General features: G+C 59.9%; 85 protein-coding genes, 1 tRNA gene and 3 pseudogenes. 60 read left to right on the top strand and 29 right to left on the bottom strand.

Annotated features, from left to right (window positions below; all coding sequences use genetic code 11):
- The 3 genes and pseudogenes from UIA24_RS19160 to UIA24_RS19150 all read left to right on the top strand — a co-directional run.
- Window positions 1-607: pseudogene (locus tag UIA24_RS19160) on the top strand (IS5 family transposase); the annotation flags it as partial.
- 209 nt (window positions 608-816) lie between these two features.
- Window positions 817-2544, top strand: coding sequence for a hypothetical protein (locus UIA24_RS19155; protein WP_330523569.1), 1728 nt, complete (start codon window positions 817-819; stop codon window positions 2542-2544).
- Between the two features lie 75 nt (window positions 2545-2619).
- A complete protein-coding gene (locus tag UIA24_RS19150) occupies window positions 2620-3378 on the top strand; it encodes a hypothetical protein (RefSeq protein ID WP_330523568.1) in 759 nt (252 codons plus the stop codon).
- Window positions 3379-3585: 207 nt separating this feature from the next.
- Here the strand turns inward: UIA24_RS19150 and UIA24_RS19145 are convergent.
- Window positions 3586-4091: pseudogene (locus UIA24_RS19145) on the bottom strand (phage portal protein); the annotation flags it as partial.
- Between UIA24_RS19145 and UIA24_RS19140 the strand changes: the two are divergent.
- Window positions 4082-4753, top strand: coding sequence for a site-specific integrase (locus UIA24_RS19140; RefSeq protein WP_330523570.1), 672 nt, complete (start codon window positions 4082-4084; stop codon window positions 4751-4753). The pseudogene UIA24_RS19145 and the gene UIA24_RS19140 overlap by 10 nt on opposite strands.
- A 120-nt stretch (window positions 4754-4873) precedes the next feature.
- Here the strand turns inward: UIA24_RS19140 and UIA24_RS19135 are convergent.
- Window positions 4874-4961: transfer RNA gene (locus tag UIA24_RS19135), tRNA-Ser, on the bottom strand.
- Window positions 4962-5083: 122 nt separating this feature from the next.
- On the opposite strand from UIA24_RS19135, the gene UIA24_RS19130 reads away from it, so the two are divergent.
- From UIA24_RS19130 to UIA24_RS19100, 7 genes are all read left to right on the top strand, one after another.
- The gene (locus UIA24_RS19130; protein WP_330523567.1) at window positions 5084-5755 is read left to right on the top strand and encodes a Bax inhibitor-1/YccA family protein; all 672 of its coding nucleotides are present in this window, start codon (window positions 5084-5086) and stop codon (window positions 5753-5755) included.
- Window positions 5756-5878: 123 nt separating this feature from the next.
- Window positions 5879-7261 carry a nucleobase:cation symporter-2 family protein gene (locus UIA24_RS19125; protein WP_330523566.1) on the top strand — a complete coding sequence of 461 codons (1383 nt, stop codon included), beginning with the start codon at window positions 5879-5881 and terminating at the stop codon, window positions 7259-7261.
- 102 nt (window positions 7262-7363) lie between these two features.
- Window positions 7364-7756 carry a sulfurtransferase complex subunit TusD gene (gene tusD, locus UIA24_RS19120; protein WP_102053049.1) on the top strand — a complete coding sequence of 131 codons (393 nt, stop codon included), beginning with the start codon at window positions 7364-7366 and terminating at the stop codon, window positions 7754-7756.
- A gap of 1 nt (window position 7757) precedes the next feature.
- Window positions 7758-8117, top strand: a complete 360-nt coding sequence (gene tusC, locus UIA24_RS19115; protein ID WP_065760996.1) for a sulfurtransferase complex subunit TusC — start codon at window positions 7758-7760, stop codon at window positions 8115-8117.
- Window positions 8117-8416 (top strand): sulfurtransferase complex subunit TusB, encoded by a 300-nt coding sequence (gene tusB, locus UIA24_RS19110; RefSeq protein WP_065760997.1) that lies wholly within the window; start codon window positions 8117-8119, stop codon window positions 8414-8416. Before tusC ends, tusB begins: the two co-directional genes overlap by 1 nt.
- A complete protein-coding gene (locus UIA24_RS19105; RefSeq protein ID WP_102053051.1) occupies window positions 8413-8748 on the top strand; it encodes a TusE/DsrC/DsvC family sulfur relay protein in 336 nt (111 codons plus the stop codon). Before tusB ends, UIA24_RS19105 begins: the two co-directional genes overlap by 4 nt.
- Entirely contained in the window at window positions 8745-9743 is a 999-nt protein-coding gene (locus UIA24_RS19100; RefSeq protein ID WP_330523565.1) for a glycosyl transferase family protein, read from the top strand. The genes UIA24_RS19105 and UIA24_RS19100 overlap by 4 nt, the downstream gene beginning before the upstream one ends.
- A gap of 74 nt (window positions 9744-9817) precedes the next feature.
- On the opposite strand, the gene cysG is transcribed toward UIA24_RS19100, so the two are convergent.
- From cysG to ftsK, 6 genes are all read right to left on the bottom strand, one after another.
- Window positions 9818-11203 carry a siroheme synthase CysG gene (gene cysG, locus UIA24_RS19095; protein WP_330523564.1) on the bottom strand — a complete coding sequence of 462 codons (1386 nt, stop codon included), beginning with the start codon at window positions 11201-11203 and terminating at the stop codon, window positions 9818-9820.
- Window positions 11204-12484: a serine--tRNA ligase gene (gene serS, locus UIA24_RS19090; protein WP_102053053.1), complete on the bottom strand. Its 1281-nt coding sequence runs from the start codon at window positions 12482-12484 to the stop codon at window positions 11204-11206.
- A gap of 17 nt (window positions 12485-12501) precedes the next feature.
- On the bottom strand, window positions 12502-12876 hold the full coding sequence (crcB, locus tag UIA24_RS19085) for a fluoride efflux transporter CrcB (RefSeq protein ID WP_099775287.1): 375 nt from the start codon (window positions 12874-12876) through the stop codon (window positions 12502-12504).
- Window positions 12873-14198: a replication-associated recombination protein A gene (locus UIA24_RS19080; protein ID WP_065761815.1), complete on the bottom strand. Its 1326-nt coding sequence runs from the start codon at window positions 14196-14198 to the stop codon at window positions 12873-12875. Before UIA24_RS19080 ends, crcB begins: the two co-directional genes overlap by 4 nt.
- 18 nt (window positions 14199-14216) lie before the next feature.
- Entirely contained in the window at window positions 14217-14840 is a 624-nt protein-coding gene (gene lolA / locus UIA24_RS19075; protein ID WP_065761816.1) for an outer membrane lipoprotein chaperone LolA, read from the bottom strand.
- Window positions 14841-14903: 63 nt separating this feature from the next.
- Window positions 14904-17333, bottom strand: coding sequence for a DNA translocase FtsK (ftsK, locus tag UIA24_RS19070; protein WP_330523563.1), 2430 nt, complete (start codon window positions 17331-17333; stop codon window positions 14904-14906).
- A 300-nt stretch (window positions 17334-17633) separates the two neighbouring features.
- Between ftsK and aat the strand changes: the two genes are divergently transcribed.
- From aat to infA, 3 genes are all read left to right on the top strand, one after another.
- Window positions 17634-18314, top strand: a complete 681-nt coding sequence (gene aat, locus UIA24_RS19065; RefSeq protein ID WP_065761818.1) for a leucyl/phenylalanyl-tRNA--protein transferase — start codon at window positions 17634-17636, stop codon at window positions 18312-18314.
- A 57-nt stretch (window positions 18315-18371) separates the two neighbouring features.
- On the top strand, window positions 18372-19079 hold the full coding sequence (locus UIA24_RS19060) for an arginyltransferase (RefSeq protein WP_330523562.1): 708 nt from the start codon (window positions 18372-18374) through the stop codon (window positions 19077-19079).
- A gap of 102 nt (window positions 19080-19181) precedes the next feature.
- Window positions 19182-19400 carry a translation initiation factor IF-1 gene (infA, locus tag UIA24_RS19055; RefSeq protein WP_002553999.1) on the top strand — a complete coding sequence of 73 codons (219 nt, stop codon included), beginning with the start codon at window positions 19182-19184 and terminating at the stop codon, window positions 19398-19400.
- A gap of 129 nt (window positions 19401-19529) precedes the next feature.
- Here the strand turns inward: infA and clpA are convergent, their stop codons facing one another.
- Together clpA and clpS are read right to left on the bottom strand one after the other, a co-directional pair.
- Window positions 19530-21800 carry an ATP-dependent Clp protease ATP-binding subunit ClpA gene (gene clpA / locus UIA24_RS19050; RefSeq protein ID WP_065758553.1) on the bottom strand — a complete coding sequence of 757 codons (2271 nt, stop codon included), beginning with the start codon at window positions 21798-21800 and terminating at the stop codon, window positions 19530-19532.
- Between the two features lie 30 nt (window positions 21801-21830).
- Window positions 21831-22193: an ATP-dependent Clp protease adapter ClpS gene (gene clpS, locus UIA24_RS19045; protein ID WP_065758552.1), complete on the bottom strand. Its 363-nt coding sequence runs from the start codon at window positions 22191-22193 to the stop codon at window positions 21831-21833.
- A gap of 224 nt (window positions 22194-22417) precedes the next feature.
- On the opposite strand from clpS, the gene cspD reads away from it, so the two are divergent.
- Window positions 22418-22672: a cold shock domain-containing protein CspD gene (gene cspD / locus UIA24_RS19040; RefSeq protein ID WP_065758551.1), complete on the top strand. Its 255-nt coding sequence runs from the start codon at window positions 22418-22420 to the stop codon at window positions 22670-22672.
- Between the two features lie 73 nt (window positions 22673-22745).
- Here cspD and icd read toward each other — a convergent pair whose 3' ends face one another.
- Window positions 22746-24002: an NADP-dependent isocitrate dehydrogenase gene (icd, locus tag UIA24_RS19035; RefSeq protein ID WP_065758550.1), complete on the bottom strand. Its 1257-nt coding sequence runs from the start codon at window positions 24000-24002 to the stop codon at window positions 22746-22748.
- Window positions 24003-24414: 412 nt separating this feature from the next.
- Here icd and UIA24_RS19030 point away from each other — a divergent pair, with 412 nt between their 5' ends.
- From UIA24_RS19030 to trhP, 24 genes are all read left to right on the top strand, one after another.
- Window positions 24415-26640: an NADP-dependent isocitrate dehydrogenase gene (locus UIA24_RS19030; protein ID WP_330523561.1), complete on the top strand. Its 2226-nt coding sequence runs from the start codon at window positions 24415-24417 to the stop codon at window positions 26638-26640.
- Window positions 26641-26769: 129 nt separating this feature from the next.
- Window positions 26770-27210, top strand: coding sequence for an NUDIX hydrolase (locus tag UIA24_RS19025; protein ID WP_065758548.1), 441 nt, complete (start codon window positions 26770-26772; stop codon window positions 27208-27210).
- Window positions 27211-27281: 71 nt separating this feature from the next.
- Window positions 27282-28403, top strand: a complete 1122-nt coding sequence (mnmA, locus tag UIA24_RS19020) for a tRNA 2-thiouridine(34) synthase MnmA (protein WP_065758547.1) — start codon at window positions 27282-27284, stop codon at window positions 28401-28403.
- Window positions 28403-29023, top strand: coding sequence for a high frequency lysogenization protein HflD (gene hflD, locus UIA24_RS19015; RefSeq protein WP_065758546.1), 621 nt, complete (start codon window positions 28403-28405; stop codon window positions 29021-29023). Before mnmA ends, hflD begins: the two co-directional genes overlap by 1 nt.
- A 192-nt stretch (window positions 29024-29215) precedes the next feature.
- The gene (gene purB, locus UIA24_RS19010; protein ID WP_065758545.1) at window positions 29216-30586 is read left to right on the top strand and encodes an adenylosuccinate lyase; all 1371 of its coding nucleotides are present in this window, start codon (window positions 29216-29218) and stop codon (window positions 30584-30586) included.
- 82 nt (window positions 30587-30668) lie between these two features.
- Window positions 30669-31835 carry a ribosomal protein uL16 3-hydroxylase gene (locus UIA24_RS19005; RefSeq protein WP_065758544.1) on the top strand — a complete coding sequence of 389 codons (1167 nt, stop codon included), beginning with the start codon at window positions 30669-30671 and terminating at the stop codon, window positions 31833-31835.
- Window positions 31828-32262, top strand: coding sequence for a GNAT family N-acetyltransferase (locus UIA24_RS19000; protein WP_065758543.1), 435 nt, complete (start codon window positions 31828-31830; stop codon window positions 32260-32262). Before UIA24_RS19005 ends, UIA24_RS19000 begins: the two co-directional genes overlap by 8 nt.
- 98 nt (window positions 32263-32360) lie before the next feature.
- A complete protein-coding gene (locus tag UIA24_RS18995) occupies window positions 32361-33125 on the top strand; it encodes a secretin N-terminal domain-containing protein (protein ID WP_330523559.1) in 765 nt (254 codons plus the stop codon).
- Window positions 33126-33652: 527 nt separating this feature from the next.
- The gene (aceA, locus tag UIA24_RS18990; protein WP_065758542.1) at window positions 33653-34978 is read left to right on the top strand and encodes an isocitrate lyase; all 1326 of its coding nucleotides are present in this window, start codon (window positions 33653-33655) and stop codon (window positions 34976-34978) included.
- Between the two features lie 631 nt (window positions 34979-35609).
- On the top strand, window positions 35610-36023 hold the full coding sequence (locus tag UIA24_RS18985) for an NADH-quinone oxidoreductase subunit A (protein ID WP_065758541.1): 414 nt from the start codon (window positions 35610-35612) through the stop codon (window positions 36021-36023).
- A 10-nt stretch (window positions 36024-36033) separates the two neighbouring features.
- Window positions 36034-36711 carry an NADH-quinone oxidoreductase subunit B gene (locus tag UIA24_RS18980; RefSeq protein WP_065758540.1) on the top strand — a complete coding sequence of 226 codons (678 nt, stop codon included), beginning with the start codon at window positions 36034-36036 and terminating at the stop codon, window positions 36709-36711.
- Window positions 36712-36788: 77 nt separating this feature from the next.
- Entirely contained in the window at window positions 36789-38570 is a 1782-nt protein-coding gene (gene nuoC, locus UIA24_RS18975; protein ID WP_099775292.1) for an NADH-quinone oxidoreductase subunit C/D, read from the top strand.
- Between the two features lie 2 nt (window positions 38571-38572).
- Window positions 38573-39070 carry an NADH-quinone oxidoreductase subunit NuoE gene (gene nuoE / locus UIA24_RS18970; RefSeq protein ID WP_065758538.1) on the top strand — a complete coding sequence of 166 codons (498 nt, stop codon included), beginning with the start codon at window positions 38573-38575 and terminating at the stop codon, window positions 39068-39070.
- Entirely contained in the window at window positions 39067-40422 is a 1356-nt protein-coding gene (gene nuoF, locus UIA24_RS18965; protein ID WP_065758537.1) for an NADH-quinone oxidoreductase subunit NuoF, read from the top strand. Before nuoE ends, nuoF begins: the two co-directional genes overlap by 4 nt.
- Before the next feature lie 132 nt (window positions 40423-40554).
- On the top strand, window positions 40555-43269 hold the full coding sequence (nuoG, locus tag UIA24_RS18960) for an NADH-quinone oxidoreductase subunit NuoG (protein WP_330523558.1): 2715 nt from the start codon (window positions 40555-40557) through the stop codon (window positions 43267-43269).
- Complete coding sequence (gene nuoH, locus UIA24_RS18955; RefSeq protein ID WP_065758535.1) at window positions 43266-44273, top strand: NADH-quinone oxidoreductase subunit NuoH; 1008 nt, start codon at window positions 43266-43268, stop codon at window positions 44271-44273. The genes nuoG and nuoH overlap by 4 nt, the downstream gene beginning before the upstream one ends.
- Before the next feature lie 11 nt (window positions 44274-44284).
- Window positions 44285-44830, top strand: coding sequence for an NADH-quinone oxidoreductase subunit NuoI (gene nuoI, locus UIA24_RS18950; RefSeq protein WP_065758534.1), 546 nt, complete (start codon window positions 44285-44287; stop codon window positions 44828-44830).
- Window positions 44831-44839: 9 nt separating this feature from the next.
- On the top strand, window positions 44840-45340 hold the full coding sequence (gene nuoJ, locus UIA24_RS18945) for an NADH-quinone oxidoreductase subunit J (protein ID WP_065758533.1): 501 nt from the start codon (window positions 44840-44842) through the stop codon (window positions 45338-45340).
- 4 nt (window positions 45341-45344) lie between these two features.
- Window positions 45345-45653, top strand: coding sequence for an NADH-quinone oxidoreductase subunit NuoK (nuoK, locus tag UIA24_RS18940; protein WP_028944232.1), 309 nt, complete (start codon window positions 45345-45347; stop codon window positions 45651-45653).
- Window positions 45650-47503: an NADH-quinone oxidoreductase subunit L gene (gene nuoL / locus UIA24_RS18935; RefSeq protein WP_065758532.1), complete on the top strand. Its 1854-nt coding sequence runs from the start codon at window positions 45650-45652 to the stop codon at window positions 47501-47503. The genes nuoK and nuoL overlap by 4 nt, the downstream gene beginning before the upstream one ends.
- A 39-nt stretch (window positions 47504-47542) precedes the next feature.
- Window positions 47543-49075 carry an NADH-quinone oxidoreductase subunit M gene (gene nuoM, locus UIA24_RS18930; RefSeq protein ID WP_065758531.1) on the top strand — a complete coding sequence of 511 codons (1533 nt, stop codon included), beginning with the start codon at window positions 47543-47545 and terminating at the stop codon, window positions 49073-49075.
- Between the two features lie 7 nt (window positions 49076-49082).
- The gene (gene nuoN, locus UIA24_RS18925) at window positions 49083-50558 is read left to right on the top strand and encodes an NADH-quinone oxidoreductase subunit NuoN (RefSeq protein WP_065758530.1); all 1476 of its coding nucleotides are present in this window, start codon (window positions 49083-49085) and stop codon (window positions 50556-50558) included.
- 135 nt (window positions 50559-50693) lie between these two features.
- Window positions 50694-52796 carry a TonB-dependent receptor family protein gene (locus tag UIA24_RS18920; protein ID WP_330523557.1) on the top strand — a complete coding sequence of 701 codons (2103 nt, stop codon included), beginning with the start codon at window positions 50694-50696 and terminating at the stop codon, window positions 52794-52796.
- Between the two features lie 124 nt (window positions 52797-52920).
- Window positions 52921-54240, top strand: coding sequence for a prephenate-dependent tRNA uridine(34) hydroxylase TrhP (gene trhP / locus UIA24_RS18915; protein WP_099775296.1), 1320 nt, complete (start codon window positions 52921-52923; stop codon window positions 54238-54240).
- 40 nt (window positions 54241-54280) lie between these two features.
- Here trhP and UIA24_RS18910 read toward each other — a convergent pair whose 3' ends face one another.
- Window positions 54281-54469, bottom strand: a complete 189-nt coding sequence (locus tag UIA24_RS18910; protein ID WP_065758527.1) for a hypothetical protein — start codon at window positions 54467-54469, stop codon at window positions 54281-54283.
- Window positions 54470-54618: 149 nt separating this feature from the next.
- On the opposite strand from UIA24_RS18910, the gene UIA24_RS18905 reads away from it, so the two are divergent.
- The 4 genes from UIA24_RS18905 to UIA24_RS18890 all read left to right on the top strand — a co-directional run bounded on the left by UIA24_RS18905 (window position 54619) and on the right by UIA24_RS18890 (window position 57102).
- Window positions 54619-55080 carry a hypothetical protein gene (locus UIA24_RS18905; protein WP_330523556.1) on the top strand — a complete coding sequence of 154 codons (462 nt, stop codon included), beginning with the start codon at window positions 54619-54621 and terminating at the stop codon, window positions 55078-55080.
- A gap of 301 nt (window positions 55081-55381) precedes the next feature.
- A complete protein-coding gene (locus tag UIA24_RS18900) occupies window positions 55382-55771 on the top strand; it encodes a Mor transcription activator family protein (protein WP_065758525.1) in 390 nt (129 codons plus the stop codon).
- A gap of 46 nt (window positions 55772-55817) precedes the next feature.
- Window positions 55818-56462, top strand: a complete 645-nt coding sequence (locus UIA24_RS18895) for a DUF2589 domain-containing protein (protein ID WP_065758524.1) — start codon at window positions 55818-55820, stop codon at window positions 56460-56462.
- 67 nt (window positions 56463-56529) lie between these two features.
- Window positions 56530-57102, top strand: a complete 573-nt coding sequence (locus UIA24_RS18890; protein WP_065758523.1) for a DUF2589 domain-containing protein — start codon at window positions 56530-56532, stop codon at window positions 57100-57102.
- Between the two features lies 1 nt (window position 57103).
- Here the strand turns inward: UIA24_RS18890 and UIA24_RS18885 are convergent, their stop codons facing one another.
- The 3 genes from UIA24_RS18885 to UIA24_RS18875 form a co-directional block, all read right to left on the bottom strand.
- Entirely contained in the window at window positions 57104-60778 is a 3675-nt protein-coding gene (locus UIA24_RS18885) for a translocation/assembly module TamB domain-containing protein (protein ID WP_330523555.1), read from the bottom strand.
- Window positions 60775-62514, bottom strand: coding sequence for an autotransporter assembly complex protein TamA (locus tag UIA24_RS18880; protein WP_330523554.1), 1740 nt, complete (start codon window positions 62512-62514; stop codon window positions 60775-60777). Before UIA24_RS18880 ends, UIA24_RS18885 begins: the two co-directional genes overlap by 4 nt.
- A 63-nt stretch (window positions 62515-62577) precedes the next feature.
- A complete protein-coding gene (locus UIA24_RS18875; protein WP_330523553.1) occupies window positions 62578-63228 on the bottom strand; it encodes a GNAT family N-acetyltransferase in 651 nt (216 codons plus the stop codon).
- 160 nt (window positions 63229-63388) lie between these two features.
- On the opposite strand from UIA24_RS18875, the gene xthA reads away from it, so the two are divergent.
- The gene (gene xthA, locus UIA24_RS18870; RefSeq protein WP_330523552.1) at window positions 63389-64201 is read left to right on the top strand and encodes an exodeoxyribonuclease III; all 813 of its coding nucleotides are present in this window, start codon (window positions 63389-63391) and stop codon (window positions 64199-64201) included.
- 113 nt (window positions 64202-64314) lie between these two features.
- Here the strand turns inward: xthA and UIA24_RS18865 are convergent, their stop codons facing one another.
- Entirely contained in the window at window positions 64315-64863 is a 549-nt protein-coding gene (locus UIA24_RS18865) for a hypothetical protein (RefSeq protein WP_102053065.1), read from the bottom strand.
- A 182-nt stretch (window positions 64864-65045) separates the two neighbouring features.
- Here UIA24_RS18865 and UIA24_RS18860 point away from each other — a divergent pair, with 182 nt between their 5' ends.
- The gene (locus UIA24_RS18860; RefSeq protein ID WP_330523551.1) at window positions 65046-66368 is read left to right on the top strand and encodes a phosphate ABC transporter substrate-binding/OmpA family protein; all 1323 of its coding nucleotides are present in this window, start codon (window positions 65046-65048) and stop codon (window positions 66366-66368) included.
- Here UIA24_RS18860 and UIA24_RS18855 read toward each other — a convergent pair.
- Window positions 66362-67594 carry an acyl-CoA dehydrogenase gene (locus UIA24_RS18855; RefSeq protein ID WP_330523550.1) on the bottom strand — a complete coding sequence of 411 codons (1233 nt, stop codon included), beginning with the start codon at window positions 67592-67594 and terminating at the stop codon, window positions 66362-66364. The genes UIA24_RS18860 and UIA24_RS18855 overlap by 7 nt on opposite strands.
- Before the next feature lie 138 nt (window positions 67595-67732).
- Here UIA24_RS18855 and UIA24_RS18850 point away from each other — a divergent pair, with 138 nt between their 5' ends.
- The 5 genes from UIA24_RS18850 to mapR all read left to right on the top strand — a co-directional run bounded on the left by UIA24_RS18850 (window position 67733) and on the right by mapR (window position 73703).
- The gene (locus UIA24_RS18850; protein WP_065758516.1) at window positions 67733-68659 is read left to right on the top strand and encodes a LysR family transcriptional regulator; all 927 of its coding nucleotides are present in this window, start codon (window positions 67733-67735) and stop codon (window positions 68657-68659) included.
- Between the two features lie 94 nt (window positions 68660-68753).
- A complete protein-coding gene (locus UIA24_RS18845) occupies window positions 68754-69179 on the top strand; it encodes a MerR family transcriptional regulator (protein ID WP_065758515.1) in 426 nt (141 codons plus the stop codon).
- The gene (locus UIA24_RS18840) at window positions 69176-70075 is read left to right on the top strand and encodes a hydroxymethylglutaryl-CoA lyase (protein WP_330523549.1); all 900 of its coding nucleotides are present in this window, start codon (window positions 69176-69178) and stop codon (window positions 70073-70075) included. Before UIA24_RS18845 ends, UIA24_RS18840 begins: the two co-directional genes overlap by 4 nt.
- A gap of 766 nt (window positions 70076-70841) precedes the next feature.
- The gene (ccoG, locus tag UIA24_RS18835) at window positions 70842-72254 is read left to right on the top strand and encodes a cytochrome c oxidase accessory protein CcoG (RefSeq protein WP_330523548.1); all 1413 of its coding nucleotides are present in this window, start codon (window positions 70842-70844) and stop codon (window positions 72252-72254) included.
- Window positions 72255-72293: 39 nt separating this feature from the next.
- Window positions 72294-73703, top strand: a complete 1410-nt coding sequence (gene mapR, locus UIA24_RS18830; protein ID WP_065758555.1) for a GntR family transcriptional regulator MpaR — start codon at window positions 72294-72296, stop codon at window positions 73701-73703.
- 12 nt (window positions 73704-73715) lie between these two features.
- Here mapR and UIA24_RS18825 read toward each other — a convergent pair whose 3' ends face one another.
- Window positions 73716-74462 carry an SDR family oxidoreductase gene (locus UIA24_RS18825; RefSeq protein WP_102053070.1) on the bottom strand — a complete coding sequence of 249 codons (747 nt, stop codon included), beginning with the start codon at window positions 74460-74462 and terminating at the stop codon, window positions 73716-73718.
- Window positions 74463-74748: 286 nt separating this feature from the next.
- On the opposite strand from UIA24_RS18825, the gene UIA24_RS18820 reads away from it, so the two are divergent.
- Together UIA24_RS18820 and UIA24_RS18815 are read left to right on the top strand one after the other, a co-directional pair.
- Window positions 74749-75177, top strand: a complete 429-nt coding sequence (locus UIA24_RS18820) for a DUF411 domain-containing protein (RefSeq protein WP_330523547.1) — start codon at window positions 74749-74751, stop codon at window positions 75175-75177.
- Between the two features lie 10 nt (window positions 75178-75187).
- On the top strand, window positions 75188-75622 hold the full coding sequence (locus UIA24_RS18815; RefSeq protein WP_065758510.1) for a YqaA family protein: 435 nt from the start codon (window positions 75188-75190) through the stop codon (window positions 75620-75622).
- Between the two features lie 13 nt (window positions 75623-75635).
- On the opposite strand, the gene UIA24_RS18810 is transcribed toward UIA24_RS18815, so the two are convergent.
- The 3 genes from UIA24_RS18810 to UIA24_RS18800 all read right to left on the bottom strand — a co-directional run bounded on the left by UIA24_RS18810 (window position 75636) and on the right by UIA24_RS18800 (window position 77751).
- The gene (locus UIA24_RS18810; protein WP_330523546.1) at window positions 75636-76217 is read right to left on the bottom strand and encodes a DinB family protein; all 582 of its coding nucleotides are present in this window, start codon (window positions 76215-76217) and stop codon (window positions 75636-75638) included.
- 10 nt (window positions 76218-76227) lie between these two features.
- Window positions 76228-77346, bottom strand: a complete 1119-nt coding sequence (gene zapE, locus UIA24_RS18805) for a cell division protein ZapE (protein WP_330523545.1) — start codon at window positions 77344-77346, stop codon at window positions 76228-76230.
- 78 nt (window positions 77347-77424) lie between these two features.
- Window positions 77425-77751, bottom strand: a complete 327-nt coding sequence (locus UIA24_RS18800; protein ID WP_330523544.1) for a hypothetical protein — start codon at window positions 77749-77751, stop codon at window positions 77425-77427.
- Window positions 77752-77904: 153 nt separating this feature from the next.
- Here UIA24_RS18800 and UIA24_RS18795 point away from each other — a divergent pair, with 153 nt between their 5' ends.
- Window positions 77905-78381 carry an LEA type 2 family protein gene (locus UIA24_RS18795; protein ID WP_065758506.1) on the top strand — a complete coding sequence of 159 codons (477 nt, stop codon included), beginning with the start codon at window positions 77905-77907 and terminating at the stop codon, window positions 78379-78381.
- Window positions 78382-78422: 41 nt separating this feature from the next.
- Here UIA24_RS18795 and UIA24_RS18790 read toward each other — a convergent pair whose 3' ends face one another.
- Window positions 78423-78677, bottom strand: a complete 255-nt coding sequence (locus UIA24_RS18790; protein WP_065758505.1) for a hypothetical protein — start codon at window positions 78675-78677, stop codon at window positions 78423-78425.
- A 128-nt stretch (window positions 78678-78805) separates the two neighbouring features.
- Between UIA24_RS18790 and UIA24_RS18785 the strand changes: the two genes are divergently transcribed.
- Entirely contained in the window at window positions 78806-79126 is a 321-nt protein-coding gene (locus tag UIA24_RS18785; RefSeq protein ID WP_065758504.1) for a DUF883 family protein, read from the top strand.
- Window positions 79127-79153: 27 nt separating this feature from the next.
- On the opposite strand, the gene UIA24_RS18780 is transcribed toward UIA24_RS18785, so the two are convergent.
- Entirely contained in the window at window positions 79154-79786 is a 633-nt protein-coding gene (locus UIA24_RS18780) for a response regulator transcription factor (protein WP_065758503.1), read from the bottom strand.
- A 13-nt stretch (window positions 79787-79799) separates the two neighbouring features.
- Entirely contained in the window at window positions 79800-81590 is a 1791-nt protein-coding gene (locus tag UIA24_RS18775) for a PAS domain S-box protein (RefSeq protein WP_099775302.1), read from the bottom strand.
- Between the two features lie 192 nt (window positions 81591-81782).
- Between UIA24_RS18775 and UIA24_RS18770 the strand changes: the two genes are divergently transcribed.
- Window positions 81783-83405 carry an acyl-CoA synthetase gene (locus tag UIA24_RS18770; protein WP_330523543.1) on the top strand — a complete coding sequence of 541 codons (1623 nt, stop codon included), beginning with the start codon at window positions 81783-81785 and terminating at the stop codon, window positions 83403-83405.
- A 32-nt stretch (window positions 83406-83437) separates the two neighbouring features.
- Window positions 83438-85207, top strand: coding sequence for an acyl-CoA dehydrogenase C-terminal domain-containing protein (locus UIA24_RS18765; RefSeq protein ID WP_330523542.1), 1770 nt, complete (start codon window positions 83438-83440; stop codon window positions 85205-85207).
- A gap of 121 nt (window positions 85208-85328) precedes the next feature.
- Here the strand turns inward: UIA24_RS18765 and UIA24_RS18760 are convergent, their stop codons facing one another.
- Window positions 85329-86648, bottom strand: a complete 1320-nt coding sequence (locus tag UIA24_RS18760; RefSeq protein WP_330523541.1) for a Na+/H+ antiporter family protein — start codon at window positions 86646-86648, stop codon at window positions 85329-85331.
- A gap of 254 nt (window positions 86649-86902) precedes the next feature.
- On the opposite strand from UIA24_RS18760, the pseudogene UIA24_RS23375 reads away from it, so the two are divergent.
- Both UIA24_RS23375 and UIA24_RS23370 read left to right on the top strand, forming a co-directional pair.
- A pseudogene (locus UIA24_RS23375) lies at window positions 86903-88192 on the top strand (HAMP domain-containing protein); the annotation flags it as partial.
- A 102-nt stretch (window positions 88193-88294) separates the two neighbouring features.
- Complete coding sequence (locus tag UIA24_RS23370; protein ID WP_371917235.1) at window positions 88295-89050, top strand: methyl-accepting chemotaxis protein; 756 nt, start codon at window positions 88295-88297, stop codon at window positions 89048-89050.
- 29 nt (window positions 89051-89079) lie between these two features.
- Here UIA24_RS23370 and UIA24_RS18750 read toward each other — a convergent pair whose 3' ends face one another.
- Genes UIA24_RS18750 through UIA24_RS18735 form a run of 4 tightly spaced genes read right to left on the bottom strand, consistent with a single transcriptional unit; the run spans window position 89080 to window position 91701 of the window.
- Window positions 89080-90414, bottom strand: a complete 1335-nt coding sequence (locus UIA24_RS18750) for an ATP-binding protein (protein WP_330523540.1) — start codon at window positions 90412-90414, stop codon at window positions 89080-89082.
- On the bottom strand, window positions 90411-91079 hold the full coding sequence (locus UIA24_RS18745) for a response regulator transcription factor (RefSeq protein WP_065758496.1): 669 nt from the start codon (window positions 91077-91079) through the stop codon (window positions 90411-90413). The genes UIA24_RS18750 and UIA24_RS18745 overlap by 4 nt, the downstream gene beginning before the upstream one ends.
- Window positions 91079-91393 (bottom strand): PepSY domain-containing protein, encoded by a 315-nt coding sequence (locus UIA24_RS18740; RefSeq protein ID WP_102053081.1) that lies wholly within the window; start codon window positions 91391-91393, stop codon window positions 91079-91081. The genes UIA24_RS18745 and UIA24_RS18740 overlap by 1 nt, the downstream gene beginning before the upstream one ends.
- On the bottom strand, window positions 91393-91701 hold the full coding sequence (locus UIA24_RS18735; protein WP_065758494.1) for a PepSY domain-containing protein: 309 nt from the start codon (window positions 91699-91701) through the stop codon (window positions 91393-91395). Before UIA24_RS18735 ends, UIA24_RS18740 begins: the two co-directional genes overlap by 1 nt.
- Window positions 91702-91856: 155 nt before the next feature.
- On the opposite strand from UIA24_RS18735, the gene UIA24_RS18730 reads away from it, so the two are divergent.
- Window positions 91857-92939: a hypothetical protein gene (locus UIA24_RS18730; protein WP_102053082.1), complete on the top strand. Its 1083-nt coding sequence runs from the start codon at window positions 91857-91859 to the stop codon at window positions 92937-92939.
- Between the two features lie 50 nt (window positions 92940-92989).
- Window positions 92990-93346: a 6-carboxytetrahydropterin synthase QueD gene (gene queD / locus UIA24_RS18725; protein WP_083199754.1), complete on the top strand. Its 357-nt coding sequence runs from the start codon at window positions 92990-92992 to the stop codon at window positions 93344-93346.
- The last annotated feature ends 151 nt before the right edge of the window (window positions 93347-93497 follow it).

Raw genomic sequence — 93497 nt, 5'->3', positions numbered from 1 at the left:
GAGATTGAATGAGAAAGGCTTGATCGATTTGCAAACCTGGATGATCGACTCAACCGCAGTACGCGCAACCCGAGCCTCATCTGGCTCTCGGAAAAAAGGGGGGGCTGACGAGCCTGTCGATCACGCTCTAGCCCGCAGTCGCGGTAGCCTGACAACCAAAATCCACATGCTCTGCGACGCCAGCGGGATACCGTTGCGCTTCCTCCTATCTGGCGGTCAAGCCAGTGAAATAAGCTACGCCCAACCACTGTTGGACGAGGTCAGCATTCCATCGAGCCAACGTGGCCGCCCGCGTAAACGCTGAAAATGGTTGCTTGCCGACAAGGGCTATGACGCCGAAGCGCTACGCCGCTATTGCGACCAATATCGAATGCAGCCCGTCATCCCGCTGCGCTCGATGAAGCGCAAGCCCAAGCCTGGCTTACCCAGACTGTTCAACCGGGCCAAATACCGACAGCGCAACATTATCGAGCGCATGTTTGGCTGGCTGAAAGAGAACCGCCGGATCGTGACACGCTTCGATAAGCTCGCGAAAAGCTATGCCGCCATGGTCTCACTGGCCTGTTCCATGAGGTGTTTGCGACATCTCTTTTCGTACAGAGCCTAGATTTTGTACCTGAAGCGCCCGTCTCCAAGAAAACCAGGTGATTCAGTGACAATGGACAGTGTCAGAAGCTCTACCGCTTTCAATGAAGAGGGCTCAAATGGTCGTGGTTACTCGTGCGCTCTGCATCCACCAAGCGGAGGCAATTACTACACGGCCGGGGGAAAATCGGGTAATCTCCTCAGGAAATTTTAATACTTGGTTAGATTTATATGGCAAAAATAAACTCAACTTTAGAATCGGGCGATGAGCTTCCCTTTGAAATTAATTTCATTGAGCAAGCCGAGTATATTGATACAGAGAAATTTGCTGAGCTAACGATTGAGCATCCAGAGGAAGAGGCTATTCTTCGGAAGCTCATGGGGGGTGGTGCGAAATTACTTATCGGCCCTCGTGGATGCGGTAAAACCACCCTTATGCTTAAGGCCTTTCACCAGATGCTAAAATCCGTGGGGGCACAAGCACTACCTGTCTACGTAAACTTCAAATTAGCCTTGAAAGTTGAACCCCTATACAGCAAAGGGGCAAATGCCCCTTTCTGGTTTAAGGGATGGTTAACCCTGAAGGTACTGGAGGCCTTGAGACTAACTCTTGAGAACATTGACGGGATTGATATTCCGGAGTTGTTTCCAAAAAAAGAATTTGTTGAAAAAACCCTTATCAAGATTGAGGCCGGGATTACAGATAGCACAGAGGTAGACAGCTTCAGCATTCCTTTTCTCCAGCAAATTATTCACGACATCCTGGAGCGCAACAGTATCAGTAGATGCGTACTCCTGATTGATGACGCGGCGCACGCATTTCTAGGGAAGCAACAAGAAGATTTTTTTGATTTCTTCAGGGCTATAAAGTCAAAGTCCATTTCACCTAAGGCAGCAGTATATCCTGGGGTTACCTCGCATTCTCCATCGTTTCAGGTCGGACATGATGCCGAACAAATAGATGTATGGGTTAAGCCCTCCGGCGAAGACTATGAGAAATTTATGATGGACATGGCGCGCAAGCGCTTTGAAGGGACGCAGGTCAAGCTGATAGATGAAAACAAGGACGATATTGCCTTTTTGGCATATTGCTCTTTCGGTATTCCCCGCGCCTTTCTCGGAATGCTTAGGGCAATTTATAACTCCTCTGAGTCATATTTTAATTCTGATGGCTCTCTATCCAAATCCAAGGTTCTTACCCTCTCACGAAGTGGAAAGGAGATGTCACATGGAGTCTACTCGTCCTTGGAAGCAAAGGTACCCTCACTAAAGAGCTATGTTTTAAATGGAGATATTATTTACAGAGCAATCCTAGATAGCATCAAAGAATTCAACTCGGGAAAGGAACGCCCTGAACAAACAATGCAATTTGGGATCAGAAGCCCGCTTGATCCAAATTTAGAGAAAGTAATAAGCTTTTACCAATACGCAGGACTGGTTATGTCTATTGGTGAGTTTTCACGTGGAGAGAATGGCGTTTTCTCGGTTTACGAAGTGCACATTGGCGACTTGGTAACTGACAACGCCATCGTTGGTCGCAGAACAAAATCCATATCTCTATTTTTAGAAGTGTTGCGAGCCAGGAAGCACTCAGCCTGGCCAAGAACATACTCAAATAAAATATTGGAGGTAACGCGATTATCTAGCAATGACTTTAAAATTTCACTACCCCAATGCCAAGTTTGCGGAAAAGAGCGTACAACTCCCGAGGCCCACTTCTGCTCTTATTGCGGCTCGCGCCTTAAGTCCTCTTCAAACTATGAGCAACTTACAGACCAAGACATATCAGTTCTTGATATTTCTTCTGCGATCAAAGAAAGAATAAAAAAGCACTCCCAAATCAGAAAAGTTCGAGATATTTTGATTGATAGTAGCCGCGAACAACTGATGGCCATTAAATACATCAAGAAAGCCCGGGCTGTGAAAATTGTTAGTGCAGCAGAAGAATATGTTTCCTGAGGTACAGGTATGAATGTAGAGGATTTCGTTTGTGGAGCGCCCCCAACCGCAAGTTTATCTGGGTTGGGAGGGTGCATGAAAGAAGTGGAAATGCCTGCGCCGATTGATTTTTATCTAAAAAGCTGTAGGGAAATTATTGGTTATGGAACTCCAGAGCGGCTTAGTGAAATGAGCAAGCTAGGAGGTTTTTTATTGTTGGGTTTAATCTCCTCGGCAGAGGGCTATTTTCGTTCAATTCTTTCAGCCGCGCTAGATGTATGTCCAATCTGTAAAAATATCGCAGCCGAAAAGCAAATCAACTTAGGTGGTGTGCTGTGGCATGGAAAAAATGAGTTCCGAAGGAGCGCATTTGAGCATATGTCTTTTGCTTCTGCAAAAGAGCTGACTTCAGCATCCAGAAGCTATCTGGGATTTGAAATGCGGGGCGGGGTATTCGATAGCATTCTCGGTGACTTTGATGCTATTTGCCACCTTAGGCATGGACTAATACATAATGCTGGAATTTTGCCCGGCAGGAACGCTGTGCAAATAGATATTCAGCAATACTCTAACCCAGTAGAAATACATGTCGACTTTGGCTTTCTTCAAAGCGCGGCAGCCACTCTTGACTCACTTGTAGTCACCTATAATCGAGCTCTTTTCGCAGAAATGTCCAGCCGATGGGCAGATAAATGGAGAGAGAGATCTGATTGGAACCCATCAGAAGATCGAAAAAGGTTTTTGCAAATCTGGAATATATTTTCCAGCAAACTAGATCTCCAGAACCGGGCAGGAAAAACCAAAATAACGCCCACTAAATGCATGGATCGTTTAAAAGCTGATTATAACTTATAAATAAGTTACACCCGGATCCAGTCATTAATGGTCAAATTGCTTTTCCTGTCCGCTATCTGGCTTTACCTATCATTAGGCATTGAATTACCCCCGGGATTTTAGAGGTACCAGGGGGCGATTCGTGCCAGACTGTCCCCCTTCAGGAAAATCCACTTTGGCCGGTAGCTGCCTTGGTGACCTCGTATACAAACTGGTGGGCAGGTCCCTTCAGTGACTACTCGGTATCTCATAAGGTCGAAAGCGCACCACCTCCTCTCCCACCCAATCGTTGATCTGCAACAGCCTGGCTTGCTCGGGCTCAAGTTCATTGACTGCCCAAATTTGTGATGCGTCGCGAATCGAACCGCCCCCAGCGTTTTGCGGCACCACCCCCATCAAATGGGGCGGGATGCCAACATGACCAATTGATCGTCACGACTGATGTTCTTGATCGCCCCGAAGTCGTCCTTCGCCGCCACTTCACTGATCGGAATCAACTGCAGGCCGTCCTTCTTATCACTAGGTGCGTACATGAACAGGTTACGGAAGTTACCCGGTCCCTTGCTGTTCTTCATCGCCGAGCGCAGGTCGTTGACGAAGTCCTCATTCTGGGCGGCGTCGGTCATGTACATGATGAAGCCGGCATGACTGCCGTTCTGGTAGTACTTGCGCCGGAACAGCGTTGCGCTCTCGTTGAGTAACGCACTCTGCAAGACCGGGAGCCATTCGGGTACCGGACGCGGAAGACCCAGACCCATTCACCCGGGAAAAGATCGAGGCCATTCTGGGCCAACCAACCGACCGAGAGCAGGAGATCAATCTCACCCAGTACATGATCTGGTCAGGCCCAAGAGTGAGTGAAGCGATGGCGCTGGCCTGGGAGGACGTCGATCTGGAAGCTGGCACAGTAGAAATCCGCCGCGCCCGTGTCAGTGGCCAGTACAAGGTGACAAAGACCAGACGATCGACACGCAAGGTCAAGTTGCTTGCCCCTGCTCTGCGCGCACTCCAGGCACAGGCACGCTTCACTAAGAATCTGCCGGCGGAGCTGATCGAGGTCGTCGATCGGGATAACCGCACGATTCGGGAACAGCGCGTACGTTTCGTGTTCCACAATACCGCCACGGGTGAGCCGTACCGTTCTTCGGACGTGCTGCGTCACGGTTGGTGGATCACGCACCTGGAGAAGGCCGGTGTACGTCAACGCGGGCCGAATACTTGCCGACATACGTTCGCCAGCCAGATGCTGAGCAGCGGGATTGCCACACCAGAGTGGATAGCTGACCAGATGGGGCACACGTCGACAGCGATGATCTTCAAGCACTACGCGAAGTGGATCAGCGAGGACGGGCCGGATGTGGTGGGGTTGTTGAATCAGGCGCTCAGGTTGAGCTAAACGCAAAAAAAAGGAGCCTCAAGGGCTCCTTCTTTTTACCTGCTATTCCCAAAGTGTTCCCAAAATGCTCCCTTTTGCAGGGCAGAGCGGGATAAACATCAATGAAATCAGGCACTTATATGGCGGAAGCGTAGAGATTCGAACTCTAGGATAGTTGCCCATCGACGGTTTTCAAGACCGTTGCCTTAAACCACTCGGCCACGCTTCCTCGGCTTTGCGGGCGCCATAATACCGAAATGAAACAAGCTGTCAAACTCTCTGTGTAGCCGCTTTGCATGCCTCTGTTATGATCTTTGCATCTGAACGTTTCAAAACCACAGGAGTGTCGCCATGCGCGAACAGGATTACGCCGTCAATCACGGCCTGCAGGTCGAGCAGCAAGAAGTCAGCCGCGTCCTGCGTAACACGTACGGCCTTCTGGCTTTAACCCTTGTTTTCAGCGGCATCATGGCCTACGTGGCCCAGCAGATGCGCGTCGGCTACCCGAACGTGTTCGTGGTGCTGATCGGCTTTTATGGCCTGTTCTTCCTCACCAACAAGCTGCGTGATTCGGTCTGGGGCCTGGTCTCCACGTTCGCCCTCACCGGTTTCATGGGTTTCATCCTCGGCCCTATCCTCAACCGTTACCTGGGCATGCAGGGCGGCGCTGAAGTCGTCAGCTCGGCATTCGCCATGACCGCGCTGGTGTTCGGCGGCCTGTCGGCCTATGTGCTGATCACCCGCAAGGACATGAGCTTCCTGGGTGGTTTCATCACTGCCGGTTTCTTCGTGCTGATGGGCGCGGTGCTGGCCAGCCTGTTCTTCCAGATCAGCGGCCTGCAACTGGCGATCAGCGCCGGCTTCGTGCTGTTCTCGTCGGTCTGCATTCTGTTCCAGACCAGCGCGATCATCCACGGTGGTGAGCGTAACTACATCATGGCAACCATCAGCCTGTATGTATCGATCTACAACCTGTTCATCAGCCTGCTGCAGCTGTTCGGCCTGATGAGTCGCGACGACTGATAGCCCGGTAGTGTACGAAAGCCCACTTCGGTGGGCTTTTTCATGGGTGGCGTTTGGGCTTTGCCAAATGGGTGTGCCACCGTAGAATGCGCTCCTTTTTTCTCCCGGGGCAGCACACTACCCATGAGCGCAATCGAACACCGGCCCGACGCACCCGCGCAGGCCAATGAACTGGTCCTGGGTCTGGAAGACCGCCCTCGCCCGCTGATCGGCCTGCTGGCCGCCCTGCAACACTTGCTGGCGATCATCGTGCCGATCGTGACCCCCGGCCTGCTGATTTGCCAGGCGCTGGGGGTTTCAGCCCGCGATACCAACCTGATCGTGTCGATGTCGCTGGTCATCTCCGGGATTGCCACCTTTGTGCAGTGCCGCCGCTTCGGGCCGTTTGGCGCCGGGTTGCTGATCGTTCAGGGCACCAGCTTCAACTTTGTCGGCCCGCTGATCGCTGGCGGTGCGTTGATGGTCAAGCAAGGCACGCCGGTAGAAGGCGTGATGGCGGCCATCTTTGGTGTGGTCATTGCCGGCTCCTTCGTGGAGATGGGTATTTCCCGGATCCTGCCGTTCGTCAAACGCCTGATCACCCCGCTGGTGACCGGTATCGTGGTACTGATGATCGGCCTGACCCTGATCAAGGTCGGCCTGATCAGCATGGGTGGCGGCTTCGCGGCCATGGCCAACGGCACCTTCGCCAACGGTGAGAACCTGCTGCTGTCAGGTGTGGTGCTGGCGATTATCGTGGTGCTCAACCGTATTCCTGTGGTCTGGATGCGCAGTTGCGCCATCGTCATTGCCCTGGCCGTGGGCTATGCGCTGGCCGGTTATATGGGCCGCTTGGACTTTACCGGCATGCACCAGGCCGAGCTGTTCCAGGTGCCGATGCCGCTGCACTTCGGCCTGAGCTTCTCCTGGGCACTGTTTATCCCGATGCTGGTGATCTACCTGGTGACCTCGCTGGAAGCCATCGGTGACGTAACCGCCACCAGTAAGGTGTCGCGCCAGCCGGTAGAAGGCCCGGTGTGGATGCAGCGGATCAAGGGCGGTGTGCTGGTGAACGGCGCCAACTCGCTGTTGGCCGGCGTGTTCAACACCTTCCCGAGCTCGATCTTCGCCCAGAACAATGGGGTGATTCAGTTGACCGGTATCGCCAGCCGCCATATCGGTGTGTGGATCGCCGCAATGCTGGTACTGCTGGGCCTGTTCCCGGCAGTGGCCGGTGTGATTCAGGCGGTGCCTGAGCCGGTATTGGGTGGCGCAGCCATGGTGATGTTCGGGGCCGTGGCGGCGTCGGGTATCAATATCCTCGCCAGCATCAGCCTGGACCGTCGCGCACTGCTGATTATCTCGGTGTCGCTGGCGCTGGGGCTGGGCGTGGCGCAAGTACCGGAGTTCCTTGCCCATATGCCGTCGGCACTGCGCAATGTGCTGGAGTCGGGTGTCGCCACCGGCGGGATCTGTGCACTGGTGTTGAACTGGTTCCTGCCAGAAAGCAGCACGCACAAGGCCTGATTGGCGGCGCCTCGCGCCTGGCAACCGATAGAACAGGAAGCCCGCAGCCCGCTGCGGGCTTTTTGCTTTATTATTCCCACAGATTTGCTGACAGAGCCTCCCATGAAGTTCGCGATTGCGGTTTTTTCCCCGGCCCATGCGCCCTCCTCGCGCCGCGCCCTGCTGTTCGCCCAGGCCGTACTGGCAGGCGGGCACGAGATCGTCCGGTTGTTTTTCTACCAGGATGGCGTTCACAGCGCTTCAAGCAATGTGGTCACGCCCCAGGATGAGCTGGATGTTCCAGCCCAGTGGCGCACCTTCGTCAGCGAGCAACAGCTCGATGGCGTGGTGTGCATTGCCGCCGCCTTGCGCCGTGGTGTGCTGAACGCAGAAGAAGCCCAACGCTATCAGCGCCAGGCAGCCAACCTGTCGGCGCCTTGGGAGCTGTCAGGCCTTGGCCAGTTGCATGAGGCCGCACAAACCGCCGACCGTCTGGTCTGCTTTGGAGGCGATTGAGATGGCCAAGTCCCTGTTGATCATCAGCCGCCAAGCGCCGTGGGCAGGCCCCTCGGCCCGCGAAGCGCTGGACATCGCCCTGGCCGGCGGCGCCTTTGACCTGCCATTGGGCATGCTGTTTCTCGATGACGGTGTGTTCCAGCTCGCACCCGGCCAGCAACCCGCACAGCTGCAGCAGAAGAACCTTGCAGCCAACCTGCAGGCGCTGCCCATGTTCGGCGTAGAAGAATTGTTTGCCGCCCGCACCAGCCTGCTCGAGCGCGGCCTTTGTGCCGAGCAGTTGAGTTTGCCGGTAGAAGTGTTGGACGACGCTGCGCTGGCAGCGCTGATTGACCGTTTTGACCAGGTGGTAACCCTCTGATGAGCACCCTGCACGTCATTTCCCACTCACCCTTTGGCGACGACCGCCTGAGCAGCTGCCTGCGCCTGCTCGGCCCCGCCGATGGCCTGTTGCTCTGCGGCGATGCGGTGTATGCCCTGCAACCCGGCAGCGCGCCGCTGAGCACCCTGCTCGCCCACAACCTTGGCGAGCGCCTGTTTGCCCTTGAAGAAGACCTGCAGGCACGCGCCATTGCGGCAGATACCTTGGCCCGCAGCGTCGATTACCCGGCTTTCGTGGCCCTGTCCCTGCAATACGACAAGGTCAACAGCTGGTTATGAGTACTCTGACTGTCGGCACCCGCGACATTGCGCTGGATAAAGAGGGCTACCTGCTGGAACTGAGTGACTGGTCCAGCGAGGTCGCCGCCGCGTTGGCTGAGCGTGAAGCACTGGAACTGACCCCCGAGCACTGGGAAGTCCTGGAACTGCTGCGTCAGTTCTACCAGGAGTTCCAGCTGTCACCGGCCACCCGCCCGCTGATCAAATACACAGCCTTGAAGCTGGGCCCAGAAAAAGGCAACAGCCTGCACCTGAATCGCCTGTTCAAGGGCACCCCTGCCAAACTCGCCGCCAAGCTGGCGGGCCTGCCGAAGCCAACCAATTGCATATGAACGATCCTCGCCCGTTGACCCTCGAAACCCCGGCTGAGCACCCTTTCGCCCAATTTGTGCGCATCCTTGGCAAAGGCAAACGCGGCGCTCGCGGCCTGACCCGCGAAGAAGCCCGTGAGGCCATGGGCATGTTACTCGACGAGAAGGTCGAGGAAACCCAACTGGGTGCGTTCCTGATGCTGTTGCGGCACAAGGAAGAGAGCCCCGAGGAACTGGCAGGCTTCACCGAAGCCCTGCGCCAGCGCCTGCAAGCACCGCCAATGCAGGTCGACCTCGACTGGCCAAGCTACGCGGGCAAGAAACGTCACCTGCCCTGGTTCCTGCTGGCGGCCAAGTGCCTGGCAGCAAACGGTGTGCGTATCCTGATGCATGGCGGCGGTGCGCATACCGCGGGGCGCCTGTACACCGAGCAATTGCTCGACCTGCTGCAGATTCCGCTGTGCCGCGACTGGAATGCCGTGTCCAAGGCGCTGGATAACCAGCACCTGGCGTTTGCTCCATTGCAGGACTGGGCGCCCCCGTTGCAGCGGATGATCGACCTGCGCAACACCTTGGGCCTGCGTTCACCCATCCACTCCCTGGCCCGAGTGCTCAACCCGTTGGGCGCGCGCTGCGGCCTGCAGAGCATCTTCCACCCCGGCTATCAGGCAGTGCATCGCGAAGCCAGCCGACTGCTCGGTGACACGGCCATTGTGGTCAAGGGCGACGGGGGTGAGATAGAGGTCAACCCGGACAGCGCCAGCCATTTGTATGGCACGGCAGGCGGGCTTGATTGGGATGAGGAATGGCCAGCGCTCGCCGCACAGCGCCATGTCAAACCGGCCAGCCTGGAGCCGGAGCATTTACTGGCGGTCTGGCGCGGTGAGGCCCGCGACAGCTACGGTGAAATGGCTTTGATCTCGACCATGGCCCTGGCCCTGCGCGGGCTGGGCGATGACCGTGAAAACGCGTTTGCCAAGGCACGGGCGTACTGGGACGCACGCCCGCTCGGCTAATGACCTGGTAGGCCGACAATGAAGGCGCTGCACAGGCGGCGCCCATCGCTGCAATTGCCAACAAGGGCCAGTTTTTACTGGGCGCCTTCGAACCAGGCGAGCTTGTCACGCAGTTGCACCACCTCACCGACGATGACCAGCGTTGGCGCATGGACTTCATGCTCCGCCACCAGTGTCGGCAGGTCAGCCAACGTGCCGGTAAAGACCCGCTGGTTGGGCGTGGTGCCCTGCTGAACCAGCGCCGCCGGGGTATCGGCGGCACGACCATGACGGATCAGCTCGGCACAGATGGTCGGCAGCCCCACCAGCCCCATGTAGAACACCAGGGTTTGCGCAGGCGCCACCAGATCGTTCCACGGCAAGTTACTGGTGCCATCCTTGAGATGACCGGTCACGAAGCGCACTGACTGCGCATGGTCACGGTGGGTCAGCGGGATACCGGCATACGCCGAGCAACCACTGGCCGCCGTGATACCGGGCACTACCTGGAATGGAATACCCTGCTCCGCCAGCTCCTCGATTTCCTCGCCGCCACGTCCAAAGATGAACGGATCGCCCCCTTTGAGCCGCAGCACGCGCTTGCCTTGCTTGGCCAGGTCAACCAAAAGCTGATTGATCTGATCTTGAGGCACGGCGTGATCGGCGCGACGCTTGCCAACGTAAATACGCTCGGCATCACGACGGCACAGCTCAATGATTGCCGGTGCCACCAGGCGGTCATAAAGCACCACATCCGCTTGCTGCATCAGGCGCAAGGCGCGGAACGTCAGCAGATCAGGGTCGCCAGGACCAGCGCCAACCAGGTACACCTCACCTGACGTCTGCGCGGGTACGCCGTCTACCTTGGCTTGCAACAAGCGCTCGGCTTCAGCACCCTGCCCGGCCAGTTGGCGCTCGGCAATCGGCCCCTGAAAGACATCTTCCCAGAAGCCACGGCGCTGGTTGACGTCTGGGTAGAGGGCTTTCACCTTGTGGCGAAAACGCGCGGCCAGGCCGGCCAGCTCGCCATAAGCCGCAGGAATCCAGGTTTCCAACTTGGCCCGGATCAACCGCGCCAGGACCGGTGCATCGCCGCCGCTGGACACCGCTACAACCAGTGGCGAACGGTCGACAATGGCCGGAAAAATCACCGAGCACAACGCTGGCGCATCGACCACATTGACCGGCACACAACGCTTGCGGGCATCGGCAGACACCTGAGCATTGAGTTCCTGGTCATCAGTAGCGGCGATGATCAACTGACAACCGTCCAGATCGCTTTCCTGATACCCGCGGGACAGGAGTTCACCACCGCTGTGCCGGGCAAGCTCGGCCAATTGCCCTTCGATCTCGGGCGCAACCACACGTAATACGGCGCCGGCATCTGCCAGCAAGCGAGATTTGCGCAAGGCAATCTCGCCGCCACCTACGACCAGCACACGGCTGCCACGCAGGTTGTGGAACAGCGGTAGAAATTCCATTTAGCCGATAACCTCCAGGCCGCCCATGTAAGGCTTGAGGACTTCTGGCACACGGATCGAGCCATCGGCTTGCTGGTAGTTCTCCAGCACTGCCACCAGCGTACGGCCGACCGCCAGGCCAGAACCGTTGAGGGTGTGCACCAGTTCCGGCTTGCCGGTTTCCGGGTTACGCCAGCGGGCCTGCATACGACGGGCCTGGAAGTCACCACAGTTGGAGCACGAGGAAATTTCGCGGTACTTGTCCTGGCTCGGCACCCAGACTTCCAGGTCGTAGGTCTTGGTGGCGCTGAAACCCATGTCGCCGGTGCACAGTGCCAGCACGCGGTATGGCAGCTCGAGGGCTTGCAGTACGCGCTCGGCGTTCGCCGTCAGGCCTTCCAGGGCTTCCATGGACTTGCTCGGCTCAACGATCTGAACCATCTCGACCTTGTCGAACTGGTGCTGGCGGATCATGCCGCGGGTATCACGACCCGACGCACCGGCTTCACTGCGGAAGCACGGGGTGTGAGCAACGAACTTGATCGGCAGTTGCTTGGCGTCGAGGATCTCGCCAGCGACGATGTTGGTCAGCGACACTTCAGCGGTCGGGATCAGGTAGAAGTCGGCTTCGCCTTCACGGCTGATCTTGAACAGGTCTTCCTCGAACTTCGGCAGCTGGCCAGTGCCTTGCAGCGCAGGTGCTTGAACCAGGTACGGGGTGTAGGCCTCTTCGTAACCGTGCTCGTTGATGTGCAGGTTGATCATGAACTGGGCCAGGGCACGGTGCAGGCGCGCAATCGGGCCACGCAGCAGGGCAAAACGTGCGCCCGACAGCTTGGCTGCGGTCTCGAAGTCCAGCCAGCCGTTCTTCTCGCCCAGGGCGACGTGATCCTGGACCGGGAAATCAAAGGCCTTCGGGGTGCCCCAGCGGCGCACTTCAACGTTGCCTTCTTCGTCTTCACCGACCGGCACGGAAGCGTCCGGCAGGTTCGGAATGCCCATCAGAATGCCATCCAGCTCGGACTGGATGCTGTCCAGCTCGACCTTGCCACTGGCCAGTTCGGTCGCCATGCGCTCGACGTCAGCCATCAGCGGAGCGATGTCTTCGCCCTTGGCCTTGGCCTGGCCGATGGACTTGGAACGGGCGTTACGCTCGGCCTGCAGCTGCTCGGTGCGGGTTTGCACCACCTTGCGGCGCTCTTCCAGTGCTTCGATGCGCGCGACATCCAGGCTGAAGCCACGGGAGGCCAGGCGGTCCGCCACTTCCTGAAGTTGGCCGCGTAACAGTTTGGAATCGAGCATATCGTTCTCTCGTTGGTTCAGAATTTGGTCAAAGACAGGCCAGCCCAGGTTGCGAGCAGGCCGCCAAGTACGCTGAGCGCGGCATAGCCGAACGCCAGCGGCGCCTGCCCGCTTTCGAGCAGGCGCACGGTATCCAGTGAAAAGGATGAAAAGGTAGTCAAGCCGCCAAGAAAACCGACAATCAGGCCGGCCCTCAACTCGACCGGTACCAGCGGGCGATGCAAAAACAAACCGTACAACAGCCCGATCAACAAGCATCCAATCAGATTGACTGCCAGCGTACCGAGATAGAAGTGGCGTGGCCAGTGCGCGTTCACCCAATTGGCTGTGGCAAAGCGCAGCAAGGTACCGGCAATGCCGCCTGCACTCACCGCCGCAACAACCGCAATCATGGTTTTCTCCGTTGCCGTGGGCTTTGCCGGTCCAGCTCGGCCAGGTGCTTGAGCTTTTCGCCGATCTTCAGCTCCAGGCCGCGCGGTACCGGTTGATAGTACTGGCGCGGTTCCAGGTTGTCGGGAAAGTAGTCTTCGCCAGCGGCATAGGCATCCGGCTCGTCATGGGCATAACGGTACTCGTCTCCGTAGCCCAACTGCTTCATCAGCTTGGTCGGCGCGTTGCGCAAATGCAGCGGCACCTCAAGCGAACCGTGCTCGGCGGCTTCGCGCATGGCGGCCTTGAAGCCCATGTACACCGCGTTACTCTTCGGCGCACAGGCCAGATAGGTAATCGCTTGCGCCACCGCCAGCTCGCCTTCCGGGCTGCCCAGGCGCTCCTGCACGTCCCAGGCGGCCAGGCACAGGCTTAACGCGCGAGGATCGGCGTTGCCGATGTCTTCACTGGCCATGCGCACCACCCGCCGGGCAATGTAGAGCGGGTCGCACCCGCCGTCGAGCATCCGCGCAAACCAGTACAGCGCACCGTCGGGATTGGAGCCACGCACCGATTTGTGCAGTGCCGAAATCTGGTCGTAGAACGCCTCTCCGCCCTTGTCGAAACGGCGACGGGTATCGCCCAGCAGGCTTTGCAGCAGGTCGACGCCGATCTCACTGCCGTCTTCGGCCAGGTCCGAGGCGTTTTCCAGCAGGTTGAGCAAACGCCGGCCATCGCCATCCGCCGCCGCCAAAAGCATCTTGAAGCCTTCATCGCCCAGGCTGAGCTGACGCTTGCCCAGGCCACGTTCTTCGCTCAGCGCACGCTGCACCAGCTTGCGCAACGCCGCTTCGTCGAGGCTTTTCAGCACATAGACCCGCGCCCGAGAGAGCAAGGCGTTGTTCAATTCAAACGAAGGGTTCTCGGTGGTCGCGCCAATGAAGATCAGCGTGCCGTCTTCGACGTAGGGCAGGAAAGCATCCTGCTGCGACTTGTTGAAACGGTGCACTTCATCGACGAACAGGATGGTCCGGCGACCATACTGGCCGGCCTGTTGCTTGGCAATTTCTACCGCGTGACGGATCTCCTTGACCCCGGCCAGCACGGCCGACACCGTTTCGAAGTGGGCATCGCAAAACTGCGCCAGCAGCCGCGCCAGGGTGGTCTTGCCCACCCCTGGCGGCCCCCAGAAGATCATCGAGTGCAGCGCGCCCTGTTCCAGTGCTTCACGCAGTGGCTTGCCACGCGCCAGCAGGTGCTCCTGACCGACGTACTCGTCCAGGTTGGCCGGGCGCAGACGCGCGGCCAAGGGCTGGGCAACAGGCTCACTACGAAACAGGTCCATCAACGGCTGCCTTACCTCTTATTCCTGAATGACGTCAGCGCCTTTCGGGATGTCGAACTTGAATCTGCCCGCTGGAATCGCCTCGTTGGCCTTGACCCCGGTGAACAGGATATTGGTGCGCTGACCGACGCTGTCGATCAGTTGCATGTCATTGATCAGGCCACGGCGAAACGACAGGCGCAGGGAGTCGAACAAGGTGTCCTTGGTCTTCGGCTTGAGGGTGAAATCCACCACCTCGCCTTGCTCCTTGGAAGAGATCTCGAAGCTCTGGCTGATCTTCGACACATCGCCGGACAGCAGCAGTGCTGGTGTCTGGGTCAGACGCTCGTCGAGCTTCTTGATGGTCGCCTGTTCCAGGTCCGGGTCCCACAGGGTGACTTTCTGCCCGTCCGACACCACGACCTGCTCCTGTGGCGCATCGGTGTGCCAGTAGAACAGGCCAGGGCGTTTCACCGACATTTCACCGTTGGTTTCCTGCAACTGGGTACCGCTGCCATCGAGGGTCAACTGAGAGAAACGGGCAGTGATTGTCTGCGATTTTTCCAGCAACTGGGTCAGACGCGCCACGTCTTGCTCACCGGCATAGGCCGGAATGGCGGACACCGTCAGGGCAGAAACCAACAACATGCGAATCAGGCGCATGAGAATCCTCGTAGAACAGTGAATGGGCCGGGCACCGTCATTGGCACCCGGCAAAATCGATCATCAGTCGCGCATTGGCCCAGGCGCAATGACCTCGCGCGAGCCGTTGGTGTTCATGGCCGTGACCACGCCAGCCATTTCCATCGCTTCGATCATCCGCGCAGCGCGGTTGTAGCCGATCTTCAGCTTGCGCTGAACCGCGGAGATGGACGCACGACGACTCTCCAGAACGAACTGAACCGCTTCATCGTACAACGCATCGGTCTCAGCGTCGTCACCACCCTCGCCGCTGCTACCGCCGTCGAAGCCGCTGCCGGCCTCTTCGACACCGTTGAGGATGTCGTCGTTGTAGTCCGGGGCGCCACGCTGCTTCCAGGCTTCAACCACGCGGTGCACTTCTTCGTCGGAAACGAACGCACCGTGTACACGGATCGGCAAGCTGGTGCCTGGCGGCATGTAGAGCATGTCACCATGGCCGAGCAACTGCTCGGCACCACCCTGGTCGATGATGGTGCGCGAGTCGATCTTGCTCGACACCTGGAAGGCCATTCGGGTTGGAATGTTGGCCTTGATCAGGCCGGTAATCACGTCCACCGAGGGCCGCTGAGTCGCGAGGATCAAGTGGATACCGGCCGCACGCGCCTTCTGGGCGATACGGGCGATCAGCTCTTCGACCTTCTTGCCAACGATCATCATCATGTCGGCAAATTCGTCGACCACCACCACGATGGTCGGCAGGGTTTTCAGCAGCGGCGGCTGGTCGTCCATGCTCTCACGACGGAACAGCGGGTCATAAACCGGCTCGCCGGCTTCCTCGCCATCCTTGATCTTGCGGTTGAAGCCGGCCAGGTTACGCACGCCCATGGCCGCCATCAGCTTGTAGCGACGCTCCATCTCGGCCACGCTCCAACGCAGGGCGTTGGCCGCGTCCTTCATGTCGGTAACGACAGGGCAAAGCAGGTGCGGAATGCCCTCATAGATCGACAACTCGAGCATTTTCGGGTCGATCATGATCAGCTTGGCGTCTTCCGGGCTCGACTTGAACAGGATCGACAGGATCATCGCGTTGACACCCACCGACTTACCGGAACCGGTAGTACCGGCCACCAACAGGTGCGGCATCTTGGCCAGGTCGGTAATCACCGGCTTGCCGCCAATGTCATGGCCCAGCGCCAGGGTAACCGGCGACTTGGCTTCATCGTACTGCGGCGAGGACAGCACTTCGGAGAAGCGCACGATCTGCCGGTCTTCGTTCGGGATTTCGATACCCACGGTAGTCTTGCCGGGGATGACCTCGACCACGCGCACGCTGGTCACGGCCAGCGAACGCGCCAGGTCCTTGGCCAGGTTGGCAATACGGCTGACCTTGACCCCGGCAGCGGGCTGGATTTCGTAACGGGTAATCACAGGGCCAGGGTGGATCGAGTCCACCGACACTTCGACACCGAACTCCTTGAGTTTGATTTCCAGCAACTGCCCGACACCGGCCAGCGACTCAGGCGAATAGTTGACCTGCTTCTTCTCGGCAGGGTCGAGGATAGAGATCGGCGGCAAGGTGCCCTCGACGGCACTATCGACGAACACCTGCGCGGGTTTTTCCGCCTGCACACGCTTGATCGGCTCTGCCGCCTTGACCTGCGCCGGAGCTGGAGCTGGAGCTGGCATGATGATCGGCGCAGGCGACTGAGGACGCTCGACCACCGGCTTGCTCGGCGCCGGCTCACGCTCGACGACGCGCTCACGAGCCTTGGCCGGCTCGCGGCGTTCGGCAACCATCGGCGCCATGATCTCGTGCTCCTGCTCGTCGACCGCACGCAGCTGGGCAACCAGTTGCTTGCGCTCGTTACGCGCTGACCACCAACGACTGGCCGCCCCCTGGAACACCTCGAACAGGTCAAGGGTGATCTTGCCGGTAAGGTCCATCACCTTGAACCACGACAGGTCGGTGAACACGGTAAGGCCAAACAGAAACAGGGCAATGAACATCAGGGTACTGCCCTGCACGTTCAAGGCATTCTTGGCCAGGTCACCCAGGCTTTCGCCCAGCGCGCCGCCGGCAGAGGCCGGTAGGCTTGGGGCCGAATGAAAATGGATATGCGCCAGCGCGGCACCGGACAGCACCAGGAACACCAAGCCAATCAAGCGCCAGGAAAACAGCCAGCCGCTCCACTGCCAGGGCTGGTGACGCTCACGAAAAATCTGCCAGGTCTTGATCGCCAGCAACAGCGGGAATATGTAGGCGAAATAACCCAGCACCATGAACAATACGTCCGCAAAGAAGGCGCCGGCGCGGCCCGCCGCGTTCTGCACCTGATCGACGTTGCTGGTGTGGCTGAAGCCAGGGTCTGCCTGGTCGTAGGTAAGCAGAGCCATCCACAGATACAGGCACAGGGCGCCCATGGCAATCAGGGCACCCTCCTTGAGCCGGTAGTGCAGTTGCTGGCGCCAAAGCGGTACCGGCAAGGGGTTTGGGGTAGCGGTGGATTTCTTCAAAACGCGTCTATTCCTGCGCTGCTTGCGCGTCCAACAGGTGGCTGGCTGACGAAGGCAGCCAACAAACCATTACTTTTAACATTACTACCCGTATGCCGCCATGGCGGTGCGCCAGAATACGTCGCACACGGGATTAATTGCATAATGTTCAATTTGAGCACGCATTCTCTTTTGTGACAAAGGCTTATACGGGCTTTTTGCGTAGTAGGGACAACAAATCAGCCGGCAAGTTGCGGTTGACCCGCATCGCCCTGGCAGGCGATCCTGACCACCCTCCCCTCTTCTGCCGTTGAAACGACGATGCTGACCTGGCTGAGCCGCGATTCTCTTGACTTCCCCCCTCTGGAAAAGGCGCTGCGCGACCCCAACGGCCTGCTCGCCGCTGGCGGTGACCTGAGCGCGGAACGGCTGGTCCAGGCCTATCGGCATGGCTGCTTCCCCTGGTATCAGGATGGCCAGCCGATCCTGTGGTGGTCACCAGACCCGCGCACCGTGCTGTTTCCCGACGAGCTGCATGTCTCGCGTTCGTTGCGCAAGGTCATGCGCCAAGGGCGCTACCAGGTCAGCTTCGACCAGGACTTCGCCGGCGTCATCCGTGCCTGCGCGGCACCACGCGCCTATGCCGACGGCACCTGGATCACCGACAGCATGCAGAAGGCGTACCTGAAGCTGCACCAGCAGGGTTTTGCCCACTCCGTGGAAGTCCGCGAGCAAGGTGAGCTGGTCGGCGGCCTGTACGGGCTGGCAATGGGTCGCCTGTTCTTCGGCGAGTCGATGTTCAGCCGGGCCGACAACGCCTCCAAAGTCGGTTTTGCAACGCTGGTCGAGCACCTGAAAAACGCCGGCTTTGTCCTGATCGACTGCCAGATGCCCACCGAGCACCTGCACAGCCTCGGCGCCCGGGCAATTGCCCGCGCCACGTTCGCCGACTACCTGCGTCGCTACCTCGACCAAGCCAACTCGGCGACATGGGTTTGCTAGGCGAGTTTTTCCAGCTGGCTTACACTTAAAACAAACGTCACTCCCGAGGGGTTGATCATGACAGAGCTGGCGCGGTTGAAGTTTTATGCCACTCAACCCCATTCCTGCAGCTACCTGCCAAACGAGCAAGCCACGACGCTGTTTCTCGACCCGAGCCAGCCAATGGACGTGCATGTCTACGCAGATCTGTCGGAAATGGGCTTCCGGCGCAGCGGCGACCACCTGTACCGGCCACACTGCCAGAACTGCAATGCCTGCGTACCGGCACGCATTCCGGCTGCACGGTTTTTGCCCAACCGCCAGCAGAAGCGCATCCTCAAGCGCAACGCCGACCTGGTCGTGACCGCTGCGCGCCCGGCCTTCAACGAAGAGTACTTCGACCTGTATCGGCGCTATATCGAGCAGCGCCATGCCGATGGCGACATGTACCCACCGAGCCGCGATCAGTTCGCCACTTTCCTGGTCCGCGACCTGCCATTCTCACGGTTCTATGAATTTCGCCTGGACGGTCGCCTGCTCGCCGTGGCGGTCACCGACCTGCTGCCCAACGGCCTGTCGGCGGTCTATACCTTCTACGAACCCGATGAGGAGCGTCGCAGCCTGGGGCGCTACGCCATCCTCTGGCAGATCACCGAAGCGCTGCGCCTGAACCTGGAGGCGGTCTACCTGGGCTACTGGATCAAGAACTGCAAAAAGATGAGTTACAAGACCCAGTACCGCCCCATCGAGCTGCTGATCAATCAGCGCTGGGTGACGCTAAATTGAAATCCTTGGCTTGAACCCCATTTTTCGGGCACAATGCACGCCACTTTTTTTGCCTGGCGCAGCCGCACCGGGCCATTAACTGGATACCGAGGGCTTTACTGCATGTCGAAAGAAGACAGCTTCGAAATGGAAGGCACTGTCGTCGACACCCTGCCCAACACCATGTTCCGCGTGGAGTTGGAAAACGGGCACGTCGTTACCGCGCATATCTCCGGAAAAATGCGCAAGAACTACATTCGAATTCTGACTGGTGACAAGGTCCGCGTCGAACTGACGCCTTATGACCTGAGCAAAGGGCGCATCACCTACCGCGCCCGTTAAGCGTCATCAACGAAAACGCCCGGCATGAGCCGGGCGTTTTCGTTTGTCTCAATGAAACCATGGAGAACCCACCCGCACCATCGCCGGCAAGGCCGACTCCCGCAGGAGCCGGGCTGCCGATGACGGCTATCAGGCCATTTCAGCCGTCGTCTCGAACTCGAACACCAACTCGCCATCACGCATGTCGACGTGCACCACGCCACCATGCTCAGCCAGCTCACCAAACAGGATCTCTTCAGCCAATGGCCGTTTGATCTTGTCCTGAATCAGCCGCGCCATTGGCCGCGCCCCCATCTGCGCATCATAGCCACCTGCTGCAAGCCAGCTACGCGCCGCATCGGAAACCTCCAACAGCACGCGCTTGTCTTCGAGTTGCGCCTGCAGTTCGGTGAGGAACTTGTCGACCACACTCTTGATGGTTTCGTGGCTCAGACGACCAAACTGAATGATGGTGTCCAGGCGGTTACGGAACTCCGGCGTGAAGCTCTTCTTGATGACTTCCATCGCATCGGAGGAGTGATCCTGCTGCGTAAAGCCAATCGAGGCTCGCGCAGCCGTCTCGGCACCCGCGTTGGTGGTCATGATGACAATCACGTTGCGGAAGTCCGCCTTGCGCCCGTTGTTGTCGGTCAGCGTGCCATGGTCCATCACCTGCAGCAGCAGGTTGAAGACTTCCGGATGCGCCTTCTCGATTTCATCAAGCAGCAACACGCAGTGCGGCTGCTTGGTGATTGCCTCGGTCAGCAAACCACCCTGATCGAAACCGACGTAACCGGGTGGCGCACCAATCAGGCGCGACACGGTATGCCGCTCCATGTACTCGGACATGTCAAAGCGCACCAGCTCGACACCCAGCGCCTTGGCCAGTTGTCGCGCCGCCTCGGTCTTGCCCACACCTGTAGGGCCGGCAAAGAGGAACGAGCCGACCGGCTTGTCCGGCGACTTCAGGCCAGCCCGCGACAGCTTGATTGCGGTGGCCAGCGAATCGATGGCAGCGTCCTGACCGAACACAGTCAGCTTCAGGTCACGCTCCAGGTTACGCAGCAGTTCCTTGTCAGAGCTGGTGACGTGTTTTGGTGGTATCCGCGCGATCTTGGCAACAATATCCTCGACCTGAGGTACATCGATACGCTTGACTCGCGACTCTACCGGCTGCAGACGCTGGTAGGCGCCCGCCTCGTCAATGACGTCGATGGCCTTGTCAGGCATATGCCGGTCATTGATGTAGCGCGCTGCCAGCTCGGCAGCGGCACGCAGGGCCTCATCGCTGTACTCGATGTTGTGATGCGACTCGAAACGCCCCTTGAGCCCACGCAGGATACCAACGGTATCTTCCACCGATGGCTCACTGACATCGACCTTCTGGAAGCGCCGCGCCAAGGCACGGTCTTTCTCGAAGATGCCACGAAACTCCTGGAACGTGGTCGAGCCAATGCAGCGGATATCACCCGAGGACAGCAAGGGCTTGAGCAGATTGGACGCATCCATCACGCCGCCCGATGCCGCACCGGCACCGATAATGGTGTGGATCTCGTCGATGAACAGAATCGCCTGCGGCCGTTTACGCAGCTCATTGAGCAACGCCTTGAAGCGCTTCTCGAAATCACCACGGTACTTGGTACCGGCCAACAGCGCACCCAGGTCCAGCGAGTAGACCACGCTGTGCGACAGCAGATCCGGCACCTGGCCATCAACGATACGCTTGGCCAGGCCTTCGGCAATGGCCGTCTTGCCCACACCCGCCTCACCGACCAGCAGCGGATTGTTCTTGCGCCGACGGGCAAGGATTTGTGCCACACGCTCAACCTCGGCCTCACGCCCTACCAATGGGTCGATACGACCCTGGCGTGCCTGCTCGTTGAGGTTGCTGGCATAGGCGTCCAGCGGGTTGCTCGAGGAAGAGGTTTCGCCCCCCTCCTCATCCTGCATGTCCTGATCGTTTTCGGAATGCTCGCCGTGCCCTGGCACCTTGGAGATGCCATGGGCGATGTAGTTGACCACATCGATACGGGCCACACTTTGCTGCTTCAGCAGAAACACCGCCTGGCTTTCCTGCTCGCTAAAGATCGCCACCAGCACATTGGCACCGGTCACTTCACGCTTGCCCGAGCTCTGTACATGGAATACTGCACGCTGCAACACGCGCTGGAAGCCCAGGGTTGGCTGGGTTTCGCGATCCTCATCGTGCACCGGGATCAATGGCGTGGTGGAGTCGATGAACTCCTGCAGGTCGTGTTTGAGTTTATCGAGGTTCGCACCACAGGCCCGCAGAACGGTGGCGGCTGCCTCATTATCCAATAGTGCCAGCAGAAGGTGCTCGACGGTCATGAACTCATGACGCTTCGAACGGGCCTCCTTGAAGGCCAGATTGAGGGTGACTTCGAGCTCGCGGTTTAACATAGCTTCACCTCATACCCAAGTGGTCGGCGATTAACCGTCCTTCTCGATTTCACAGAGTAGCGGATGCTGGCTTTCCCTGGCGTATTGGTTGACCTGCATGGCCTTGGTTTCGGCGATGTCACGGGTAAACAATCCGCACACTGCCCGTCCTTCTGTATGGACGGCCAGCATGACCTTGGTCGCCAACTCGCGGTTCAGGTTAAAGAACATTTCGAGCACTTCGACGACAAAATCCATCGGGGTGTAGTCATCATTGAACAAAACCACCTTGTACATCGGCGGTGCCTGCAGCGCTGGCTTGGCTTCCTGCACCGCCAGCCCGGACCCATCGTCCTCATGCGATTGCGGGTGATCCTGATTGAATGTTAGTCGAATCTGGCTATGTGCATGCATGGAAAGAATTTCATCATTTCGACACGTTAAGGTTGTGAGTTGACCGCCGGGTCGACGCCTGGACGACCGTCGCATCGCCTTGACTATCAGCAAAACGGTGTTACAACCAATAAGAACCCACCGTGGTCAACAAGGTCCGCGCAGTCAACCAGAGTTCGCAGGTTAATCAGCGGATTGAGTGGATGATACTCCAGTGATGGAGTCCTTTGCAGAGGGATATGAGGATGGCAAGCGGTAAAGTCAAGTGGTTCAACAATGCCAAGGGCTACGGCTTCATCAACGAGGAGGGCAAGACCGAAGACCTGTTCGCCCACTACTCGGCCATTGAGATGGACGGCTACAAGACGCTGAAAGCCGGACAAACCGTTGCCTTCGACATCATCCAGGGCCCCAAGGGCTTGCACGCCGTGAAAATCAGGGCAGCCGCAAAGACGGAAACCGCAGCCCCCACCCCCGCCTCGACCACCACACTCGCCTGACACACCTTGTTTTTGAATCGCCCATAAAAAACCGGCCAATCCGCGAAGACTGGCCGGTTTTTTTGTACCGCCCTTACATGTGCTTGATCAGTGCTTCACCGAAACCGGAACTCGACACCAGCGTAGCGCCGTCCATCAGGCGCTCGAAGTCGTAGGTCACCGTCTTGGCAGCAATAGCACCGTTGGTGCCCTTGATGATCAGGTCAGCCGCCTCGGTCCAGCCCAGGTGACGGAGCATCATTTCAGCGGAGAGGATCACCGAACCCGGGTTGACCTGGTTCTTGCCGGCGTATTTCGGCGCAGTACCGTGAGTAGCTTCGAACATGGCCACGGTGTCGGACAGGTTGGCGCCCGGCGCAATACCGATACCGCCCACCTCGGCCGCCAGCGCGTCGGACAGGTAGTCACCGTTGAGGTTGAGGGTGGCGATGACATCGTACTCGGCTGGACGCAGCAGGATCTGCTGGAGCATGGCGTCGGCAATGGCATCCTTGACCACGACCTTGCGGCCGGTTTTCGGGTTTGTGAACTGCATCCACGGGCCACCATCGAGCAGTTCGGCGCCAAACTCGTTCTTGGCGACTTCGTAGCCCCAGTCCTTGAAGGCACCTTCGGTGAACTTCATGATGTTGCCCTTGTGCACCAGGGTCAGCGACTCGCGGTCGTTATCCACGACGTACTGCAGGGCCTTGCGCACCAGGCGCTGGGTGCCTTGTTTGGAAACCGGCTTGATACCAATACCGCAATCCTGGTCGAAACGGATCTTGGTAACGCCCATTTCTTCCTTCAGGAACTTGATGACCTTGTTCGCCTCAGGCGAACCCGCCTTCCACTCGATACCGGCATAGATGTCTTCGGAGTTCTCACGGAAGATCACCATATCGACATCGCCGGGCTTCTTGACCGGGCTTGGAACACCTTCGAACCACACCACCGGACGCAGACAAACATACAGGTCCAGCTGCTGACGCAGGGCCACGTTCAGGGAACGGATACCACCACCGACCGGAGTGGTCAGCGGGCCCTTGATGGAGACGACGTAATCCCTGACCGCATCCAGGGTTTCCTGAGGCAGCCAGGTATCCTGGTCATACACCTGGGTAGCTTTCTCGCCGGCATAGACTTCCATCCAGGAGATCTTGCGCTTGCCACCATAGGCTTTCTCTACGGCAGCATCGACAACCTTGATCATGACCGGGCTGACGTCGACGCCAATGCCGTCACCTTCAATGAACGGGATGATCGGGTTGTCTGGAACATTGAGAGAATGGTCTGCGTTGACGGTGATTTTGTCGCCGACTGCCGGAACCTTGATTTTCTGGTATCCCATGCTGCACTCCGTTTTTTTGGTGTGGTTCGTCATCATGCATTACCCAGAGCCTAACCCAGTTGACGGATAACGGAAACCTCGTACACCAATCCGTCACAAAGCGCCAAAATCTCTACATCTTTCGTCTATAAGTGACCAACCGACCACTACGTCTTGGTGATTAAGACCAAGGGTTTGGTATACTCCGCCGGTGACCAAAGGGTCACTGGGGGTAACCGGCCTGAAATGAGACCCGCGCCCCGACAAGACTGAGCTGTTACCGCAGCCCAGCCGTTTGACACTCGACTGATGCATCACCATCAACGCCCAGAACCCTCGACCTTCTGCTTATGGATGTGTCCAGGCGAAGCGCATTACCCTGCGCACCTCGAGATTCTGTGCACGCTCAGCAAAACAGAGAGTTAACCCGAATATGCCCACCCGATCCAAGATCATCTACACCTTCACCGACGAAGCCCCCGCCCTCGCCACCTACTCACTGCTGCCCATCGTCGAAGCCTTCACTGCTACCGCCGACATCGCGGTAGAAACCCGGGACATCTCTCTCGCCGGCCGCATCCTTTCTGCCTTCCCTGAACAGCTCGGCGCCGACAAGCAAGTGGCCGACCACCTGGCAGAACTGGGCAAACTGGCAACCACGCCAGAAGCCAACATCATCAAGTTGCCGAACATCAGCGCCTCGGTTCCACAACTGAAAGCCGCGATCAAGGAACTGCAAGCCAAAGGTTTCAACATTCCGGACTACCCGGAAACCCCGGCCACTGACGCCGAGAAAGAAACCCGTGCACGCTACGACCGCATCAAGGGCAGCGCCGTAAACCCGGTACTGCGCGAAGGCAACTCCGACCGCCGCGCACCGCTGTCGGTCAAGAACTATGCCCGCAAGCACCCGCACAAAATGGGCGCTTGGGCTGCAGACTCCAAGTCCCACGTTGCCCACATGAGCAACGGCGACTTCTACGGCAGCGAAAAAGCCGCACTGATCGAAGCCGATGACAGCCTGCGCATCGAACTGCTGGACAAGAACGGCAACACCACCGTTCTGAAAGAGAAAACCTCGGTCAAGGCCGGCGAAATCATCGACTGCTCGGTCATGAGCCGCAAGGCACTGCGCAGCTTCATCGCCGCTGAAATCGAAGACGCCAAGGCCAAGGGCGTACTGCTGTCGGTTCACCTGAAGGCGACCATGATGAAGGTCTCCGACCCGATCATGTTCGGCCAGATCGTTGCCGAGTACTATCAGGACGCGCTGAACAAGCACGCTGACGTACTGGAACAGATCGGCTTCAACCTGAACAACGGTATCGGCGACCTGTACGCCCGCATCAAGGCCCTGCCTGCTGACAAGCAAGCCGAGATCGAAGCCGACATCCAGGCCGTCTACGCCGTTCGCCCGGCGCTGGCCATGGTCAACTCCGACAAGGGCATCACCAACCTGCACGTGCCAAGCGACGTGATCGTCGACGCTTCGATGCCGGCCATGATCCGTGACTCGGGCAAGATGTGGAACGCCGAAGGCCAGCTGCAAGACACCAAGGCCGTCATCCCGGATCGTTGCTACGCCACCATCTACCAGGCCGTTATCGAAGACTGCAAGAAACACGGCGCCTTCGACCCAACGACCATGGGCAGCGTACCGAACGTTGGCCTGATGGCACAGAAAGCCGAAGAGTATGGCTCTCACGACAAGACCTTCCAGCTCGCTGCCGACGGTGTTGTTCGCGTTGTAGACAGCAAAGGCAACCTGGTGCTGCAGCAGGACGTCGAAGCTGGCGATATCTTCCGCATGTGCCAAGCCAAAGACGCCCCGATCCAGGACTGGGTCAAACTGGCCGTCAACCGTGCTCGCGCCAGCAACACCCCAGCCATTTTCTGGCTCGACCCACAACGCGCCCATGACGGCGTGATGATCGAGAAAGTCCAGACGTACCTGAAAGACCACGACACCACCGGCCTGGACATTCGTGTCCTGTCGCCAGTCGAGGCCATGAAGGTATCCCTGGAGCGTATCCGTGCAGGCAAGGACACCATCTCGGTGACCGGCAACGTACTGCGCGACTACCTGACCGACCTGTTCCCGATCATGGAGCTGGGCACCAGCGCCAAGATGCTGTCGATCGTTCCGCTGATGAACAACGGCGGCCTGTTCGAAACCGGCGCCGGCGGTTCGGCACCGAAGCACGTACAGCAACTGGTCGAAGAGAACTTCCTGCGCTGGGACTCGCTGGGTGAATTTCTGGCCCTGGCCGCTTCTCTGGAACACCTGAGCAACGCCTACGCCAACCCGAAAGCCAAGGTCCTGGCCAACACCCTGGACCAGGCAACCGGCAAGTTCCTGGACGACAACAAGTCGCCAGCGCGCAAGGTTGGTGGCATCGACAACCGCGGCAGCCACTTCTACCTGACCCTGTTCTGGGCACAGGCACTGGCTGCACAAAATGACGACGCCGCACTGCAAGCGCGCTTTGCCCCACTGGCCAAGGTACTGACCGAGAACGAAGCGACCATCGTCGCCGAGCTCAACGCTGTCCAGGGCAAGCCAGCCGAAATCGGTGGTTACTACTACCCTGATGCCGAGCTGACCAGCAAAGTGATGCGCCCAAGCCAAACCTTCAACAGCGCGATTTCTGCCCTGTAAGGTTCGCTTGATGTAACACCAGAAACCCCGGCCACGCACCGGGGTTTCTGCTTTTCTGCAGAGGCGTGGCACCCGCGTCGCCGAGAACACCGGCCATGCGATCCACCTGCACAACACAGGACCTTGCACATGACCTGGCAACCCCACATCACCGTCGCCACCATTGTCGAAGACCAGGGCCGTTTCCTGCTGGTCGAAGAGTTCAAAGCCGGCAAGCACGTATTCAACCAGCCGGCCGGCCACCTGGAGGCCAATGAGTCGCTGGCCGAGGCCGCCCTGCGCGAAACGCTCGAGGAGACCGCCTGGGACGTAGAACTGACCGGCGTGGTCGGCATCTACCTCTACACCGCCCCCAGCAACGGCGTGACCTACCAGCGCGTCTGCTTTGCCGCCAAACCGCTACGGCACAATGCCGACCGCGCACTGGACAGCGACATCGTCCGCGCCGTGTGGCTGACCCGCGAGGAACTGCTCGCCGACCCCGAGCGCTGGCGCAGCGAACTGGTACCTCGTTGCATTGACGACTTCCTCGCCGGCCCCCTGCACAGCCTGGCGGTGATCCGCGATTGAGCATGGTTTTCGCCTTGCCGCGCACAGCCTGTTAGAATCTTGTCCTTTTACCCGGATACGCAGCGATTCCTATGTCCACTCCAGCTCTCAAAGAACCCGAAAAGACGCGCGTGATCGTCGGCATGTCCGGCGGCGTGGACTCTTCCGTTTCCGCCCTTCTGCTGATGGAGCAGGGTTATCAGGTCGAAGGCCTGTTCATGAAGAACTGGGAAGAGGACGACGGTACCGAGTACTGCACCGCCCGCGAAGACCTGGCCGACGCACAAGCCGTGTGCGACCGCATCGGCATCAAACTGCACACCGCCAACTTCGCCGCCGAATACTGGGACAACGTGTTTGAGCACTTCCTGGCGGAATACAAGGCCGGACGCACGCCAAACCCGGACATCCTCTGCAACCGCGAAATCAAGTTCAAGGCGTTCCTCGACTACGCCCTGATGCTCGGTGCCGACCTGATCGCCACCGGCCACTACGTGCGCCGCCGCGACATTGACGGCCGCACCGAACTGCTCAAAGGCCTGGACCCGAACAAGGACCAGAGCTACTTCCTCCACGCCGTCGGCGGCGAGCAGATTGCCCGCACCCTGTTCCCGGTCGGCGAACTGGAAAAACCGGAAGTACGCGCCATCGCCGAAAAACATGGCCTGGCTACCGCAAAGAAAAAAGACTCCACCGGCATCTGCTTTATCGGCGAACGTCGCTTCAGCGATTTCCTCAAGCAGTACCTGCCCGCTCAGCCTGGCGAAATCCAGACCACTGAAGGCGACGTCATCGGCCGCCACCACGGCCTGATGTACCACACCATCGGGCAACGCCAGGGGCTGGGTATCGGCGGCCTGAAAGACGCAGGCGACGAGCCGTGGTACGTGCTGGAGAAAGACCTCGCCCGCAACGTGCTGGTAGTTGGCCAGGGCAACGAACACCCATGGCTGTTCTCCCGCGCCCTGCTCGCCTCGGAGATCTTCTGGGTGAACCCGATCGACCTGTCCAGCCCACGCCGCCTGACCGCGAAAGTGCGCTACCGCCAGAGCGACCAGGCCTGCACACTGGAACGCACCAACGACGGCTATCGGGCAGTATTTGAAGAACCTCAACGGGCGGTAACGCCCGGCCAGTCGGTGGTCTTCTATGATGGTGAAATCTGCTTGGGCGGCGGCGTGATCGAAGTAGCCGAGCCTTGGAGCCAGCGTTGATGAATACCACGCAAGAACAGCTGGTTGCACTGGGCGGCGTCTTTCAGGCTGCCGTACTGGTCGATCGAATTGCCCGTACCGGCCAGGTCAGCGAAGCCAACCTGAGCTGCATGCTCGGCAGCCTGTTGGTGCGCGACCCCAAGGACACCCTGGAAGTGTTCGGCGGCGATGACCTCAACCTGCGAGACGGCTACCGCGCCCTGGTCAGCGCCCTGGAGCGCGACCCCGCCAGCCTGCAGCGTGAACCACTGCGCTACGCGCTGTCGATGCTGGGCCTTGAGCGCCAACTGGCCAAACGTGGCGATATGCTTGAAGTCATCGGCAACCGCCTGCCACAAATCCAGTCCCAGGCCGATCATTTCGGCCTCGCGCACGAGAACGTCATAGCCTCCAGTGGCGCCCTGTATCAGGACACCCTGAGCACCCTGCGCCAACGCATTCAGGTACACGGTGACATGCGTCACCTGCAACAACCCAACAACGCCTCGAAGATCCGCGCCCTGCTGCTCGCCGGCATCCGCGCGGCGCGCCTCTGGCGCCAGCTTGGCGGCCATCGCTGGCAACTGGTGTTCAGCCGGCGCAAACTGCTCAAAGAGCTCTACCCGATGATGCGCGGCTAAACACCGCACAGGAGCCAGCATTGCTGGCGATTCAAGCAACGCGAAACAGCGGATGGCTCGACCACACCATCGCTGGCAACGCCGGCTCCTGCAGACACCAAGCGCTTTACCTTTTGTCAGACCCCCGACCCGGGTGCATTTTTCATGTATGATATGCGCCCTTTTCGTTGCCCGACTGTCCGAGAACACCCCATGCAGCTCTCCTCGCTCACTGCGGTTTCCCCTGTTGACGGCCGCTACGCCGGCAAAACCCAGGCCCTGCGCCCTATTTTCAGCGAATACGGCCTGATCCGTTTCCGCGCCCTGGTTGAAGTTCGCTGGCTCCAGCGCCTGGCCGCTCACCCGCAAATCAGCGAAGTTCCGGCCTTCTCCGCCGAAGCCAACGCCCTGCTCAACGGCCTGGCCGATGAGTTCGCCCTCGAGCACGCCGAACGCGTGAAAGAGATCGAGCGCACCACCAACCACGACGTCAAAGCCATCGAATACCTGCTCAAGGAGCAGGCAGCCAAGCTGCCAGAGCTGGCCAAGGTCAGTGAATTCATTCACTTCGCCTGCACTAGCGAGGACATCAACAACCTGTCCCACGGCCTGATGCTGCGCGCCGGCCGTGATGACGTACTGCTGCCACTGATGCGCCAGATCGCCAACGCCATCCGTGAACTGGCCCACCGTTTCGCCGACGTACCAATGCTGTCGCGCACCCACGGTCAACCGGCTTCGCCGACCACCCTGGGCAAGGAACTGGCCAACGTCGTCTACCGCCTCGAGCGCCAGATCGCACAGGTTGCCGCTGTCCCACTGCTGGGCAAGATCAACGGCGCCGTGGGCAACTACAACGCCCACCTGTCGGCTTACCCGCAAATCGACTGGGAAGCCAATGCCCGCGCCTTCATCGAAGACGAACTGGGCCTGGTGTTCAACCCGTACACCACCCAGATCGAACCGCACGACTACATTGCCGAGCTGTTCGACGCGATTGCCCGCTTCAACACCATCCTGATCGACTTCGATCGCGATATCTGGGGCTACATCTCGCTGGGCTACTTCAAGCAGCGCACCATCGCGGGTGAAATCGGTTCTTCGACCATGCCGCACAAGGTCAACCCGATCGACTTCGAAAACTCCGAAGGCAACCTCGGTATCGCCAACGCACTGTTCCAGCACCTGGCCAGCAAGTTGCCGATCTCCCGCTGGCAGCGCGACCTGACCGACTCCACCGTGCTGCGCAACCTGGGCGTTGGTTTCGCCCACAGCGTGATCGCCTACGAGGCCAGCCTGAAGGGCATCAGCAAGCTGGAAATCAACACCCAGCGCATCGCCGACGACCTGGACGCCTGCTGGGAAGTATTGGCCGAGCCAATCCAGACCGTAATGCGTCGCTACAACATCGAAAACCCTTACGAGAAGCTCAAGGAGCTGACTCGCGGCAAGGGCATCAGCCCGGAAGCACTCCTGACCTTCATCGACGGTCTGGACATGCCTGCCGAAGCGCGCGAAGAACTGAAGAAGCTGACTCCAGCGTCCTACATCGGTAACGCTGCAGCTCAAGCCAAACGCGTCTGATTATTGCCTTGCGCGTTAACGCCCGGCCAAGCCGGGCGTTTTTATTACCGAAAGAAAATTACTTTTTTTCAATAGGTTACACATGAATCCTGATACACCACTGCAGCTTCTGGGCGGCCTCACAGCCCGCGAATTCATGCGCGACTACTGGCAGAAAAAACCCCTGCTCGTCCGCCAGGCCTTCCCGGACTTTGAAAGCCCGATCGACGCCGACGAACTGGCCGGCCTCGCCCTGGAAGAGGAAGTCGAATCGCGCCTGATCCTCGAACATGGCGAACGCCCATGGGAAATGCGTCGCGGCCCATTCGAGGAAGACGCCTTCAGCCAGCTGCCAGCGCGTGACTGGACCCTGCTGGTGCAAGCGGTCGACCAGTTCGTCCCTGAAGTGGGCGAGCTGCTGGAGCACTTCCGCTTCCTGCCAAGCTGGCGTATCGACGACGTGATGATCAGCTTCGCCGCCCCCGGTGGCAGCGTTGGTCCGCACTTCGACAACTACGACGTGTTCCTGCTGCAAGGCCAAGGCAAGCGCAACTGGAAAATCGGCCAGGTCTGCGACAGCGACAGCCCGCTGATCGAGCACAGCGACCTGCGTATCCTGGCGGACTTCGAGCAGAGCGACGAGTGGACCCTGGAACCCGGCGACATGCTCTACCTGCCGCCGCGCCTGGCCCACTACGGCATCGCCGAAGACGACTGCATGACCTACTCGGTCGGCTTCCGCGCCCCAAGCGCTGCAGAAGTGCTCACCCACTTCACCGACTTCCTCAGCCAGTTCCTGCCTGATGAAGACCGCTACAGCGACGCCGACGCCAAGCCGGTCAGCGATCCGCACCAGATCCAGCACGACGCCCTCGACCGCCTGAAAAACCTGCTCACCGAGCACATGGGCGACGAGCGCCTGCTGCTGACCTGGTTCGGCCAGTTCATGACCGAGCCACGCTACCCCGAGCTGGTCAGTGGCGAGCCGCTGAGCGAGGAAGAGCTGATCGACAGCCTCGAGCAAGGCGCCATCCTGATCCGCAATCCAAGCGCCCGTCTGGCCTGGTCCGAAGTCGACGACAACCTGCTGCTGTTCGCCAGCGGCCAGAGCCGCCTGCTGCCGGGCGACCTGCGCGAAATGCTCAAGCTGATCTGTGCCGCCGACGCATTGCATGTTGAAAACCTTGGCGAGTGGCTAAGCCATGAAGATGGCCTTACCCTGCTCTGCGAACTGATCAAGCAAGGAAGCCTGGGGTTTGCCAATGAATAAGATCACGGTACGGGTTGCCGACTGGCAGAAAGACAACGCTGACATCCGTCGCATTCGTGAAGCCGTGTTCATCGCCGAACAGGCCGTACCGCCTGAGCTGGAATGGGACACTGACGATACCAGCGCGGTGCATTTCCTGGCCTACGAAGGTGATTTTGCAATCGGTACGGCACGCCTGCTGCCCAGCGGCCATATTGGCCGGGTGTCGGTCCTCAAGGACTGGCGCGGGCTGAAGGTCGGCGATGCCCTGATGCAAGCGGTGATCGTCGAAGCCCAGAACCGCGACCTGAAGCAGCAGATGCTCAGTGCCCAGGTTCACGCCACGCCGTTCTACGAGCGCCTGGGCTTCAAAGTGGTCAGCGAGGAGTTCCTCGAAGCCGGCATCCCGCACGTCGACATGGTGCGCGAGTCCAAAGAGCTGGCTTGACGGCCAATCCCCGGCAGGGCCAACGCCTCAAGAGCGGCGGCCTTGCCGGAGATGCTTTTCCACCACACAACTCCCACATCTGCCGCAAATTTGCCATCATGTCCTCTCCACCCGCGGAGATCATGGACATGCCGCTACGCCCCCTTCTCGCCTCACTACTGCTGTCCTTCAGCCTCAGCACCCTGGCCGCCACTGAAGTGTTGCCACTGAGCCACCGGACCAGCGCCGAAATCCTCCCCGCCGCACAGTCCTTTCTCGGAAAGGACGGCAGCGTCAGCGCCTTTGAAAACAAACTCATCGTCAAAGCCGCCCCCGACAAGATCGACGAGCTTCGCACCCTCCTTGAACAGCTCGATACCGCGCCCCGGCGCCTGCTGATCAGCGTTGACAACAACGACAGCAACTTTCAGGACAATCGCGGCAACGCACGCGTCATTCGCTACGGCACAGCCAACCGCGAAGGCGGCCTGCAACAAGTTCAGGCCAGCGAAGGCGTACCGGCACTGATTCAGGTGGGCCAGAGCGTCCCGCTGACCACCACCCAGACCGACACCTATGGCCGCCTGCAAAGCCAGACGGAGTACCGCAATGTCACGCAAGGTTTCTACGTGACCGCAAGCGTCACCGGCCAGACCGTGCACCTGAACATCAGCACCAACAACGACCGGATGAGCCAGGAACGCCCCGATGTAGTGAACGTTCAAAGTACCGACACAAAAGTCACAGGAAAACTAGGGGAATGGATCACACTGGCTGGCAACAACCAGCAAAGCCAGTCGGAACGCAACACTCAGGCCTTCACTTACTCGACTCAACGCGGTGAAAACATGACGTTGCGGGTAAAAGTCGATGCATTGGACTGATCCCAGGGAAATCAAGGCCTCGACCAACGGCCTCGGAACTGACTGACGAGTCTTATTAGACCAAAGATGTAGTAACCACAAAAAAGCACTACAAAACATTTGACGGCCTCAAATCGCAGAGGCATGATGGCCCCGCTCCCGCTAATCAGAGGCCCTGGCAAGGGCCTTCGAGTCGCGCTCTAAACCTACCCAATTGAGCCGATTCGTGTCTGTACAGCCCACAAGGCGTTTGACGAGATTGCGACTGGAACGAAGTTGTCCCGAGGGACGGAAGCGCATCAAACGGTACACGGCCCATCAGGGATCGCAGCACGGCAACCACGAGCCAACCTGCAGTCACCAGAAGCGCCAACTACCTGCTCACTTCCCCCTTGAGCCTCACTCGTTCAACCGTCGCACATTTCGCCAAACACGACTGATCGCCAATGCTTCTGATCTGCGAGCAATCGGTGCTGCCCCTGTAAATGAACAGCGCAGCCGACAGAGCGAACATTTTTACCAAGACCTATGCGACGAGGTTTATTTTCATGGCACTGACACGCGAACAGCAAATTGCAGCCCTCGAAAAAGACTGGGCCGAAAACCCGCGCTGGAAAGGCGTGACCCGTACCTACACCGCTGCTGATGTTGTCCGTCTGCGTGGCTCGGTCCAGCCAGAGCACACCCTGGCCCGCATGGGTGCCGAGAAGCTGTGGAACCTGGTTACCCAAGGTGCCCATCCATCCTTCCGCCCCGAAAAAGATTTCGTCAACTGCATGGGCGCCCTGACCGGCGGCCAGGCAGTACAACAGGTCAAGGCCGGCATCCAGGCTATCTACCTGTCCGGCTGGCAAGTGGCTGCCGATAACAACTCGGCCGAGTCCATGTACCCAGACCAGTCGCTGTACCCAGTGGACTCGGTTCCAACTGTGGTCAAGCGCATCAACAACTCGTTCCGTCGTGCCGACCAGATCCAGTGGAAAGCCGGCAAGAACCCAGGCGATGACGGCTACATCGACTACTTCGCTCCGATCGTAGCGGACGCCGAAGCCGGTTTCGGTGGCGTACTGAACGCCTACGAACTGATGAAGAACATGATCGAAGCAGGCGCTGCTGGCGTTCACTTCGAGGACCAACTGGCCTCCGTGAAGAAATGCGGCCACATGGGCGGTAAAGTACTGGTTCCAACCCAGGAAGCCGTTCAGAAGCTGACCGCTGCCCGTCTGGCTGCCGACGTTGCTGGCGTACCGACCATCATTCTGGCCCGTACCGACGCTAACGCCGCCGACCTGCTGACCAGCGACTGCGACCCGTACGATCAGCCATTCGTGATCGGCGAACGCACCCAGGAAGGCTTCTACAAAGTACGCGCCGGCCTGGATCAAGCCATCGCTCGCGGCCTGGCCTACGCGCCGTACGCCGACCTGATCTGGTGTGAAACCGCCAAGCCAGACCTGGACGAAGCTCGTCGCTTCGCCGAAGCGATCAAGAAGGAATACCCGGACCAGATCCTGTCCTACAACTGCTCGCCTTCCTTCAACTGGAAGAAAAACCTGGACGACGCGACCATCGCCAAGTTCCAGCGCGAACTGTCGGCCATGGGTTACAAGCACCAGTTCATCACCCTGGCGGGTATCCACAACATGTGGCACAGCATGTTCAACCTGGCGCACGACTACGCCCGCAACGACATGACTGCCTACGTGAAGCTGCAGGAGCAGGAGTTCGCCGACGCGTCCAAAGGCTACACCTTCGTTGCTCACCAACAGGAAGTTGGCACCGGCTACTTCGACGACATGACCACCGTGATTCAGGGCGGCTCGTCTTCGGTAACCGCACTGACCGGCTCCACCGAAGAAGAGCAGTTCCACTGATCAATGATCAGTAGCTGATATTCGGGTAGCACTGAAAACCCGGGGCCTGTGATGGGGCTCCGGGTTTTTTTACACCTGCCATGAGCGAGAGCCAGCTAGACCCATCAGCGCTCCCTACAGGTTCGCCTGGGATGGCTTCGGCGGAGTGCCCATGAGTGCGCGGTGACTGCATCGCGGGCAAGCCCTGCTCCTACAGGGTGGACTGCCTCATGAGCCACCAACCAACGCACCGAAGCATTGATCCAAGGCGGCACAACCCAGGAAAAAAGCTGCTAAATAGGTAAACGCAAAAAATTATGGACACTGCACTATGAGCAGGAACTTCCAGGCAACAGAAGGCGCTAATAAACAGTCGCGCCAAATGATATCAATTATCATTAACAATCTTGTCGTTCATTACACCAAGCAAGAAACATAATTAACAAAAGGTGAGGCAATGCCCAGCCTATGCGGCCTGCAGCGTGTTACGAAAGATTTTTGTTCTTAATCTAGCGAATTAATTTGCTGCAGAAATTTTACTTGCACCCGCTTTACCCATAAAATCAGCCCGATAGATCCCGCTGCGACATATCGTCACTGCTCTACTTCTTTCAAGCTCAGAGACCCAAGCGCTCTGTTAAGGATTTTCAGCATGCCCGATTCGACAGGACTCATCGCCCACAACTGGGGCTTTGCCATTTTCCTTTTGGGTGTCGTCGGCCTGTGCGCCTTCATGCTCGGTCTGTCCAGCCTGCTCGGCAGCAAGGCCTGGGGCCGCAGCAAGAACGAACCCTTTGAATCCGGCATGCTGCCTACCGGCAGCGCACGTCTGCGCCTCTCGGCAAAATTCTATCTGGTCGCGATGCTGTTCGTGATCTTCGATATCGAAGCCCTCTTTCTCTTTGCATGGTCTGTGTCTGTTCGCGAAAGCGGCTGGACCGGATTCGTCGAAGCACTCGTTTTCATAGCAATTCTGTTGGCAGGTCTTGTCTACCTTTGGCGAGTAGGGGCGCTCGATTGGGCTCCCGTAGGTCGTCGCAAGCGGCAAGCGAAGCTGAAACAATGAGGCTTTGGCAATGCAATACAATCTCACCAGAATCGATCCGGATGCGCCTAACGAGCAGTACCCCATCGGAGAACGGGAAACCGTCTCCGATTCGCTGCTAGAGGACCAGGTCCACAAGAACATCTTCATGGGCAAACTTGAAGATGTGCTCAGTGGCGCGGTGAACTGGGGGCGTAAAAACTCCCTGTGGCCTTATAACTTCGGCCTCTCCTGCTGCTACGTGGAAATGACCACGGCCTTCACGGCGCCCCACGACATCGCCCGCTTCGGCGCCGAAGTCATCCGGGCATCACCGCGTCAGGCCGACTTCATGGTCGTCGCTGGCACCTGCTTCATCAAAATGGCGCCGATCATTCAGCGCCTGTACGAGCAGATGCTCGAACCCAAGTGGGTCATCTCCATGGGTTCGTGCGCGAACTCTGGCGGCATGTACGACATTTACTCGGTCGTTCAGGGGGTCGACAAGTTCCTCCCCGTGGATGTCTACGTGCCTGGCTGCCCGCCTCGCCCTGAAGCATTCCTGCAAGGCCTGATGTTGCTGCAGGAGTCGATTGGCCAGGAGCGTCGCCCTCTTTCCTGGGTTGTCGGTGATCAAGGCGTATACCGCGCCGAGATGCCGTCACAGAAAGAGCAGCGTCGTGAACAGCGCATCCAGGTCACCAACCTGCGCAGCCCCGACGAAGTCTGATCCAGCGACCTGCTGCCTGCTCTGCGGAACAGGCGGCCTGGCTTCATTCTCTACGTTGACCGAAAGCGACCGAGACCATGACAGCGGACACCGCTATTTACATCCCGCCTTACAAGGCTGACGACCAGGATGTGGTCGTCGAACTGAACAATCGTTTTGGCCCAGAGGCGTTCACCGCCCAGGAAACCCGCACCGGCATGCCTGTGCTGTGGGTGACCCGCGCCAAGCTGATCGAAGTACTGACGTTCCTGCGCAACCTGCCCAAACCGTATGTCATGCTCTATGACCTGCACGGTGTGGACGAGCGTCTGCGCACCCAGCGCCGTGGCTTGCCGGGCGCCGATTTCAGTGTGTTCTACCACCTGCTCTCGATCGAACGTAATAGTGACGTAATGATCAAGGTCGCCCTGTCTGAGAGCGACCTGAGCCTGCCAACCGTCACCGGTATCTGGCCGAACGCCAACTGGTACGAGCGTGAAGTCTGGGACATGTTCGGCATCAACTTTGCCGGCCACCCGCACCTGACCCGCATCATGATGCCGCCGACCTGGGAAGGTCACCCGCTGCGCAAGGACTTCCCTGCCCGCGCCACCGAGTTCGATCCGTACAGCCTGAACCTGGCCAAGCAACAGCTCGAGGAAGAAGCCGCGCGCTTCAACCCTGAAGCCTGGGGCATGAAGCGCTCCGGTGCCAACGAGGACTACATGTTCCTCAACCTGGGCCCGAACCACCCTTCGGCTCACGGTGCCTTCCGTATCGTCCTGCAGCTGGACGGCGAAGAGATCGTCGACTGCGTTCCGGACATCGGTTACCACCACCGTGGTGCCGAGAAGATGGCCGAGCGTCAGTCCTGGCACAGTTTCATTCCTTACACCGACCGTATCGACTACCTCGGCGGTGTGATGAACAACCTGCCGTATGTACTGGCCGTCGAGAAGCTGGCCGGTATCAAGGTGCCACAGAAGGTCGACGTCATCCGCATCATGATGGCCGAGTTCTTCCGGATCACCAGCCACCTGCTGTTCCTGGGTACCTACATCCAGGACGTCGGCGCCATGACCCCGGTGTTCTTCACCTTCACCGACCGCCAGCGTGCCTACACCGTGATCGAAGCGATCACCGGCTTCCGTCTGCACCCGGCCTGGTACCGCATCGGTGGCGTCGCCCACGACCTGCCACGTGGCTGGGACCGCCTGGTCAAGGACTTCGTCGAATGGCTGCCCAAGCGCCTGGACGAGTACGAGAAAGCCGCCCTGCAGAACAGTATCCTGCGCGGCCGTACCATCGGCGTTGCCCAGTACAACACCAAGGAAGCCCTGGAGTGGGGTGTCACCGGTGCTGGCCTGCGTTCCACCGGTCTCGACTTCGACCTGCGTAAAGCCCGCCCTTACTCGGGCTACGAGAACTTCGAGTTCGAAGTGCCGCTGGCCCACAATGGCGATGCCTACGACCGTTGCATGGTCCGCGTTGAAGAGATGCGCCAGAGTATCCGCATCATCGACCAGTGCATGCGCAACATGCCGGAAGGCCCATACAAGGCGGATCACCCGCTGACCACGCCGCCACCGAAAGAGCGCACCCTGCAGCACATCGAAACCCTGATCACGCACTTCCTGCAAGTTTCGTGGGGCCCGGTCATGCCGGCCAACGAATCCTTCCAGATGATCGAAGCGACCAAGGGTATCAACAGTTACTACCTGACGAGCGATGGCGGCACCATGAGCTACCGCACCCGGATTCGTACCCCGAGCTACCCGCACCTGCAGCAGATCCCTTCGGTGATCCGCGGCAGCATGGTCGCGGACCTCATTGCGTACCTGGGCAGTATCGACTTCGTTATGGCTGACGTGGACCGCTAAGCATGAATAGCACGCTTATCCAAACCGACCGTTTCGCCCTGAGCGAAACCGAGCGCTCGGCCATCGAGCACGAGATGCATCACTACGAGGACCCGCGCGCGGCGTCCATCGAAGCCCTGAAGATCGTTCAGAAAGAACGTGGCTGGGTGCCTGACGGTGCGGTCTACGCCATCGGCGAGATCCTGGGCATTCCGGCCAGCGATGTCGAAGGCGTCGCAACCTTCTACAGCCAGATCTTCCGTCAGCCTGTCGGCCGGCACATCATCCGCGTCTGCGACAGCATGGTCTGCTACATCGGCGGCCACGAGTCGGTGGTCAGCCAGATCCAGAGCGAGCTGGGCATTGGCCTCGGCCAGACCACCCCGGACGGTCGCTTCACCCTGCTGCCGGTGTGCTGCCTGGGTAACTGCGACAAGGCCCCGGCGCTGATGATCGACGACGACACCTTCGGTGACGTACAGCCGGCTGGCGTCTCCAAACTGCTGGAGGGCTACGTATGACCCTTACCTCCTTCGGGCCTGCCAACCGCATTGCCCGCACCGCCGAAACCCACCCGCTGACCTGGCGTCTGCGCGATGACGGCCAGCCGGTGTGGCTCGACGAGTACCAGGCCAAGGACGGCTACGCTGCCGCCCGCAAGGCGTTGGGGCAAATGTCCCAGGACGACATCGTCCAGACCGTCAAGGACTCCGGCCTCAAGGGCCGTGGTGGTGCGGGCTTCCCGACCGGCGTCAAATGGGGCCTGATGCCCAAAGACGAATCCATGAACATCCGCTACCTGCTGTGCAACGCGGATGAAATGGAACCCAACACCTGGAAAGACCGCATGCTGATGGAGCAACTGCCCCATCTGCTGATCGAAGGCATGCTGATCAGCGCCCGCGCGCTGAAAGCCTACCGTGGCTACATCTTCCTGCGTGGCGAATACGTCACCGCAGCCGCGCACCTGAACCGTGCGGTCGAAGAAGCCAAGGCCGCCGGCCTGCTGGGCAAGAACATCCTCGGCAGCGGCTTCGACTTCGAGCTGTTCGTCCACACCGGTGCCGGTCGCTACATCTGCGGTGAAGAAACCGCACTGATCAACTCCCTCGAAGGTCGCCGCGCCAACCCGCGCTCCAAGCCGCCCTTCCCTGCCGCCGTTGGCGTGTGGGGCAAGCCGACCTGCGTGAACAACGTCGAGACGCTGTGCAACGTGCCGGCGATCGTCGGCAACGGCATCGACTGGTACAAATCGCTGGCCCGCGAAGGCAGCGAAGACCACGGCACCAAGCTGATGGGCTTCTCCGGCAAGGTGAAGAACCCTGGCCTGTGGGAACTGCCATTCGGCGTCAGCGCTCGCGAACTGTTCGAAGACTATGCCGGTGGCATGCGCGACGGCTTCAAGCTCAAGTGCTGGCAGCCTGGTGGTGCCGGTACCGGTTTCCTGCTGCCAGAGCACCTGGACGCACAAATGTACGCCGGTGGCATCGCCAAGGTTGGCACCCGTATGGGTACTGGCCTGGCCATGGCCGTGGACGACAGCGTCAACATGGTCTCGCTGCTGCGCAACATGGAAGAGTTCTTTGCCCGTGAATCCTGTGGTTTCTGCACCCCGTGCCGCGATGGCCTGCCATGGAGCGTCAAGCTCCTGCGCGCCCTCGAGAAAGGCCAGGGCCAGCAGGGCGACATCGAGACCCTGCTGGGTCTGGTCGGTTTCCTCGGCCCAGGCAAGACCTTCTGTGCGCACGCACCGGGAGCCGTGGAGCCATTGGGCAGCGCGATCAAATATTTCCGCCCGGAATTCGAGGCTGGCATTGCTGCGAACGCAGGCGTGCGCCCGGACCTGGCGAAGCCGATTGTCGTCGGCGCATAACGAATAGAACGCGGGTGGTCCGTGCCACCCGCTGCTTGCACAGCTCGCCCGGGTCCGCCTGTCGCGGGCTGCAAGCACACAGTTTTCCATTAGCCACGCCCGCAGACGCGGGCCAACGAAGAACTTTGAACCATGGCCACTATCCACGTAGACGGCAAAGAGCTCGAAGTCAACGGCGCAGACAACCTGTTACAGGCGTGTCTGTCGCTCGGCCTCGACATTCCTTATTTCTGCTGGCACCCGGCGCTCGGTAGCGTCGGTGCTTGCCGCCAGTGCGCGGTCAAGCAGTACACCGACGAGAACGACAAGCGTGGTCGTATCGTCATGTCCTGCATGACCCCCGCCACCGATGGCAGCTGGATCTCCATTGACGACGAAGAAGCCAAGGTGTTCCGCGCCAGCGTCGTCGAATGGCTGATGACCAACCACCCACACGACTGCCCGGTCTGTGAGGAAGGCGGTCACTGCCACCTGCAAGACATGACGGTAATGACCGGCCACAACGAGCGCCGCTACCGTTTCACCAAGCGTACCCACCAGAACCAGGAACTCGGCCCGTTCATCGCTCACGAGATGAACCGCTGCATCGCCTGCTACCGTTGCGTGCGTTACTACAAGGACTACGCAGGCGGTACTGACCTGGGCGTTTTCGGTGCCCACGACAACGTCTACTTCGGCCGCGTCGAAGACGGTGCCCTGGAGAGCGAATTCTCCGGCAACCTGACCGAGGTCTGCCCGACCGGCGTGTTCACCGACAAGACGCACTCCGAGCGCTACAACCGCAAGTGGGACATGCAGTTCGCCCCGAGCATCTGTCATGGCTGCTCCAGCGGTTGCAACATCAGCCCGGGTGAGCGTTATGGCGAACTGCGCCGTATCGAGAACCGCTTCAACGGCTCCGTTAACCAATACTTCCTGTGCGACCGTGGCCGCTTCGGCTATGGCTACGTCAACCGTGAAGACCGCCCACGCCAGCCGCTGCTCGCCAATGGCCAGAAACTGAGCCTGGACGCCGCCCTCGATCAAGCGGCCGATATGCTGCGTGGTCGCAACATCGTCGGTATCGGCTCGCCACGCGCCAGCCTGGAAAGCAACTACGGCCTGCGCGAGCTGGTCGGTGCTGAACACTTCTACTCGGGTATGGAAGCCGCTGAACTTGAACAGGTGCGTCTGGTTCTGCAGGTGCTGAACGACAGCCCGCTGCCGGTGCCAACCCTGCGCGAGATGGAAGACCACGATGCCGTGTTCGTCCTCGGTGAAGACCTGACCCAAACAGCTGCCCGCGTTGCCCTGGCCCTGCGCCAGTCGGTCAAGGGCAAGGCCGAGGCCATGGCCGACGCCATGCGTGTTCAGCCTTGGCTCGACGCTGCGGTGAAAAACATCGGCCAACACGCCATGTACCCGCTGTTCATCGCTAGCCTGGCCGAAACCAAGCTCGATGACGTCGCCGAAGAATGCGTACACGCGTCCCCGGATGACCTGGCTCGCCTCGGTTTCGCCGTCGCCCACGCCATCGACCCAAGCGCCCCTGCCGTTGAAGGCCTGGACGCCGAAGCCCTGGCCTTGGCCAAGCGCATCGCCGATGCCCTGGTCGCTGCCAACCGCCCACTGGTCGTTGCCGGTACTTCGCTGGGCTCCAAGGCCCTGATCGAAGCCGCCGCTAACATCGCCAAGGCGCTGAAGCTGCGCGAGAAGAATGGCTCCCTGAGCCTGGTCGTCCCTGAAGCCAACAGCCTCGGGCTTGCCATGCTCGGCGGTGACTCGGCCGATGCCGCGCTGGATGCCGTGATTTCCGGCAAAGCCGACGCCATCGTCGTACTGGAAAACGACCTGTACAGCCGCCTGCCAGCGGCCAAGGTCGATGCTGCGCTGGCGGCCGCCAAGGTCGTCATCGTTGCGGACCACCAGAAGACCCCAACCACTGACCGCGCCCACCTGGTGCTGCCTGCGGCTACCTTCGCGGAAGGCGACGGTACCCTGGTCAGCCTCGAAGGCCGCGCCCAGCGTTTCTTCCAGGTGTTCGATCCGACCTACATGGACGCTTCGATCCTGGTTCACGAAGGCTGGCGCTGGATGCACGCCCTGCGCTCGACCCTGCTGAACAAGCCGGTGGACTGGACCCAACTGGACCATGTCACCAGCGCCTGCGCAACAGCGGCCCCGCAACTGGCGGGCATCATCAACGCGGCACCGTCGGCGGCATTCCGTATCAAAGGCCTGAAACTGGCCCGCGAGCCGCTGCGCTACTCCGGTCGTACCGCCATGCGCGCCAACATCAGCGTACACGAGCCGCGTACTCCACAAGACCAGGACACCGCATTCGCCTTCTCCATGGAAGGTTATTCGGGTTCGGTTGAACCGCGTCAGCAAGTGCCATTTGCCTGGTCGCCGGGCTGGAACTCGCCACAAGCCTGGAACAAGTTCCAGGACGAAGTCGGTGGTCACCTGCGCGCTGGCGATCCGGGCACCCGCCTGATCGAAAGCCAAGGCGACAAGCTGAACTGGTTCGCCAACATTCCTGGCGCCTTCGCACCGGCTCGTGGTACCTGGCAAGCGGTGCCGTTCTATCACCTGTTCGGCAGTGAAGAGAACTCTTCGCGCGCAGCACCGGTGCAAGAGCGTATCCCGCAAGCCTACGTCGCCCTGGCCAAGTCCGAAGCCGACCGCCTGGGTGTCAACGACGGCGCCATGCTCAGCCTGAACGTCGCCGGCCAGACCCTGCGTCTGCCGCTGCGTATCAATGAGGAACTGGGCGCTGGCCTGGTTGCCCTGCCGAAAGGCCTGGCCGGTATCCCGCCAGCCATCTTCGGTCACACCGTCGAAGGCCTGCAGGAGGCAGCACAATGACCTGGTTCACCCCTGAAGTGATCGATGTGATCATCACCGTCGTCAAGGCCATCGTGGTCTTGCTGGCCGTGGTGGTCTGCGGCGCGCTGCTCAGCTTCGTCGAGCGGCGCCTGCTGGGCTGGTGGCAGGACCGTTACGGTCCGAACCGCGTCGGCCCATTCGGCATGTTCCAGATCGCTGCCGACATGCTGAAGATGTTCTTCAAGGAGGACTGGAACCCACCCTTCGTCGACAAGGTGATCTTCACCCTGGCGCCGGTCGTGGCCATGAGTGCTCTGCTGATTGCCTTCGCGATCATCCCGATCACCCCGACCTGGGGTGTCGCGGACCTGAACATCGGCCTGCTGTTCTTCTTCGCCATGGCCGGCCTGTCGGTCTACGCGGTACTGTTCGCCGGTTGGTCGTCGAACAACAAGTACGCACTGCTCGGCAGCCTGCGGGCTTCGGCCCAGACCGTGTCGTACGAAGTGTTCATGGGCCTGGCGCTGATGGGCATCGTGGCGCAGGTTGGCTCGTTCAACATGCGCGACATCGTCGACTACCAGGCGCAGAACCTGTGGTTCATCATTCCGCAGTTCTTTGGCTTCTGCACCTTCTTCATCGCCGGCGTTGCCGTGACTCACCGTCACCCCTTCGACCAGCCGGAAGCGGAACAGGAACTGGCCGACGGTTACCACATTGAATATGCCGGTATGAAATGGGGCATGTTCTTCGTCGGTGAGTACATCGGCATCATCCTGATCTCGGCACTGCTGGTAACGCTGTTCTTCGGTGGCTGGCACGGCCCGTTCGGCATCCTGCCGCAACTGCCGTTCCTCTGGTTTGCCCTGAAGACCGCGTTCTTCATCATGCTGTTCATCCTGCTGCGCGCCTCGATCCCGCGCCCGCGCTATGACCAGGTGATGGACTTCAGCTGGAAGTTCTGCCTGCCGCTGACCCTGATCAACCTGCTGGTGACCGCCGCGCTCGTGTTGTTGAACACGCCGGCCGGCGCGGTTCAGTGAGGATATAGAGCATGAAGTACATTTTTGACATCATCAAAGGCACCTACACCCAGCTGCGCAGCCTGGTGATGGTGTTCTCCCACGGGTTCCGCAAACGCGACACCCTGCAGTACCCGGAAGAGCCGGTCTACCTGCCACCGCGCTACCGTGGTCGCATCGTCCTGACCCGCGACCCCGATGGTGAAGAGCGCTGTGTAGCGTGCAACCTGTGTGCCGTGGCCTGCCCGGTCGGTTGCATCTCGCTGCAGAAAGCCGAAACCGACGACGGTCGCTGGTACCCCGAGTTCTTCCGCATCAACTTCTCGCGCTGCATTTTCTGCGGCCTCTGCGAGGAAGCCTGCCCGACCACCGCGATCCAGCTGACGCCGGATTTCGAAATGGCCGAGTTCAAACGTCAGGACCTGGTGTACGAGAAAGAAGATCTGCTGATCTCCGGCCCCGGCAAGAACCCTGATTACAACTTCTACCGTGTTGCAGGTATGGCGGTTGCCGGCAAGCCGAAAGGCGCTGCGCAGAACGAAGCCGAGCCGATCAACGTGAAGAGCTTGCTCCCTTAAGGAAGAAAGATGGAATTCGCTTTCTATTTCGCATCCGGTGTCGCTGTGGTGTCCACCCTTCGGGTGATCACCAACACCAACCCGGTACACGCCCTGCTCTACCTGATCATTTCGCTGATCTCCGTGGCGATGACCTTCTTCGCCCTCGGCGCGCCGTTTGCCGGCGTACTGGAAGTGATCGCCTACGCTGGCGCCATCATGGTGCTGTTCGTCTTCGTGGTGATGATGCTCAACCTGGGGCCGGCTTCGGTTCGCCAGGAGCGCGACTGGCTCAAGCCCGGTATCTGGGCGGGGCCGGTGTTCCTCGGCGCACTGCTGCTGCTGGAACTGCTCTATGTGCTGTTCGGCAATCAAAGTGGTGTTGGCATCGGCCACACCACTGTCGATGCCAAGGCCGTCGGCATCAGCCTGTTCGGCCCTTACCTGCTGGTGGTGGAACTGGCCTCGATGCTGCTGCTCGCTGCAGCGGTAACGGCATTCCACCTCGGCCGCAACGAGGCGAAGGAGTAACGACATGCCTGCAATTCCTCTCGAACATGGCCTGGCCGTCGCCGGCATCCTGTTCTGCCTCGGTCTGGTCGGGCTGATGGTGCGCCGCAACATTCTTTTCGTGCTGATGAGCCTGGAAATCATGATGAACGCCTCGGCACTGGCGTTCATTGTCGCGGGCAGCCGTTGGGCGCAGCCGGATGGACAGATCATGTTCATCCTGGTGATCAGCCTGGCAGCGGCCGAGGCCAGTATTGGCCTGGCGATCCTGTTGCAGCTGTATCGCCGCTTCCACACTCTCGATATCGATGCAGCCAGTGAGATGCGCGGATGAACCTTCTCTTTCTGACTTTCGTATTTCCCCTGATCGGCTTCCTGCTGCTGTCGTTCTCGCGCGGACGGTTCTCGGAGAACCTCTCGGCGCTGATCGGCGTCGGCTCGGTAGGCCTCTCGGCCATCGTCGCGGCCTACGTGATCTGGCAGTTCAACGTTGCACCGCCTGCAGGCGGTGCGTACAGCCAGCTGCTGTGGCAGTGGATGTCGGTAGACGGCTTCGCACCCAACTTCACCCTGTACCTGGATGGCCTGTCGGTCACCATGCTGGGTGTGGTGGTCGGCGTCGGCTTCCTGATCCACCTGTTCGCCTCCTGGTACATGCGCGGTGAAGCGGGCTACTCGCGCTTCTTCGCCTACACCAACCTGTTCATTGCCAGCATGTTGTTCCTGATCCTGGGCGACAACCTGCTGTTCATCTACTTCGGTTGGGAAGGCGTGGGCCTGTGCTCCTACCTGTTGATCGGTTTCTACTACAGCAACCGCAACAACGGTAACGCCGCACTCAAAGCCTTCATCGTGACCCGTATCGGCGACGTGTTCATGGCCATCGGCCTGTTCATCCTGTTCCAGCAACTGGGTACCCTGAACGTCCAGGAACTGCTGGTACGCGCACCGGAGCACTTCAAGGCCGGTGACTTCTGGATCGTCATGGCCACCCTGATGCTGCTGGGCGGCGCGGTCGGTAAATCCGCCCAACTGCCACTGCAGACCTGGCTGGCTGACGCGATGGCGGGCCCAACCCCGGTTTCGGCACTGATTCACGCCGCGACCATGGTGACCGCCGGTGTCTACCTGATCGCCCGTACCCACGGCCTGTTCGCCCTTGCGCCGGACGTGCTGCACCTGGTCGGCGTGGTCGGCGGTGTCACCCTGGTACTGGCTGGCTTCGCCGCGCTGGTTCAAACCGACATCAAGCGTATCCTCGCCTACTCGACCATGAGCCAGATCGGCTACATGTTCCTGGCCCTGGGCGTTGGCGCCTGGGAAGGCGCGATCTTCCACCTGATGACCCACGCCTTCTTCAAGGCCCTGCTGTTCCTTGCCTCCGGTGCGGTCATCGTTGCCTGCCACCACGAGCAGAACATCTTCAAGATGGGTGGCCTGTGGAAGAAGCTGCCGCTGGCCTACGCCAGCTTCATCGTCGGTGGTGCCGCCCTGGCTGCCCTGCCGCTGCTGACCGCCGGTTTCTACTCCAAGGACGAAATCCTCTGGGAAGCCTTCGCCAGTGGTAACAACGGTCTGCTGTACGCCGGCCTGGTCGGTGCCTTCATGACCTCGCTGTACACCTTCCGCCTGATCTTCATCGCCTTCCACGGCGAAGCCAAGACCGAAGCCCATGCTGGCCACGGTATTTCCCACTGGCTGCCGCTGGGCGTGCTGATCGTACTGTCCACCTTCGTCGGTGCCTGGATTCATCCACCACTGGCCGGTGTACTGCCGCAGAGCGCCGGCCATGCCGGTGGCGAAGCCAAGCACAGCCTGGAAATCGCCTCGGGCGCCATTGCCATCGCCGGTATCCTGCTGGCAGCCGTGCTGTTCCTGGGCAAACGTCGCCTGGTAACAGCCATCGCCAACAGCGGCATCGGTCGCGTGTTGTCGGCCTGGTGGTTCGCTGCCTGGGGCTTCGACTGGATCTACGACAAGCTGTTCGTCAAACCTTACCTGCTGATCAGCCATGTGCTGCGCAAGGACCCGGTTGACCGCAGCATTGGTCTGGTGCCGCGTCTGGCACGTGGTGGCCACGCTGCCATGAGCCGTACCGAAACCGGTCAGCTGCGCTGGTACACCGCCTCGATCGCCGCAGGTGCCGTGATTGTTCTCGGCGCTGTGTTGTTGGCTGCGGTCTGATATGAACCTTGCGACTTTGCGAAAGGAATTGAGCCCGTCATGATTTTGCCTTGGCTGATCCTGATCCCCTTCATCGGCGGCCTGCTGTGCTGGCTGGGTGAGCGCTTCGGCGCCACCCTGCCACGCTGGATTGCGCTGCTGACCATGTCCCTGTTGCTCGGTATCGGCCTCTGGCTGTGGGCACACGGTGACTACACCCTCGCCCCGGCACCGGGTACCGAGCCTGCCTGGACTGTCGAATACAAAGTGCTCTGGATCGAGCGCTTCGGCATCAGCCTGCACCTGGGCCTGGACGGCCTGTCGCTGCTGATGATCTTGCTCACCGGCCTGCTCGGTGTGCTTTCGGTCCTCTGCTCGTGGAAAGAGATCCAGCGCCACGTCGGCTTCTTCCACCTCAACCTGATGTGGATCCTGGGCGGCGTGGTCGGGGTGTTCCTGGCCCTGGACCTGTTCCTGTTCTTCTTCTTCTGGGAAATGATGCTGGTGCCGATGTATTTCCTCATCGCGCTCTGGGGTCACAGCTCGGCAGACGGCAAGAAGACCCGGATCTACGCAGCAACCAAGTTCTTCATCTACACCCAGGCCAGCGGTCTGATCATGTTGGTGGCGATCCTGGGCCTGGTACTGGTGAACTACAACACCACCGGCGTACTGACCTTCGACTACAGCACGCTGCTCAAGGCCGAACTGCCAGCCGGTACCGAGTACCTGCTGATGCTGGGCTTCTTCATCGCCTTCGCGGTGAAACTGCCGGTTGTACCGTTCCACTCCTGGTTGCCTGATGCTCACGCCCAGGCACCTACCGCAGGTTCCGTGGACCTGGCGGGTATTTTGCTGAAAACCGCTGCCTACGGTCTGCTGCGTTTCGCCCTGCCGCTGTTCCCGAATGCCTCGGCGGAATTCGCGCCAATCGCCATGACCCTCGGTCTGATCGGGATTTTCTACGGTGCATTCCTGGCCTTCGCCCAAACCGATATCAAGCGCCTGATCGCGTTCTCCAGCGTCTCGCACATGGGCTTCGTGCTGATCGGTATCTACTCCGGTAGCCAGCAAGCGCTGCAAGGTGCTGTGATCCAGATGCTCGCACACGGTCTGTCGGCTGCGGCACTCTTTATCCTGAGTGGCCAACTGTACGAACGCCTGCACACCCGTGACATGCGTCAGATGGGCGGCCTGTGGCACCGTATCGCTTACCTGCCAGCCATCAGCCTGTTCTTCGCCGCCGCGTCGCTGGGCCTGCCAGGTACCGGTAACTTCGTTGGTGAATTCCTGATCCTGATCGGCAGCTTCGTCAGCTCGCCATGGGTGACTGTGATCGCTACCAGCGGCCTGGTCTTCGGTTCGGTCTACTCGCTGATCATGATCCACCGTGCCTACTTCGGTCCGGCGAAATCCGATGAAGTCCTGGCTGGTATGGACACTCGCGAAATGATCATGGTGCTGGGCCTTGCTGGCCTGCTGATCCTGCTGGGCGTTTACCCGCAGCCGTTCCTCGACACCTCTGCCGCTACCATGAGTGGTGTGCAGCAGTGGCTCGGCACCGCTTTCACTCAACTCGCTTCGGCCCGGTAAGAGCGCTATGGACCTGACGATTCAACACTTTATCGCGCTTGCGCCGCTGCTGATTACCAGTATCACCATTGTTGTGGTGATGCTGGCTATCGCCTGGCGCCGCAATCACTCGCAAACCTTCCTGCTGTCGACCGTGGGCCTGAACCTGGCCCTGCTGTCGATTATTCCAACCCTGAAAGTCACACCCCTGGCGGTCACCCCGCTGCTGACCGTCGACAACTTCGCCTGCCTGTACATGGCGCTGATCCTGGTCGCCACCCTGGCTTGCGTTACCCTCGCCCACGCCTACCTGGGTGAAGGTAAAAGCGGTAAAGGCTACCCGGGCAACCGTGAAGAACTGTACCTGCTGATCCTGATGGCAGCCCTCGGTGGTCTGGTACTGGTCTGTGCACAGCACCTGGCTGGCCTGTTCATCGGCCTGGAGCTGCTCTCGGTACCGGTCTATGGCCTGGTGGCTTACGCGTTCTTCAACAAGCGTTCGCTGGAAGGCGGCATCAAGTACATGGTGCTGTCGGCCGCAGGCTCGGCCTTCCTGCTGTTCGGTATGGCCCTGCTGTACGCTGACGCTGGCAGCCTGACCTTCACCGGTATTGGCAAGGCACTGGCAGCCACTGGCATGCCAAGCCTGCTGGCCCAACTGGGCCTGGGCATGATGCTGGTTGGCCTGGCATTCAAACTGTCGCTGGTACCGTTCCACCTGTGGACCCCGGACGTTTACGAAGGTGCGCCAGCACCGGTCGCAGCGTTCCTGGCCACCGCCAGCAAGGTTGCAGTGTTCGCCGTCGTCGTACGCCTGTTCCTGATCTCGCCGGCTGCCAGCAGCGGCGTACTGACCACCGTGCTGTCGGTGATCGCCGTCGCCTCGATCCTGATCGGTAACCTCTTGGCGCTGACCCAGAGCAACCTCAAGCGTCTGCTCGGTTACTCGTCCATCGCCCACTTCGGTTACCTGCTGATTGCCCTGGTGGCCAGCAAGGGCCTGGCGATGGAAGCCATCGGCGTGTACCTGGTCACCTACGTGATCACCAGCCTCGGTGCCTTCGGTGTGATCACCCTGATGTCGTCGCCGTACAACGGCCGTGACGCTGACGCCCTGTACGAGTATCGCGGCCTGTTCTGGCGCCGTCCGTACCTGACCGCGGTACTGACCGTGATGATGCTGTCGCTTGCAGGTATCCCGCTGACCGCAGGCTTCATAGGCAAGTTCTACATCATTGCGACCGGTGTCGAATCGCAGCTGTGGTGGCTGGTCGGCGCCCTGGTACTGGGCAGCGCCATCGGCGTGTTCTACTACCTGCGTGTCATGGTTACCCTGTACCTGATCGAACCAAACCTGCGTCGTCACGATGCCCCGCTGAACTGGGAACAGCGCACTGGCGGCGTCATGCTGCTGGCCATTGCGATCCTGGCCTTCGTGCTGGGCGTGTACCCGCAGCCGCTGCTGGACATGGTCCAACACGCCGGGTTTCAGCTGATCGGTTGATCGCCCAGGTAACAATCGCTTCAGTAACAACAGACACCCCGCCTCGGCGGGGTGTTTTGTTTTCCGGGCAACGACTGTGCTTCGTCTTGTAGTTGCGGCGTCAGATAGCCGCCTCATAACCTGGAATTCTTGATAATGCGATCCACCCTCCCCCGCTCTCCACTGGCGCTGCTGTTCGTCTGCGCTACCACCGTACAGGCCGACGACGCTGTCGAACTGGGTCAGGTGCTGATTCAGGAGCAGGAACAGAGCGAACTGGCGTCGGCCAAAGAGCGCCTGCAGCGGGTGCCGGGCGGAACCAATCTGGTGGATATGCAGCAGGTCGAGCAAGGCCGGGTTGCCAGCAACCAGGATGTGCTGGCCTACCAACCCGGTGTATTTGCGCAGTCCGCCGGTAATGATGGGGTCAAGTTGTCGATTCGAGGCTCGGGCATCAACCGCGCACCGGGCAGCCACGGTTCGGGGGTGTACACCCTGTTCGACGGTCTGCCACTGACTGGCCCCGGTGGTACCCCCTACGAACTGTTCGAACCGCTGTGGCTGAGCCGCGCCGAAGTGCTGCGCGGCGCCAATGGCTTCGACAAGGGCGCGCTGGCATTGGGCGGAGCCATCGACTACATCACCCACACCGGGTATGACGCAGCGCCCCTGCAAGTCCGTTATGAAGCCGGCAGCCGTGGCTACATGAAACGCCAGATCAGTTCCGGCCAGGTGCTGGGCGACCTGGATTACTACGTGGCGGCTACCGACTCGGCATACGACGGTTATCAGGATCACAGCAGCGGCAGCAGCAAAGGCATCGCCGCCAACGTCGGCTACCGCTTCAACCCGAACCTGGAAACCCGCTTCTACCTGCGTTATCGGGAAACCGAGAACGACCTGGCCGGGCGCCTGACCAAAGCACAGATCAAGCATGATCCACGGGCTGCCAACCCGACCTACCTCTCCCGTGACGCCAGCCGCCCACAGCCGGGCAGCACCTGGCTGGCGAACAAGACCACCTTCTTTCTGGATGACGACTCACGCCTGGAGGCCGGGTTGGTGTATCACGACTACCCGATGGACCTGCGTGAAGGCCTGAACCGCCTGAAAGTGGCCTACACCGATGTCAGTGGTACGTTGAACTACTTCCGTCGAGACACCCTGTTCGACCGCGAGAGCAACACCTCGATCGGCTGGCGGTCGACCAAGCACCTGCCCAATAGCGGCGCATCCGAGTATGTACGGGTGCAACAGGGTACTAACCTCAACACCCCAATCGGTACCAAAACCCGCGACTTCAGCTATCAGGGCTCTGACAACGTATTGCACGCCAGCAACGAGCTGGAACTGGTGCCGGACCTGTGGCTGACCACCGGCCTGGCGCTGATCTACACCCGCCGGGAAAGCGATGTCAGCTATCCCGCCGATGGCGGCAAGGTCAGCCAGCACGACTGGGACTATGCCCCGCGCGTCGGTCTGCGTTACGCCTTCAACCCGCAGCTGGAGGTCTACGGCAACCTCAGCCGCTCGGTCGAGCCGCCACACCCATGGGCGTTGATCTGGAGTGCCAGCGAACGCTTCACCAGCGGCCCAGCCGCCAAACTTCAGAAAACCCCCGTCGAACTGCAGAATCAGACCGCCACCACCCTTGAACTCGGCGCTCGTGGCGACTCGGCACTGGGGCGCTGGGATCTGGCCTGGTACTACGCTGCGGTACGCCATGAACTACTGGCAGTCGAAACGGTGCCTGGCAATCCACCCACCGAAATCAACGCCAGCCCTACGGTTCATCAGGGCATCGAAGCCGGCCTGGACAGCCTGCTCTGGGAGCGTGCTGCCGTGGGCAAGGTGTCGTTGCGTCAGGCCTACACCTTCAGCGATTTCCACTACCGTGATGACGACGTCTTCGGTGACAACCGCTTGCCCGGCATTCCGATGCATTTCTACCAGGCCGAAGTGCGCTTCGATCACCCGACAGGCTTCTATGCCGGGCTCAATACGCAGATGGCCTCCAAGGTACAGGTCGACTACGCCAACTCTTACCCCGCCGACGCCTATGCACTGCTCGGGGCGACATTTGGCTTCAACGCGCCGAAAAACGACTGGCAAACCTGGCTGGACCTGCGCAACCTGACCAACAAGCGGTATGCCGCCACCGTGACACCGGGCTACAACGACCACGGCAATGACATCGCCCGCTCGACACCCGGCGAGGGCTTCGGGGCCTACGTTGGCGTGTCCTACAGCCTGCGCTGAACCATTACCCATAGTGGGGCCACCTGATCCTGTGGCCCCGCACCCGGGCATTGCTGTAGATCAATAAAAGCAGCGGCGCAGTGAGGTAGCCTCTGCGCCTTTTTCAGCTGCGACCCGATCTCCCATGACCAGCCTCGCCAAACCCGAATTACTTGCCCCTGCCGGCACCCTAAAGAACATGCGCTATGCCTTCGCCTATGGCGCCGACGCGGTCTATGCCGGGCAACCGCGCTATAGCCTGCGGGTGCGCAACAACGAATTCGACCATGAGAATCTGGCCATCGGCATCAAGGAAGCCCAGGCCCAGGGCAAGCAATTCTATGTGGTGGTCAACATCGCACCGCATAACGCCAAGCTGAAAACCTTCCTCAAGGACCTGGAGCCGGTGATCGCCATGGGCCCGGATGCACTGATCATGTCCGACCCCGGTCTGATCATGCTGGTTCGTCGGCATTTCCCCGAGATGCCGATTCATCTTTCCGTACAGGCCAACACGGTGAACTGGGCCAGCGTGGAGTTCTGGCGCGGGCTGGGCCTGACCCGGGTCATCCTGTCCCGCGAGTTGTCGCTGGAGGAGATCGAGGAAATTCGCCAGCAGGTTCCCGAAATGGAACTGGAGGTGTTCGTTCACGGCGCGCTGTGCATGGCGTATTCCGGGCGCTGCCTGTTGTCAGGCTACCTAAACAAGCGTGACGCCAACCAGGGCTCATGCACCAATGCCTGCCGCTGGAAGTACAGCGCCACCCCGGCCACGGAAAATGTAACCGGTGAGATCGTCCGCGAAGTCGAGCCGACACTGGGCCTGGGCGCGCCGACCGATGAAGTCTTCCTGCTGGAAGAAAGCAACCGTCCTGGCGAAGAGATGCCGGCATTCGAAGACGAGCACGGCACCTACATCATGAACGCCAAGGACCTGCGGGCGGTACAGCACGTCGGGCGCTTGACCAAGATGGGCGTTCACTCGCTGAAAATCGAGGGCCGCACCAAATCGCACTTCTATTGCGCACGCACCACTCAGGCCTACCGCCAGGCAATTGATGATGCCGTAGCAGGCCGCGAGTTCGACCGCTCGTTGATGCTCAATCTGGAGTCACTGGCGCAACGGGGTTACACCGAGGGGTTTCTGCGCCGCCATGTGCATGACGAGTATCAGAACTACCAACGTGGCAACTCGCAGTCTGAGCGCCAGCAGTTCGTTGGCGAGCTGACCGGTGAGCGGGTCGATGGGCTGGCCGAAGTGCAGGTGAAAAACCGCTTTGGCCTTGGCGATCACCTTGAACTGATGACGCCACGTGGCAACTACCATTTCGACCTGCATCAGTTGCGCAATCGCCAGGGCCAACCGATCGAGGTTGCCCCTGGCGATGGCCATACCGTCTACCTGCCGATTCCTGAGCAGGTCAACCTGGAGTACGGCCTTCTGCTGCGTGACCTGACCCTGTAACGGCCGGTGTCGGCCAGCCTTAGCGCTGGCCGACCTGGAGTCAGAGTTTGACCTTGCGGCGCATGATGCCGTTGACGATGACCACGACGACCGCCACACCGATGGCGATGTACTGGAACACCTTTTCGCTGATCACACCGTCTTTCTGCAGGTAGGACAGCCCCAGCATGGTTGCCAGCACCAGCAGGGACAACAGGATGGAGTATTTAAGGCGTTGGCCTTGAGTCATGTGGGTTTCCTTGACGCGTGGAAGACAAAAATCAAACGCGAATAATACAACGTCCAATCCTCTCACAAGGATATTTTCCCGGTTCTGCCCTACCGACCAACTTGCAAACATGAGCGCTCAAGCACTAACGTCCCTCGCGGAGCATCCTCATGCGCATACCCCACCTGCTCAGTACAGTCGGCCTGCTGGTCTGTATTGAGGCTCAAGCACTGCAAACCATAGACCTCGACCCCTCGCACCTGAAAGCACTCGGAACCAGCCTGGCGAACAGCGCAGGCAACAGCCAATGGCAGCAATTGTGGCAACGTTCTCGACAGGCCGGGCACCTGGGTAGCCCGGAAACACGCGAAGCCTTCACCATCTCCATGCAGGAAATACCGTCACTGGTAAAAGCCACGCTGGCCTCGGCTGAACGTGTTCAAGGGTTGAAAAAAACCCAGGCGTTGTACCGACGCGACTTCGCACCTCAGGTCGTCGGCGCACGCGGCAACACCCCACTCACCGCTGTCTGCCTGTGGGTTGATTGGCGTTCCTTCCCCGACAATGCGCTGCCTCGCCAAACCGCATTGATGGCTCAGGTCAGCCTGTTGGTCACCCACCCTTGCGACTGACGCTGGTAGCGCCAAGCAGCGGCTATGCCGTTGTGGTGGCAGGCCGAAAACCGGGGCTTTGCGCCTGTTACGCCGCGGAATACCCACACCCCTTCGCCATTTTTCCCACCGAACATAAGCAGGAACAGCTACTGGTACAGACCCGCTTGCTACCTAGATCTTTTGTCGCGCAGTGCCCGAGAATCAACCCATGACGCCGACCAACGCAGCCAGCCGGTACGGCACTGCTGATCACGCTGATTGCTGACGGCTAACACCTACCGCAGGCCCAAATGGCTTGCTCATTGACAAGGAAGTGATCATGGAACTCTGCGACCTGAACCGCATCGACATCACCCAACTGCCTCATTCCCTGCAAGCCTTGATCGCGTGTGTCGGGCTGGAAAGCGCGTATCGCCTGACCTGCATCTACGGCGGCAGGCCCAAGTACATTCCCAAGCACCCAGGCCGCACCACGCTGGCCGACGTACTGCCCAATGAACAGCTTGAGGCCTTGATCAAACGCTATGCCGGTACGGCCCTGGAGATTCCCAAACCCGACCACTTCAACCGGCAACTGCGCAACCAACAGATTCAACAGGAAAGCTCGCACGGCCTGTCCCGTAGCGTGCTGGCCGACAAATACGGCCTGAGCCTGCGCCAGATCGGCAATATCCGGCGTCAAGAAGCTCACGCCCGCCACACCGCGTAACGGTAACCGCGCACTCACGCGCACTTCACGATAAGGAAATCTCAACATGGCAACTATCGATAACAGCCTCATCGGCTCGGTCATGAACGCACTGCCACTGGACCGGATGATCTCCGGGCCACTGCAGGCCATGATTCAGGCGCAAGTTAGCGCCAGTAAATCCTACGCAGACTTCCTCATGGGCGTCTGTATCCAGGATGGCAAGGCTGTCGCCATCCAATTCGACTATGAAGAAACCCTCACGGACGAACAGGGTGTCTATCAGGGTACCGTCGCCAAGAAAATGCAGATCCCTCTGCTGGCGGCCATCACTCACCCGAACATCGCCATTGAAGAAGGTAACATCGAGTTCGAGCTGACCATCAGCCAGCAGGCCGAAAGCAGCTCTGAAACCGGTGGCAGCGCTGAGTTTGGCGCCTCCATTGGCTGGGGCCCGTTCAAGATGAGCGTCAAAGGCCAGGTCAGCCACAAGTCAACACAAACCCGCAAGACCGACACCCGCGCGCGTTACGCGTTCAACACCCGCGTCAAACGCCAGGATCCGCCAGAAGCCTTGATGCGCGTCATCGACTTCCTGACCGATGCCGCCACCAAGCCGGTCATGCTTCCCAACACCGAGGCGCAGAACAAGGACGCCTTGCCTGAATCCAAACTGCCAATGCCAGACCAGGTACAACAAACCACTAACTGACACGCGACAACAGGTTCCGCTCTGATGAGCGGAGCCTCCCCGTCCCTCGCCAAAGGAGCCCAGCCTCTTGGAACGCAGTCCTAACGACAAAGAGCCCCTTGCCACCTGCGACCTGGCTGACATTACCCGAGGTCTGCAGGACGCCGCAGCGGCGGCGAACAACCTGATCGCACAACAGTACATCAAGCTGTTTGACCAGTTTTTTGACTATGACGCCGAAGCCTTGGGCGCCCCGATGAAAGCCAAGATGGTTGATGTCGCCATGGATGACCGACATACCTTGAGCATCCCCCTGATCACGCTGGTGTCACCACGCGGCCTGGCCCTGGAGCGGATGCAAGTCGACCTCTCGGTAAAGATCCAGAACACCGAACTGGCCGATGCAAGCCATGTACTGGAAAACAGCGCACTCAAGCACGAACGGTTCATGGTCACCGTAGGCGCTCAGAACAAGCGCCAAGGCGATCATCGTGACCCGGACGAAGTACAGATTCGCATGCAGTTTCAGGCCTGCGAACCGCCCGAGGCATTGAATCGTCTGATCGAAGAGTACACCCAACTGATTACCCCCTGCCGCCAGCCCGATCCTGCACCGCCATCCGCGGACAACGAGTTCATCGCCGCTGCAACCGTTCGCTGACTCAGAAGTCGCGTTTGTAAAACAGATCAAGCGAACTGGCGATCCCACTGGCGGCTTCCAGGTAGAGCTTTTTACTCAACAGGTAGCGCAAGGCAATGGTGTTGGCCGGTTCGAATACGCCCACGCCATAACGCAAGCTCAGGCGTTCCGTCAGGTTGCCGCTGGCGACCACGCTGGTGCTGGCGCCGCTCCCCTGAGTGTCGAGCTGGAAGTCGTCGATACCGAGGCTTTTCGCCAGGCTACCGGTCAGGTCCGAACTGCCCGCCAGCCCCAAGCCCAGCGCCGCTTGTGCAAGCATGTTGTTGTCCTCACCGGTACTGCCCAATGGCCGCCCCAATACCAGATACGACAAGGCCTGCTCCTGACTCATGGCCGGTTCGGAAAATACCTGGGTGGTCGGCTGTTCAGCACTGCCACTGAGGCGAATACCCGCGATCACGTCATCGGTTTTGCGTACGGCCTCGATGTCCAGATACGGCTGATCGATAGGGCCTGCAAACAGCAATCGTGCGCGGCGGATGGTCAAGCGCTGGCCATAGGCGCGATAACGGCCATCAACCAGGCTCAGCTCACCACGGGTGTCGAGGTTGTCGCCGATATGCACGGCACCCCGCAGGTTGGCACTCAAACCAAACCCTCTGAACGACAGCTTGTCCTGCCCTACCTCAACGTCGACGTCCATGGCCATCGCCAAGGGGGCCTGACCCGCTTCGGTCTGGTGGCCGACGATAACCGTATCATCGGATACCTTGACGGTGGATGGCGGCAACTCGCGGATGCTGATCTTGCCCTTGGGCACCAGCACTTTGCCTGTGATTGCCAGCTTGTCGCCTTGCAGGCCGATGTTCAGGTCCGGGGCTACCTCCAGCACGGCGTAGGGCTCGACGTTGACTGGCAAGCGCTGGCCATGAACACGCAGGTCGACCGCCAACGCGCGCGCCCAGCCGATCTGACCACTCAACTGTCCCTGGCCAGTCTCGCCACTTTTCCAGTCACCCTGCAACTGAACCTGCTCACCGGCGATCACGGCACGCAAGGTCAGCTCACGCAGGCTGATGGGCAGTTCTGCACCGCTGGCCTCGCCCTGCGAAAGGGTCAGGCTACCGTTGACCTGTGGCGCCAGCAACGTGCCGGACAACCTGCCGCTGCCATTCAACTGGCCGGCCAAGCGCTCGACCATCGGAACAAAAGGCCGGGCGATGGAAAGGTCCAGGCCATTCAAACTGAACGTACCACTGACAGGTTTGTTTTTCGCCAGCGGATCAAGACGCGTGTCCAGGGTCAGCTCACCCAGTCGCTCGGCACGAAACGCCAAACGGGAATCTACCCGCCGTGGGCCCAAGGTGCTGTCCAGGCGTAGAGTCTGGTAAGGGAAATCCAGCCACTGGCCTTTCTCGCGCAGCCTCAGGGTGCCACCGCTGGCATCAACCTGAACCCGTCCCTTGGGCCCGCTGGCCGGCAGGTCAAGGTTGATATCGGCATTGAGTTGGCCGTTCCAGGCAAAGTCTTTCGGCAACCATTGGGCCAGGCTCTGCAACGGGAACTGCTTGAGGTGATAACGCAGCTTGGGCTCGGGGGCCAGGCGCTGGTCTTCGCCGCACAGGCTGGCATCACCCGAACGCCAGCAATGAGCAAAGAAGTCAATCTGGCCATTCGCCAGGCGCTGTAGCCGGGCCGGGGCCTGCAACTGCCAATCCTGGCCTCCGGCCTGGATACGCCCACTGGCCAGGCGCCCCCGCCAGTTGTCTTTGTCCAGTTGACCGTCCAGTTCGAGGTCAAGCACCAGTTGCGGCCCCTTCAGGCCCAGGCGCAATTGCTGTTGGCGCCTGTCGCCCTGCCCCTTGGCAGTAAGCGTACCCAATCCCGTTTCACCCAACTGGATCGCACCGGCCTCCAACTCAATCCGTACACGTTGTGCCTGGTCCATCTGCGCGCTGAGATCCAGGCGTTGCAGATGGTTCTGGGCCTGGGCCAACTGCTGCCCTTGCAAGGTCAATTGCCCTTGCGGGGCCTTGAGTGTGCCCGCAACGTCCAGGCGCCCTTTCAAACGCCCCTGCAGTTGCGGCCATAGCTGCCCTAAACGGGGCATGTCGAGGTCGAGCTGACCGGCCAGACGCTGCTGAAGGCTGCCGCTACCGTTGATACGGTTGTCCCCCAGCCGAATTTCCAGGGTGCCCAAGGTCCACTGTTCCCCTGCACCGCCAGCCTTGGCCTGAAGCAGCGCCGGCTGACCACGCAGGCGGCCCTTGAGGTTTACGTCGGCATCCAGCCGCAGGTGGCCGTCCTTGAACTCGCCCGTGCTGCGCAACGGCCCAGCCAATGTACCGGGCAACTCGGCCAGCCAATACGCAGGATTAAGCGCGGACAACTCCAGTGCCGTATCCCAGGCAATGCCTTGAGCGAACTGCACCCGCAGGTTACCCGCGGCCTTACCCTGCCCCGCACTCAGAACAAGCTGCGGCAAGTCGATAGCCGTGAGATCGCCCTTGAACGGGCTGCTGATCTTGAACGCACCGGCCGGGCCGTCCAGGTCACCGGCAAAATCCCCTTCGTAACGCCCTTCCTGGTAACGGACCTGGCCATTGAAACGACGCAGGGTGACCTGCGGCGCGTCATCCAGCGGGTAAAGGCGCAACCAGGGGAAGTCCAGCCACTCAAGCTGAGCGCTGGCCTTGATGCTCTGTTGCCAGTCGGCGGTGGCCTTGAGCCTGAGGTACTGTTCTGCGGAAGCGTTCAGGTCGAGCGCTGACAGTTCGGCACCACAGGCATCGACCCGGCCTTGCAGGGCCAGGGCGATCGGGCCCTGCGAGGCCGGCAGGCTGGCATTGCCCGCGAGCCGGTAACCCGCGCTCAGGTCGCCTTCACCGGTCAGCAACACGTGATTGAGCTGCAGGGTATCCGGCAGGTCGGCGCTCGCCTTGAAGGCGTCGGCGCTGATACGCACCTTGGCCGGCAGGTTCGCCGCCAGCGGCTGCAACTGCCCATCGAGTCGTCCCTGCAAATAGCCCGTACTGTCCGCGCTTACCCGCAACGTCTGCTGCAGGTCACCGTCCACCTTCAGGGCCAATTGCCACGGCTGCCCATCCACTACAGGCAATTGCAGTTGGCCGCTGGCCTGCATGGGCCAGTCGCCTTCAGGCTTCAGCATCCCCTGCAGCGCCAGGTGCAAATCCTCGCGCTGAACCTGCAGGCGATCAATACGCAGGCCCTCGACGCTCCAATGCGCCGCCAGTTGCAACTGACTCAACTGTTCATTGCCATCCAGCGTCAGTTGACCAACCTGTAGCTCGCCCAGCTCGATGTTCAGCGGCAATGCCAAGGCCGGCAACTGCAGCGGGCCGCTGTCTGTCGAGGGCTCGCCGGGGGCAAACGCCAGGTCCACCCGCTCGGCGCGTAGCTGGGTTACGCATAACGTCATCCGCAACAGGCAGGCGGGCGACCACGCCAGCAACGGCTGCGTCAACTCGACCCGGTTACCCGACTGCTCCCACAACAGGCGCTTGGCCTGCCACTGCCCTGCCAGCCGCCCTTGGAAGTCGTCCAGTTGCAACCCTGGCACCCGGTTCAGTACCCAACGGCTGCCCGCCTGCGTACCCAGTACAGCGGCCACACCGAAGACCACAATCAGCAGTACGCCGACCAGGCCGATGGCAATCCCTTTAAACACACGACTCACAGTTCCGGCCCCATGGAAAAGTGCAAACGAATACCGCCCTCGTCATCCAGCGCGTGGGCGAGGTCCAGGCGCAGTGGGCCCACCGGAGATACCCAGCGCACACCAAGACCGACGCCGGTCTTGAGGCTAGGCAGTTCCAGACTGTTGAATGAGTTGCCTTGATCGACGAAGGTCGCCACGCGCCACTTCTCGGCAATCGAGTATTGGTACTCAACACTGCCGGCCACCAGGTAGCGGCCACCGATACGGTCACCGTCCGAGTTCTTCGGCGACAGCGTCTGGTAGTCGTAACCGCGCACGCTCTGATCGCCACCGGCGAAAAAACGCAACGACGGCGGCATTGATTTGTAGCCGTTGGTGGCGCTGCCGCCAAACTGTACCCGGCCTAGGAAACGGTGGTTCTGCCCAAGTGTGGTCAAGCCCTTGAGCAGGACATTGCCATGCACCAGGTTGGTGTCCGAGAGCAGGCCTTCCTTCGCGACCTGCGTGTCGAACTGCAGGCGGTAGCCATTGTGTGGATCAATGCGGTTGTCGCTGCGCAGGTAGGCATAACTGACACCGGGCATCAGCAGGTTGCTCAACCCGGAGTCGTCACCCAGGCGATACTCTTCACGCTGCCATTTCAGCGAGATCACCCGCTGCCAACCACTGGGCAACTTGCTGTGCCATTCCGGGCCTACCGTCAGCAGCTTACTGAGGCTGTCGGTATTGGCGATCTCTTCGTTCTGGTAACCACCGGCAAAACGAAACTTGTCTGTCAGCGGAGGATCCAGAGGCACGTCGTACCACAGGCCGACGTTCTGCCGGGGGGCCGATACCTCGGTCTCGATACCGTAGCTATGACCTTCAGGGTTAACCCAATGGCGCGTCCAGTTAGCCTTGGCACGAGGCCCGACGTCCGTCGAAAAACCCAGGCCCAAGCCCATGGTACGGGGCTTGCGGGTCTGCAACTGAACCGCCACCGGGATTGTCTGGCCGACGGCTGCCGTCGGTGCCGCATCGACACGCACCCCCTCGAAGTAGCCACTGGACTGCAGCGCATTGTTGAGCTCGGCGATCAGCTCAGAATCATAGGGCGCACCTTCCTGGAACGGCACCATCCTGCGCAGCAGGTCCTCATCGAAAGGGCTGTCACCGGTAAACTGGACCTTGCCCAGGGCGTAGCGCGGGCCACTGTCGTAGACCAGCTCGATGTCAGCGACCCCAGCCAGTGGATCGACCGTCAGACGTTGCCGGAGAAACCGGCCACTGAAGAAGCCATAGCGGGAAGCCTGGTTCTGAATCAGCCGCTTGGCGTCCTCATAATGCCCATGGTTGAGCACTTCGCCCGAGCGCAAGTAACGGCTATTGGGAATCCGAAAGGCTTTCAGTTCACTGGCCGGCCCTTGAATACGTACCGTGATGTCGCGAATCCGGATTGGCTCGCCCGGCTCAACGGTCATCACCAGGCGTGGCCCCTTGTTCGCCTTGGCCGGGGGTTTGATCTCGGTTTCGATATGGGGCTGGTAGTAACCCAAGGCCTGGGCCGCTTTTCTGGCCTGCTCGACGGCACCGCGACTGAAGCGCATCAAAGCCTCTTCGTCACGGTCACCCAGGCTACCAATGTAACCTTCGATATTGTCCTTGAGCTCGCTGTTGGCAGGCTTTATCCGAACGACCAGTTCACTTTGTGCACAGACGGCGAAGCTGGCGATGCATAGAATCAAACCACAGGTAAAAGGTGCTAAATACGTCATAAGCACCGATGCTACCAGAGCTTTACGGCAGTCGGGCGACCGCGGCCATCGCTCATTGCTCGATTACGCCCCGATTTGCCGGGAATGCTGGGGGTTCGGGTGAAAAAAAACGTGCTCACGAACAGGCCCTACCGCAATTTCACCAATCTCCTGATAGCCCTGCCGCGCATAAAACGCCAGGTAATGCTCATTGCCGGTGTCCAGAACAACCCCTTGAGAATGCTCATCTTCAGCACACCAGTCGTGCAACGCCTGCAGTAACTGTTCACCAAAGTGCTGGCCCTGAAATTGCGGATGGATACCCAGCAGCGGCAGCACGTGAACCGCGTCAGTGGGTAGGCAGGCCATCAGTGCCGCCTGGTAATCCAGGTAGCGGCGCGTGCAGTTGAACCCGGTGCTCAGCAACATGCGTATACGCCAGGCCCAGCTTTCCGTGACGCTGAGCCGACGTTGTGGTGGTGCAATCAGTGCAACGCCAATCAAACGCTCCCCGATCAGCAACCCCAACGCGGGCAGTTCTTGATAAAAATGCTGCTGCACCAGCTCTCGCACCGTGGCGCGGATGCGGTGGTCGTAACCAGGGCGCGCCGCTTCGAACAGGTAGGCGAAGGTCGGCTCGCGGCGGTAGGCATGGTAAAGCAACGAGCGGGTCTCATGACTGTAGCCCCCATCGAGCAAGCGGACTTCAGCCGTAACAGCAGTCGATTCGGACATCGTGAAAACCTCCAGGCCTGGGCATTCATTGCCAGCGAGGTGCTCGCTACGCTGGCGCGCCCTCGTGAAGCACGTTAGCAGGCGATCGACAGGGCCGCCACGCTGGTCGTGGCCGACGATGTCAGCTAGCATCCTGACTTTTACCAGGATTGTTGCTTCCATGAAGATCGTCTCGTTCAACATCAACGGCCTGCGCGCCCGGCCCCATCAGTTGGCCGCGTTGATCGAAAAGCACCAACCGGACGTGATCGGCCTGCAAGAAACCAAAGTGGCTGACGAGCAATTCCCGCTGGCTGAAGTTCAAGCACTGGGCTACCACGTGAACTTCCATGGTCAAAAGGGCCACTACGGCGTCGCCCTGCTCTCGCGCCAAGCGCCATTGAGCCTGTTCAAGGGCTTCAGTACCGACGAGGAAGACGCCCAGCGCCGTTTCATCTGGGGCACCTTCGCCGACGCCGATGGCACACCGATCACCATCATGAACGGCTACTTCCCCCAGGGTGAAAGTCGCGACCACCCCACCAAATTCCCGGCCAAACAGCGTTTCTACAACGACCTGCAAACCCTGCTTGAAAGCCAGTTCCAGAACCAGCAGCCCTTGGTGGTGATGGGCGACGTGAACATCTCCCCGGAAGACTGCGACATTGGTATCGGCCCGGACAACGCCAAGCGCTGGCTCAAGACCGGTAAATGCAGCTTCTTGCCGGAAGAACGCGAGTGGATGGCACGGCTGAAAAACTGGGGCCTGGTCGACAGCTTCCGCCACCTGAACCCTGACGTTTGCGACCGTTTCAGCTGGTTTGACTACCGCAGCCGTGGTTTCGAGGATGAACCCAAGCGTGGCCTGCGCATCGACCTGATCATGACCTCTCAAGGGCTGCTGCCACGGCTCAAGGATGCGGGCGTCGATTACGAACTGCGCGGCATGGAAAAACCCTCGGACCACGCACCGATCTGGCTGGAATTGAGCTAAGCCCCGCCCCTGGCTAGCCTGCATCCCACATGTGGGAGCGGGCTTGCCCGCGATGCAAACACCGCGAACGCCAAGGCACCCCACCGACACCCGGTGGCAGGCAACGCCGATGTTCAGTCCAGCTTGAGCTGGCTGATCGTGTCTTTATCAGCGTCCTTGTACTGCTGCGCCGTCATCTCTTCAAGATTGTCGACCGTCCGTTCGTAGTTGTCTGCGGATGCACACACGTGTGCCTCAAAGCGACTGGGGCCGCGGCTGTCCGGATCCTCGGCCAGGCGCTTGGCTTCAAGCGCCTCACAGTGTTCCGTGTACTGCGCAAGGTTCGCCTTCGAGGACTCAAGATGAGCAGCCTGATCCTTTTCGGCTTGCGCCAGGGCCGCCTCATCCTGTTTTTCACGGATATCCGCAGCAAGGTCCAGGACATCCTCGGCGTCCTTGCCATCCAGTGCCTTGGCCATTCGCGCCCGGTCAAGCCCGTATGCTTCCCTGACCACTGTCAGCGCCCGATCAAACGCCGCTTTCTGCTCCAGGTCCAAGCCCTGACTCATGGCCACCATCGACGCAGAAAATGATGCCTCACTGGTACTGTCGACGTGCGTCGCACACGCCGCAAGCAGTGCAAAGGAAGACACCAGTAACGTCACGCTTAGCCGTTGCAGCATCGGTCGATCCTCACGTCAGGCGTTTGGCCACAGCGAACCACGCAAAATGCGTGTTTCTCAGAGGGTAGTACCAATGTTGCCGGCGTACCATTCAGCCAAGATCCTCTGAGCCTTCGTCATCTTGCGGTCATCGTATTGTCTTAATCTCCCGGCACGACCTCTAGCCGCGAGCACCCACTGGCATGTTCCCCCTTGTTTTTCGGCTGCTCCTCAGCCTGTTAGCCGCCCTCCCCATCGCCGCGCACGCCGGGCAAACGGTACTGCGCCTGCAGGGCTCCAACACCATCGGCAGTGTGCTGGCGCCAGCCTTGGTGCGCGGCATGCTGCAAGCGCAAGGCGTGCAGGACATCCAGACACTGCCCGGCACGGTTGCCAACGAAGTCCAGGTACAAGGCCACACCGCTCAGGGCGAGTTGATCCAGGTGAATATTGCGGCCCACGGGTCGAGCACCGGTTTTACCGCGCTTAAAAACGGTGACGCCGACCTGGCGGCGGCCTCGCGCCCGATCAAAGACAGCGAACTGGTCGACCTGGAAGCGCTTGGCGATCTGAAAAGTGCCGAGGCCGAGCAGGTGATCGCCCTTGATGGCATGGCGGTGATCGTCCACCCGGACAATCCCTTGCCACAATTGACGACCGAACAGTTGGCAAAAATTTTCGCAGGCCGCATTACGACCTGGGACGCGCTCGGTCTCGGCAGCGGGCCGATCCGCTTGTACGCTCGCGACGATCGCTCCGGTACGTTCGAGACGTTCAAGAGCCTGGTACTCGACCCCCATGACCTGACGCTGGCAACCAGTACCACACGGTTTGAGTCGGGTGAGCAGTTGGCCGCCGAAGTTCGTCGTGATCGTCAGGCAATCGGTTTCAGCAGCCTGAGCTCAGTGCACGGCGCCAAAGTCCTGGCCATCGCCGACGGCGCGGCGAGTGCGATGTTGCCGACACCCGGGCTGATCGCCAGCGAAGATTATCCGTTGGCCCGTCGGCTGTATTTCTACCTGCCACCCGGCCAGCACAACCCCTGGGCCCAGGCGCTGATTCGCTTTGCACAAAGCGAACCCGGCCAGGCCATCGTCACCGCCAGCGGATTCATTGCCCAGACCGTCCAGGCGATGCCGGTACGGGCCAATGCCGAGATGCCTGCGGCTTATCGAGGTCTGCTTGAACAGGCACAACGGCTCTCGGTGAACTTTCGTTTCGCCGAAGGCAGCGCCACGCTGGACAACAAGGCGCAAGCCGATCTGCAACGGGTGGTCGCGTACCTCAAGCGCACCGGCAAGCTCGACCAGAAAATCAGCCTGGTGGGGTTCGGCGATGCCAAGAACGACCCGGCGCGCGCCACCTTGCTGTCCAAGTTGCGCGCCATGGCCGTGCGCCGCGAGCTGGCCCGGCAAGGCGTGACCGCTCGGGAGATCCTTGGCCTGGGCGCCGAACTGCCGGTGGCGGCGAACGACCAGGACGAAGGCCGAATCCGCAACCGCCGGGTCGAGGTCTGGGTTTACTGAGGCCCGCTGCGAAGTGGCTCGCGCGGTACGTACTTGCCGATCTCGTACTTACCGATCGCGGCGCGGTGGACCTCATCCGGGCCATCGGCCAATCGTAACGTGCGCTGCATGGCGTACATGTAGGCCAGCGGGAAGTCACCGGAAACGCCAGCCCCGCCATGTATTTGAATGGCCCGATCGATCACCTTCAACGCAACGTTTGGTGCCACCACCTTGATCTGGGCGATCTCGCTGCGGGCCACCTTGTTACCCACCGTGTCCATCATGTAGGCCGCCTTGAGCGTCAACAGTCGGGCCATGTCGATCTCCATCCGCGAATCAGCGATCTTGTCGATGTTACCGCCAAGCCGCGCCAGCGGTTTGCCAAAGGCGTTGCGCGCCACTGAACGCTTGCACATCAGTTCCAGGGCGCGCTCGGCCATCCCGATCGAACGCATGCAGTGGTGAATGCGGCCTGGGCCGAGACGGCCCTGGGCAATCTCAAACCCACTGCCCTCGCCCAGCAATACGTTGTCGTAGGGTACGCGGACATTCTCGAAGAGCACTTCAGCATGACCATGGGGCGCATCGTCATAACCGAACACCGGCAACGGCCTGACAATGTTCACCCCGGGGGTATCGGTAGGCACCAAAATCATCGAGTGCTGTTGATGACGTGGCCCTTCGGGGTTGCTCAAACCCATGAAGATCATGACCTTGCAACGTGGATCGCAGGCGCCGGAGGTCCACCATTTGCGCCCATTGATCACCCACGCGTCGCCATCGCGCACCGCCGTAGCTTGCATATTGGTGGCGTCAGAAGATGCCACGTCCGGCTCGGTCATGGCGAACGCAGAACGAATCTCGCCACGCAACAAGGGCACCAGCCACTGCTGCTTATGCGCCTCACTGCCATAGCGCACCAACACTTCCATGTTGCCGGTGTCCGGCGCAGAGCAGTTGAATGGCTCCGGCCCCAACAATGAGCGGCCCATGATTTCGGCCAACGGCGCATATTCCAGGTTGGTCAGCCCCGCCCCCAGTTCCGACTCAGGCAAGAACAGGTTCCACAGGCCTTCAGCCTGAGCCCTGCGCTTGAGTTCCTCCATGATTGCAGTCGGCTGCCAGCGATCCCCCTCGGCGACCTGACGCTCGAAGACCGCTTCGGCCGGGTAAACATAGGCATCCATGAACGCCATGACGCGCTCGCGCAACGCCTGAACCTTGGGTGAATAGGCGAAATCCATCGGCAGTACCTTCTGCGTAAAAACGGGGCTGAGCAGACTGTAGTTCACCGGCCAAAATCCACCTAGCCTATTCTCGCCATGTATAAACATTCATAAGCGATATATGATCAGCAGATAACACCTACAAGAGCAGCGCCCATGAACCTGAACAAGGTCGATCTCAATCTGTTTATCGTCTTCGATGCGATCTACACCGAAGCCAACCTGACCCGCGCCGGGCAGATCGTCGGCATTACCCAGCCAGCGGTCTCCAACGCCCTGGCACGGCTGCGTGATACCTTCAACGATCCCTTGTTCGTGCGTACCGCTCAGGGCATGGTGCCTACCCCCATGGCCCAGAACATTATCGGCCCGGTGCGCAACGCCCTGTCGTTGCTGCGTGTGTCGGTACAGGAGAGCCGGATCTTCAACCCCCTGCAGGCGAACAAGACCTTCCGTATCAGCATGACGGACCTGACCGAAGCGGTGATTCTGCCCCCCTTGTTCCAGCGCCTGCGGCGTCTGGCCCCAGCAGTGGCCATCGAAAGTTTCCTCTGCAAACGCCGTGAGACCACCAAGGAGCTGGCGGCCGGGCGCCTTGACTTCGCCGTCGACGCGCCGCTCAACACAGACCCGCAAGTGCGTCATGTAAAACTGATGCAAGACCAGTACGTCTGCGCCATGCGCGAGGGCCACCCGCTGGCCAAAGACACACTCAGCCTGGATGAATACATGGGCCTGACCCACATCCACATTTCCAGCCGCCGCAACGGCCTGGGCTATGTCGACCTGGCACTGGGCAAGATGGGCTTGCAACGCAAGATCGCCCTGCGTTCACAACATTACCTGATGGCCTCGCAGGTGTTGCAGCAGACCGACATGGTGATGACCGTGCCAGAACGCTTTGCTCGCCTCCATCATCTGAATTTCACACCACTGCCGGTCAACGATGTTCCGCCGCTGGAAACCCACCTGTACTGGCATGAGAGCACGGACCAGGACCCCGCCAACCGCTGGATGCGCGAGCAGATCATCGAGTTGTGCCAACGGGTCGTCGCGCAAGAAACGCAGCCCGTACACGCCTGAACTCAAACCCTGTCGCGCGCACAATCACGATCCAGCTTGACGTATACGTAAAGCTGCCTTTAGGTTTAGCGCATGCACCTAGCCGAGCCTTGCCATGAGTAGCCAGACCTACAGTATTTCCGACCTTTCCCGCGAACTGGACATTACCACCCGTGCCATTCGCTTTTATGAGGAGCAAGGACTGCTCAGCCCCGAACGCCGGGGCCTGGAGCGTATCTACACGGCCCGCGACAAAGTCAGCCTGAAGCTGATCCTGCGTGGCAAGCGAATCGGCTTTTCGCTGGCAGAGTGCCGCGAGCTGATCGAGCTCTACGACCCCAGCAGCGGTAACCAGAAGCAGCTCAACAGCATGTTGGCAAAGATTGCCGAGCGGCGCGCCCAGCTTGAGCAGCAGTTACTCGACATCCAACAGATGCAACTGGAACTGGACACCGCCGAAGAGCGCTGCATACAGGCGCTGGCAACCACCCTGAACAATCAGAAAAGCGCCGTTGAGGCCTCACAGGAACCTTCCCAATGACAATGCCCGAGAATGTCCGCCTGGTCGAAGTCGGCCCACGCGACGGCCTGCAGAACGAAGCCCAGCCGATCAGCGTGGCAGACAAGGTACAGCTGGTCGATGACCTGACTGCTGCGGGGCTTGGTTACATTGAAGTCGGCAGCTTTGTCTCACCGAAGTGGGTACCGCAAATGGCGGGTTCCGCCGATGTGTTCGCGCACATCAAACAAAAAGCCGGCGTGACCTACGCCGCCCTGGCACCGAACCTGCGCGGTTTCGAGGACGCACTGGCCGCCGGAGTCAAGGAGGTCGCGGTATTCGCGGCGGCCTCTGAAGCCTTCTCGCAGCGCAACATCAACTGCTCGATCAGCGAGAGCCTGCAACGCTTCGTACCGATCATGGAAGCCGCACGACAGCACGGCGTGCGTGTACGCGGCTATGTGTCGTGTGTACTGGGCTGCCCTTATGAAGGTGCGGTAAGCGCCGAGCAAGTGACCCCGGTAGCCCGCGAGCTTTACGACATGGGCTGCTATGAAGTCTCGCTGGGTGACACCATCGGTACCGGCACCCCAGGCGCAACCCGCCGGATGTTCGAGGTGGTTGGTGCGCAGGTACCACGGGCACAACTGGCCGGGCACTTCCATGACACCTATGGCCAGGCACTGGCCAACGTCTATGCCAGCCTGCTGGAAGGGATTGCCGTGTTCGACAGCTCGGTCGCAGGGCTGGGTGGCTGCCCTTATGCCAAGGGCGCCAGCGGTAACGTGGCCAGTGAGGATGTGCTGTACATGCTTCAGGGCCTGGGCATCAAGACCGGTATCGACCTGGACGCACTGATTGCAGCCGGCCAGCGGATCAGCAACGTTCTGGGCCGCGCCAGCGGTTCACGTGTTGCGCGTGCACGTAACGCCCAGTAATCCCGTGGCGGTAACAGCCGGCCTCGCAGCCAGTGTTACCGCCCCCACATTTTTCAGGGAAAAAACGGGTAACACAGAAACAAATCGACAGATTCTCCCGGCCAACCTTTTCAACAAAATCTCTAAACCATTGATTTTATTGAGTTTTAAAAAGTTGGCACGCCACCTGCTATATGTTCGGTACAACAACAATAAAAAATGCGACAACCCAATAAAAATAAGACGTAACGACTCTGGCATAACAAGAACAACCACGGCAGAGACGCAGCTAACAGATTTTTTTGGAGATGATGTGCTTTTCGGGGGCGTGCCCCACGACCAGGCAGAGAACAATAAAACTACCCCAAGGTAGCGCCCGTCAGGTTGTATCAGCAATGATGAAAGCAGATCAGCGCTCAAAAAAATACGTTTGCTCTTGATCCCGGATGGGGATCGCCCGCAACACAGAGGTCGTGGCCGACAAAAACAACAAAAGGCCACCCTCACAATAATAAAAAGAGCACGCAACAATCTTTGAGGGGAGCCTAGGCTCCCCTCAGTGCTTCCTGCCTCCTCAAAAATCGCCCACAGATCCACGCCTCTGCAACGGGTGCGGTGGATAGTCGCAGGCACGTCGCGCACAACGGCCCGAGCCAGGTAATCTGCGGCCTGCGTGCCCACCCGACTGAATCTGATACGGTTTTTATCGCAATACCTGAGCCTGTTATGCAAACAGAACGCTCGCCATAGTGCTCTGGCCTGATCGAGGCCTGATGAGCGACGAACCATGAGCGATAGAATCCCCGTCCAGATCGTTGAGACTGCCGAGCCCTCCCCCTTCAAGAAGAAGGCTGCCAGCAGCGACGGACACATCCACACCCGCAGCTTCACCGGCCTGTTCCGCAACCTGCGCATCGGTGGTGCCGGCTTTCTTTTCCTGCTGTTTTTCGGCACGGTCTGGTTGAACTGGGGCGGTCGTCAGGCCGTGCTCTGGGACCTGGCCGAAAGCAAGTTCCATATTTTCGGTGCCACGTTCTGGCCGCAGGATTTCATCCTGCTCTCGGCATTGCTGATCATCTGCGCCTTTGGCCTGTTCGCCATTACCGTGTTTGCCGGGCGCATCTGGTGCGGCTATACCTGCCCGCAAAGCTCCTGGACGTGGATCTTCATGTGGTGCGAGAAGATCACCGAAGGCGAGCGCAACCAGCGAATCAAACTGGATGCTGCGCCCTGGAGCCTGAACAAGCTGGCCCGCCGTTCAGCCAAGCACACCCTGTGGCTGGCCATAAGCGTGCTGACCGGGCTGACCTTTGTTGGCTACTTCACGCCGGTCCGGCCATTGGCTGAAGAGCTCTTCAGCTTGCAACTGGGCGGCGTCAGCCTGTTCTGGGTGCTGTTTTTCACCGGGGCAACCTACATCAATGCTGGCTGGCTACGTGAAGCCGTCTGCATGCACATGTGCCCCTACGCCCGCTTCCAGAGCGTGATGTTCGATAAAGACACCCTGACCGTCGCCTATGACCCGCGTCGCGGCGAGTCACGCGGCCCACGCAAGAAAGACGTCGACCACAAGGCCAAGGGCCTGGGCGACTGCATCGACTGCCATATGTGCGTACAGGTTTGCCCCACCGGCATCGACATCCGCGATGGCCTGCAAATGGAGTGCATCGGTTGTGCGGCCTGCATCGACGCCTGCGACTCGATCATGGACAAGATGGGCTATGACCGTGGCCTGATCGGCTACAAGTCCGAACACACCCTGCAAGGGGGCAAAACCCATTGGCTGCGCCCACGCTTGCTCGGCTACTGCACCGTGCTGGTGGTGATGATCGGTGCCCTGGTGATTGCCTTGAACCAGCGCCCAATGGTCTCGCTCGATGTCAGCAAGGACCGCGGCCTGTTCCGGGAAAACAACCTGGGGCAGATCGAGAACATCTACACCCTCAAGGTCATCAACAAAACCCAACAGCGCCAGCATTACCGCCTGCGCCTGGTCGACAGCGAAGGCTTCGTGCTCCACGGCCAGACCGAGTTCAACCTGGCACCGGGCGAGATCAGCGACTTGCCGGTCTCGGTGGCCATGCTCGCCGACCGTCCGGACAGCAGCGCCCAGGAGATCAGTTTCGAGGTTGTCGACAGCGATGAACCCAACGTACGCAGCGTGGCCCGCAGCCGCTTTGTTGCGCCTTTGAACCGCTGATCACATACACTCCGTGTACCCAGAACCTGCCGAGCCATGATGAAACGCTACGAGAAATTCGCCGACGATATTGCCGAACTGATCCGTTCCGGGGTGCTCGGCCCTGGCCAGCGGGTACCGTCGGTGCGCTATGCCAGCCAGACCCACGGCGTCAGCCCGTCCACGGTGTTCCAGGCGTACTACCTGCTGGAGCGTCGCGGGCTGATCCGCGCTCGACCACGTTCCGGCTATTTCGTTAATGCCCACGCGCCACGCCAGTTCAATGAGCCGCAGATCATCGAGCAGGCCACCGAGTCCACCGAAGTTGACGTCAGCGAACTGGTGTTCTCCATCCTCGACTCGATCAAAGACCCACAAACCGTCGCCTTCGGCTCGGCCTTCCCAAGCCCGAACCTGTTCCCTCTGCCGCGCCTGGCCCGCTCGCTGGCCAGCGCCAGCCGGGAAATGGACCCACGCATGGTGGTCACCGACCTGTCGCCAGGCAACCCGCAACTGCGGCGGCAGATAGCTCTGCGCTATATGGTCGGCGGTTTGATGTTGCCGATGGAGGAGCTGCTGATCACCAACGGCGCCCTGGAGGCGCTGAACCTGTGCCTGCAAGCCGTCACCGAACCCGGCGATCTGGTAGCGATCGAGGCGCCGGCGTTCTACGCCTGCCTGCAGATTCTTGAACGGTTGAAACTCAAGGCCGTGGAAATTCCCGTTCACCCACGCGAAGGCATCGACCTTGGCGTCCTCGCCCAGACACTGGAGCGGCATCCGGTAAAAGCCTGCTGGTGCATGACCAATTTCCAGAACCCGGTGGGCGCCAGCATGCCGGAGGAAAAGAAGAAACAGTTGGTGGAACTGCTGCGTCAGCATCAGGTGCCACTGATTGAAGATGACGTCTACGCCGAACTCTACTATGCCCAACAGGCACCGAAACCGGCCAAGGCATTCGACACCGATGGCCTGGTGATGCACTGCGGCTCCTTCTCCAAAAGCCTGGCACCGGGGTATCGCATCGGCTGGGTGGCCGCCGGACGCTACGCCCAGAAGATCGAACGGCTCAAGCTGATGACCTCGCTGTGCGCCTCAATGCCGGCGCAGGCAGCCATTGCCGACTACCTGCAGCACGGCGGCTATGACCGCCACCTGCGCAAACTGCGCTATGCCCTGGAAGAACAGCAGAGCGCCATGCTCGCGGCCATTGCCCGGCATTTCCCGGCACAAACGCGGGTCAGCCACCCGGATGGAGGGTACTTCCTGTGGCTGGAATTGCCGGAGCAGATGGACTCCCTGAAGCTCTTTCAGATGGCCTTGGCACAAGGTATCAGCATTGCGCCGGGGCCGATTTTCTCAGCCACTCAGCGCTTTCGTAACTGCATACGATTGAACTACGGCAGCCCTTGGACCGAGCAATCGGAAAAGGCCATGGAGACACTGGGGCGAATCGTCCGCTCGTTCTGATCTGCAGGCGCGTCAGCGCCCACCCCCCAACTCGATAAAACTGCCGGTGGAATAGGAGGCCTTGTCCGACAGCAACCAGATAATGGCCTCGGCCACTTCTTCGGCCCGCCCGCCGCGCCCCATGGGGAGGCTGGCCTCCAGCGTACTGACCCGGTCCGGGTCGCCACTGAGCGCGTGGAAATCGGTGTGAATGTAGCCAGGACGCACGGCGTTGACCCGCACACCTTCACTCGCGACTTCCTTGGCCAGCCCCACGGTAAACGTGTCGAGCGCACCTTTGGAGGCGGCATAATCGACATACTCGTTGGGCGAACCGAGCCGGGCGGCCACCGAAGATACGTTCACGATACTGCCTCCCAGCCCGCCATGGCGGGTCGACATACGCTGCAGCGCGTGTTTGGCGCAGAGCATCGGCCCCACCACATTGGTCTTCATCAGCTTGAGCAGACGGAACTCGGACATGTCCTCAAGCCGGCTGGTGTGCCCGATGGTCCCGGCGTTGTTGACCAGCGCCGTCACCCGCCCCAACTCACTGTCGACCCGATGAAACAACTGAATGACTTCATCTTCGACACTGACATCGGCGCGAACGGCAATCGCCTCGGCACCCAACTCACGGACCTCAGCCAACACACGCTCGGCGGCCTCATCGTCGGCGTGATAGTTGATGCAAACCCGATAGCCCTGAAGCGCCGCAAGACGTGCGGTAGCGGCACCGATGCCACGGCTTGCGCCGGTTATGACGATGACTTGCTGCATGAAAACCCCTTGCCCAAATAACCTTTGCTTAATTAAGGCTAACGCCCCGATCAGGCCGCTGACAACACCTTACAAACCTGTAATCCAACGCTCAGCTTTCTGACAGGCCAAACGGGCTAGAATCGAGCCCTCAGCGTGATCGCTGTCTCCCGCTTCGCCACACCGGGGGATGAGCCAGCGGCAACAGGCCACGCTGCACCTGAACGCCAATTCCGCTATTCTGCCGGCTAACCGCTGGGCACTCGAACACACGTGACACACCAGCGTCTGGATCTGGAGATTAACCATGCTGACCAAGAAAATCGCCCTGTTTGGCCTGCTGGCCTTCAGCACCCTGACTCAAGCCGGCCAGACCATTGATGTCTACCGCGACCCCAACTGCGGTTGCTGCAAGGAATGGATCAGCCACCTGCGTGACAACGGTTTCACAGTCAATGACCATGTCGAGCCGAACATGAGCGCGGTCAAGGAACGCCTGGGCGTTGCCCCCCGCCTGGCCTCATGCCACACCGGTGTGATCGACGGCAAGTTCGTCGAGGGCCACGTACCCGCCGAACAGGTCAAACTGCTGGCCAAGCGCTCCGACCTGAAAGGCCTGGCCGTCCCAGGCATGCCAATGGGGTCACCCGGCATGGAAATGGGAGACCACAAAGACGCCTACCAGGTCATCGGCCTGACCAAGGACGGCACTGACGAAGTGGTCGCTACGTACTGATCGCGTGTTCATGCTCAGCCACTGGGGGCTGTTTCTCAGTGCTTTTGCGGCAGCGACGCTGCTGCCCATGCAGTCCGAAGCCGTATTGGTGGGTTTGCTGATTGGCGAGCCCGATGCGGTGCTCAGCCTGCTACTGATTGCCACACTCGGTAATGTGCTGGGTTCGATCGTCAACTGGTTGCTGGGCCGCGGTATCGAACAGCTACGCGACAAACGCTGGTTTCCGTTCAAGCCCGAGCAACTGGACAAGGCCCAGCAGCGCTACCAACGTTACGGTCAATGGTCGCTGTTGCTGAGCTGGATGCCGGTGATCGGCGACCCGCTAACCCTGATTGCCGGGGTAATGCGCGAGCCGTTCTGGCGCTTCCTGTTACTCGTCAGTGTGGCCAAGGGTGGTCGCTACCTGATACTTGCGCTGCTCACCCTTGGCTGGATACACCGTTGATACTGGCACCGCACTAGCCCCAGATCTGCTCCTCTGTCCAGCCCAGTTCGGCAAAGTCCTGAGCCCTTAGCTCAGACTCCTGCGCACAGAAAAACTCATCGAGTTGCGGCGGCGGCACTTCGGTTTCGGCAAGCATGGCGTGCACCTGGCCACGGTGGTGGATCTGGTGCTGAAACAGGTGCGCCAGCAGACGCAAGCGCTGCTCACACTGCACACGATCAGGCCGCACGATACTGACTTCACGCTGCAATTGATGATCGTGCAACTGGCTGCAGTAGGCGATCAGCCGATGATCGACCTGCGCCTGCTCGCGCTGCAACTGGTCACAGCTCTCAAACGCCTCCAGTGGTTCGAAGAGCCCTTCTGCCTCGATGTCCGGCGGCTCGCCACGGTGCTCACGCTCCAAGGCCTGAAGGTAGAACGAGTCGACCTGCAGAATGTGCTCAAGCGTTGCCTTGATCGATGGAAAAAAACCGCAGCGTGGCGCGACGAAATCATCCTGAGTCAATTGCTGACAGGCTTTGTACAAGCGGTGATTGGCCCAGGCATTGTTGTAGGCCATGGTCAGCAGGTGGTGCGACAGTGGCTCGGCCATGATCGGCTCCTCAACAGAAGCGTTGCAGTTGCATCTCCCGCAAGCGACTCAACGTACGCCGGAACGGGAACTCGAGATACCCTTGAGTGTAGAGCGCTTCCAGCGGTACCTGCGCCTCCAGGTACAACGCCACCCGACGGTCGTAACATTCATCGACCAATGCAATGAAGCGCCGCACACCATCATCCTGTACCGATAACTGTGGCAACTCGCGGTCACCTGCAGCAACCCGCTCAACCCCGTCCTCAGTACCCCGGGCAATTTTTGCCGGGCGCTGAGCCGCGCCGAGGGCAGGCACCTCGCCAAGCAGAATCGTCTGGAAGCGGTCGCACAAGGCCATGAACTCCGGCGCGGCCATCGGCTGCTCGCACAAGTCGGCGTAGCGACACCAGAGCACCTGGTCGCTGCGTTGCACTACCTGCACGCTGCGGTGCTCTACGCGCAGGGGTTCGGCTGACCATTGGGCATCACCACAAAGGCTCGCAAACACCGCCCCCAGTACACTGCTCTCGCCAGGCTGGCGCACCCAATAGCGCTGTTTGGCCACCCCAGGGTGCAGGCGGTGATCCTGCCCGCCGTCCACAGCGACGACCTGCATATGCTGCTCGATCGCCGCGATGGCCGGCAGAAAGCGCTCACGGTTGAAGCCATCATGGTAGAGCTGCTGCGGTGGCTGGTTAGAGGTGGCAACGATGACTACCCCCTCATCGAACAGCACCTGGAACAGTCCACCCAGAATGATCGCATCACCAATATCGTTGACGAACAACTCGTCGAAGCAGAGCACCCGGATCTCGTCAGCCAAGGCGCGCGCCAAGGCCCGTAGCGGATCAGCCGTACCGTTGAGCTGGAACAGACGCTGGTGCACCCAACGCATGAAGTGGTGAAAATGCTGGCGCCGTGCCGGCTGCTTCAGGCTGCGATGAAACTGGTCCATCAGCCAGGTTTTGCCACGCCCCACCGGCCCCCACAGGTAGACGCCACGTGCTGACGCACCCTGTTCTACAGCGTCGAAACAGGCTTGCAGGGCTGTCGCCGCCTGCAGTTGGGCTGCATCGGCGACAAAGCCGTTACAGGCGACCGCCTGTTGGTAGAACTGCAACGGTGAAGCTTCGCTGAAGCCAGACATCAGGAGCGTCTCAGGCAAAACGCCAAGCCTACCGCCGTGCAGTGCCTGAGCGCCAGCCTTCCCCTGCCCTCAGTGCAGTTACGGTACACGCCTGGAGTCGCGTGGCGGACGCGAAGGCTCCAGATTCGGCACCTGCTGTTCCCGGCGCAGGTTATCGCCATTACCGATGCCCCGGTTTTCCAGGGTCGGCGGGCGCGGATTGGGTTGGGTAGACGGCCCAGGAACTGGCGGCATGGCCGGCACGCTACCTTGTCGGCTGTTCGGGTTGGCTCTACGGATCGGGCTGTTGTAAGGATTATCGGGTTGTGCAGCCAGGTACAACGGAGCAGCCGGTTGCGCCTGCGCGGTTGCCGCCAGAAACAGACTCAAGCCAAGCACCTGCACGCCTAGCCATGATGTGTTCATCGAATCACCTCCACAACGCGTTGAGCCCAATCGTTGGATAGCTCGGAACACTACAGGTTCAGCGACAAACCTGTGGTTTGCTGTTCACATCGACTACCACCACCCCGGTGTATTTGCCACACTGAGCCTGTGCCCTATTACCGAGGACTGCCCATGTTCCGTACCTTGCGTCAAACCTTGAGCGTGCTGCTGATCCTGGCCTTGAGCGCGTGCGCGCTGTTTCAGGGGCGTGACCCGGTAAACATCAGCGTCATCGGTATCGAACCGCTACCGGGACAAGAGCTTGAACTGCGCATGGCCGTCAAGCTGCGTATCCAGAACCCCAACGAAACCCCTATCAACTACAACGGCATCGCCCTGAACCTTGAGGTCAATGGTCAACCACTGGCAGCCGGGGTCAGCAATCAGCGCGGCAGCGTTGCTCGCTACAGCGAGGACATACTGGTGGTACCGGTAAGCATCACCGCCTTTTCCATGCTGCGCCAGGCGTATGGATTAGGTCAGGCGCGCAGCCTCGATGGCCTGCCGTATGAGTTACGCGGCAAACTGGCCAGCGGGCCACAGGGTACCGTGCGCTTTACCAACCGCGGGCGCCTGAACCTGCCAGAACCCACAAGCAGTGTCTGGTAGCCGCAGGCTTTGCAAGGTTGTAGAGACGGCTGTCACCAATGTCAGCGTGACGCAGCCATCAGCTTGTTGACTTCACTGCGCACCATGTTGGCGTATTCGGGCGGGGACATGCCGTCCAGCTCCGTGCGCACCCACTCGGCCCACTTGCCCTTGCGGCGTGGCTTTTCGCCGATCAGTCGTGCAGCCTCGCCCTTGGCTTTGCCCAGGCTGGTCTGCCAGAGTTCGAACAGCCGGGACTTCTCGTCTTCGATCTGTGCCCGTTCGGCAAAACTCTTGTTGGCCAGATTGAAACTCATGAGGACTTCCTACCGCTTGAAAATGGGCGTTATCTTACACTGTAGCCGCTGGCGTCGGCCAAACCCCTGCAACTTTCCGCGACGCCAGCATCCATCGATCAATGTTCACCAAAATAGAGGAAGCGTTCATGGCCAGGAAAATCACTGTGCAAGCCGATACCGAGCAGATCAAGGATCAGGCCTTCAGTGAGTTGCAGGCGCTGATTGAAGAATCGGAAAGGCTGCTGAGAGACAGCGCCACGCTGGTTGGCGAAGAGGCCGAGACCTTGCGAACCCAGGTCGGCCAGAAACTCAAGCAGGCGCGCCATGCGATGAACGCTGTCGGTGAGCGTGCGAAACCGGTCGTCGAAGCGACTGAAACCTACATCGGTGGCCACCCTTGGCAGACCGTAGCGATTTCGGCCGGGGTCGGCCTGATCGTCGGCCTGCTGCTGGGACGTCGCGGTTAACGCCTGCAAGCAACAACTGCGCGACCGTCAGGGCCCGCGCAGTTGCAGCGGGTCGACCTGTGCGCAGGCAATCGCCATGCCCACCAACTCCGGCAGGTGTTCGGCCTGCATACGCTTCATGACTCGAGAGCGGTACAAGTCGACCGTCTTCACACTGACAGCCAACTGCTCAGCAATTTCCCGGTTGGTAAACCCTTGCACCAACGGCAGGAACACATCACGTTCACGCGGGGTAAGGCTGTCAATGCGTGCCTGCACCGCATCACGCTGACTGCTGCCAGCCTGCGCCCGGTGAGAGCGCCCCAGGGCATCTTGAACGCTGTCCAGCAACAACTGATCGTTATAGGGCTTTTCGATAAAATCACAGGCCCCGGCCTTGAAGGCTCGTACCACGATCGGCACATCGGCATGACCGCTGAGAAAGATGATGGGCAAATCGAGCCCACGCGCCCGCAACGCTTCCTGCACGCTTAGCCCGCCCATACCTGGCATTCGCACATCAAGCAGCACACACGCTGGCAGACACGCGTCACAGGCATCCAGAAAGGCCTGGCCACTGGTGAACGGCAATGCCTGAAGGCCCACCGACTCCAACAGCCAGACCGTGGAATCGAGCATGCCCTGATCGTCATCGACCACGTAAACCTTCGGTTCCTGCATCAAGACCTCTTGTTCAGACAGTAGCTGCCGGCGCCAGCCGACAACACAGAATCAATCCGCCGCCATCGCCCGGACTGGCCTGCAGCGTTCCACCAAAACCCTCGACGATACTGCGGCTCATGCTCAAACCCAAGCCAAGCCCCTCCGGCTTGCTGGTATTGAACGGGGTGAAGATGCCGTCGAGCCGCTCCGCAGCCACACCCGGCCCCTGGTCGCACACCCGGATCGTCAACCACCCTGCCTCTAGTACAGCACTCAGCAGCACACGAGAAGGCCGCCCGGGCTGTTGCTCGCGGTTAGCCTCGAACGCATTGCGCAGCAGATTGAGCAAGACCTGCTCAAGGAGGATGCGGTCGGCGTAAACCGGCGGCAGATTGTGCGCCATACGCTGGTCGATCGTCACCTGTGCTTGATTGGCTTCCCACGCACACAAGCGCACGGCTTCACGGGCAACCTCGGCGATATGCAAGGCTTGCAGGCGGCGCGGCTCCTTGCGCAAAAAGGCACGCAGGCGCTTGATCACTTCAGCCGCATGAGTGGCCTGTTCATTGATCCGCTGCAAGCCCTGGGCTACACGCTGCACAGCCTTGGGGTCGTGCTCCAGTGTCTGCAGATAGCGCTGACTGGCACTGGCGTAATTCACCACGGCGGCCAGCGGCTGGTTGATCTCATGGGCGATCCCCGACGCCAGCTCACCCAGGGTGACCAAGCGCGCAGTATGCGCCAGTTCGTCCTGATGTCGACGCTGCTGAGCTTCGCGCAGTTCGCGCTCCGTCATGTCCCGCGCCACCAGCGAGTAATAGCGCTCACCGCCGTTGGCACGATGAGCCAACAGTACCAGCGACACCGGAAACAGGCTGCCGCCGCCGCAAGGCTTGAAGGTCGCTTCGCACTGCCAGACGCCCTCGCGTTCGGCCTGTTGCCAACCTTCAGCATCCAGGCGCTGCACGGCCTCATCATCGAGCACATCACGAAGGCCCGGTGCCGCCTGCTGTTCAACCAGCCCCAGTGCACGCCGTGCCGAACGATTAAGGTAGGTGAGTTGCCCCGCCGGGTCGGTAAACAACACCAGATCCGTGTTGGCTTCTACCACCTCGGCCAGTCGTCGCAAGTTCTCCTGAGCCTCAACCCGAAGGGTAATCTCACGGGAAACACTGATCACTTCCACCACCGCGCCGGTGTAGGTTTCCCGGATCGCCCGGCTGGCAATCTCAAACCATCGGTAATGGCCATCCCGGTGGCGGACACGACAGGTCATGGTCTGATAACCATCCTGCTCCAGTGCCTCGCCAGCCTGGGGTAGCGACTGCAAGCAGTCATGAGGATGAAACAGGCTCTGCACGGCAACACCACGCAGCTCTTCAGGCCAGTAACCGAGCAAACGGTAGGATGCCGGCGACGCATCAAGGAAACACCCATCGGGCGTGTGCCGAGAAATCAGGTCGGTAGTGTTCTCGGTAATCAGCCGATAGAGCCGTCGAGCCTGGCTGGCATCGCGCACACTCTGGCGCTCGGCGGTCGCGTCACGGCAGCGGGCGATCACCTGACGGCAATCATCTGAAGGGATCAGCGTCCATAGCAGAATACGCTCGCCAACCTGCGCTTCTACCTCGGCAATAGCCCGATCCTGAAACAGGCAGGCCTGGATCAAGGCGGCGTAGTTGGAGGGCAGCACCGTCGCCGGGGAGCGCCCCAGGGCCAGCGCCTCAAACGCCGGATTAGCGCTGAGCAGCCGCGCCGCCGCATCGAGTATGAGCGTAGGCTGCGGGTCCTTGGCAAACAAGGCAGTCGTCGATAGCGTCAAGAATAGGTCCGTTTTTTATAGTATAAGTACCATATTGCTATAGTCTAGCTTCCATATACTATGGCGTTTCGAGTAAAAAATGCGACACCCAGCGGGCCACGATCTCGCTGTAGAAACCTGATCAGAGCTAACAATCAGCCAACGGGGGTTTCAGTTCGCCAAGCGCGGCTGCCTCCTGCACAGGACACTGTCATGTCGATCTACGAACAAGGCCTCGCGCCCGCCTCTGTCAATCACACTGCCCTTACTCCCCTGAGTTTCATCGAGCGCACGGCCGCTGTCTATGGGCAATATCCTGCCGTCATCCATGGCTCGATCCGCCGTAACTGGCAAGACACGTATGCCCGGTGCCGACGCCTTGCCAGCGCTCTGGCCGGCCGTGGCATCGGAAAAGGCGACACCGTTGCCGTCATGCTGCCCAACATTCCGGCAATGCTGGAGGCACACTTCGGCGTGCCAATGATCGGCGCCGTACTGAACACCCTTAACGTGCGCCTGGATCACGAGGCCATCGCGTTCATGCTTGAGCATGGCGAAGCCAAGGTACTGATCACCGACCGCGAGTTCCACTCGGTGATCACTGCAGCACTGGCCCTGCTGAAGAACCCACCACTGGTCATTGACGTTGATGACCCGGAGTATGGCGAAGGCTGTGCGGTCAGTACGCTGGATTACGAGGCCTTCCTCGCTGAAGGCGACCCGGACTACGACTGGACCTGGCCGGAAGACGAATGGCAGGCCATCTCGCTCAACTACACATCCGGTACTACCGGCAACCCCAAAGGCGTGGTTTACCACCATCGGGGCGCCTACCTGAACTCGCTGGGCAACCAGATCACCTGGGCAATGGGCAACCACCCGGTCTACCTCTGGACCCTGCCGATGTTCCACTGCAACGGTTGGTGCTATCCGTGGATCGTCACTGCCCTGGCCGGCACCCATGTATTCCTGCGCCGGGTAGACCCACAGAAAATCCTGACCATGATTCGCGAGCATCAGGTCACTCACCTGTGCGGTGCACCTATTGTGCTCAACGCACTGATCAACATGCCCGACACGGCCAAAGCCGCCATTGACCACCCCGTCAATGCCATGGTTGCCGGCGCTGCGCCACCGGCCAAAGTGATTGGCGCGGTCGAGGAAATGGGCATCAAGGTGACCCACGTCTACGGCCTGACTGAAGTGTATGGCCCGGTCACCGTATGTGCCTGGCATAGCGAGTGGGACGAAAAGCCACTGTATGAGCGCGCCCGCATCAAGTCACGCCAGGGCGTTCGCTACGTCACGCTTGAAGGCCTGATGGTCGCCGACCCACAAACCCTGGAGCCTGTACCGCGCGATGGCAACACCATCGGCGAGATCTTCATGCGCGGCAACACCGTCATGAAAGGCTACCTGAAAAACCCGACTGCCACTGCTGAGGCGTTCCGTGGCGACTGGTTCCACACCGGCGACCTCGCCGTCTGGCACCCGGACGGCTATGTTGAGATCAAGGACCGGTTGAAAGACATCATTATCTCGGGCGGCGAGAACATCTCGACCATCGAGGTTGAAGACACGCTGTACCGCCACCCTTCGGTACTTGAAGCCGCGGTGGTCGCTCGTCCCGATGAAAAATGGGGTGAAACCCCGTGCGCCTACATCACGCTGAAAGGCCACTGCCAGGACACCACCGAAGACGAGATCATCGCCTTCTGCCGCGAGCACCTGGCCGGTTTCAAATTGCCGAAGACGGTGATTTTCAGTGAGCTGCCAAAAACCTCAACCGGCAAGATTCAAAAGTACTTGCTGCGTGACTGGGCAAAAGCGCTCTGATCCCTACCCACCCGATTTCTGCGAGACCCGCGATGCCTGAGTTCAATGCACCACTGCGCGACATGCGCTTCGTCCTTCATGAGGTTTTCCAGGGCCCTGCCCTTTGGGCCCGCCTGCCAGCACTGGCCGGCGCGGTCGATGCAGAGACTGCCGATGCGATCCTTGAGGAGGCGGCGAAGATTACCGGCCAGTTGATTGCCCCGCTCAACCGCAGTGGCGATGAAGAGGGTGTCGGCTTCGAGGCAGGCGCTGTGACCACACCGCAAGGCTTCAAGGAAGCCTGGCAGACCTACCGCGATGGCGGCTGGGTAGGCCTGGCCGGGAACCCGGCGTATGGCGGCATGGGCATGCCAAAGATGCTGGCCGTGCAGTTTGAGGAAATGCTGTATGCCGCCAACTGCAGTTTCAGCCTTTACTCGGCCTTGAGTGCCGGTTGCTGCCTGGCCATTGACGCTCACGCCAGCGAAGCCTTGAAAGCCACCTACCTGCCGCCGCTCTACAGCGGCGAATGGGCTGGCACCATGTGCCTGACCGAGCCTCATGCCGGTACTGACCTGGGCATCATCCGCAGCAAGGCTGAACCTCAGGCTGATGGCAGCTACGCCATCAGCGGCACCAAGATCTTCATCACCGGTGGCGATCAGGACCTGACCGAGAATATCGTTCACCTGGTACTGGCCAAGTTGCCCGATGCCCCGGCTGGGCCGAAAGGCATCTCACTGTTCCTGGTGCCCAAACGCATGGTTAACGCGGATGGCAGCCTGGGTGCAACCAACGCCGTCAGTTGTGGCTCGGTAGAGCACAAGATGGGCATCAAGGCCTCCGCGACCTGCGTCATGAACTTCGACGGCGCGATTGGTTACCTTGTCGGTGAAGAAAACCGTGGCCTGGCCGCCATGTTCACCATGATGAATTACGAGCGTCTGTCCATCGGTATCCAGGGCATCGGCTGCGCCGAAGCCTCATACCAGAATGCCGCCACCTACGCCCGCGACCGTCTGCAAAGCCGCGCCGCCGGAGGCCCGCAGGCGAAAGACAAGATTGCCGACCCGATCATCGTTCACCCGGATGTACGGCGCATGCTGCTGACCATGCGCGCACTGACCGAAGGTGGTCGCGCCTTCGCCACCTACGTCGGCCAGCAACTGGACATCAGCAAATACGGTGAAGACGCCGCCGAGTGTGATTCTGCACAGCGCCTGGTCGCACTGCTGACTCCCGTAGCCAAGGCGTTCTTCACCGACACTGGCCTGGAAAGCTGCGTGCTGGGCCAACAAGTGTTTGGTGGGCACGGCTATATCCGCGAGTGGGGCCAGGAACAGCTGGTACGTGATGTGCGGATCGCACAAATCTACGAGGGGACCAACGGCATCCAGGCACTGGACCTGCTCGGTCGCAAGGTAGTTGCCGATGGCGGCCAGTCGCTGGCGATCTTCGCCCGGGAAATCCGCGCCTTCTGCGAAACCGCAGCACCGTTCAGCGAGCCATTGCTGCAAGCCTTGGCCCAACTGGAAAGTACCAGCCAGTGGCTTTGCCAGCAGGCCGTCAAGGACCCGAATGCGGTGGGTGCTGCTTCGGTTGAATACCTGCATATGTTTGGCTATGTAGCCTACGCCTACATGTGGTCGCGAATGGCAGCCACCGCACACGAGAACCGTGCGCAGGATCCGGCCTTCTATCAGGCCAAGCTCGCCACCGCAGCGTTCTACTTTGAGCGCCTGCTGCCACGCGTGCTCTCGCTGCACGCCAGCATTCGCGCTGGCAGCACGACGCTCTACACGCTGTCCGCCGAGCAGTTCTAAGGCGGGCCACCAACGGGGCCTTGGTGCGCAGGTACCAAGGCCCCGTTGTCTTGTCTGAAAGAGACGTCCATTTGATTGCCCGCTGTATCACGCGCAAGAATGATGGTCCGTCGCGTTCGACCTACAGCACCATGGCCGCCACCCAGCCAAAGGCCAACAGCGGCAAATTGTAGTGAATAAAGGTTGGAACCACCGTGTCCCAGATATGGTGATGCTGCCCATCGACGTTCAACCCGGAGGTTGGCCCCAAGGTCGAATCCGACGCCGGCGAACCGGCATCACCCAGCGCGCCAGCGGTGCCAACGATGCACACGGTAGCCACAGGATCGAAGCCCAACTGCACGCACAGAGGGACGAAGATCGCCGCCAGGATCGGTACGGTCGAAAACGACGAGCCGATGCCCATGGTGACCAGCAGCCCAACCAGCAGCATCAGCAATGCACCGACCCCTTTGCTGTGATCGATCCAGACCGCCGATGCCTCGACCAGTGTTTTCACCTCGCCTGTGGCCTTCATTACCTCGGCAAAACCCGACGCCGCAATCATGATGAAACCAATCATGGCCATCATTTTCATGCCTTCGGTAAACAGGCCGTCAGTCTCCTTCCAGCGGACAATGCCCGACAGCGAGAAAATCAGGAAACCGGCCATGGCACCGATGATCATTGAGTCCAGCCATAGCTGGATAATGAACGCGGCAGCGATGGCACAGCCGGCTACCAGCAGTGTCAGCGGGTTGTAACGTACTGCGACCTGCTCGACCTGCTCGATCTTTTCCAGGTCATAGGCGCGTTTTTTTCGATAGCTGAAGAACACCGCCAGCAACAGGCCAAAAAGCATGCCCGCCGCCGGAATGGCCATGGCATGGGTCACGTTGACGCCACTCACATCCACACCGCTGCGGCTGACATTCGCCAACAGAATTTCATTAAGGAAAATGTTGCCGAAACCAACAGGCAGGAACATGTAGGGCGTGATCAAGCCAAAGGTCATGACGCAGGCCACCAACCGACGATCAATCGACAACCGGGTCAGCACATACAACAGTGGCGGCACCAGCAGTGGAATAAACGCGATATGGATCGGCAGAATGTTCTGGGAAGAAATGGCCACCACCAGTAGCAGTGAAATCAGCAGCCATTTGACCTTGCCGCCTTCATTGCCACGCTGTTGATCGAACATTGCCAGCGCCCTGTCTGCCAGTGCGTGCGCCAACCCCGACTTGGCAATGGCCACGGCAAAGGCCCCGAGCAATGCATAAGACAGTGCTACCGTTGCACCACCGCCCAGGCCACCGTTGAACGCCTTCAAGGTGCCCTCGATACCAAGACCACCTGCCAGCCCGCCGGCCAAGGCACCGATGATCAGCGCAATCACCACATGCACGCGGGACAGGCTCAATATCAGCATGATGCCGACCCCGGCAATTACTGCATTCATTCCAGAGACCTCTTGAAAACCAGACAAAAAGCGTGCGCTTCGGCAACGGGATGGCCCGGCCGAACGAATTAGTATTTTTATGGAGGGCGCACACTCTGAAGCAGACACCCCGCCTTGTCAAAGCAGGGGCCCCGAACGGGGTCGCCTGAACATCCGAAAATGACGCTTTTCAATTGAGCGTTTAAATAAAGAAACAGTATTGGCGGCCGTTACAGTCGATAGCCTCAATCATTTTTGATTCAAAGGACTTCGCCATGTCGCTCAGACAACTTTCCATTCAATGGAAAATCACCCTGCTGGCCGGACTTTGCCTCGCGAGCATTGTCACCCTGCTGGTAGGACTTTCGTTGTACCGCATGGAACACAACTCCGACCTGGTCAAGGCCAGCAGCATGCAGATGCTGACTGAAGCTGCCCAGGCTCGCATCGAGTCTCAGGGCGAAGTCCAGGCCTCAAGCATCCGTCGTCAATTCATGGACGCCTACCAGTACGGTGCCGGTTTCGCCCGCCAGGTCCTGTTCCTGCGCGAGCAGTCCGAAAAGCGCTTCCTGGATGCGTTCGACCTGCGTGAAGACATGACCCGCCAAGTGCGCTCGGCATTGCAGGCAAACCCCGAACTGCTGGGCCTGTCGCTCGTCTTCGACCCCAATGCACTGGATAACAAAGACGCGCTGTTCATTGGCCAGAAGGACTTGGGCAGTAACGAAACAGGTCGTTTTGCGCTGTACTGGTCACAGCCAACACCAGGCAATCTGGTGTCCATGGCATTGCCCGAACATGACATCAACGACACCAGCGTCGGCCCGAGCGGGGAACCCGCCAACACCTGGTTCGCCTGCCCACGCAGCACTCGCCAACCGTGCGTGGTTGAACCGTACTTTTATGAGATCAACGGTCAACAGGTGCTGATGACCAGCATCGTCTACCCGCTGATCGTGGCCGACAAGGTCGTTGCCTCTCTCTCAGTCGACATCAATCTCAACAGCCTGCAAGGGCTCAGCCAGCAAGCCAGCCGCAGCCTGTATGAAGGCCGTACCCAGGTCGGGATCCTCAGCCCTGTCGGCCTGTTGGCAGGCTACAGCCCTGACGCGAGCAAACTGGCCCAGCGCTTTGAACAGGTCGACAGCGCCAACGGCGCCGAACTGGTTCGCCTGCTGGCCGATACCAGCGCCATGCACAGCATCCACCACAACAACCGCTTGAAGGTACTGGCGTCGTTTGCCCCCATCCCAGGCGCCAAGTCATGGGGCGTATTACTGGATGTGCCTGAAAGCGCACTGACAGGCCCGGCCGAAGCACTTAAAGCGGAGCTGGATCAACGCAACACCAGCGGCACCTTGATCGAGCTGGGGCTTGGCCTGCTGGCGGCACTGGTGGGCCTGCTACTCGTCTGGTTGATGGCCCGCAGCGTCACCCGCCCTATCCTCGGTGTTGCAGCGATGCTCAAGGACATTGCCAGTGGCGAAGGCGACCTGACCCGCCGCCTGAACTACGACAAACGTGACGAGCTGGGTGAGTTGGCCGGTTGGTTCAACCGTTTCCTGGACAAGTTGCAGCCGACCATTGCAGAGGTCAAACAGTCGGTTCAGGCAGCCCGTAATACTGCCGACCAGTCTTCGGCGATTGCCAGCCAGACCAGTGCCGGCATGGAACAGCAGTACCGCCAGGTCGACCAGGTGGCTACCGCCTCCCACGAGATGAGTGCCACCGCGCAGGACGTCGCTCGCAGCGCAGCACAAGCCGCTCAAGCGGCCCGCGAGGCGGATCAGGCCACCCGCCAGGGCCTGGCAGTTATCGACCTAACAACCAGCAGCATCGACACCCTGGCGGCCGATATGAGCTCTGCCATGCGCCAAGTCGAAGGCCTGGCCGAAAACAGTGAAAAGATTGGCTCGGTGCTGGAAGTGATTCGCTCGATCGCCGAGCAGACCAACCTGCTGGCCCTGAACGCGGCCATCGAGGCGGCCCGGGCGGGTGAAGCCGGTCGCGGCTTCGCCGTTGTCGCCGATGAAGTGCGCAACCTGGCGCGACGCACGCAGGAGTCGGTCGAAGAAACCCGTCAGGTCATCGAGCAGCTCCAGGCCGGTACGCATGACGTCGTGGGCGCGATGGACAGCAGCCACCGCCAGGCCCAGGGCAGCGTCGAACACGTCAGCCAAGCCGTCATCGCCCTGCGCCAGATCGGTGATGCCGTCACGGTCATCACCGACATGAACCTGCAGATTGCCAGCGCGGCCGAGGAGCAAAGTGCGGTGGCCGAAGAGATCAACAACAACGTCGCAACCATTCGCGACGTTACCGAATCGTTGGCCGGTCAGGCCAATGAGTCGGCACGGGTCAGCCAGTCACTCAACAGCCTGGCCAACCAGCAGCAAGGCCTGATGGATCAGTTCCGGGTGTGACAACCTACCCCGTAGCGGCTGCCCAGCCGCTACGGGGCGACCTGCCGCTTGCCTTGGCGTGGCAACTCAATACTGACACGCAATCCTCCCATGGGACTGTCCTGCAAGCTCATGCGCCCGCCCCAGGCGTCGACGATATCGCGCACAATGCCCAACCCCAGGCCATGACCATCGACCTGCTCGTCCAACCGAGCACCGCGGTTTAACACCTCATCACGCAAATGTTCCGCGATACCCGGGCCATCGTCGTCGACCCACAGCACATAACCCTCGGCACACTCCTGAATAGTGACGCACACCTCTGCGAAAGCCCACTTGCAGGCGTTATCCAGAAGGTTGCCGAGGAGCTCCAACAAGTCTTCACGGTCCCAGGGCAAGAGCAGGCCCGGCGCCGAGACATGGTTGAGGATAAGCGCCTGGCCATGAATCATGTTCAAGGTTGAAAGCAGCCCTGGCAGTTCGGCATCACAATCGAACTGAGCCCCTGGCAAGGCATCACCTGCCAACCTCGCACGGTTCAGTTCCCGCCCCAACCGTTGCTGAATCTGCTCAAGTTGCTCACGCAACTGTTCACGGATTTCGGGGTGATCGTTGAGCTTCTCGCTGGAGGCCAGGCTGAGCAACACCGCGAGGGGCGTCTTGAGTGCATGCCCAAGGTTTCCCAAGGCATTTCGTGAACGCCTGAGGCTGTCTTCAGTGTGGGCCAGCAGGTGGTTGATCTGCGCAACCAGAGGCTCCAGCTCTGTCGGCACTTGCGTATCGAGCTGAGAGCGCTTGCCCTGCTGGAGCTGGGCAATCTGTTCGCGCGTACGCTCCAGAGGTCGCAGGGATCGGGTAACGGTTATTCGCTGAAGTATCAGGATCAGCAACAGGGCTATCAGCCCCATTCCCAATCCGATCTGCTGCATGCGCCGAAAGCCATCGCGTACGGGGGTATAGTCTTGCGCCACGCTGATGGAGATCAGTTGGCCCAGGCGCCGATAGTCTGCACGCAGCACCAGCAGCTGCTGCCCCTCAGGGCCAAGCTGCAGCCCCGCGTGCAAGCCTGGGGTTTTCGGCATGGGCATGTCCATGTCCCACAGGGAACGGGAACGCCAGCTGCCGCCCTCAAAATCAACGCGGAAGTAATAGCCGGAAAATGGCCGTTTGTATGCAGAGGATACCCGTCGCTCATCCAGATCCAGGCCGGACTGGCCGCGCCCCAATGCAACCAGAAGGTTCTCACTCTCTTTGCGCAACCCGGTTTCCAGGTAGCGTTGCAGCCCGACCTCGAACAACCACAAACTCAACTGAGCCAGTACCAGCCCCACGACGACCAGTACGCCAACCAGGCCGAGGCTCAAACGCGCCTGAATCGACTTCACTGCCCCACTCCACCGAAGCGGTAGCCTTGGCCACGGCGGGTTTCGATCACACTGCGACCGAGCTTGCGACGCAGGTGATTGACATGAACCTCCAGAACATTGGAGTCGCGCTCGGTTTCACCATCGTAGAGGTGCTCAGCCAGGTGGCTCTTCGAAAGGATCTGCTGAGGGTGCAGCATAAAGTAGCGTAACAACCGAAACTCAGCCGCAGTCAGTTGCACGTCTTCACCATTGCGCGTCACGCACTGGCGACCTTCATCCAGGTGCAAACCCGCCGACTCCAGCTTTGGCTGGTTGGCCAGGCCACGCGCACGACGCAACAACGACTGAATGCGCAGTTGCAGTTCTTCGGGGTGAAAAGGCTTGGTCAGGTAATCATCGGCTCCAGCCTTGAGCCCTTCAATACGCTCAGCCCAGGAATCGCGGGCCGTCAGGATCAGCACAGGCGTAGCCAGCCCGCCGGAACGCCACTGTGCCAGAACCTCAAGCCCAGGCAGCCCGGGTAGGCCAAGGTCCAGAATGATCGCGTCATAGGGCTCGCTCGCGCCTTGATACACCGCATCACGCCCGTCAGCCAGCCAATCGACTGCGTAGCCCTGACGCTGTAGACCCGCAGTCAGCTCATCGGCCAGCGGAACATTGTCCTCGACCAGTAGCAAACGCATCAGTCGTCTTCCTCATCTTTGAGCAGCGCACCGGAGGCCGCATCGAGTTTGATTTCACGCACGACACCTTCGGTGGTCAGCAATTCCACTTCATAGACATACTGGTTGTGTTTCTCCTCCAGCTCGGCCTCCAACAGCCTCGCCCCGGGATGTCGGCCCAGGGCTTGTTGCATCAACTGCTCGAGCGGCAGGATGACGCCCTGCTGACGTAAATGCAGGGCTTCATCCTGATCAAGGTCACGGGCCAGCACTTGCGCACAGTACGCTGAAAGTATGAGCAGCAGCGCCAAGCCCGTTCGAGAAACGTGTTTCATCACTTGTCCTGATGGTCCTTGAGGACTGCACCGGTAGTTGCATCCAGGTCCACATCCCACTCTACGTTCTGGGCATCACGCAGTTCGACCTTATAGATGTAACGGCCGTAGGCGTCTTCCAGTTCAGTGTCCGTCACCGTTGCACCTGGGTGCTTGGCCAAGGCGGCAGCATTGAGCTTCTCGAAGGACTGAATCTTGTTCTCCTGAACCAGCTTCATCGCTTGGTCCGGCCCCAGGTCTTTCGCCATGGCAATGTTGGCGGTCAGGGCAAGGGCAGCGGTGGCGAACAGGGCAGTCAACGTTTTCATAGTGCATCTCCATAAAGGTTAATCTTGTCCACGGGGAGCAGAATAACGAACTGGACTTAATTCAAACTGAAAATGGCTGGCCCCATGATAGCGCAGCACTACCCCGCTAATGCCTGGCGTTCTCTATAATCAGCGCCTCTGACTGCGAGGTCCGTATGAGTGCGATCCATATCAAGTATCCGGCGCTAACCTTCAAAGCAGGCACGCAAGCCTTTGCCAGGTTACGTCAGCGCCCCTTGCAGGCAGCGGATGTGGGCATCGTGCCCGGCGCTGCGGGTGGCCCAAAAGCACTCGGTATTCAGGGCCTTGATCTGGCATTGTTCGGGCAATGGCTACCTTCAGCCCCGCGTGAACGGTCATTGATCGGCGCCTCTATTGGCTCCTGGCGCTTCGCCAGTGCCTGCCTCCCCCAGCCTGCGCAAGCGCTACGCCGTCTAGGGGCGCTGTACACAGCCCTGGACTTTCCAAAAGGTGTAACCCAGGAGGACGTCAGCCTGAGTTGTCATCGAATGCTTGATGCGCTGCTTGAAGGACGCGATGCACAGATCCTAGACAATCCGCTCTATCGACTGAATATCATGCTGGTCAAGAGCCATGGCTTGCTCGCGCACGATCAGCGCGCTCGATTGGGCGCAGGGCTATCCGCTGTGATTGCCGACAATCTACTCGGGCGCTCGCGCTTGGCTCGGCATTTTGAACGGATCATCCTCCATGATGCCCGCCTTACTCCGCCTCTACAGCCACTGAACGACTTTCCGTCACGGTTGCTGCCGCTGAGTACCACCAATCTACGCCAAGCCCTGCTGGCTTCTGGCTCGATTCCGATGGTGATGGAAGGTGTACGCGACATACCAGGTGTCGGCCGCGGGACCTTTCGCGATGGTGGCCTACTCGACTACCACCTCGACTTACCCTACAACGGTGACGACATAGTCCTGTACCCGCACTTCACTGATAAGGTTGTACCTGGCTGGTTCGACAAAGCCCTGCCTTGGCGGCGAGGCAATGCCGAGCATCTGAAAAATGTGCTGTTAGTGGCACCTTCAGCGCAGTACCTGGCCAGCCTGCCATACGGCAAATTACCCGATCGCAGCGATTTCAAACGTTTCATCGGTGATGCGACTGCGCGACAACGCTACTGGCACAAGGCAATGGCTGAAAGCCAACGTCTGGGTGACGAGTTTCTTGAATGGGTAGAAACCGGCAAGCTACATGAGCGTCTGCAACCACTGCACTAGCCTTGCTGTTAAACTGCTCGCCAGCATCGCTTCTAAGAGTTATAGACACCGTGGAAATTTTCAAAGAATTCACGTTCGAATCCGCCCACCGCCTGCCGCACGTACCCGACGGGCATAAGTGCGGGCGCCTGCATGGCCACTCGTTCAAGGTCGCACTGCACCTGACCGGCCCTCTCGATCCTCATACAGGCTGGATCCGCGACTTTTCCGAGATCAAGGCGATCTTCAAGCCGCTCTATGAACAGCTCGACCACAATTACCTGAACGACATCCCTGGCCTGGAGAATCCTACCAGCGAGGTGATTGCTAAGTGGATCTGGGACCAGGTCAAGCCGTTGCTGCCGGAGCTTTCCAAGGTCCGCATTCATGAAACCTGCACCAGCGGCTGCGAGTATTACGGCGACTAAATCGCACGTAGCGAACAGCAAACCACCCGTGATGGGTGGTTTTTTTTGCCCGCAAAAACCGGAAATTTTTCAAAGCCACAAAGACAAAACCCCTACCTGCATGTGCAGATAGGGGTTTCGGAATTTAATCTTGACGATGACCTACTCTCAC

The organism is Pseudomonas sp. AL 58, assembly GCF_036348395.1.
Classification (GTDB): domain Bacteria; phylum Pseudomonadota; class Gammaproteobacteria; order Pseudomonadales; family Pseudomonadaceae; genus Aquipseudomonas; species Aquipseudomonas defluvii.
Note: the sequence above shows the minus strand (reverse complement) of the source record. Positions and strands in the feature narration are given on the sequence as shown.

Coding starts and splice junctions, on each gene's coding strand:
- UIA24_RS19155 (WP_330523569.1), top strand. CDS start 817: ATGGCAAAAATAAACTCAACTTTAGAATCGGGCGATGAGCTTCCCTTT.
- UIA24_RS19150 (WP_330523568.1), top strand. CDS start 2,620: ATGAAAGAAGTGGAAATGCCTGCGCCGATTGATTTTTATCTAAAAAGC.
- UIA24_RS19130 (WP_330523567.1), top strand. CDS start 5,084: ATGCGCGAACAGGATTACGCCGTCAATCACGGCCTGCAGGTCGAGCAG.
- UIA24_RS19125 (WP_330523566.1), top strand. CDS start 5,879: ATGAGCGCAATCGAACACCGGCCCGACGCACCCGCGCAGGCCAATGAA.
- tusD (WP_102053049.1), top strand. CDS start 7,364: ATGAAGTTCGCGATTGCGGTTTTTTCCCCGGCCCATGCGCCCTCCTCG.
- tusC (WP_065760996.1), top strand. CDS start 7,758: ATGGCCAAGTCCCTGTTGATCATCAGCCGCCAAGCGCCGTGGGCAGGC.
- tusB (WP_065760997.1), top strand. CDS start 8,117: ATGAGCACCCTGCACGTCATTTCCCACTCACCCTTTGGCGACGACCGC.
- UIA24_RS19105 (WP_102053051.1), top strand. CDS start 8,413: ATGAGTACTCTGACTGTCGGCACCCGCGACATTGCGCTGGATAAAGAG.
- UIA24_RS19100 (WP_330523565.1), top strand. CDS start 8,745: ATGAACGATCCTCGCCCGTTGACCCTCGAAACCCCGGCTGAGCACCCT.
- cysG (WP_330523564.1), bottom strand. CDS start 11,203: ATGGAATTTCTACCGCTGTTCCACAACCTGCGTGGCAGCCGTGTGCTG.
- serS (WP_102053053.1), bottom strand. CDS start 12,484: ATGCTCGATTCCAAACTGTTACGCGGCCAACTTCAGGAAGTGGCGGAC.
- crcB (WP_099775287.1), bottom strand. CDS start 12,876: ATGATTGCGGTTGTTGCGGCGGTGAGTGCAGGCGGCATTGCCGGTACC.
- UIA24_RS19080 (WP_065761815.1), bottom strand. CDS start 14,198: ATGGACCTGTTTCGTAGTGAGCCTGTTGCCCAGCCCTTGGCCGCGCGT.
- lolA (WP_065761816.1), bottom strand. CDS start 14,840: ATGCGCCTGATTCGCATGTTGTTGGTTTCTGCCCTGACGGTGTCCGCC.
- aat (WP_065761818.1), top strand. CDS start 17,634: ATGCTGACCTGGCTGAGCCGCGATTCTCTTGACTTCCCCCCTCTGGAA.
- UIA24_RS19060 (WP_330523562.1), top strand. CDS start 18,372: ATGACAGAGCTGGCGCGGTTGAAGTTTTATGCCACTCAACCCCATTCC.
- infA (WP_002553999.1), top strand. CDS start 19,182: ATGTCGAAAGAAGACAGCTTCGAAATGGAAGGCACTGTCGTCGACACC.
- clpA (WP_065758553.1), bottom strand. CDS start 21,800: ATGTTAAACCGCGAGCTCGAAGTCACCCTCAATCTGGCCTTCAAGGAG.
- clpS (WP_065758552.1), bottom strand. CDS start 22,193: ATGCATGCACATAGCCAGATTCGACTAACATTCAATCAGGATCACCCG.
- cspD (WP_065758551.1), top strand. CDS start 22,418: ATGGCAAGCGGTAAAGTCAAGTGGTTCAACAATGCCAAGGGCTACGGC.
- icd (WP_065758550.1), bottom strand. CDS start 24,002: ATGGGATACCAGAAAATCAAGGTTCCGGCAGTCGGCGACAAAATCACC.
- UIA24_RS19030 (WP_330523561.1), top strand. CDS start 24,415: ATGCCCACCCGATCCAAGATCATCTACACCTTCACCGACGAAGCCCCC.
- UIA24_RS19025 (WP_065758548.1), top strand. CDS start 26,770: ATGACCTGGCAACCCCACATCACCGTCGCCACCATTGTCGAAGACCAG.
- mnmA (WP_065758547.1), top strand. CDS start 27,282: ATGTCCACTCCAGCTCTCAAAGAACCCGAAAAGACGCGCGTGATCGTC.
- hflD (WP_065758546.1), top strand. CDS start 28,403: ATGAATACCACGCAAGAACAGCTGGTTGCACTGGGCGGCGTCTTTCAG.
- purB (WP_065758545.1), top strand. CDS start 29,216: ATGCAGCTCTCCTCGCTCACTGCGGTTTCCCCTGTTGACGGCCGCTAC.
- UIA24_RS19005 (WP_065758544.1), top strand. CDS start 30,669: ATGAATCCTGATACACCACTGCAGCTTCTGGGCGGCCTCACAGCCCGC.
- UIA24_RS19000 (WP_065758543.1), top strand. CDS start 31,828: ATGAATAAGATCACGGTACGGGTTGCCGACTGGCAGAAAGACAACGCT.
- UIA24_RS18995 (WP_330523559.1), top strand. CDS start 32,361: ATGTCCTCTCCACCCGCGGAGATCATGGACATGCCGCTACGCCCCCTT.
- aceA (WP_065758542.1), top strand. CDS start 33,653: ATGGCACTGACACGCGAACAGCAAATTGCAGCCCTCGAAAAAGACTGG.
- UIA24_RS18985 (WP_065758541.1), top strand. CDS start 35,610: ATGCCCGATTCGACAGGACTCATCGCCCACAACTGGGGCTTTGCCATT.
- UIA24_RS18980 (WP_065758540.1), top strand. CDS start 36,034: ATGCAATACAATCTCACCAGAATCGATCCGGATGCGCCTAACGAGCAG.
- nuoC (WP_099775292.1), top strand. CDS start 36,789: ATGACAGCGGACACCGCTATTTACATCCCGCCTTACAAGGCTGACGAC.
- nuoE (WP_065758538.1), top strand. CDS start 38,573: ATGAATAGCACGCTTATCCAAACCGACCGTTTCGCCCTGAGCGAAACC.
- nuoF (WP_065758537.1), top strand. CDS start 39,067: ATGACCCTTACCTCCTTCGGGCCTGCCAACCGCATTGCCCGCACCGCC.
- nuoG (WP_330523558.1), top strand. CDS start 40,555: ATGGCCACTATCCACGTAGACGGCAAAGAGCTCGAAGTCAACGGCGCA.
- nuoH (WP_065758535.1), top strand. CDS start 43,266: ATGACCTGGTTCACCCCTGAAGTGATCGATGTGATCATCACCGTCGTC.
- nuoI (WP_065758534.1), top strand. CDS start 44,285: ATGAAGTACATTTTTGACATCATCAAAGGCACCTACACCCAGCTGCGC.
- nuoJ (WP_065758533.1), top strand. CDS start 44,840: ATGGAATTCGCTTTCTATTTCGCATCCGGTGTCGCTGTGGTGTCCACC.
- nuoK (WP_028944232.1), top strand. CDS start 45,345: ATGCCTGCAATTCCTCTCGAACATGGCCTGGCCGTCGCCGGCATCCTG.
- nuoL (WP_065758532.1), top strand. CDS start 45,650: ATGAACCTTCTCTTTCTGACTTTCGTATTTCCCCTGATCGGCTTCCTG.
- nuoM (WP_065758531.1), top strand. CDS start 47,543: ATGATTTTGCCTTGGCTGATCCTGATCCCCTTCATCGGCGGCCTGCTG.
- nuoN (WP_065758530.1), top strand. CDS start 49,083: ATGGACCTGACGATTCAACACTTTATCGCGCTTGCGCCGCTGCTGATT.
- UIA24_RS18920 (WP_330523557.1), top strand. CDS start 50,694: ATGCGATCCACCCTCCCCCGCTCTCCACTGGCGCTGCTGTTCGTCTGC.
- trhP (WP_099775296.1), top strand. CDS start 52,921: ATGACCAGCCTCGCCAAACCCGAATTACTTGCCCCTGCCGGCACCCTA.
- UIA24_RS18910 (WP_065758527.1), bottom strand. CDS start 54,469: ATGACTCAAGGCCAACGCCTTAAATACTCCATCCTGTTGTCCCTGCTG.
- UIA24_RS18905 (WP_330523556.1), top strand. CDS start 54,619: ATGCGCATACCCCACCTGCTCAGTACAGTCGGCCTGCTGGTCTGTATT.
- UIA24_RS18900 (WP_065758525.1), top strand. CDS start 55,382: ATGGAACTCTGCGACCTGAACCGCATCGACATCACCCAACTGCCTCAT.
- UIA24_RS18895 (WP_065758524.1), top strand. CDS start 55,818: ATGGCAACTATCGATAACAGCCTCATCGGCTCGGTCATGAACGCACTG.
- UIA24_RS18880 (WP_330523554.1), bottom strand. CDS start 62,514: ATGACGTATTTAGCACCTTTTACCTGTGGTTTGATTCTATGCATCGCC.
- UIA24_RS18875 (WP_330523553.1), bottom strand. CDS start 63,228: ATGTCCGAATCGACTGCTGTTACGGCTGAAGTCCGCTTGCTCGATGGG.
- xthA (WP_330523552.1), top strand. CDS start 63,389: ATGAAGATCGTCTCGTTCAACATCAACGGCCTGCGCGCCCGGCCCCAT.
- UIA24_RS18865 (WP_102053065.1), bottom strand. CDS start 64,863: ATGCTGCAACGGCTAAGCGTGACGTTACTGGTGTCTTCCTTTGCACTG.
- UIA24_RS18860 (WP_330523551.1), top strand. CDS start 65,046: ATGTTCCCCCTTGTTTTTCGGCTGCTCCTCAGCCTGTTAGCCGCCCTC.
- UIA24_RS18855 (WP_330523550.1), bottom strand. CDS start 67,594: ATGGATTTCGCCTATTCACCCAAGGTTCAGGCGTTGCGCGAGCGCGTC.
- UIA24_RS18850 (WP_065758516.1), top strand. CDS start 67,733: ATGAACCTGAACAAGGTCGATCTCAATCTGTTTATCGTCTTCGATGCG.
- UIA24_RS18845 (WP_065758515.1), top strand. CDS start 68,754: ATGAGTAGCCAGACCTACAGTATTTCCGACCTTTCCCGCGAACTGGAC.
- UIA24_RS18840 (WP_330523549.1), top strand. CDS start 69,176: ATGACAATGCCCGAGAATGTCCGCCTGGTCGAAGTCGGCCCACGCGAC.
- ccoG (WP_330523548.1), top strand. CDS start 70,842: ATGAGCGATAGAATCCCCGTCCAGATCGTTGAGACTGCCGAGCCCTCC.
- mapR (WP_065758555.1), top strand. CDS start 72,294: ATGAAACGCTACGAGAAATTCGCCGACGATATTGCCGAACTGATCCGT.
- UIA24_RS18825 (WP_102053070.1), bottom strand. CDS start 74,462: ATGCAGCAAGTCATCGTCATAACCGGCGCAAGCCGTGGCATCGGTGCC.
- UIA24_RS18820 (WP_330523547.1), top strand. CDS start 74,749: ATGCTGACCAAGAAAATCGCCCTGTTTGGCCTGCTGGCCTTCAGCACC.
- UIA24_RS18815 (WP_065758510.1), top strand. CDS start 75,188: ATGCTCAGCCACTGGGGGCTGTTTCTCAGTGCTTTTGCGGCAGCGACG.
- UIA24_RS18810 (WP_330523546.1), bottom strand. CDS start 76,217: ATGGCCGAGCCACTGTCGCACCACCTGCTGACCATGGCCTACAACAAT.
- zapE (WP_330523545.1), bottom strand. CDS start 77,346: ATGTCTGGCTTCAGCGAAGCTTCACCGTTGCAGTTCTACCAACAGGCG.
- UIA24_RS18800 (WP_330523544.1), bottom strand. CDS start 77,751: ATGAACACATCATGGCTAGGCGTGCAGGTGCTTGGCTTGAGTCTGTTT.
- UIA24_RS18795 (WP_065758506.1), top strand. CDS start 77,905: ATGTTCCGTACCTTGCGTCAAACCTTGAGCGTGCTGCTGATCCTGGCC.
- UIA24_RS18790 (WP_065758505.1), bottom strand. CDS start 78,677: ATGAGTTTCAATCTGGCCAACAAGAGTTTTGCCGAACGGGCACAGATC.
- UIA24_RS18785 (WP_065758504.1), top strand. CDS start 78,806: ATGGCCAGGAAAATCACTGTGCAAGCCGATACCGAGCAGATCAAGGAT.
- UIA24_RS18780 (WP_065758503.1), bottom strand. CDS start 79,786: ATGCAGGAACCGAAGGTTTACGTGGTCGATGACGATCAGGGCATGCTC.
- UIA24_RS18770 (WP_330523543.1), top strand. CDS start 81,783: ATGTCGATCTACGAACAAGGCCTCGCGCCCGCCTCTGTCAATCACACT.
- UIA24_RS18765 (WP_330523542.1), top strand. CDS start 83,438: ATGCCTGAGTTCAATGCACCACTGCGCGACATGCGCTTCGTCCTTCAT.
- UIA24_RS18760 (WP_330523541.1), bottom strand. CDS start 86,648: ATGAATGCAGTAATTGCCGGGGTCGGCATCATGCTGATATTGAGCCTG.
- UIA24_RS23370 (WP_371917235.1), top strand. CDS start 88,295: ATGGAACAGCAGTACCGCCAGGTCGACCAGGTGGCTACCGCCTCCCAC.
- UIA24_RS18745 (WP_065758496.1), bottom strand. CDS start 91,079: ATGCGTTTGCTACTGGTCGAGGACAATGTTCCGCTGGCCGATGAGCTG.
- UIA24_RS18740 (WP_102053081.1), bottom strand. CDS start 91,393: ATGAAACACGTTTCTCGAACGGGCTTGGCGCTGCTGCTCATACTTTCA.
- UIA24_RS18735 (WP_065758494.1), bottom strand. CDS start 91,701: ATGAAAACGTTGACTGCCCTGTTCGCCACCGCTGCCCTTGCCCTGACC.
- UIA24_RS18730 (WP_102053082.1), top strand. CDS start 91,857: ATGAGTGCGATCCATATCAAGTATCCGGCGCTAACCTTCAAAGCAGGC.